95 protein-coding genes (2 of these 95 cut by a window edge) are annotated in these 115,343 nt (G+C 45.4%); 70 read left to right on the forward strand and 25 right to left on the reverse strand.

Annotated elements, in window-relative coordinates:
- Positions 1-154, forward strand: the 3' portion of a protein-coding gene (gene pgmB / locus MKX35_RS04640) for a beta-phosphoglucomutase (protein WP_081382672.1). 2,852 nt of this gene lie to the left of the window's left edge; the window shows 154 of its 3,006 coding nt (coding positions 2,853-3,006); the start codon falls outside the window, past its left edge; the stop codon is at positions 152-154.
- 61 nt (positions 155-215) lie between these two features.
- Here the strand turns inward: pgmB and MKX35_RS04645 are convergent, their stop codons facing one another.
- The 3 genes from MKX35_RS04645 to MKX35_RS04655 are packed head-to-tail and all read right to left on the reverse strand — an operon-like array spanning position 216 to position 3,513.
- Entirely contained in the window at positions 216-1,607 is a 1,392-nt protein-coding gene (locus MKX35_RS04645; RefSeq protein WP_076297980.1) for an aldehyde dehydrogenase, read from the reverse strand.
- 32 nt (positions 1,608-1,639) lie between these two features.
- Positions 1,640-2,614: an aldo/keto reductase gene (locus MKX35_RS04650; protein ID WP_076297979.1), complete on the reverse strand. Its 975-nt coding sequence runs from the start codon at positions 2,612-2,614 to the stop codon at positions 1,640-1,642.
- 2 nt (positions 2,615-2,616) lie between these two features.
- A complete protein-coding gene (locus MKX35_RS04655; protein WP_076297978.1) occupies positions 2,617-3,513 on the reverse strand; it encodes a LysR family transcriptional regulator in 897 nt (298 codons plus the stop codon).
- Between the two features lie 96 nt (positions 3,514-3,609).
- On the opposite strand from MKX35_RS04655, the gene MKX35_RS04660 reads away from it, so the two are divergent.
- Positions 3,610-4,497 carry a DMT family transporter gene (locus tag MKX35_RS04660; protein ID WP_076297977.1) on the forward strand — a complete coding sequence of 296 codons (888 nt, stop codon included), beginning with the start codon at positions 3,610-3,612 and terminating at the stop codon, positions 4,495-4,497.
- A 114-nt stretch (positions 4,498-4,611) separates the two neighbouring features.
- Here MKX35_RS04660 and MKX35_RS04665 read toward each other — a convergent pair whose 3' ends face one another.
- Positions 4,612-5,709, reverse strand: a complete 1,098-nt coding sequence (locus MKX35_RS04665) for an FUSC family protein (RefSeq protein ID WP_076297976.1) — start codon at positions 5,707-5,709, stop codon at positions 4,612-4,614.
- A gap of 307 nt (positions 5,710-6,016) precedes the next feature.
- On the opposite strand from MKX35_RS04665, the gene MKX35_RS04670 reads away from it, so the two are divergent.
- The 7 genes from MKX35_RS04670 (at position 6,017) to MKX35_RS04700 (ending at position 13,272) form a co-directional block, all read left to right on the forward strand.
- Complete coding sequence (locus tag MKX35_RS04670; RefSeq protein ID WP_042194671.1) at positions 6,017-7,126, forward strand: ABC transporter ATP-binding protein; 1,110 nt, start codon at positions 6,017-6,019, stop codon at positions 7,124-7,126.
- The gene (locus tag MKX35_RS04675) at positions 7,116-7,928 is read left to right on the forward strand and encodes an ABC transporter permease (RefSeq protein WP_042192705.1); all 813 of its coding nucleotides are present in this window, start codon (positions 7,116-7,118) and stop codon (positions 7,926-7,928) included. The genes MKX35_RS04670 and MKX35_RS04675 overlap by 11 nt, the downstream gene beginning before the upstream one ends.
- Positions 7,918-8,751: an ABC transporter permease gene (locus MKX35_RS04680; protein ID WP_042131492.1), complete on the forward strand. Its 834-nt coding sequence runs from the start codon at positions 7,918-7,920 to the stop codon at positions 8,749-8,751. Before MKX35_RS04675 ends, MKX35_RS04680 begins: the two co-directional genes overlap by 11 nt.
- Positions 8,748-9,821 (forward strand): ABC transporter substrate-binding protein, encoded by a 1,074-nt coding sequence (locus MKX35_RS04685; protein WP_076284904.1) that lies wholly within the window; start codon positions 8,748-8,750, stop codon positions 9,819-9,821. Before MKX35_RS04680 ends, MKX35_RS04685 begins: the two co-directional genes overlap by 4 nt.
- A gap of 209 nt (positions 9,822-10,030) precedes the next feature.
- Positions 10,031-10,705: a response regulator transcription factor gene (locus MKX35_RS04690; RefSeq protein WP_076297975.1), complete on the forward strand. Its 675-nt coding sequence runs from the start codon at positions 10,031-10,033 to the stop codon at positions 10,703-10,705.
- A complete protein-coding gene (locus tag MKX35_RS04695) occupies positions 10,702-12,069 on the forward strand; it encodes a sensor histidine kinase (protein WP_076297974.1) in 1,368 nt (455 codons plus the stop codon). The genes MKX35_RS04690 and MKX35_RS04695 overlap by 4 nt, the downstream gene beginning before the upstream one ends.
- A gap of 222 nt (positions 12,070-12,291) precedes the next feature.
- Positions 12,292-13,272 carry an alpha/beta hydrolase gene (locus MKX35_RS04700; RefSeq protein ID WP_076297973.1) on the forward strand — a complete coding sequence of 327 codons (981 nt, stop codon included), beginning with the start codon at positions 12,292-12,294 and terminating at the stop codon, positions 13,270-13,272.
- Between the two features lie 69 nt (positions 13,273-13,341).
- On the opposite strand, the gene MKX35_RS04705 is transcribed toward MKX35_RS04700, so the two are convergent.
- The 3 genes from MKX35_RS04705 to MKX35_RS04715 form a co-directional block, all read right to left on the reverse strand.
- Positions 13,342-14,163 carry a class I SAM-dependent methyltransferase gene (locus tag MKX35_RS04705; protein WP_076297972.1) on the reverse strand — a complete coding sequence of 274 codons (822 nt, stop codon included), beginning with the start codon at positions 14,161-14,163 and terminating at the stop codon, positions 13,342-13,344.
- A gap of 293 nt (positions 14,164-14,456) precedes the next feature.
- Positions 14,457-15,308, reverse strand: a complete 852-nt coding sequence (locus tag MKX35_RS04710) for a 1,4-dihydroxy-6-naphthoate synthase (protein ID WP_076297971.1) — start codon at positions 15,306-15,308, stop codon at positions 14,457-14,459.
- The gene (locus MKX35_RS04715; protein WP_076297970.1) at positions 15,308-15,970 is read right to left on the reverse strand and encodes a futalosine hydrolase; all 663 of its coding nucleotides are present in this window, start codon (positions 15,968-15,970) and stop codon (positions 15,308-15,310) included. The genes MKX35_RS04710 and MKX35_RS04715 overlap by 1 nt, the downstream gene beginning before the upstream one ends.
- A gap of 290 nt (positions 15,971-16,260) precedes the next feature.
- On the opposite strand from MKX35_RS04715, the gene MKX35_RS04720 reads away from it, so the two are divergent.
- From MKX35_RS04720 to mprF, 7 genes are all read left to right on the forward strand, one after another.
- Positions 16,261-16,731: a MarR family winged helix-turn-helix transcriptional regulator gene (locus tag MKX35_RS04720; protein WP_081382669.1), complete on the forward strand. Its 471-nt coding sequence runs from the start codon at positions 16,261-16,263 to the stop codon at positions 16,729-16,731.
- Between the two features lie 141 nt (positions 16,732-16,872).
- Positions 16,873-17,274, forward strand: a complete 402-nt coding sequence (locus tag MKX35_RS04725) for a DoxX family protein (RefSeq protein ID WP_076297968.1) — start codon at positions 16,873-16,875, stop codon at positions 17,272-17,274.
- Positions 17,275-17,291: 17 nt separating this feature from the next.
- Positions 17,292-18,242, forward strand: coding sequence for a ring-cleaving dioxygenase (locus MKX35_RS04730; RefSeq protein ID WP_076297967.1), 951 nt, complete (start codon positions 17,292-17,294; stop codon positions 18,240-18,242).
- Positions 18,239-18,859 carry an alpha/beta hydrolase gene (locus tag MKX35_RS04735; protein ID WP_076297966.1) on the forward strand — a complete coding sequence of 207 codons (621 nt, stop codon included), beginning with the start codon at positions 18,239-18,241 and terminating at the stop codon, positions 18,857-18,859. The genes MKX35_RS04730 and MKX35_RS04735 overlap by 4 nt, the downstream gene beginning before the upstream one ends.
- A gap of 154 nt (positions 18,860-19,013) precedes the next feature.
- Complete coding sequence (locus tag MKX35_RS04740; protein WP_076297965.1) at positions 19,014-20,246, forward strand: multidrug effflux MFS transporter; 1,233 nt, start codon at positions 19,014-19,016, stop codon at positions 20,244-20,246.
- A 111-nt stretch (positions 20,247-20,357) separates the two neighbouring features.
- Complete coding sequence (locus tag MKX35_RS04745; RefSeq protein ID WP_076297964.1) at positions 20,358-20,708, forward strand: FlxA-like family protein; 351 nt, start codon at positions 20,358-20,360, stop codon at positions 20,706-20,708.
- A gap of 282 nt (positions 20,709-20,990) precedes the next feature.
- The gene (mprF, locus tag MKX35_RS04750; protein ID WP_076284894.1) at positions 20,991-23,642 is read left to right on the forward strand and encodes a bifunctional lysylphosphatidylglycerol flippase/synthetase MprF; all 2,652 of its coding nucleotides are present in this window, start codon (positions 20,991-20,993) and stop codon (positions 23,640-23,642) included.
- A gap of 556 nt (positions 23,643-24,198) precedes the next feature.
- Here mprF and MKX35_RS04755 read toward each other — a convergent pair.
- Both MKX35_RS04755 and MKX35_RS04760 read right to left on the reverse strand, forming a co-directional pair.
- Entirely contained in the window at positions 24,199-25,671 is a 1,473-nt protein-coding gene (locus MKX35_RS04755) for an alpha-amylase (protein WP_076298125.1), read from the reverse strand.
- Between the two features lie 138 nt (positions 25,672-25,809).
- Complete coding sequence (locus MKX35_RS04760; RefSeq protein WP_076297963.1) at positions 25,810-27,402, reverse strand: histidine kinase N-terminal 7TM domain-containing diguanylate cyclase; 1,593 nt, start codon at positions 27,400-27,402, stop codon at positions 25,810-25,812.
- Between the two features lie 283 nt (positions 27,403-27,685).
- Between MKX35_RS04760 and MKX35_RS04765 the strand changes: the two genes are divergently transcribed.
- The 6 genes from MKX35_RS04765 to MKX35_RS04790 all read left to right on the forward strand — a co-directional run bounded on the left by MKX35_RS04765 (position 27,686) and on the right by MKX35_RS04790 (position 34,408).
- A complete protein-coding gene (locus MKX35_RS04765) occupies positions 27,686-28,468 on the forward strand; it encodes an ABC transporter ATP-binding protein (RefSeq protein ID WP_076284892.1) in 783 nt (260 codons plus the stop codon).
- A gap of 2 nt (positions 28,469-28,470) precedes the next feature.
- Positions 28,471-29,283 carry an ABC transporter permease gene (locus tag MKX35_RS04770; RefSeq protein ID WP_076284891.1) on the forward strand — a complete coding sequence of 271 codons (813 nt, stop codon included), beginning with the start codon at positions 28,471-28,473 and terminating at the stop codon, positions 29,281-29,283.
- On the forward strand, positions 29,283-30,200 hold the full coding sequence (locus tag MKX35_RS04775) for an ABC transporter permease (RefSeq protein WP_081382668.1): 918 nt from the start codon (positions 29,283-29,285) through the stop codon (positions 30,198-30,200). The genes MKX35_RS04770 and MKX35_RS04775 overlap by 1 nt, the downstream gene beginning before the upstream one ends.
- Positions 30,201-30,340: 140 nt before the next feature.
- Complete coding sequence (locus MKX35_RS04780) at positions 30,341-31,441, forward strand: ABC transporter substrate-binding protein (protein WP_076297962.1); 1,101 nt, start codon at positions 30,341-30,343, stop codon at positions 31,439-31,441.
- Between the two features lie 104 nt (positions 31,442-31,545).
- Positions 31,546-33,009 (forward strand): CoA-acylating methylmalonate-semialdehyde dehydrogenase, encoded by a 1,464-nt coding sequence (locus tag MKX35_RS04785; RefSeq protein ID WP_076297961.1) that lies wholly within the window; start codon positions 31,546-31,548, stop codon positions 33,007-33,009.
- Positions 33,010-33,040: 31 nt separating this feature from the next.
- Entirely contained in the window at positions 33,041-34,408 is a 1,368-nt protein-coding gene (locus MKX35_RS04790; protein ID WP_076297960.1) for an aspartate aminotransferase family protein, read from the forward strand.
- Here the strand turns inward: MKX35_RS04790 and MKX35_RS04795 are convergent.
- Positions 34,374-36,062 (reverse strand): PucR family transcriptional regulator, encoded by a 1,689-nt coding sequence (locus MKX35_RS04795; protein ID WP_076297959.1) that lies wholly within the window; start codon positions 36,060-36,062, stop codon positions 34,374-34,376. The two genes, MKX35_RS04790 and MKX35_RS04795, sit on opposite strands and share 35 nt — an antisense overlap.
- 318 nt (positions 36,063-36,380) lie before the next feature.
- Between MKX35_RS04795 and MKX35_RS04800 the strand changes: the two genes are divergently transcribed.
- From MKX35_RS04800 to MKX35_RS04815, 4 genes are read left to right on the forward strand one after another with little or no spacing between them, the layout of a single operon-like run.
- Positions 36,381-37,772 carry an NAD(P)-dependent oxidoreductase gene (locus MKX35_RS04800; RefSeq protein ID WP_076297958.1) on the forward strand — a complete coding sequence of 464 codons (1,392 nt, stop codon included), beginning with the start codon at positions 36,381-36,383 and terminating at the stop codon, positions 37,770-37,772.
- A 44-nt stretch (positions 37,773-37,816) separates the two neighbouring features.
- Positions 37,817-39,106 (forward strand): NAD-dependent dihydropyrimidine dehydrogenase subunit PreA, encoded by a 1,290-nt coding sequence (gene preA, locus MKX35_RS04805; protein WP_076297957.1) that lies wholly within the window; start codon positions 37,817-37,819, stop codon positions 39,104-39,106.
- 2 nt (positions 39,107-39,108) lie between these two features.
- On the forward strand, positions 39,109-40,536 hold the full coding sequence (hydA, locus tag MKX35_RS04810; RefSeq protein ID WP_076297956.1) for a dihydropyrimidinase: 1,428 nt from the start codon (positions 39,109-39,111) through the stop codon (positions 40,534-40,536).
- Entirely contained in the window at positions 40,536-40,790 is a 255-nt protein-coding gene (locus tag MKX35_RS04815; RefSeq protein ID WP_076297955.1) for a hypothetical protein, read from the forward strand. Before hydA ends, MKX35_RS04815 begins: the two co-directional genes overlap by 1 nt.
- A gap of 334 nt (positions 40,791-41,124) precedes the next feature.
- On the opposite strand, the gene MKX35_RS04820 is transcribed toward MKX35_RS04815, so the two are convergent.
- Entirely contained in the window at positions 41,125-41,628 is a 504-nt protein-coding gene (locus tag MKX35_RS04820) for a GNAT family N-acetyltransferase (RefSeq protein WP_076297954.1), read from the reverse strand.
- Positions 41,629-41,810: 182 nt separating this feature from the next.
- Between MKX35_RS04820 and MKX35_RS04825 the strand changes: the two genes are divergently transcribed.
- Both MKX35_RS04825 and MKX35_RS04830 read left to right on the forward strand, forming a co-directional pair.
- Complete coding sequence (locus MKX35_RS04825) at positions 41,811-42,428, forward strand: TVP38/TMEM64 family protein (RefSeq protein ID WP_042192646.1); 618 nt, start codon at positions 41,811-41,813, stop codon at positions 42,426-42,428.
- Between the two features lie 44 nt (positions 42,429-42,472).
- The gene (locus MKX35_RS04830; protein ID WP_076284881.1) at positions 42,473-43,387 is read left to right on the forward strand and encodes an aldo/keto reductase; all 915 of its coding nucleotides are present in this window, start codon (positions 42,473-42,475) and stop codon (positions 43,385-43,387) included.
- Positions 43,388-43,395: 8 nt separating this feature from the next.
- On the opposite strand, the gene MKX35_RS04835 is transcribed toward MKX35_RS04830, so the two are convergent.
- Entirely contained in the window at positions 43,396-44,907 is a 1,512-nt protein-coding gene (locus tag MKX35_RS04835) for an aminotransferase class V-fold PLP-dependent enzyme (protein ID WP_076284880.1), read from the reverse strand.
- A 367-nt stretch (positions 44,908-45,274) separates the two neighbouring features.
- Between MKX35_RS04835 and MKX35_RS04840 the strand changes: the two genes are divergently transcribed.
- Positions 45,275-47,524, forward strand: coding sequence for a copper amine oxidase N-terminal domain-containing protein (locus MKX35_RS04840; protein WP_076297953.1), 2,250 nt, complete (start codon positions 45,275-45,277; stop codon positions 47,522-47,524).
- Between the two features lie 77 nt (positions 47,525-47,601).
- Here the strand turns inward: MKX35_RS04840 and MKX35_RS04845 are convergent, their stop codons facing one another.
- On the reverse strand, positions 47,602-48,324 hold the full coding sequence (locus MKX35_RS04845; protein ID WP_081382667.1) for a helix-turn-helix transcriptional regulator: 723 nt from the start codon (positions 48,322-48,324) through the stop codon (positions 47,602-47,604).
- 188 nt (positions 48,325-48,512) lie between these two features.
- On the opposite strand from MKX35_RS04845, the gene MKX35_RS04850 reads away from it, so the two are divergent.
- From MKX35_RS04850 to MKX35_RS04865, 4 genes are all read left to right on the forward strand, one after another.
- Positions 48,513-49,808 (forward strand): ABC transporter substrate-binding protein, encoded by a 1,296-nt coding sequence (locus MKX35_RS04850; RefSeq protein WP_076297952.1) that lies wholly within the window; start codon positions 48,513-48,515, stop codon positions 49,806-49,808.
- Positions 49,809-49,891: 83 nt separating this feature from the next.
- The gene (locus MKX35_RS04855; RefSeq protein WP_231573358.1) at positions 49,892-50,770 is read left to right on the forward strand and encodes a carbohydrate ABC transporter permease; all 879 of its coding nucleotides are present in this window, start codon (positions 49,892-49,894) and stop codon (positions 50,768-50,770) included.
- Entirely contained in the window at positions 50,770-51,618 is an 849-nt protein-coding gene (locus MKX35_RS04860) for a carbohydrate ABC transporter permease (protein WP_076284877.1), read from the forward strand. The genes MKX35_RS04855 and MKX35_RS04860 overlap by 1 nt, the downstream gene beginning before the upstream one ends.
- Positions 51,619-51,640: 22 nt before the next feature.
- Positions 51,641-53,917 carry a glycoside hydrolase family 65 protein gene (locus tag MKX35_RS04865; protein ID WP_076297951.1) on the forward strand — a complete coding sequence of 759 codons (2,277 nt, stop codon included), beginning with the start codon at positions 51,641-51,643 and terminating at the stop codon, positions 53,915-53,917.
- A gap of 86 nt (positions 53,918-54,003) precedes the next feature.
- On the opposite strand, the gene MKX35_RS04870 is transcribed toward MKX35_RS04865, so the two are convergent.
- The 3 genes from MKX35_RS04870 to MKX35_RS04880 all read right to left on the reverse strand — a co-directional run bounded on the left by MKX35_RS04870 (position 54,004) and on the right by MKX35_RS04880 (position 55,717).
- Positions 54,004-54,480 (reverse strand): DsrE/DsrF/DrsH-like family protein, encoded by a 477-nt coding sequence (locus MKX35_RS04870; RefSeq protein WP_042192628.1) that lies wholly within the window; start codon positions 54,478-54,480, stop codon positions 54,004-54,006.
- 241 nt (positions 54,481-54,721) lie between these two features.
- Positions 54,722-55,039, reverse strand: coding sequence for a hypothetical protein (locus MKX35_RS04875; protein WP_076297950.1), 318 nt, complete (start codon positions 55,037-55,039; stop codon positions 54,722-54,724).
- 54 nt (positions 55,040-55,093) lie between these two features.
- Entirely contained in the window at positions 55,094-55,717 is a 624-nt protein-coding gene (locus tag MKX35_RS04880; RefSeq protein ID WP_042192624.1) for an acetate uptake transporter, read from the reverse strand.
- A gap of 335 nt (positions 55,718-56,052) precedes the next feature.
- Between MKX35_RS04880 and MKX35_RS04885 the strand changes: the two genes are divergently transcribed.
- The 4 genes from MKX35_RS04885 to MKX35_RS04900 all read left to right on the forward strand — a co-directional run bounded on the left by MKX35_RS04885 (position 56,053) and on the right by MKX35_RS04900 (position 60,031).
- Positions 56,053-56,970, forward strand: coding sequence for a prenyltransferase (locus MKX35_RS04885; RefSeq protein ID WP_231573357.1), 918 nt, complete (start codon positions 56,053-56,055; stop codon positions 56,968-56,970).
- 136 nt (positions 56,971-57,106) lie between these two features.
- Positions 57,107-57,883, forward strand: a complete 777-nt coding sequence (locus MKX35_RS04890) for a DUF6081 family protein (RefSeq protein ID WP_076287080.1) — start codon at positions 57,107-57,109, stop codon at positions 57,881-57,883.
- A 38-nt stretch (positions 57,884-57,921) separates the two neighbouring features.
- Positions 57,922-58,875, forward strand: coding sequence for a 1,4-dihydroxy-2-naphthoate polyprenyltransferase (gene menA, locus MKX35_RS04895; RefSeq protein WP_076297949.1), 954 nt, complete (start codon positions 57,922-57,924; stop codon positions 58,873-58,875).
- 160 nt (positions 58,876-59,035) lie between these two features.
- A complete protein-coding gene (locus tag MKX35_RS04900) occupies positions 59,036-60,031 on the forward strand; it encodes a Gfo/Idh/MocA family protein (RefSeq protein WP_076297948.1) in 996 nt (331 codons plus the stop codon).
- 89 nt (positions 60,032-60,120) lie between these two features.
- Here MKX35_RS04900 and MKX35_RS04905 read toward each other — a convergent pair whose 3' ends face one another.
- The gene (locus MKX35_RS04905) at positions 60,121-61,479 is read right to left on the reverse strand and encodes a dicarboxylate/amino acid:cation symporter (RefSeq protein WP_076298123.1); all 1,359 of its coding nucleotides are present in this window, start codon (positions 61,477-61,479) and stop codon (positions 60,121-60,123) included.
- Between the two features lie 410 nt (positions 61,480-61,889).
- Here MKX35_RS04905 and MKX35_RS04910 point away from each other — a divergent pair, with 410 nt between their 5' ends.
- Together MKX35_RS04910 and MKX35_RS04915 are read left to right on the forward strand one after the other, a co-directional pair.
- Complete coding sequence (locus MKX35_RS04910; RefSeq protein WP_076297947.1) at positions 61,890-62,678, forward strand: hypothetical protein; 789 nt, start codon at positions 61,890-61,892, stop codon at positions 62,676-62,678.
- A 73-nt stretch (positions 62,679-62,751) separates the two neighbouring features.
- Positions 62,752-66,480, forward strand: a complete 3,729-nt coding sequence (locus tag MKX35_RS04915; protein WP_076285602.1) for an S-layer homology domain-containing protein — start codon at positions 62,752-62,754, stop codon at positions 66,478-66,480.
- Positions 66,481-66,540: 60 nt separating this feature from the next.
- Here the strand turns inward: MKX35_RS04915 and MKX35_RS04920 are convergent, their stop codons facing one another.
- The gene (locus tag MKX35_RS04920) at positions 66,541-67,554 is read right to left on the reverse strand and encodes a zinc-dependent alcohol dehydrogenase family protein (protein ID WP_076285603.1); all 1,014 of its coding nucleotides are present in this window, start codon (positions 67,552-67,554) and stop codon (positions 66,541-66,543) included.
- A 114-nt stretch (positions 67,555-67,668) separates the two neighbouring features.
- Here MKX35_RS04920 and MKX35_RS04925 point away from each other — a divergent pair, with 114 nt between their 5' ends.
- The 4 genes from MKX35_RS04925 to MKX35_RS04940 all read left to right on the forward strand — a co-directional run bounded on the left by MKX35_RS04925 (position 67,669) and on the right by MKX35_RS04940 (position 72,958).
- Positions 67,669-68,061 carry a winged helix-turn-helix transcriptional regulator gene (locus MKX35_RS04925; RefSeq protein WP_076297946.1) on the forward strand — a complete coding sequence of 131 codons (393 nt, stop codon included), beginning with the start codon at positions 67,669-67,671 and terminating at the stop codon, positions 68,059-68,061.
- Positions 68,062-68,262: 201 nt separating this feature from the next.
- A complete protein-coding gene (locus MKX35_RS04930) occupies positions 68,263-69,063 on the forward strand; it encodes an ABC transporter ATP-binding protein (protein ID WP_076297945.1) in 801 nt (266 codons plus the stop codon).
- The gene (locus MKX35_RS04935; RefSeq protein WP_076297944.1) at positions 69,056-70,714 is read left to right on the forward strand and encodes a hypothetical protein; all 1,659 of its coding nucleotides are present in this window, start codon (positions 69,056-69,058) and stop codon (positions 70,712-70,714) included. Before MKX35_RS04930 ends, MKX35_RS04935 begins: the two co-directional genes overlap by 8 nt.
- Before the next feature lie 228 nt (positions 70,715-70,942).
- Entirely contained in the window at positions 70,943-72,958 is a 2,016-nt protein-coding gene (locus MKX35_RS04940) for a bifunctional diguanylate cyclase/phosphodiesterase (RefSeq protein WP_081382666.1), read from the forward strand.
- Between the two features lie 95 nt (positions 72,959-73,053).
- On the opposite strand, the gene MKX35_RS04945 is transcribed toward MKX35_RS04940, so the two are convergent.
- On the reverse strand, positions 73,054-74,748 hold the full coding sequence (locus MKX35_RS04945) for a methyl-accepting chemotaxis protein (RefSeq protein WP_076285607.1): 1,695 nt from the start codon (positions 74,746-74,748) through the stop codon (positions 73,054-73,056).
- A 248-nt stretch (positions 74,749-74,996) separates the two neighbouring features.
- Between MKX35_RS04945 and MKX35_RS04950 the strand changes: the two genes are divergently transcribed.
- The gene (locus MKX35_RS04950; protein WP_081382665.1) at positions 74,997-75,428 is read left to right on the forward strand and encodes a MarR family winged helix-turn-helix transcriptional regulator; all 432 of its coding nucleotides are present in this window, start codon (positions 74,997-74,999) and stop codon (positions 75,426-75,428) included.
- Between the two features lie 88 nt (positions 75,429-75,516).
- On the opposite strand, the gene MKX35_RS04955 is transcribed toward MKX35_RS04950, so the two are convergent.
- Entirely contained in the window at positions 75,517-77,376 is a 1,860-nt protein-coding gene (locus MKX35_RS04955; RefSeq protein WP_076285608.1) for an LTA synthase family protein, read from the reverse strand.
- A gap of 283 nt (positions 77,377-77,659) precedes the next feature.
- Between MKX35_RS04955 and MKX35_RS04960 the strand changes: the two genes are divergently transcribed.
- Together MKX35_RS04960 and MKX35_RS04965 are read left to right on the forward strand one after the other, a co-directional pair.
- Entirely contained in the window at positions 77,660-79,966 is a 2,307-nt protein-coding gene (locus MKX35_RS04960) for a helicase C-terminal domain-containing protein (protein ID WP_076297943.1), read from the forward strand.
- Positions 79,967-80,019: 53 nt separating this feature from the next.
- On the forward strand, positions 80,020-80,988 hold the full coding sequence (locus MKX35_RS04965; RefSeq protein ID WP_076297942.1) for a Gfo/Idh/MocA family protein: 969 nt from the start codon (positions 80,020-80,022) through the stop codon (positions 80,986-80,988).
- A gap of 76 nt (positions 80,989-81,064) precedes the next feature.
- Here MKX35_RS04965 and MKX35_RS04970 read toward each other — a convergent pair whose 3' ends face one another.
- Together MKX35_RS04970 and MKX35_RS04975 are read right to left on the reverse strand one after the other, a co-directional pair.
- Entirely contained in the window at positions 81,065-81,748 is a 684-nt protein-coding gene (locus MKX35_RS04970) for a CidB/LrgB family autolysis modulator (RefSeq protein ID WP_042192587.1), read from the reverse strand.
- Positions 81,742-82,116, reverse strand: coding sequence for a CidA/LrgA family protein (locus tag MKX35_RS04975; RefSeq protein ID WP_042192585.1), 375 nt, complete (start codon positions 82,114-82,116; stop codon positions 81,742-81,744). Before MKX35_RS04975 ends, MKX35_RS04970 begins: the two co-directional genes overlap by 7 nt.
- A 112-nt stretch (positions 82,117-82,228) precedes the next feature.
- Here MKX35_RS04975 and cidR point away from each other — a divergent pair, with 112 nt between their 5' ends.
- The 8 genes from cidR to MKX35_RS05015 all read left to right on the forward strand — a co-directional run bounded on the left by cidR (position 82,229) and on the right by MKX35_RS05015 (position 91,983).
- Entirely contained in the window at positions 82,229-83,161 is a 933-nt protein-coding gene (gene cidR / locus MKX35_RS04980; protein ID WP_076297941.1) for a cidABC operon transcriptional activator CidR, read from the forward strand.
- A gap of 112 nt (positions 83,162-83,273) precedes the next feature.
- Entirely contained in the window at positions 83,274-83,513 is a 240-nt protein-coding gene (locus MKX35_RS04985; protein WP_042192581.1) for an aspartyl-phosphate phosphatase Spo0E family protein, read from the forward strand.
- Between the two features lie 195 nt (positions 83,514-83,708).
- Positions 83,709-85,106: a DNA-binding protein gene (locus tag MKX35_RS04990; RefSeq protein WP_076297940.1), complete on the forward strand. Its 1,398-nt coding sequence runs from the start codon at positions 83,709-83,711 to the stop codon at positions 85,104-85,106.
- Entirely contained in the window at positions 85,060-85,185 is a 126-nt protein-coding gene (locus tag MKX35_RS04995) for a hypothetical protein (RefSeq protein WP_256716182.1), read from the forward strand. Before MKX35_RS04990 ends, MKX35_RS04995 begins: the two co-directional genes overlap by 47 nt.
- Before the next feature lie 197 nt (positions 85,186-85,382).
- Positions 85,383-85,904, forward strand: a complete 522-nt coding sequence (locus MKX35_RS05000) for a MarR family transcriptional regulator (protein ID WP_081382663.1) — start codon at positions 85,383-85,385, stop codon at positions 85,902-85,904.
- Entirely contained in the window at positions 85,897-87,657 is a 1,761-nt protein-coding gene (locus tag MKX35_RS05005) for an ABC transporter ATP-binding protein (protein WP_076297939.1), read from the forward strand. The genes MKX35_RS05000 and MKX35_RS05005 overlap by 8 nt, the downstream gene beginning before the upstream one ends.
- Positions 87,654-89,543 (forward strand): ABC transporter ATP-binding protein, encoded by a 1,890-nt coding sequence (locus MKX35_RS05010; RefSeq protein ID WP_076297938.1) that lies wholly within the window; start codon positions 87,654-87,656, stop codon positions 89,541-89,543. The genes MKX35_RS05005 and MKX35_RS05010 overlap by 4 nt, the downstream gene beginning before the upstream one ends.
- Before the next feature lie 211 nt (positions 89,544-89,754).
- The gene (locus tag MKX35_RS05015; protein ID WP_076297937.1) at positions 89,755-91,983 is read left to right on the forward strand and encodes an MMPL family transporter; all 2,229 of its coding nucleotides are present in this window, start codon (positions 89,755-89,757) and stop codon (positions 91,981-91,983) included.
- 169 nt (positions 91,984-92,152) lie between these two features.
- Here the strand turns inward: MKX35_RS05015 and MKX35_RS05020 are convergent, their stop codons facing one another.
- The 3 genes from MKX35_RS05020 to MKX35_RS05030 form a co-directional block, all read right to left on the reverse strand.
- Complete coding sequence (locus tag MKX35_RS05020; protein WP_042192566.1) at positions 92,153-92,470, reverse strand: antibiotic biosynthesis monooxygenase; 318 nt, start codon at positions 92,468-92,470, stop codon at positions 92,153-92,155.
- A gap of 640 nt (positions 92,471-93,110) precedes the next feature.
- Entirely contained in the window at positions 93,111-93,830 is a 720-nt protein-coding gene (locus MKX35_RS05025; RefSeq protein WP_042131427.1) for a 3-ketoacyl-ACP reductase, read from the reverse strand.
- Between the two features lie 175 nt (positions 93,831-94,005).
- Entirely contained in the window at positions 94,006-95,553 is a 1,548-nt protein-coding gene (locus MKX35_RS05030; RefSeq protein ID WP_076297936.1) for an FAD-dependent oxidoreductase, read from the reverse strand.
- 157 nt (positions 95,554-95,710) lie between these two features.
- Here MKX35_RS05030 and MKX35_RS05035 point away from each other — a divergent pair, with 157 nt between their 5' ends.
- From MKX35_RS05035 to MKX35_RS05110, 16 genes are all read left to right on the forward strand, one after another.
- Positions 95,711-97,069 carry a spore germination protein gene (locus MKX35_RS05035; RefSeq protein WP_076297935.1) on the forward strand — a complete coding sequence of 453 codons (1,359 nt, stop codon included), beginning with the start codon at positions 95,711-95,713 and terminating at the stop codon, positions 97,067-97,069.
- A complete protein-coding gene (locus MKX35_RS05040; RefSeq protein WP_076297934.1) occupies positions 97,069-98,169 on the forward strand; it encodes a GerAB/ArcD/ProY family transporter in 1,101 nt (366 codons plus the stop codon). Before MKX35_RS05035 ends, MKX35_RS05040 begins: the two co-directional genes overlap by 1 nt.
- A complete protein-coding gene (locus MKX35_RS05045; RefSeq protein WP_076285622.1) occupies positions 98,166-99,263 on the forward strand; it encodes a Ger(x)C family spore germination protein in 1,098 nt (365 codons plus the stop codon). Before MKX35_RS05040 ends, MKX35_RS05045 begins: the two co-directional genes overlap by 4 nt.
- A 91-nt stretch (positions 99,264-99,354) precedes the next feature.
- Complete coding sequence (locus tag MKX35_RS05050) at positions 99,355-99,750, forward strand: Fur family transcriptional regulator (protein ID WP_042131422.1); 396 nt, start codon at positions 99,355-99,357, stop codon at positions 99,748-99,750.
- Between the two features lie 227 nt (positions 99,751-99,977).
- Positions 99,978-101,972 (forward strand): methyl-accepting chemotaxis protein, encoded by a 1,995-nt coding sequence (locus MKX35_RS05055; protein ID WP_076285623.1) that lies wholly within the window; start codon positions 99,978-99,980, stop codon positions 101,970-101,972.
- Positions 101,973-102,093: 121 nt separating this feature from the next.
- Positions 102,094-102,906 (forward strand): uroporphyrinogen-III synthase, encoded by an 813-nt coding sequence (locus MKX35_RS05060; RefSeq protein WP_076297933.1) that lies wholly within the window; start codon positions 102,094-102,096, stop codon positions 102,904-102,906.
- A 206-nt stretch (positions 102,907-103,112) separates the two neighbouring features.
- Complete coding sequence (locus tag MKX35_RS05065; protein WP_042192549.1) at positions 103,113-103,751, forward strand: ThuA domain-containing protein; 639 nt, start codon at positions 103,113-103,115, stop codon at positions 103,749-103,751.
- A gap of 95 nt (positions 103,752-103,846) precedes the next feature.
- A complete protein-coding gene (locus tag MKX35_RS05070) occupies positions 103,847-104,194 on the forward strand; it encodes a phasin family protein (RefSeq protein ID WP_042131416.1) in 348 nt (115 codons plus the stop codon).
- Positions 104,195-105,862, forward strand: a complete 1,668-nt coding sequence (locus tag MKX35_RS05075) for an ABC1 kinase family protein (protein WP_076285626.1) — start codon at positions 104,195-104,197, stop codon at positions 105,860-105,862.
- Positions 105,863-106,256: 394 nt separating this feature from the next.
- Positions 106,257-108,062, forward strand: coding sequence for a DEAD/DEAH box helicase (locus MKX35_RS05080; RefSeq protein ID WP_076297932.1), 1,806 nt, complete (start codon positions 106,257-106,259; stop codon positions 108,060-108,062).
- Between the two features lie 201 nt (positions 108,063-108,263).
- Positions 108,264-109,127: a M15 family metallopeptidase gene (locus MKX35_RS05085; RefSeq protein ID WP_076285628.1), complete on the forward strand. Its 864-nt coding sequence runs from the start codon at positions 108,264-108,266 to the stop codon at positions 109,125-109,127.
- 245 nt (positions 109,128-109,372) lie between these two features.
- Positions 109,373-109,849: a glutathione peroxidase gene (locus MKX35_RS05090; protein ID WP_076297931.1), complete on the forward strand. Its 477-nt coding sequence runs from the start codon at positions 109,373-109,375 to the stop codon at positions 109,847-109,849.
- A gap of 250 nt (positions 109,850-110,099) precedes the next feature.
- Positions 110,100-111,734 carry a formate--tetrahydrofolate ligase gene (locus MKX35_RS05095; RefSeq protein WP_076297930.1) on the forward strand — a complete coding sequence of 545 codons (1,635 nt, stop codon included), beginning with the start codon at positions 110,100-110,102 and terminating at the stop codon, positions 111,732-111,734.
- Between the two features lie 336 nt (positions 111,735-112,070).
- Positions 112,071-113,435 (forward strand): FAD-dependent oxidoreductase, encoded by a 1,365-nt coding sequence (locus MKX35_RS05100; RefSeq protein ID WP_076297929.1) that lies wholly within the window; start codon positions 112,071-112,073, stop codon positions 113,433-113,435.
- Between the two features lie 275 nt (positions 113,436-113,710).
- Entirely contained in the window at positions 113,711-114,538 is an 828-nt protein-coding gene (locus tag MKX35_RS05105; RefSeq protein WP_042192534.1) for a formate/nitrite transporter family protein, read from the forward strand.
- 433 nt (positions 114,539-114,971) lie between these two features.
- On the forward strand, positions 114,972-115,343 hold the 5' portion of the coding sequence (locus MKX35_RS05110) for an MFS transporter (RefSeq protein WP_076297928.1). The gene runs 849 nt beyond the window's last position; only the first 372 of its 1,221 coding nucleotides appear in the window; it begins with the start codon at positions 114,972-114,974; its stop codon lies off the right edge, out of view.

Here is a 115,343-nt window from a genome sequence, read left to right on the forward strand (position 1 = left end):
TATCGAAGATACAGCGGAGGGGATAGCTGCCAGCAAAGCCGCTGGTATGAGGTCCGTTGGAGCCGGAAGTCCATCCTTGAAAGAGAGTGCTGAGCTCTGGTTTCCTTCTACCGCGGAGTTACATGTAGAGGAATTGGTACAGCTGTTCAAATAATGAAAAGTGGTTCCTCTGAAAAGTAGCAAGCCTCCCAGTCATGGGAGGCTTGCTGCTTTGTCTACTTCAATACTTTTCGTACTAGCTTGATCTTATTCCCATAGGGTGGGTACACAATCCCAAGGTCGATTCGTGTGCCTCTCTTAACGATGCTTTTGCGGTGGGAAAAGACTTCAAAGCTGTGCTTCCCGTGATAACCGCCGATTCCAGAGTTGCCTACCCCACCAAACGGCAAGCTAGCGTTCGCCACATGCGAGATCGTATCATTGATGCAGCCTCCTCCGAAAGAGACTCGGGAAAGCACCTCTTGTTCAACATTTTTATCCTCTGTGAATAGATAAAGTGCAAGTGGTTTTGGGTGCTCGTTAATACTCCGGATAGCTTCATCCAATTGATGATATTCCAATATGGGTAGGATCGGACCGAAGATCTCATCTTCCATAGAAGCGTCAGTCCAAGCCGCAGGATAGATTAGTGTAGGTTCAATATAACGTTCTTCTGAAATGACGGTTCCGCCCATAACCACCTTTTCCCGATCCCGTTCAATGAGACTGGCGAGTCTTTGCAGCTGGCGCTCATTTACGATCCGGCCATAATCTGTATTCGGCTGCGCATTTTGACCGTAGAATTCAGTAATCTGATGTTTGATTTTGGTGATCAATTCATTAGCAATGTCCTTATGAACGAGCAAATAATCGGGGGCGATACAGGTTTGACCGGCATTTAATAATTTTCCCCATACGATTCGCTTCGCTGCAACATCAAGATTGGCTGATGTGTCGACAATGACCGGACTTTTCCCGCCAAGCTCCAAGGTTACAGGCACTAGATTCTTCGCAGCGGCTTCCATCACGATTTTGCCGACCGGAACACTGCCCGTGAAGAAAATATAATCAAACTTGGCATGGATCAGCAGATTGGTGGTCTCTTTCTCCCCCTGAACTACGCGAATATACTGGGGTTCGAAGGTCTCCTGAATGAGCTGCTCTATAACAGCCGTAATGGCTGGTGTGCTCTCCGATGGCTTGAGGACAGCGCAGTTTCCAGCGGCAATGGCGCCTATAAGCGGTTCGATCAGCAACTGAAATGGATAATTAAAAGGACCTATAATGAGCGCGGTACCGTAAGGTTCACTTAAGATATAACTCTTCGCAGGAAATAAGTGCAGTGGTGATCTAACCTTTACGGGCTTCGCCCAACGTCTGAGATGTTTCATCATGTAACCTAGGCTGTCCAAGGTGAAGCCGATTTCTGTGGCATAAGCCTCGAACTCACTTTTTCCTAAATCCTGTTGTAAGGCAGTGATAATACGACTCTCGTATCGTTTAATACTGTCTTTAAGTTTCTGAAGCTGACTAAGCCGAAAGGCAACCTCTTTAGTTGCGCCACGATTAAAAAAGTCCTTATGCTCTTCAAGCATCACTTGAATACTAGCCGTTGTATGTGTTGTCATAATACTCCCCTCCTTCATTATAGTAGTTCAGACTATGGGAGCCGATAAAAAGCGAAAGGCTCGCCAAAGCGGAAGGAATCACTTGCCTCATCCAGCTTGCTCACTGATTCTTCGTTAAGCTGAATGGAGGTGCTATGCAAATTCTGTTCCAGCTGCTCCACGCGTGTAGCCCCCACAATAACTGTCGAGACGGCAGGACGATTCATGAGCCAAGCTAAGGAAAGTGCAGTAGAAGAGGTTCCCAGTTCTTCAGCGATCTGTCCCACTTTGTTCCCCAGTTCGATCCGTTCATGATTCAGGAATCTTTTGAAATTAGGATCGGTATCTGCTCTGGACCCTGAAGGTGCGGAACCGTTTGAATTATATTTGCCTGTGAGAATTCCGCCCGCCAGTGGAAAATAAGGAATAATCCCTACACCTTGATCAAGACAAAGGGAGAGAAGCTCATTCTCCGGGGTCCGATCTGCTAAGGAATAGCTACACTGAATTGAAATATATTTGGCGAAGCTCCGTGCCTCACTAATTCCAATCGCCTTCATTAATTGCCATGCTGTATAGTTGGAAGCCCCGATATAGCGTACTTTGCCCGAAGATACCATATCGTCCAGGGTCCGTAACGTCTCTTCGAGTGGCGTATTGGGATCGAAGGTGTGAATCTGGTATAGATCGATATAGTCCGTTTTTAGGCGGCGAAGACTATCTTCTAATTCCTGCATCAAATGGCGCCTCGAGGAGCCGCTTCCGTTAGGTCCGTCTTGCTTAACTAAGCCTGCTTTAGTGGCGAGAACAGCCTTATGTCTTCTACTTTCCAAGGCCAGACCGATGATTCGTTCAGATTCGGAGCCGGCGTAAATATTAGCGGTATCGATAAAGTTAATGCCATGATCCAGCGCAGTATGTACGATCTGTATGGAGGTCTCTTGATCCGCCCTTTTACCAAAAGCGTTTGTCCCCAGTCCCAATGCGGATACTTGTAGTCCGCTATTTCCAAGTCTTTTAAAGTTCATCTTCAGCACTCCTCATCATCCATTTTTTTAGGCTTAGTAAAAAGATCCAGAGCTGTCTCTATGAACATCTTTACAGCTATGGAAGTATCGGTAAGCGAGCTGACTGCGATATGTATATCTCTGTAGGCGTCGGGCTGCAGTTCACGGGTTACTACATTTGGAGGTAAAGATAACAAAGATAGCTCAGACATCACACCCACAGCCAGCCCCTCTTGAACCATATTAAGAGCTGTTGCATAGTTATTAACCACATATTTTACATTCAGATAGCTGCTGCTCCTGCGGAATAAATCTACCACCGGTGGTTCATAACCTGCTTTACAGATCAGCATAGGCTCACCCGCTAATTCTCTCACACCTATGACAGAACGCTCGTGCAAAGGATGGTCATCTCTGATTACAGCGTACAGCTTTTCTCTATATAGTGGGATGGTTTCGAACGCCTCGCAAGGAGCGAGCAATAAGCCAACATCAATTTCTTTGGATTCCAGCCATTCTCTGACTTCGGCGATAGAGCCCTCCTGCAGGCTAATCGTAATATTCGGATATCTTTCAGTGATAGAGCTAATAATCTTCGGTAAAAAATAGGCAGAAGCCACTGGAAAAGCCCCAATTCGAATGCTTCCCTTCTCAAGCCCCCTCTCGGCGGAAATCTCCTGATTGACCTTATCAAAGCCCATTAGAATTTCACGAAAAATAACAAGGATACGCTTGCCGAGGTCAGTAAGCATTAGACCGTTCCGTCGATCTCGAAGTAATAGCTTTACATCCAGTTCGGCTTCTAAAGAGGAAATTGCTCGACTGACAGCAGGTTGGGTCATATTCAGTTCTACACCAGCTTTGGTAAAACTACCGCTTTCCGCGATTTTGACGAACAAACGAATTTGATTATTGTTCATAACAAATATGATATGCCCCTTATGAGTATTATTCATTTCATTTATATTCTTAATTATTGTATCATTTGTGATGAATCTACACCAAGGAGTGAATACATGAATCAGCAGAAGAAAAGCATCATCCTTCTTATATTTTTGGTGATTGTATGGGGCATAAATTGGCCTATATCGAAAATCGCCTTAGACTACGCTCCACCCTTATTATTTGCAGGTATCCGAACCGTCATCGGCGGATTCATTCTGATTCTAATTGCACTTCCTAAGATGAAGGAGCTTCGCTTCAAGCAGCTATGGCCGATCTATCTGACCTCGGCTATATTAAGTATCGTGTTTTATTATGGATTTCAGACAATTGGCTTGCAGTATGTACCCGCAGGATTATTCTCGTCCATTGTATTTCTGCAGCCGGTATTGCTGGGCATTTTTTCATGGCTGTGGTTAGGAGAGAGTATGTACGGGCTCAAAATGGCAGGTCTGTTGCTAGGGTTCATCGGAGTTGGCTCCCTCAGTATTGGAGGACTTAACGGAAGCATCTCTATATGGGGAATTGTGCTTGCTTTAGCCAGTGCTTTGAGCTGGGCATTAGGAACGGTATATATGAAACGAAATGCTGTGCGCGTGGATATGCTATGGATGACCGCTATGCAAATAACGATCGGTGGTATCATTTTGCTGCTTTCGGGATCTGCTACAGAGAAGTGGTCGGATATCACCTGGAGTGGAACGTTTATAGCCGATACAATATTTATTGCAGTCTTTGTGATCGCTTTAGGCTGGCTGATCTATTTCAAGCTGATTAACGAGGGAGAGGCAGGGAAGGTCGGATCATTCACTTTTTTGATTCCACTGATCTCGATAGGTACTAGCGTAGTCTTTTTAAATGAGCAGATTACTTTGAATCTTGTGATTGGTCTATTGCTTATTGTTAGCAGCATTGTTCTGGTGAATGTGAGGATAGGACGTGCCGCGAAGCAGTCGGTTTAGTTAATTTATGTGGTGATTGTAGTAATCAGGGGCGTATGAGGGCATATTGATGAATAGGCAAGCATAAACGCCTTCGGCATCCTTATATTTGAACAAAAGGGACACTCCCGAAGCTTAAAGCTTCTGGGAGAGTCCCTTTTTAATAAAACGTAAAGCGCGTGCGACTTCAGCCGTTGAGGGCCGAGTGGCTACAACATAAGTAGCAGATTTAGCACGCTCTACTTCCTCCAACACCCGGTTTAAGTGACTGAAGACCGCACCAAGATCACGAATGCTTGATAGCGAACAATTCCCTTGTAGTTCAGAGAAACTGGCCAATTGCAGGTCACGAGCACGCTCTATACAATCGGCAAGAGAACGTTGGCATTCGGCGTCTGATAAGGTTCTGGTTCCATAAAGAGCAATGCAATCTGCGGTTGATTCCAGCACATCCTTCATCCAGTCCGAAGAGGCGTGATGCGCTGGCAGAAGACGAATATCGTCGGCGATTTCTTTGACGTAGGAATGAATGCTTTTTAGATGTGAGGTAGCCTGTATGAGTCCCTTCAGTTCACCCCGGCACTGATAATGTGTGAGGGTATAGAACATTTCTTTCTGTTCCCGGCTGCTATTCGACAGGAGTTTACCTGCTTCCTCCAGCAAATTATCTTTCGGAGAATCACGTCTTACGCCTACGAGATCTTTTAATGCATCCGCAAGTAGAAGACTTCCTTCGAATGCCAATGCTTTTACCTTGACGAACCTGTTCGGCGGCACGATAATCATATTGATGACCAGGGCGATCAGCACACCAATAAATGTTTCCCCTATTCTCCAAAGCACGTAGTCATTCTGGTAAAAAGTAAGAGCTAGAACGGAAGTAACACCCACCTGTGAGACAGCTTGAATGTTCATCTTACAGGCCGTAGCGATGCCAATCCCGATGAGTAGAATGAGCAGGATAGAAAGCCCACCTACATCAAAAAACTGGCCAACAATTAAGCTAACGATCCCGCCAAGAATAATGCCGATCAGGCGGTAGATTCCTTTTTCTAGCGATGCTTTAACACTGGCTTGAGTGATGAGGATAGCCGCAAGGGGTGCAAAGTATAAATATTGGCTACCATATATGCTGTGTACGGCGACCCATGAAAGTGAAGCGGCCAGCGTAATTCGTATCATGTAAAGTGAGAAACCATATTTTTCAAGGCGGTCTTGTAACCCCTCGTTCATTATCATTCATCTTCTTTCGGAAAAAAATGAAAAAACTGTCTGGTCTTTCAGTTCGTTTTCATTATAACACCTTAAAAAAGGCTTGGAGGACTGGATATTTTACAAAGTTGTTAAGTTTACGCATTCCTTATCCATGTAAGCTATCGCATATAATGGTACAATCTAATATGCTATATCTATTGGAGTGTCGAATGAGAGGAGGAATTGTCGCTTATTAGCGCTGAGCATGCCCATTCGATTGTTCTCCGCGAGATGCGGGTAAAATAGTATTGTGATACTTTAGGCAGGGAGGTTGTTAGCTATAGCTATTCAGGAAGGCACCATTATTTCATTTGAAGAGGTTACCAAGCAATATGACGACGAAGATCCGGTGTTAAAAGGAGTCAGCTTTGAGATAGAGCGCGGCAAATTCTATACACTACTTGGTCCATCAGGCTGTGGTAAAACGACTATTCTACGATTGATCGCTGGCTTCGCAGAGCCAACAAGCGGTTCTATCTATTTAAACGGTAAAGTGATCAACCACATTCCAGCCAATGAGCGGCAGGTCAATACGGTATTTCAGGATTACGCATTGTTTCCACACCTGAACGTATTCGAGAATGTGGCTTTCGGACTGCGCATTAAGAAGCTTAAGAAAGACGTCATCACGAAGAAGGTGCAGGAAGCGCTAAGTTTCGTTAACCTTGTGGGCTACGAGCAGCGTGCCATTAACGAAATGTCTGGTGGTCAACGTCAGCGCGTGGCTATTGCTCGTGCGATTGTGAATGAGCCGCAGGTTCTTTTGCTGGACGAGCCGCTATCTGCGCTCGATCTGAAGCTGCGAACAGAGATGCAGTACATACTGCGTGAAATGCAGCAACGACTTGGCATTACTTTTATTTTTGTTACACATGACCAGGAAGAGGCACTCGCGATGTCCGACTGGATTTTTGTCATGAACAAAGGAAAAATAGAACAAAGCGGAACACCTAATGATATCTATGATGAGCCAATTAACCGTTTCGTGGCTGATTTTATTGGCGAGTCCAACATTGTTCCGGGTGTTATGATTGAAGACTATCTGGTGGAGTTTAACGGGCGCCGCTTTGAATGTTTTGATGCTGGTCTTAAACCAAACGAATCTGTGGAGATTGTTATACGCCCCGAGGATTTGGAAATTTCAACACTGGAACAGGGTAAGCTACGTGTGCGAGTGGATTCCCAGTTGTTCCGGGGTGTCCACTATGAAATCAGTTGTTATGATGAATCCGGACATGAATGGCTTGTGCATTCTACACGTAAGGCTACGGTAGGTAGTGAAATTGGCCTTTATTTTGATCCGGAAGCGATTCATGTTATGCGTTTTGGTGAAACGGAGGAAGAGTTCGACAAACGTCTGGAAGCTTACGGCGAGGTGGAGAGTCATGAAGAATAAGGGCAGATCGTATTATCTCATCCCTTATTACCTGTGGATCGCCTTGTTTGTAATCGCACCAGTGCTGCTTGTCATCTATTATTCTCTATTTGATCTGGATGGGCATCTTACGCTAGATAACTACGTGAACTTCTTTACACCTGTGTACTTAAAAATGACGCTGACCTCATTCTGGTATGCGTTTTTGATTACAGCATTCTCTTTGCTGGTCGCCTATCCGGCGGCATATCTGTTGACGAGAACGAAGCATAAGCAGCTATGGTTATTGCTGATTATTTTACCGACATGGATTAATTTGCTGCTAAAAACTTACGCTTTTATCGGCATATTTGGTACGTTCGGACCAATCAACAATTTCTTTGATCTGCTTGGAATCGGAGAACAGCAAATTTTGTTTACGGGCTTCAGCTTTGTATTTGTATCTGTGTATATCTTTATCCCATTCATGATCTTGCCGATCTACAGCGCTTTGGAGGATCTTAATTTATCCTTGCTGGATGCGGCACGTGATCTGGGTGCTTCAGGCTGGACGACGTTCCGGCGCGTTATTTTTCCATTGACCATTTCGGGTGTACGTTCCGGTTGTATGGCGGTATTCATACCAGCGCTGTCCCTGTTTATGATTACTCGTCTGATTGCAGGCAACAGGGTCATTACACTCGGTACTGCGATTGAGCAGCATTTTCTGGTCACACAGGACTGGGGCATGGGCTCCACGGTCGCAGTGTTTCTGATTGCTATTATGGCGCTGTTTATGATTATTACCGGCGGATCGCGGAAAGGGGTGCGGAATGAGAAATAAAAACGGGTTCTCCAATCTGTACCTAGTGCTAGTGTTCGCTGTTCTGTATGCGCCAATCTTCTATCTGATGTACTATTCGTTCAACAGCGGGGGGACGATGCACAAGTTCGAGGGCTTTACGCTGGATTACTACCGTGAGGTCCTTCAGGATACACGTCTGATTATCATCATGATCAACACGCTTGTAATCGCGCTTCTGTCCTCGGCTATCGCCACGCTTATCGCTATTATTGGTGCATTGGCCATTAAGAGTGTACAGAACCGCCGTGCTAAAAACACCTTGTTATCTCTGAACAACGTGTTGATCGTTAGTCCGGATGTCATTATCGGTGCATCGTTCCTGATCCTGTTCACCATTGCAGGCATCAAGCTTGGCTTCGTGTCCGTCCTGCTTTCGCATGTCGCGTTCAGTGTGCCGATTGCCGTGTTGATGATTCTGCCGCATTTACAGGATATGAGTCCTTCACTGACGGATGCCGCACGTGACCTCGGCGCAAGCCGCAAGGATGTTCTGACTAAGGTTATTCTGCCGATTATCAAACCGGGGATCTTTAGTGGATTCTTCATGGCACTTACGTATTCACTGGATGACTTTGCAGTTACGTTCTTCGTAACGGGTAATGGTTATTCGACGCTATCGGTTGAGATTTATTCCAGAGCTCGGCAAGGGGTGTCGTTATCCATTAATGCGCTATCGACACTGATCTTCCTGTTCACGATACTGCTCGTTGTCGGTTATTACTTCCTGACCCTTAAGAAGAACCGTCAGAATACCTCGGAAGCTGTGGCGGAGCCAGTGGCGGAAGCGGGGGTGCCTAGATGAAACAGCTGGTAAATGCTTTTTTGGCGATCATGATCACGGCATTTGCTCTAATGTACTTGGGCTCCTGGATGAACTCGAGAGAGGGCTATTCCGGTGGGAATACACTGACTATCTATAACTGGGGCGACTATGTCGATCCTGATCTGTTGAAGGAATTTGAAAAAGAGACCGGATTAACGGTCATTTACCAAACTTTTGACTCTAATGAAGCTATGCTAACTAAAGTGGAGCAGGGTGGAACTACTTTTGATGTCGTAATTCCTTCGGATTACGCCATTGCTAAGATGAAAGAAGAAAATTTGCTCATACCGCTGGATCATAGCAAGGTTCCGAATCTAAAGAATATTGATCCGCGGTTTATGGACCTTTCCTTCGATCCTGGCAACAAGTATTCCGTGCCTTACTTCTGGGGAACCGTCGGAATTATCTTCAATCCGGAGATGACCAAAGGGATGGATTTCACCAGCTGGGATTCCCTCTGGGACAGCAGGCTGAAGAACAACATTTTCTTGGTGGATGGAGCACGCGAAGTAATGGGTATGGCTTTGAACAGCCTGCACTATTCGGTTAATGACCGGGATGAGGCTCACCTGCAAGAAGCGCTGACCAAGCTGAATAGGCTGTCTCCTAACGTTAAGGCGATTGTCGGAGATGAGATCAAGATGCTGCTTGCCAATGAAGAGGCTGCTGTTGGGATTGTGTGGTCCGGTGATGCTTCTGAGATCATGGATGAGAATGATAAATTGGATTATGTAGTGCCTGAGGAAGGCTCGAACAAGTGGTTTGATAACATGGTCATTCCACGAACTGCGGATAATGTGGATGGAGCTCATAAGTTCATTAACTTCATGCTTCGCCCAGATGTAGCGGCTAAGAATGCAGAATACGTAGGTTATTCCACACCTAACATCCCTGCGCTGGAGCTACTTCCGAAGGAAACTTCCGAGGATACCCGTTTCTACCCGCCTGCTGAGATTACGGATCGGCTTGAGGTGTATGATAATCTTGGCAAACGGATGCTTGCTCATTACAATGAGCTCTTCCTGAAGTTTAAGATGAATAAAAAGTAAGTCGTTTGGAGGTAAAGTCAAACGACTTCAAGAGCGTCTACATGCGGATTACCGTGTTAGACGCTCTTTTTTGAAAGATAAGAAAGTATAAGTTTTGCGCTTTCGTGAAACGATCATCACCCTTTAAATGATGCCGAAGGCGTTCCTTCTTGGCTGGAAGTATATTGTAGTATAATGGCTAGGATGGATAACAGGAAAAGAGGGTACGAATGCCTACTATACTAGTTGCTGACGACGACGCGAACATTCGCGAACTCGTCTGTTTATTTCTACGTAACGACGGATTTGATACAGCCGAAGCTGCAGACGGCAAAGAAGCGTTAGCCGTTTACGCCTCAAAGCAGGTTGATCTTGTTGTACTCGATATCATGATGCCGATTATGGATGGGTGGACGTTATGTAAAGAGCTCCGAAAAGCCAATCCGGATCTTCCCTTACTTATGCTAACTGCGAGAGGTGAAACCTGGGAGAAGGTGAAGGGCTTCGAACTGGGGACAGACGATTATTTGACGAAGCCATTCGATCCGCTGGAGTTGACGGTTCGTGTTAGATCCTTATTGAAGCGATACAAGATTGGTTCCACTCAGACGATCCAGTTCGGCAACGTCGTCCTTGATCGGCAAACCTATAAGGTGATGAGAGGAACAGAGTCATTCACGTTGCCACTCAAGGAGTTCGAATTGCTGTATAAGCTCGCTGGAACACCCGGACAAGTCTATACGCGCGAGCAGCTAATCGATCAGATCTGGGGGATTGATTACGCTGGAGATGATCGAACGATAGACGTACATATTAAACGTCTACGCGAACGGTTTGCGACTACACCCGATTTTCGAATCGAGACGGTGCGGGGGCTTGGCTATCGGCTTGAGGTTTACGAATGATCAAATCGTTATATACACGTGTTGTTCTGACCTTTCTAGTCTCCGTGATCGGAGGCACACTGATTTCTCTATTTGTGACAACCTGGGTATTTCAAGATAAATTAAACGAAAACCTGCGAATTCCCTTACTTCGCTTTGGTCAGGACATCGCCCGGATATACGAAACCTTACCATCACGTGAAGCGGATGTTCTTATAAGTGGAATGAAGCAGCTTGATTCCTACCATATTCGAATTTACGATGAGAACGGTCAGTACCAGTCTTACGGAGTGCTTAATGGAGAGAGCCCTGTTACCGTGACTAGGGAGCAACTGAAGAAAGTATTGGCTGGTGAAGCTGTTCAAGTTAAACCGAGTATAGGTTCTTCCAACCTCTTAGGACTACCTTTGAAAACTGAAATGGGAACGAAGGCGATGTTTGTGGAGCCGATTGTGCCTCCTACTTTGTCTTCTACGAGGAATCTGCTATTTAATTTTTTGGCGTATTCGTTAATAACGGGAAGCGTATTGATACTGGTCGCTTCTATGTTCTTAGTGAGACCGATCAAAAGGCTTACAAAGGCAACTAGGCGTATAGCAACTGGGGATTTTAATGTCGAATTGAATATTAAGCAGATGGGTGAGTTAGGTACCTTGGCTAATAGCTTCGAGGAAATGATGCACGATCTGCAGCACCTTGAGCAAATGCGTAGGGAGTTCGTAACGAATGTGTCGCATGAGGTTCAGTCTCCGCTTACCTCGATATCTGGTTATGCTATTGCGCTCAAGAAAGTAGCCCTCACAGAGGATGAACGGAATCGTTATCTCGACATTATTATTGCTGAAGCGGAGCGGATGTCCAAGATGAGCGATAGTTTGTTAAAGCTGAGCTTGCTTGAATCGCAATCCCAACAACTGCGGCTTATCACGTTCAGTCTTGACGAACAGATCAGACGTGTAATCGTGGCGATACAGCCCCAATGGTCGGCACGCAACATTAGTTTTGAACTTGATTTGAAATCAGTAATCGTATGGGCAGACCATGATCTGTTAAGTCAGGTGTGGACGAATCTCCTTGGAAATAGCATCAAGTTCTCCAAGGATGACAGTGTGATTAACGTCAGCATCAAACAAGATTTGGACAATGTAATCGTCCGAATATCCGACACTGGCATTGGTATTTCTCCCGAGGACCAAGAACGTATATTTGAACGCTTCTTTAAAGCTGATCGTTCTCACAGTCGCAAGTATGGCGGTAGCGGGATGGGACTAGCCATTGTTAAACAGATCGTATCGCTTCATAAAGGGGATATCCGAGTGGAAAGCGAACCTGGCCAAGGAACGACCTTCATCGTCACCTTACCAATTATAGTGCCGACAGAATAATTATCGTTCAAGGATATTTTGCGAGGGGTTGAACGCGCGCCTCATTGTTCATACTACGGTAGCACAGGTAAGATTTCTTGCTTGGCTGCCGTAGTATTTTTTTTTGCCTATTCATATTTAGTTCATATTGTGGTCATGAGGAGTACATCATCGTTGGTTAAGATCTCATTAGCGAAACGTTAAGGCGACATAATAAATAGATTAGGACAGGAGAAGATGAGGGTGACACAAACAGAGGTAATAAAAACGGGGAATGAAAAGAAAAAGCATAAAGTACGTAACTTGTTGCTTAAAATATTAGGAGCAATAGTGATTTTGATCGTGCTTTTTCTAGCTGTTGTTTATACAGTTAATGTGATTAGCAACAAATCTGATCAGAAAAAAATACATCAATATGGTCAGTTAGTTCCTGTTGACGGAAAAAGTATGAATGTTTTGATCCAAGGACAAGGGAAGCAGACTATTGTACTTATCCCGGGCTTTGGAACTGGAGCGCCAGCACTTGATTTTAAGCCGTTGATTGATGAGTTATCACCATTTTACAAAGTGGTCGCGGTTGAGCCGTTTGGGTATGGATTAAGTGATGAGACCGATAAGGAACGAACTACAGCGAATATCATAAGTGAGGTTCATGAAGCCGTACAGAATCTAAACATTGACCAATATATTCTAATGGGTCACTCCATTGGAGGTATTTACGGATTGGAATATGCGAAGAAATATCCAAACGAAGTGAGTGCATTTGTAGGGGTTGATAGTAGTGTTCCTGAGCAAGGCGGTATGGATGTTAAATTCCCGATAAAAAAATTAAAGCTGCTCAAAGACTCAGGTATCATTAGATTGGGATTGCAATTAAGCGGTGACCCTTATGATGGACTGCCATTTGATGATGAGACCAAAAAACAAATGAAATTGATATCGCTCAAAAATATGAATAATTCCACTACCTTAAATGAAATGGAACATATATATCCTAACTTTGTCGCAGCCAGAGGGTTGAAATTCGACAAGAACCTTCCCATTATATTCTTTATACAAGCGAATAATACAACCGTGAAAGATTGGATTCCTCTGCATGAAGGGCAAGTTAAGGAATCTATGCATGGAAAAGTGATGACATTCGAAGGCGGACATTATTTACACCATTCCAGATCTAAGGAAATCGTTGAGAACCTAAATTTGTTCATGGAAGAAGTCAAATAAAATAAGAAAACGCTCCGACTTTCCTCCTATAAGGAAAATCGGGGCGTTCTTTGCGCTTAAGGGCGGAAATTATTTGATGCCAATTCTCATTCGGTAGCTGATCAGTACCTCTAAGGTGCGTCCTTGAAAATGGTCTTCAACTGCAGTGCTGAAATCTGCAATGTCCTGATTGAGTAGGGTAGCGTCTTGCTTCAGAACGGTTCTTATACCCCCTTGGCTTAGAGCGAGTCCAACATAGCGCTGTGCATCGCAGGACTCAAGATTATGAAATACGATCTCTCTTGCAAAAGAGAAAGCTCCACTAGCCTGAATCCGTGACAAATGCCCTTCTTTGTCCCATTTATGTGCTCTCTCAGCATCAGGTAAGAGTGAGGCGAGCAGTTCCTCGGATTTGGAGATCAGTTGGTTGTAACGTTCTTCTACCTTCTGTTGAAGGGGGAGAGGCCAGTCGCAATCGTAGGCAGCGAAGACACCACCTGTTCTCAAGACCCGGGAGATTTCTCGAAGTGTGCTTTCAGGATCCATCCAGTGGAATGACTGTGAGCAGGTCACTATGTCTACGCTGTCCACTGCAAGTGGAAGCTGGTTAGAATAACCTTGTACAAAAGTGATGGATTGAGGATCTTCTATCCGGCTTAATTTATCGATTGCTTTTCCCAGCATATCTGGATTCGGTTCAATACCAATTACGTTGTCCGCGACATCCTTCCACAGAAAAGTAGACAAGCCCGTGCCGCAGCCTATATCTGCGACGACTGAAGGTGTGCTGCCTAAGTAGTCGGTCAGCAGCTTGATGATCATGCCAGGAGCTTCAGGACGGTAACGGTCATAGTCCTCTTGAAAGCCGAGAAATCGATCGATGTTTTGTTTGCTATTGTTTTCAGGTATCATGTGATCCTCCTTCATAGAACCTATTTATAGGTCTATTGTATAGCCATCGCTTCGCCATGCCAAATAATGGATCGAAGCAATCGCGGGGAATGTTACTCAGAACAAGCATAAATGCCTTCGGCGTCCTTATAAGGACGGCAAGTGTTTAAGCGAGAAATATAAGACATAAAGTATGGTGTGAAACTTATACTTTCTTATATTTCAAACAAAAATCCCCGGAGAACACCTTATGGTGTACCGGGGATTGTGGGTTATGTCTAGTTTTAAAGTGCGCTAAGAACGTCTAGCAAATGCTACCGAAGTAATGCAGGATCGATGGCAGGTACAAGTCCTTCTGCTGCAGCACGATTTAGTAAGGAGGTGATTGCAGCGTAGCCGTCATCGCCTAGATTCATCGAGAAGTCGTTCACATAGAGATCAATGTGTGATTTAGCCACTTCTGGAGCCAGCTCTTGAGCGTGGCTAAGCACATAATCTCTAGAATCGGTAGGATGAACCCACGCATATTGTAGAGAGCTGCGAATCCAGCCAGTGATGGCATCGGCATCCAGATCGCGGCGAGCAATGATCGCGCCGAGTGGAATCGGCAGTCCGGTATCGCTTTCCCACCAGCTGCCCAGGTCAGTCAGCATATTAAGACCATAAGATGCGTAAGTAAAACGGGCTTCGTGAATTACCAGTCCAGCGTCGATATGTCCATCGCGTACGGCAGGCATGATCTCATCGAAAGGCATGACGACGATTTCGCCAATCCCTCCCGTTATATGCTGTGCTGCCCATAATCTGAAGAGCAGATAAGCGGTAGAACGTTCGCTAGGTACGGCAATTCGGCGTCCAGCTAGCTTCTCGGGACGTTTAATCGCGGTTGGGCCACTTGCTGTAAGAAGCAACGGCCCGCAGCCACGACCCAGTGCGCCGCCGCATGGCAGCAATTTGTAGCGCTCAAGAACCCAAGGTAGAGCGGCATAGGAGATTTTAAGGACTTCAGGTCCCTCTCCATTAGCAGCAAGCGTGTTGGTAATATCAATGTCGGCATAAGTTACATTAAGCTGTGGTGCATTCGGGACAAGCCCGTGTGCCCAGGCATGGAATACAAAGGTATCGTTAGGGCAAGGGGAAAAAGCGATATTAAGCTCAGTTGTCATTACAGCACCTCCAATAGTATAGCGGCTGCCGCCGTTAATGCTTCCATTGCATCGCCGATCTTCCAGGCGGCCCGGTCGCGGGGACCGACCGGGTTCGAGATGGCGCGGAGCTCCAGTACCGGGAGCCCTAGCGCCTCAGCGGCCACGGCAACTCCGTGGCCTTCCATCGCTTCCGCGACGGCACCGGGATGCCGCGCGATGAGGGCGGCGGCCGTCTCCGCGGTGCCGGTCGCCGTCGAGACCGTAAGCACGGTCCCCGTGCTTACGGTCAGTCCGGCTGCTGCCAGCGCGGCCGAAACTGCCTGTACCGTGCCGTGGTCAGCCGGCACGGACACGCTGCCGAAGCCAAGCTCGGCAGCGCTGCGAAAGCCCTCCGGCGTCTCGGCCCCGAGGTCGGCGGCAATCATCTCGCTGGCAACGACCAGCGAGCCTAAAGGTGCCACCCCCGGGAATCCGCCGCCGATCCCGGCGCTGATTACGCAGCCGTAAGATCCGGCTGCGAGTGCCGCGGCGGTTCCCGCCGCCGCTGCTGCCGTACCTGCGCCGGCAGCAATCACATGGAACCTGTCGCTGCCTTGTAGGCCGCGCAGGACCGCCTCTCGCTCTGCGGCTACAGCTGTTACGATCAGCACGCGCCGCGCACCAGCTTGTTCCTCCACCATCAGGTTGCCTCCTTTGAGAGAAGTGAAATCGCTTACTAAATAGTCATTCGTAAAGACAAGAATACGCCGTTTTAAGGGTCAGGTCAAACTTAGAGTGATTTTCATCACGCTCTTAAAAAGTCGTAGAAAGAACATTAACAGCTCGTTAAGCACCTTATGTTATCTTTTTGGAGTGGCAAGGTTGACAAAGGTAGTGTGAGGAAGTATAGTTATCTTAACTTAAAGATATTTAATGTAAAGACATTTACTTTATATTGAACAACATCGCTGTCAAACTGGAGGTGGGAATGATGAGTAATACCGAAGAGAATGTTCGTAATACAGAGAATACTACGGAGATGGATCAGGCGTCTTCTTTAAAGTTATTTGTTGTATTATCTAAGGCTTACAGAAGCTTGATGGATCAAGCTGTGAAGGATATGAAGAGTTATGGGCTGGCATCTGCCGAGTTCATGGTGCTTGAGGTGCTGTATCACCGGACCCGTATTCCACTACAACAGATCGGGGAGAAGATTCTCGTTACGAGTGGAAGCATCACCTATAATATCGACAAGCTGGAGAAGAAAGGTCTGCTGAAACGTGTGCCGTGTAGTGAGGACAGACGCGTGACCTATGCGGAGATTACGGATGCAGGGCGTGAGCTGTTCGATAAGATTTTCCCGCGTCATGTGGATTCGATTCATGATTTGATGCGTGGACTGGATCAGGATGAGAAGGGTCAGGCGATTGAATTACTGAAGAAGCTAGGCAAAGGTGTATAGGAGCGCTGAAACATCGTTATGAAGGGCGCTTCTATAAGGTGGGAAGCAGTTCGCTGCTTCTTGCCTCTGGAAGACAAAAATTTTTATCATATATCTTAATGTTAAGATAATTAAATCAAAGGAAATTGGAGTGGGTTAGAAATGATAAGTCTAGGAATATTATTGATGAGATTAGTGATCGGGATTGCGTTCATAGGACATGGTGCACAAAAGCTATTTGGATGGTTTGGTGGGTATGGCCCGAAGGGCACTGGTGGCTGGATGGAGTCCATCGGTATTAAACCGGGCGTTACGATGGCGGTATTGGCAGGACTATTGGAGCTGATAGGTGGATTCATGTTCGCGGCAGGACTGCTGACGCCTGTTGCAGCGGTGTTGATTGTAGCCACAATGTTGGGGGCTATCGTTAAGGTGCATGCGCCGAATGGCTTCTGGTCTACTTCGAACGGTATCGAGTTTCCGCTTACGGTATTGGTGGTTGCGGCAGGTATAGCACTTACGGGGCCGGGTTCGATTTCTCTGGATGCATTGATTTTTAATTAAGAAGGAGGTTTATTATTATGACACTTCAAACTGCAGGAATTCATCATATTACCGCTTTTGTTGGAGATGCTCAGCGCAACGTTGACTTCTACGCCGGTATTCTAGGACTACGGCTTGTGAAGAAGACGATTAATTTTGACGCTCCGGAAGTTTATCATTTATATTTTGGGAATGAAGTAGGTGCTCCGGGAACGATTATTACCTTTTTCCCTTCACCTATTGGTCGTAAAGGCAGAATCGGCAGTGGGCAAGTTGGCGTAACGACTTACGCAGTACCAGTGGGCTCTCTGTCATTCTGGGAACAGCGTCTTGCTGCATATCAAATTCCGGTTACTCTTAAGCATAGAATCTCGGAATCTTATCTATCCTTTGCTGATTATGACGGATTGCGCATTGAACTGGTGGAACGTGAGGAAGGACCTCTTAGTAAATGGTCTTTCGGAGGGGTTCCAACCGAGCATGCTATCAAAGGGTTCGGTGGTGCTGTGCTCTACAGCAACAATCCGCTGCAAACTGCAGAAACGCTTGTCCATACGATGGGAATGAAGCATATCGCTGATGGAGACGGATATAGTCGTTATAGAACTACTGGCGATTTGGGTAATATTATTGATCTGAAGACAACACCGGTTCCGCAAGGAGCAGGAGGTACAGGCACCGTTCACCATATCGCATGGCGTGCACAAGATGACGCTGAGCAGCTGGAATGGGGGCGTCATGTACAGAGTCATGGACATCATCCAACACCGGTTCAAGACCGCCAATACTTTAATGCGATCTATTTCCGCGAAAGAGGTGGAATCCTCTTCGAGATTGCTACGGATCCTCCGGGCTTTGCCCGTGATGAAGCAGTGGATGCCCTGGGTGAGAAGCTGATGCTGCCATCTTGGTATGAACCGCATCGTGCGGCTATCGAAGAAAATTTAAGTCCTTTTCAAATAAGAGAAATTGAGGTGAAGCAGGGATGATTCATGTATTCCATAAAGGTAAAGATGTAACGAAACCCACGCTTGTATTATTTCACGGGACTGGAGGCAATGAGCAGGACTTGCTGCCGCTTGCCGGGTTGTTATCTCCTGATTCATCGGTGCTAGGCATCAGAGGGAATGTGCTGGAGAATGGTATGCCGCGGTTCTTCCGACGGTTAGCCGAAGGGGTATTCGATGAAGCAGATCTAATCTTCCGTACTCACGAGATCAAGCAGTTTCTGGATGAAGCCGCAGCGCAATATGGTTTCAATGCCAACAATCTGGTAGCCGTGGGTTACTCTAACGGTGCGAACATTGCAGGTAGCCTGCTGTTCCATTATAAGGATGTTTTCCGCGCTGCAATTCTACTGCATCCGATGGTACCGCTTCGGAATATTACGCTTCCTTCACTGGAAGGAGTATCTATCTTCATCGGAGCAGGCACAAATGATCCGCTTATCGCTTCTTCGGAGACTGAGGATTTGGAGATTATTTTTCAGAAGGCAGGCGCAGAGGTTACAACACACTGGGGCAACCAAGGTCATCGCCTGAGTGTTGCTGAGGCTGAAGCCGCTAGAGATTGGTTGCAAATGCGCAGCACATCTACAAATGCATAAAACAATCAGAATAACCGCCGAATGGCGGTTATTTTTGTTACACAAGCGCTCGTAGCCCTTCATAAAAGGATTGATCAATTTACTTCCTTTACGTTAGTATGAAGAATACAAAAAAAGGCCCAAGGGTTGCTTTAGAAAGGTTGAAGTAAGGATCATGATTGGAATTCAAAATGGTAATAAGCTTGCCGCAGATGGACCCTCACGGAAGCAGAGATTACAGTTGGCTGTGATTCTCGGCTCCATTACAACGATCGGCCCGTTGTCGATTGATATGTATTTGCCGGCACTGCCTACGCTTGTCTCGGATTTCGGTACGACCGCTGCTTTAGTGCAGCTTAGTCTGACCTTCTTTTTGCTGGGGCTTGCTTCAGGTCAGTTGGTCGCTGGACCGCTGAGTGATGTATATGGTCGCCGTCGTCCGCTGCTTATAGGTATGTTCATCTACGCCGTTTCCTCAGTGCTATGTGCCTTTAGTCCTTCGATTGGACTACTGATCGTTTTGCGGTTTATTCAAGGCCTTGCTGGCTCAGTGGGGGTGGTTGTCTCTAGAGCGGCTGTTCGTGATTTATATAGTGGCTCTGAACTCACGAAGTTCTTCTCACTATTGATGATTGTGAATGGTCTCGGACCGATATTAGCACCAGTTATTGGGGGCCAGCTGTTAAGAGTGACTACATGGCAAGGGATATTCCTCGTATTATTTGCTGCCGGAATTATTTTTTGTTTAACTATTTTATTGCGCTTGCCGGAGACGCTGCCGAAGGAGCGCCGCTCTAAGAGTGGACTGAAGGGTACATTGCTTACCTTCCGGGTATTGCTGGGCAACCGTAAGTTTATGGGTTATGCCTTGTCTCAAGGTTTCGTTACGGCATCTATGTTCGCGTATATCTCAGGTTCTTCTTTTGTATTGCAAAATATTTTTGCGGTTACCCCGCAAGTATATAGTCTGATCTTTGCAGTGAATGGGATCGGGATTATTATTACTGGCCAAATAGCCGGTAGACTTGCTGGAAAGGTAAGTGAGACTAAGCTGCTACTTAGTGGACTATTGCTCTGTACGATGGGGGGCATCTTGCTACTGCTAACGGTTCTAGTAGGAGGAGGACTGATCCCTATTCTGATCTGTCTATTTGCGGTTGTCTCCAGTGTAGGGATTGTCGGAGCGACCAGCTTCTCACTGGCGATGCAAGATCAAGGCGAAACTGCAGGCAGTGCCTCGGCGTTAATCGGATTAATACCCCTGTTGCTAGGTAGCTGTGTAGCGCCACTTGTGGGTCTTGGGGGAGTTGAATCCGCACTTCCGATGGCGATTGTGATGGCATGTACAGGAATTCTCTCGATTCTATCTTATCTGCTGCTTGTTAGACGAGGAAAAGCAAGCTCCTAGCAGTCTCTCGTTGTAACCTAGCATGGAGTACTTTCAGCAAACTTTCAGCGGGTCTTAACGTTCCTTACTTGCAAAAGGATTATATTGGAGGTAAGGAAGGGAGGGATGACCATGAGTATATCCGCAGTCTCAGGTTCCACATCGTATACTACCTCGACATCTAGCGCTACAGATACCAGTACGCTTGAGAAACAAAAAGCGAAGCTGGAAGCTGAACTAGACAAGATTAATGCCAGCTCAGACGATGACAAGACCAAGGAAACGAAAACGAAGCAAATTGAGCAACAGATTAAGACCATCGAGGCACAAATCTCGCAGAATTCTCAGAGCAGTGCTTCCACCGCAGGCAGTGGTGTAGAGGCGCCTGCCAAACCTGCGAACAATGCGCTTGCTGCAGCAAGCCCGCAAGAGATCGCTACCGCAACAACGGATAGTAAAGGCAGATTTGATATTCGAGTATAAACGCTAGTTAAACCCGTGCTACATAACAGAGAGGACATCCTTTGCCGTGAGGGATGTCCTTTTTGTTGTGCAATTTTATGTGTAAACTACAGTCTCAATGTTCTTTAGCTAAATAGAATTTCACTAACATTTTTTAACTATTGCAGGGATTAGGGCTGTGCTGGCAGTCTAATGTAGTAGGTGTTGATTATCATGGGTTTTTTATTCCAATAATTGTTATAATGAAATGGTTGTAAAAATTGTCTAGCACAACGTGTGTCGGCGGTAAGGGTAGGTGGCCTAATGCAATCAAAACAACAAACATTAGAAAGATTCAAAATTGTAAGGCTGTTCTTAACCATCTATCGGATTCGGGCGGTGAGAGCCCTCTTTCCAGTAGCTATCATAGCGCTGGTGTATTGGGAGGGGCAACATGAGCTGAAGCAGGTTCATTTAGGACTTATTATGCGTGAGCTAAGAAGAGTGCCTACATCTGCCGTTTTGCAAATGATCGGATTTGCACTTCTCGCAGTAGCTGTAATGAGTGCTTATGATTATTTGATACGAGCACATTTTCGTTTAAAAGTAGGGCTGTGGGACACCTTCCGTTATGCTTGGATAGCTAATACATTTAATAATTTAATTGGTTTTGCAGGTCTGGCTGGAGTGGGTTTAAGGACGTTGATGTACAAAAAAAGCGGAGTGTCAACTTCCGTCCTAACGCCGGCAATCGTATTTTTATCACCACTCATGATTACCGGGTTATCTTTACTTTCTTGGGCAAATATTTTTGGTTTACTCCCGGCAACGGCGTTGCTGGAAGAGCATCATTGGTTAGTATTTGCGGTATGGGGGATGGCGCTTTATTTGCCGTTTTTTGTGTTTGTACAGCGCTCTGCTCTTTATGCAAAGTGGATTAACCGGGGACAAGGTAGAACACCCTGGCTTACAGTAGTTGCCTCTGTAGGTGCCTCCTTTCTGGAATGGAGTTTTGCTGGCGTAACGTTTTGGACAATCAGTAGTCATCTCTTGCACGAGGTGCATTTTCCAGTTATATTCGGCATCTTTACGATTGCTGCTATCGCAGGCATCTTGAGTATGGCGCCTGGTGGTATCGGTGCTTTTGACCTTATTGCATTGCTGGGTCTTACGCAGCTTGGATTTAAAAGTGATCAGGCCATGGCAGTGCTTGTTATTTTTAGATTGTTCTATTATCTCATTCCATGGCTGATCGGATTGGTGCTGGCGGCACTGGAATTTGGTCTGCAGGGAAAAAAGGGTCAAGATCGTTCAGCTCCAGGGTTCGAACCCGCTCTTAACATTTGGCAGAGGATTTGGGGTTGGCCGGGTCAGTATACCTTTCTGAGCGATCTTGGTGTGTGGGCTCTAGGCAAGCTTGTACTAGCTAGCGGGCTTATTCTCTTACTATCAACAGCTACGCCCGGATTGTTGTACAGACTGAAGATTACAGAGGAAATATTGTCATTCTCGATCATGCAGCTCTCACATCATTTATCTGTACTTATTGGCTTTATGCTCATTTTGTTGTCGAGAGGCATTACATTACGGGTTCGTAGCGCGTACATCTGGACCAGCATTTTATTATTTTCCGGGTCTGTGTTTGCGGTGGCTAAAGGCTTTGATTATGAAGAGGCGCTGTTTCTGCTCCTCGTTGCACTCATTCTGTGGATCTCCAGATCTCGGTTCTACCGGATCAGTGCTCCCGTAAGCAGACAGAGTACGATTTGGTGGCTTGCGCTTACTTCAGTAATTGCCCTAAGCTATTATCTATTGGGCAGCCATGTCCATCGTGGATTTCTGAAGCATCTCCCGCCCGGTGTAGAGCCAGAGTGGCTACAGCGGCATAGTCATGTTGCTTTTACAGCCGTAGGGGGACTAGCTTTCTCTTGGATCATTCTTACTTTGCTGATCACCCTTAGACCCCATCGTAAACCGGAGGAGTTATTCGGAAATTTTGATATGGCAAGGCTGAAAAACTTCCTAGGTGAAGTTCAAGGCAATGCCCTAACTCATATGCTGTTTTTGGGTGATAAAAGCTTCTTCTGGGCGCAAGAAGGCAAGGTGTTGCTCGCTTTCGCTAGGGTTAGGGATAAGCTTGTAGTCCTTGGTGATCCATTGGGAGAGAGAAGTCTCATGAATGAGGCAATCAGTGAATTTAGACAAGCTGCAGATAAGTACGGTCTGGTCGTAGTTTTTTATCAGGCCACACCTGATTTCTTATCGATCTATCATGAGCAGGGATATCGCTTTTTTAAGCTGGGGGAAGAGGCATTAGTAACGCTCGATACCTTTACGCTCAGTGGCAAAAAGAACAGTGATTTGCGAAGCGTATGCAACCGTTTCGAACGGGAAGGCTATGCCTTCGAAGTTGTAGAAGCACCGCACGCTGAAGATTTGCTACGAGAGCTGCGATCCGTTTCGAACGAATGGTTGAATGGGCGCACCGAAAAAGGGTATTCGCTGGGTTGGTTTAACGAGGCCTATCTACAGCTGGCTCCAATCGTGCTCCTGAGGAATGCCCAAGGGACGATACTGGCATTTGCTTCGATTGCACACGGGTATGATCAGGGTATGACCTTATCGATTGATTTGATGCGCCATCGAAAGAATGTGCCGAACGGAACGATGGATTATTTATTTGTTCGTTTGCTAGAATGGGCGAAATCTAAGGGATATCATCGATTCAATCTAGGTAATGCCCCGCTGTCCAGTGTGGGTGAGAATGCTGGGGCCTTGAAAGAGGAGAAGCTGGCCCATCTCGTATTTAAAAGAGGGGGGCATTGGTACGGCTTTGTCGGACTTCGCCGCTATAAAGAAAAATTCAGCCCGGAGTGGGAACCGCGTTACTTGGCTTATCCGGCTTCTATAGCATTGCCGATCTTAACACTCGATCTGGTGAGGTTAGTATCCCGCCATCCTAGGGCGGAGGAGTAGAGTGAGACGTGCGTGAAGTCTCTATGTACATTGACCTAACCAAAGAAGAGGGTGCCGTCTCAAAGTAGTTTTAGCTACTTGGGTACGACCCTTTTTTTGCGTTGAAGGTTAATTGAAGTTTGAAATGATGGTTTGAGTGAAACATCAATACAACAATTAGGGAATTTCTCCCTGAAATTCTAAGATTACTGGTCATTAGATTTATAATTAGGGAAAATATCCCTAAAATTCATCTGATTTGGTGGGAAATCAAGGCATTACCCTAATTTTTAGGGAGGAATTCCCTAATTTCGTTGATTATAAGCGAATATCGAATATTTTTAGGGAGCTTTTCCCTAATTAGTGTTAAACCCACTCTGCCCACCGCAAAAACGCCCACCGCACATTCCCGCATGCATATCCTCATCATCGTCTGCCATCATTACCCAATCTGAAAAGGTTTAATGGTTAAGTGAGATCTTTACTTGGACTATTCCATAAAATAGATGAAGCTGTCCCGTAAGCAGCATTCACTACTTTCGAGGGCAGCCTCATCTATATTTAAATAGCACCACTCTTATTTTTCGCCAGCTTCTGTATCAGGCAGAGCCCAGACAGATACGCTGCCACCGTTGACCGGGAAGGTCGCCCAGCCATCTTTTTCAATCGTTATAGTCGCCTTGTGATTATGAGTGAAATCTACCCATGCTTCACCCGCGCGTTGTTCCCCTACGAACATTCTTTTCTGACCGTTCTCACCATTACTAATCACAACCGCACAGCCGGAGCGTTCGATGTCTTTCACGCCGAGTCGTGTCCAGCCAATCGTGTTAGGATGATCGAAATAATCCTTCTGCTCACCATAGGCTTTGTGATAGCGGGTATATAGCAGCGGGTCAATCGCCTCTTTTTTGCCTGCGACAGGTGTAGGTCCCTCGATCCCATAATAATCTCCATAAAAGACCACAGGATATCCATCGCGTCGCAGTAGGATAAGTGCATAAGCACTTTGCTTAAACCAATCATCTACCCAAGATTCCAGAGCTTCATGGGGTTGAGAATCATGATTGTCAACGAACGTTACAGCATTGGTAGGATGGGTCTGCACCAGTGTGTCGTCGAGGATTTTGGTTAAATCAAAGTTTCTACCCCCCAAGGAAGCTGAATGCAGCTTGTAGTGAAGGGAGACATCGAAGAGGTCGATCTTATAATCGACGGTATTTAGAAATTGTCGGCAGGATTCTAAATCCGAATTCCAGAACTCGCCCACGATATAGAAATCCTTCTCACATTTATTAAACATTTCTACCGCGAATTGTTTCACAAACTCATGGTTGATATGCTTGATGGCATCTAAGCGAAAGCCGCTGCAGTGGAGCGTGTCCACCAGCCATTTTCCCCATTGGATCATTTCTTTTTTGACTTCTGGATGACTGTAATCAATATTTGCGAACATTAGATAATCGTAGTTGCCGAACTCGTCATCAACATTCTGGTTCCATGTTTTATTCTCGCCTGCGATACGGAATACACCTGTTCGCCCCGACTTGGCGTCGAAGTCAGTGCCGTTAAAATGATTGTGATTCCATTTAAAGGAAGAGTGTTCATCACCGCGGCCGGGGAAGGTGAATTTAGTCCAGCCCTCAATCTCGAAAGGCTTGGAGATTTCTTTCATCCGGTCATTAGGGTCGACCTCGATCACCTGGAAGACTTCCTTTTCATCCGCTCCTGCTTTGTGATTCATGACCAAATCAACGTACACGGCAATGCCGTTTTTTTGACATTCCGAAATGGCTTCAATCAGTGCTTGTTTGGTGCCATATTTGGTGCGTACCGTACCTTTTTGGTCATATTCGCCCAGATCGTATAGATCATACACGCCATAGCCTGTATCGTCGGCGGAGACGGCCTTTGTCACAGGAGGTACCCAAACAGAATCAATGCCTACGGCTTTTAGTGCGGAAGCTGTTTCTTTTAGGCGATCCCAGTGTTTCCCATCCGCAGCGACATGCCATTCAAAAAATTGCATCATTGTATGGTTCCTCATTATTTCTTGCGCCTCCATATCCATAAAGCGAATTTTTTCTACACTCTGATTAGATTTTCAGATAACTCTTATTAAACGTAAAAACAGACTATGAAAAATAAGGCAGGCTGATGAATGCGCTGGGAGGGACAAAGATGCGATTTATATAGGCTTGAAAAGTGTAATTTCTGATCTCTGGGAGAGGTGGACAGCATTGCGTCCGTTTCGTTTGGAACTGTACAGAGCATGGTCAGCCTCTGACAGTAGCTCTTCTAGAGTGGCTTTAGGACTTAGGGCTTCTACTACTCCGAAGCTGGCAGTCACGTTAATGGACCCGATGAGCGTATACAAGACACTTTGTTCAATATCTGCGCGGATAGTTTCGCAGAGTTGTGCGGCTTGCTTCAGCGACGTATCTGGCAAACAGATCACAAATTCCTCACCGCCATAACGTCCGAAGATGTCACCCTCCCGGATATGTCTGTTGCATACCTCGACAATGTGCTGAAGGGCTTGATCTCCATATTGATGTCCGAATCGATCATTAATGCTTTTGAAGAAGTCTACATCCAGCAAAATAATCGATAGTGAACTCCGATTGCTCGCGGCCTGAACAAGAAGCCCTCGACTCAGTTCCAAAAAGTAGGTACGGTTATAAATCCCCGTCAGACTATCCATCGTAGCCAATTGACGCAGCTTATCTTGAAGCAGTATTCGTTCAGTTACGTCAATCAGCATGATCATTTGTCCTGCTAAGTATCCCCCTTGTTTCTGTACGGGAGAGGACCGAATTTGGTAGTAACAAATCTCGTCTCCTTTGATCCAAGCAACTTCCCGTTCTTCACGTAGCAGTGGCTCTGTATCCATAACATAGGACAAGGCATCTTTGCCGGCATTAAGAAACAGTTGAGCCAGCGGTTTACCAATCGCCGAGGAATTAAGTCCTTCTATCATATCCGCGGCTGCGCGATTGTAATCGACGAGCATGTCCGAACGATCGGTGACAAGCACCCCATCTCGCATGCTTTCAAACAGATTCTCACGGGCGATAGGCGCAGCTGTTAGCATACCTCTTGATAGGATAGCCCAGATATATAGGGTGGAAGTGATACTCATAATGATGGGAACGGGATCCATCCCGTAGGGAGTCAGGCCCATTAAATATAAAAAAGAGCCTAACGTTGGAAGGCTTAGTCCAATTAGAATGGTAACGATTTGTCTCCGGTATACCCGTTTCATCCGGTTCCACTGCCATAACATAAGGCAGATAGCTGCCAGTAGACAACCAAAAGTAAAGCTGCCGTGAACGATATACCAAGGTCCCATCACTACATCAACGAGTGGGGAGGGCGTATTGTCTCGCAAATAAATGGATTTATAGAAGAGGTGGTGGTAATCATTGGTCCACACCATCAGTGTTGTGATGAACGGTATTATATATAGCGCTGCTCGCATGCCCTTTTTAATTAGACTCTCCAGCCCTACGAAATGCATCACCATAATAAGGCTGGCGGGCGCTATAAAAGGCATCCCCAGGTACTCTACTTTAATCCAAAAACTCATTTCCTCCAGTGTTTTGCCCGACAGTTCTAGTGCGAAGCCGAAGGTATAAATCGCGGAAGTGAAGGAGCTTATAACAAAGGCTCTAATTCCTAAGAAATCCGTTTTTTTATAATAGGCGAAAAGGGCTAGTAAAACGCTCAGGACACCAGATATAGCCACAATAACAATATAATTCGAAATTACAGATCCCATGGGTCTATTGTCTCCTACTGAGGAAAGATATGGATAAATATTACCACAAATCTACAAATATTTAAAAATCACTTCATTTGAAACTTGAATAAATGTCCCCCTAGACAAAATGACGTGATTTAGCGGGAGCTATTTTACTAATTGTCTAATGAGAGTCCAGTGAGCAGCGTGTAACATGTTAGTTAATACTACACAACAGAAGATTTTAACTCGACACACTCTCTAGTGAGTCAGATTAATTAACATTAATTGCATAGCTTATTTTGATAAGGGGGGGCTGAGGATGTCATTACTCGCGACAAATATTCCTGAAATTCAGCTGGAAAATGTTGAAATGCGCTATAGGGCAGAAGCTGCGGAAGTGCTTGCACTGCATCAGGTGAGTCTTGATATTGCAAAGGGGGAGTTCGTCTCACTGCTCGGACCTTCAGGATGTGGCAAAACAACGCTTTTGAGACTGATGGCCGATCTCATCGCGCCAACGGGCGGGAACATTGTAGTCGCTGGAAAAAGTGCTAAAGAGGCAAGGCTGGCGCAGAAATATGGCATTGTTTTTCAAAGTCCTGTGCTGTATGACTGGCGGAAGGTGAAGCATAACATCACATTGCCACTGGAACTGATGGGAGTTAAAAAGTCGATCCGTGAAGAGAGGGCGCTGGAGCTTCTTGATCTAGTGGGCTTGCAGAGCTTCGCGGATAAATACCCTTGGCAGCTTAGTGGGGGGATGCAGCAAAGAGTAGCGATTGCCAGAGCGCTATCGATGGAGCCGGAAATTCTACTGATGGATGAACCGTTCTCTGCACTGGATGAGTTTACACGTGAGCGTCTGAACGAAGAACTGTTATCTGTCTGGAGCAAGGTGCAGAACACGATTGTCTTCGTAACACATAGTATTCCTGAGTCGATATTCCTCTCTGACCGGGTGTTTGTTCTTTCCCCGCATCCAGGTCGCTTATCCGCTGTGGTTGAAATTCCTCTGCCACGTCCACGAACGGCGGAAATGAGAAACAGCCCAGAGTTTTTCGAACTGATCGCAAGTATTCGCGACAGCTTTGAAGGGGTGTAGGGATGAAAGGGGGCAGTATCTTTGTACGGGGTCGCCTGCTGCCGTTGTTTGTCTGGATATTTGGTTTGCTGCTAGTTTGGGAAGGAGCCTCCTGGATGCTGCTCCATGTAGTGGAGACACCGTTAGCTCAGTCCAAGTTGCCCTACGTTCATGAGGTGCTATCCACGCTGTGGAAGTATAGTGGCACGCTTCTGAAGGAGGGGGCTGCCACCTTTGGCAATGCTGGTGTTGGCTTCCTGATTGGTGCGGTGGCTGGTGCTTCACTGGCGGTGCTAATGAGCTTGTCGAAGACGATAGAGCAGTTAACTTTTCCTTACGCTATCGCCTCGCAGATGATTCCGATCCTGGGGCTGGCGCCGATCATTTATGGGATTGTGAGAGATGAGCAGACTTCACGGATTATTATTTCGGGTTATATTACATTCTTCCCAGTGGCTCTCAATATGCTGCGCGGCTTGCGAAGTGTGGATCCTTCCGCGCTGGAATTAATGCATTCTTATGCGGCAAAACCTTGGGCGGTCTATTGGAAACTCAGATTTCCAGCGGCCCTGCCGGGTTTGTTCGGAGGGCTTAAGATTGCTGCTCCGCTCGCAGTGACTGGTGCTATCCTGGTAGAGCTCATGGGTGCGCAGCACGGGATTGGCGTAATCATGCTGCGTAATCTCTACTACGGCAGCTCTCATACCTACATGTTCTGGTCTACGGTGATTGTCGGCGCTTTGTTGGGGATTGTAAGTTACTGGTTGATCAGTCTGATAGAACGTTTGGTGGCGCCGTGGCAGCCTGAATTTCGACCGAAAGGAGGTAGCCGCTAATGGAAACCAACTCCGTTCGGGAGACTTCATTTATAGGCTCTACTAGTAAAGAGGTGGCCCAGCCGGTATTAACGGCTACGCAGAATAATGTTGCAACAGGCTCGAAGCCCGCGGTAATTGCCAAGCGTAAGGGTGGCTCGCATGGCCTGAAGAGGATATTTAGCGCAGGCGTGCTGCTGCCTGTATTGGCGGGGGTGTTGTTTCTTGGGCTATGGGAGTTCGAATTCTTTCATAAGATCTTTGATCTGAAGAAATATCAGCTGCCGTTGCCCACAGCAATTGCCACGACCATGAGGGATAATTTCAGCATGTTGTTATCCTATACCGGATACACCCTTACTGAGGCTGTGCTGGGAATGTTGGTTGGTTCTGCTATCGGCTTCCTGATCGCTTTAGCCGCGACAGCTTGGCCGCGCTGGGGAAGTGGAAGTTTAACTTTGGTTGCTGCTCTAAATGCTGTGCCCATCGTCGCCCTCGCGCCCATTATGAATCTGTGGTTCGGGGATGGGATAGGCTCGCGGATTGCCATAGTAACGGCAACTACAATGGCTGCGATGGCGATCAACGCCTATAAAGGCATGGCGGCGATCGATCCATTGGCGCTGGATCTGATGCATTCCTATGCGGCAGGTAAACCGGCAGTGTTTCGTTATCTGCGGATTCGCAATAGCTTACCCTATGTATTTACAGCACTGAAGATCAACGCAACGGCCAGTATGATTGGGGCGATTGTCGGCGAATTCTTCTTTTCCTCAAAAGGGCTTGGGTACCTGCTCTCCAATTCCATTAAAGTTGCCAAAATGCCACTGGGCTGGTCCTGTATTGTGCTGGCTGCAATTGCCGGCGTGCTCTTCTACCTAGTGGTTGAGCGGCTTGAGAAAGTGTTCATCAAGTGGCATCCTTCGCAACGTAAATGAGCTCTATAACATCATTACATCCGGTCCTAGTGGGAAGGGAAAAGAGAAACCGCCCACGGCTGTATGCATACAACGCACCACGATGATTGTCCATACTGTGCTTGTTACAAACTTAAATTACGATAGGGGGAGTTCGATTGATGAACGGGAAAAAACGCAAATTTCGTGGTGGTTTGTTGGCAATCGTGATGATGTTGAGTGTTTCTTTAATGGCGGGTTGCGGTGGCAACAATAATAACTCGGCAGCCGAAGCTACGACTGTCCCTGAAGCTTCTACAGCTCCTGAGGCAAGTGCTACGGCTGAACCAGCGGCTGATCCAGTTACAGTGAAGCTACAGCTGAAATGGGTGCCGCAGGCACAATTCGCTGGATATTTTGTGGCGCAGGATAAAGGATATTACAAGGAAGAAGGACTAAATGTAGAGATTCTGCCGGGAGGTCCGGATATTGTTCCAGAGCAGCAAGTGGCTGGGGGCTCCGCAGATATCGGTGTTGGCTGGGTAGCAAGCTTGCTTCCAAGTCTTGAGCAGGGAATGCCACTCGTGCAAATTGCTCAAATCTATCAAAAGAGCGGATTGGTCCTGGTCTCCAAAAAAACTGCTGGCATTAACTCAGCCGCTGATCTCAAGGGTAAAAAAGTCGGCAACTGGATGGGTGGCAACGAATTTGAACTATTAGCGTTATTCGATAAATATAAGTTCGATCCGAATAAGGACCTAAGCTTTACGAAGCAAGGGTTCACGATGGATCAGTTCTTGGGCGATCAGATCGATGCGGCCTCAGCGATGACTTACAACGAGTACCAAGTAGTGCTGGAGTCAGGCGTTAAGGCTGAGGATCTGAATGTCATCGACATGAATACAGAAGGCGTTGCAATGCTTGAGGATAACTTGTTCGCCAATAAGGAATGGCTTGCGGAGAACAAAGAGACTGCGGCAAAGTTTGTACGTGCCTCCCTGAAGGGCTGGAAAGATGCAATTGCTGATCCTGCGGCTGCGGTGGATAGTGTAATGAAGCAAGCAGAAGACGGCAGTACTACTAAGGAGCATCAATTGACGATGATGACCGAGGTTGCCAAGTTGATTCTGCCTGAGGGCTTTGATAGTGCGAAGATGGGGTATACCGATGCAGCGGCGTTCCAGCAAACGGCTGATATTTCGCAAAAGTTCGGTGTTATTAAAGAGCCTGCTAAGGTAGATGAGGCTTATACGAACGAAATCGTAGAAATGGCAGCAAAATAACAAGCCGAACTTATAGTTATAATAGATGGCCGCCCGTTCTGGCGGTCATCTATTGTAATCAGCAGTCCATCTGTGCATCTGAAATAGAGAAAGAGGTGCGAATTATGTCTCTCCTAGTAACGCAGGCTGAAAGAGTTAAGAATTATGTGAATGGAGCTTGGGTAGAATCGTCGTCCGGGCGAGATGAAGAGGTTTATAATCCGGCGACGGGTGAAGTGATTGCTTATGTGCCCATTTCTAGTAAGGAAGAGCTGGGTGCGGCGGTAGAAGCGGCTGCGGCGGCATTTCAAGCGTGGAAAAGGATCGCTGTGCCGCGTCGTGCCCGCTACTTTTTTCAATATCAACAGCTGCTGGTAAAGCATTGGCATGAGCTGGCCGAGCTGATTACGCTGGAGAATGGCAAAAGTCTGGAAGAGGCGCAAGGTGAGGTGCAGCGTGGAATTGAGTGTGTGGAATTTGCCGCAGGCATCCCCACTTTGATGATGGGCAGTCAGCTTCCGGACATTGCTACCGGAATTGAATCCGGGATGTACCGCTATCCGCTGGGGGTCATCGGTGGGATTGCTCCGTTCAATTTTCCGATGATGGTCCCTTGCTGGATGTTTCCGCTCGCCATTGCTTGCGGGAATACCTTTGTGCTGAAGCCTTCTGAGCGTACGCCTCTGCTGGTCAATCGTTTAGCTGAATTATTTGCCGAAGCGGGCTTTCCTCCAGGCGTACTGAATGTGATACATGGGGCGCACGAGGTTGTGATTGGGATGCTGGAGCATAATGAAGTGAAGGCGATTTCGTTCGTGGGTTCGCAGCCGGTTGCGGAATACGTATATAAGACAGGGACGGCGCAGGGGAAACGGGTGCAGGCGCTAGCTGGAGCTAAAAATCATTCAATTGTGTTACCTGATGCGGAGCTGGATAATGCGGTGAAGAATATAATTGCCGCTGCGTTTGGCTCAGCGGGTGAGCGGTGTATGGCTTGCTCGGTTGTAGTGGTTCATGAGGATATTGCTGACGAGCTAGTGAGTCGTCTGGCTGCGGCTGCGGATGAGCTTAAGATTGGTAATGGTGCCGATGACGGGGTGTTTTTGGGTCCAGTAATTCGCCAGTCGAATAAGGATCGGACTCTTTATTACATTGAGACTGGTGAAGCTGAACAAGCCAAGCTAGTGAGAGATGGGCGGAAAGATGCTGCTGCGGGCGGTGTGGGTTATTTTATCGGGCCGACGATATTTGATCATGTACAGCCGGGAATGACCCTCTGGAAGGATGAGATTTTTGCACCGGTGTTGTCTGTGATCCGTGTGAAGAGTTTAAGTGAAGCTATTGCGGTGACGAATCAGTCTCCATTCGCGAATGGGGCGTGCATTTACACAGATAGCGCTAAAGCGATCCGCGAGTTCCGGGAAGAGATTGATGCAGGGATGTTGGGTGTGAATCTGGGTGTGCCTGCGCCCATGGCCTTTTTTCCCTTCTCGGGTTATAAGAAATCATTCTATGGAGACCTGCATGCCAATGGCCGTGATGGGGTGGAATTCTATACGCGTAAAAAGATGATCACTGCCCGTTATTAGAGAAAATGAGCTGCTGAGAGGAGAAGATGTTATGCAGAGTCTGGGGAATGATAGTGAGCTTGCGGTGAGCAAGGATCGGAAATATTTATGGCACAACATTACACCTTATAGTGAAAAAAATCCGCCTATGATTGCCGCCTCGGCAAGTGGGTCGTGGATCACGGATATACAAGGCAATCGATTTTTGGATGGGATGTCTGGCCTGTGGTGTGTAAATGTGGGATACGGGCGCAAGGAGCTGGCGGAAGCTGCTTACAATCAATTGCTAACGCTGCCTTATTTTCCGCTGACTCAGAGTCATCTCCCGGCTATTGCGCTGGCAGAGAAGTTGAATGAGTGGCTTGGAGACGAGTACGTGATCTTTTTTTCCAATAGTGGGTCAGAGGCTAACGAGGCTGCTTTCAAAATGGCCCGCCAGTACCAGCAGCAAATCGGCCAGCATTATCGCCATAAATTCATTGCCCGTTATCGTGGGTACCACGGTAGTTCGCTTGGGGCATTATCTGCAACGGGCCAGGCCCAACGCAAATATAAATATGAACCGCTGGCGGGTGGTTTTCTGCATGTAGCTCCCCCGGACAGCTATCGCCGCCCGGTCGGGATGACTGTGGAAGAATTCAACCTCCAGTGTGCACAGTCCATAGAGGATATGATCATCTGGGAAGGCGTGGAGACGGTAGCTGCGGTGATTATGGAGCCTGTAATTACGGGTGGTGGCGTCATTGTACCGCATCAGGTTTATTTGGATCGGGTGCAGGAAATCTGCCGCAAACACGGTGTGTTGCTTATTATGGATGAAGTGATTTGTGGATTTGGACGCTCTGGACGTAAGTTTGGACATCACAACTTTAATGTGAAGCCTGACATCGTGACAATGGCTAAGGGGTTGACCAGTGCTTATCTTCCCTTATCTGCCACTGCTGTTCGTAAGGATATCTATGAAGCGTTCAAGGATAATAGTGATGATTATGGTCATTTTCGCCATGTGAATACTTTTGGTGGCAATCCGGCTTCGTGTGCACTAGCGTTACGCAATCTGGAAATTATCGAGCAGGAGAAGCTGGTGGAGCGTGCAGAGCTTTTGGGCAAAAGACTGAACACTGCATTCACCGAGTTACTTGATCACAAACTTGTAGGTGATGTCCGCAGCTTTGGTTTGGTGACAGGCATCGAGTTGGTTGAAGATAAGGTTAGCAAAAAGCCAGTTGATCTGAGTATTGTGAAAGGCATTATTGCTGAATGCAAATCCAAAGGACTTATTATCGGCAAGAATGGCGATACGGTAGCTGGGTTCAACAATGTGCTTACCTTCGCCCCGCCGCTATCCTCCACGGATGAAGATGTAGAGTTTATTATCGATACGTTTAAATCTGTACTGAGCGGGGGCTGGGTAAAGTAATTTTGTCCGGATATAGAAATTGGTAGGCGCGCAGGGCAACCTGAATGGAGATCCGGTTCTCTGGCTGCATGAAGTCTTCACCCAGTAGCTCTGTTATTTTGTCCAGGCGATAATAAAGGGACTGTCTGACAATGAATAAGTTTCGAGCGGCAATTTGTTTGGAACCATCATGATCCAGATAAACACGAAGGGTAAGCAGCAGCTCGCTGCCTTTGGTTTGGTCGTGGTCAATTAGCGGGCCGAGATAACTGCGAATGAAGTTCTGCAACGTTTTCCCATCATTTAGGCTCAACAGCAACTGGAATACACCCAGCTCTTCATAGAAGAGTAGTGACTTCTGGTAACAGGAGTATAACGACAATGCCTGTAGGGCTTCCTGATAACCGGAATAGGCTCGTTTTAGGCGCTTATGCGATTTGCTGACTCCGATGACCAGCTGCAAATCTTTGAGCTTCTCATCGGAGCGGATATGCTGAAGGGACTCAAGTGCTTGTTGAAGCCGCATTTTGCCAGGCATTTTTGATTGAATGTCGAGTGCGATGACGGTGAGGCGATTGTTCTTGAGTGTGATCAGCGGACGTAGGGAATATTTTTCGAAAATGGAACGCAGGATGAGCGAAAGGTGGAAGGTAATTGATTCCCATTCGTGCTCTGAGCTGTTCCATTTTACGTCTCTAGGGTTCTTGATTTCAATAAGGCATACACGGTAAGGGAGTTCGTTGACCATGTTGAAATTGGAATCGATCAAGGCTTTTAAGCGATTGTCATCCTCTATACGACCATTGATCAGCTCATCGACCCATAGATTTTCTGAAAAAAGCTTACGCTCCTCCATATACCGGGTACGCAGTAGCTCTTGAGCAATGGACAGAGAGGCGGAATCTAGCAACAGGCAATCAAATTCTTGTGGCTTGTGATTGCAGACCATCAGGATATAAGCCCAAGTCTGATCCAGCGCGCCCACAGGCTTAATAGCAATCGTCTTTTGTCCGTATTCTCGGGTGTAAGGAGCGGTGTCTGGTTGAATACCTTCCATCTCATCACCGAAGACGGTGAAGAAATTCAGCAGGGCAGTTTGCTCTTCGGGCGGAAGTGCCGGGAAGAATAAGGGTTTGCCTTGCAGCTGCATATAGACGATTTGTGTGCGGGTGCTTTTACATAATAATTGCAGTACCTTCACTGTTCCTTGTGAGGTTAAGGTCAGACGGTGGAATTCACGAGAGATGCTTTCGAGTTCTTGCAGCATCCGGTGATGCCGATTGATGATGATGGAATGGAGGTCTAGGGTGATATCGACGAAGCGAACCGTGCGGGTGAAGATGATTAGCGGAAAGTCATGCCTGTTGGCTAAGTCGATCATCTCTTGCGGGATGGTGCTGAAATACGTACCTAACTCAATACATAGGCAAGCTGCATTTTTGTCGATTAGGTTCTGCATAAACTCCAAGGAGGATGGGAGATCGACACTTGCACCAATCCCCGTAGTCAAAATCATTTCTTCGCCATGAATCAGAGTCTCGAAGTTGGCGCTTTCCAGCACATGCACCCAGCGAATGGCGCGGCTTAGGCCGCTTTTCCCGCCGATCACCTCGGCTTCTGCGAATAGTGGTCTTTTTAAAGCGTCACGAATGGTTAATACAAGCTCCCAGTCCATAGTTACTCCCCCTCGATCTTCTGTGCTCTGGCCTTCGGCTAATGCCCTGTTATTCTCAGTCTATTCTCATACGTAAAAAATACGGTTTCGAAATTAGACAAAGTGTCTAATGTAACGAAAATTCGAAATGACTATAGTTTGATTAGCGGATGTCAGTATATATAACCTAATCAGGAAGAACGTTGAGAGATAATTTCTTTTAATGCTTATATTACTACAATAATTCAAAGATGTAAGCAAAATATTCAGAAAAAAATTGAATTAATGTTATATTATATAACATAAAATTGAGAAAGTACCCATAAGGAGGGATTAGTGATGGAGCATTCTTCTCCGTTAACAGCATTTACACCAGATATGTTCATGCGTAACTTTGCCGAGGCTGAGCCGCCTCTGACTCATAAGGGTGCCATGGATGAGGCTAATCGCTGTCTATATTGCTACGATGCCCCTTGCATAAAAGCTTGTCCGACCAGCATTAATATCCCCTCCTTTATCAAACGGATCGCTACTGACAATTTGAAAGGCTCGGCACAGACGATTATGGATTCCAATCCTGTGGGTGCCAGCTGTGCTCGCGTGTGTCCTACAGATGAACTGTGCGAAGGAGCTTGTGTGTTAAATGATGCTTCGGCGCCGATCCAAATCGGACTACTGCAGCGTTATGCGACAGATTGGGCGATGAACAGCGGAGTTCAATTATTTAAGGCTGGCATTCCTAATGGGAAAAAGGTAGCCGTAATCGGCGGTGGTCCTGCGGGCTTGTCGGCGGCTAGGGAGCTCGCCCGTGAAGGTTTTGCTGTTGTGATCTATGAGGCGAAGGAATTGGCTGGTGGACTAGATACGCATGGGATTGTGTCGTTTCGGCTTCCGCAGTCTATATCTCTTTGGGAAGTAGAGCAGGTAGAAAAGCTGGGTGTGGAAATACGTACAGGTGTAAAAGTCGGAGTAAATGTCTCTGTAGACGAGTTGAAGTCCGACTATGATGCCATCGTTTTGGCAGCGGGTATGGGCTATGTGCCTCCGATAGGGATTGAAGGTGAAAAATTGGCTGGCGTATATGATGCCATTGCACTCGTAGAATCCACTAAGACTGGCATTCCTCTGCTAGAGCTGATGGGTCAGCGGGTCGCTGTCATTGGTGCAGGGAATACGGCTATTGATGCAGCGACTTGCTCAGTGCGACTGGGAGCCACCAATGTGAAAATGGTCTACCGCCGGACCCGCGAAGAGATGACGGCTTATGATTTTGAATATGAATTTGCGAAGCAGGAAGGTGTGGAGTTCAACTGGCTTACCTTACCGAAACGTATCGTGGGTGATGAGCTTGGAAATGTAACCGCACTGGAATGTGTGCAGATGAAGCTGACGGAGGAGCTGGGCAAAGATGGGCGTCCAATACCTATGCCGATCGAGGGTTCTGAGTTCTTGATTCCTGTAGATGCGGTTGTAATAGCTATTGGTCAAAAGCGTCGTCTAGATCTGATAGATTCCTTAGGTCTTATGCATGACCGTGGGGTTGTTAAGGTGGATGAGATCACCTGCCAAACCTCCGATCCGCAGATTTATGCCGCTGGGGACATCATTTTTGGTTCAGGTAAGGGTGATGCCATGGTTGTATCAGCGGCACAGCAGGGAAAAGATGCAGCCCATGCGATTGTTAAACAATTCTTAGGCCAGCAGGAGGTCGTTGTTAGATCAGCGGGCTGAGCGTAGAAATCAAATTGGATTTTACATGACAGGGAGGGAACATCATGGCAGATTTAAGTATTAATCTCGCAGGAATTCAATCGCCGAATCCGTTCTGGCTGGCCTCCGCGCCGCCTACGAATACAGGTTATCAAGTGCAGCGGGCCTTTGAAGCAGGTTGGGGCGGGGCGGTGTGGAAGACGCTCGGCGATCCGATCATTAATACCTCATCGCGTTTTGCGGCAGTAAATTTCAATGGGCAGCGGGTTGCGGGCTTTAACAATATTGAACTGATCACCGACCGTCCGCTTGAAGTTAATCTGAAGGAAATCTATGAAACGAAAAAAAGATTCCCGAATCATGCGATTATAGCCTCCCTGATGGTAGAACCAACGCAGCATAAATGGCATGAGATTGTTAAGCGGGTAGAGGATGTGGGTGTAGACGGTCTGGAGCTTAACTTTGGCTGTCCGCACGGGATGGCTGAGCGTGGAATGGGTGCTGCTTCCGGGCAGCAGCCTGATCTGGTGCAGGCACAGACCACCTGGGTAAAAGAAGTTGCGACGACCCCGGTGATTGTGAAGCTGACGCCCAACATTACGGATATCACCGTCGTTGCCCGCCATGCGGTTAAGGGTGGAGCGGACGCGATTAGTATGATCAACACGATCAACAGTCTTGCTGGTGTAGATATTCATAGCTGGAACACAATTCCGAATGTTGGGGGTCAGGGTGCGCATGGCGGTTACTGCGGGCCGGCTGTGAAACCAATTGCGCTTAGTATGGTGGCCGAGTGTGCCCGTGACCGGGGAGTAGGCATTCCTATCTCCGGTATTGGAGGGATTTCGACTTGGCAGGATGTTGTTGAATTCATGTTGATGGGTGCTACGGGCATTCAAGTATGTACAGCGGTCATGCATCATGGCTTCCGGATTGTGGAGGAAATGATCGATGGCCTGAACAACTATTTGGATGACAAAGGTTTGGCTTCCGTAACAGAGTTAATCGGCAAATCGGTATCCAGATACTCCAACTGGGGTGATCTGGATCTCAACTATAAGGTCGTTGCCCGTATTAATGAGAACAACTGCATCAACTGTAATAAATGCCATATTGCCTGCGAAGATGCTTCACATCAATGTATTGATATGTTAACTAATGCAGATGGGAAAGCTATTCTACAGGTCCGCGAGGAAGATTGTGTAGGTTGTAATCTTTGTTCTATTGTCTGTCCAGCAGACGGCGCGATCGATATGGTTGCAGTGGATACCGGGGCAGCCCCACTAACCTGGAACCAGCGGCAGAAAGTGATCGGCAGTTTGAATGGCTCCTATTCGGAAGTGGAGGTGGTGTAAGGATGAAAAAGATTATTAAAAATGGCATCATCGTTACCGCAGCAGATACTTATACAGGCGATGTGGCAATTGAAAACGGAGTTATTACGGAGATTGGCCTTCATTTGGATGTCCATGGTGCGGAAATTATAGATGCCTCGGGGTGTTATGTTTTTCCTGGAGGCATTGATCCTCATACGCATTTGGATATGCCTTTTGGCGGTACGGTTACAGCGGATGATTTCGAGACGGGAACCATTGCAGCTGCATATGGCGGAACGACCACAGTCATTGATTTTTGCTTAACCACCAAAGGGCAACCGCTACAGCAAGCCGTAGATACATGGCATCATAAGTCACAGGATAAAGCGGTGATTGATTACAGCTTCCACCTTATGGTCTCGGAATTAAACGATAAAGTACTGGGTGAGCTTCCGGAGATAATTGAGAAAGAAGGCATTACCTCGCTCAAAGTATTTATGGCTTATAAGAATACTTTTCAGGCGGATGACGGCACACTTTTTAAGACCCTCCAAGCCGCGAAAAAAGAAGGTGCACTCGTTATGGTGCATGCGGAGAATGGAGATGTCATTGAATATCTTGTAGAGCAGGCTTTGGCCGCAGGCAATACCGACCCGATCTTTCATGCGCTGACCCGCCCGCCGGAGCTGGAGGGTGAAGCTACGGGACGCGCAGCTTATCTAACCGAACTGACAGATTCTCAGCTGTATGTTGTACACGTGACCTGTGCGGAAGCCGCTTGGAAGATTGCTGAAGCGCGTAAAAAGGGACTGCGCGTCTACGGCGAGACTTGTCCACAGTATTTAGTGCTGGATCAGACGGCGCTGGAAAAGCCTAATTTCGAAGGTGCCAAATACGTGTGGTCTCCGCCCCTGCGTGAGCAGTGGAATCAGGACGTTTTGTGGGATGCGCTATGGAGCGGCAGCTTGCAGACGATTGGCTCTGACCAGTGCTCGTTTGATTTCAAAGGACAAAAGGATCTGGGGCTAGGGGATTTCTCCAAAATTCCGAACGGTGGGCCGACCATCGAGGATCGGTTTACGATTCTCTATTCAGAAGGTGTGCAGAAAGGCCGGATCTCATTGAACAAATTCGTAGACATTATTGCTACCTCTAGCGCCAAGCTGTTTGGCTTGTATCCGCAAAAAGGCACGGTCGCGGTAGGCAGTGACGCTGACCTGGTTATTTTTGATCCGGCTGTAGAAAGAATACTCTCCGCAGAAACACATCATATGAACGTCGATTATAATGCGTTTGAGGGCTTTGAAGTAAAGGGAGAGCCTGTTTCCGTCCTCAGTCGAGGCGAGTTTGTGATTCGAGACAAGCAATTTGTTGGTAAACCCGGGTCGGGAAAATATTTAAAGCGCAAGCGTTTTGCAGCGAAGGCTCCTCTTCCTTCCAAGGCGGAAATCAGCGGAGGTGTAGTCTAATGTCTGCTTTTACGGAATATGCCAAAGAACAGCAGGAGATCGACGGGCTGCTTTTTAAAGGATATACGATTGCCAGCATCCAAGAGGATTTGGACGGTGCCCGAATAAAGTTTGTCAGAGGGGAACCGGCTAAGGGCTCGATGGAGTTATTATTGCTGACAGCAGATGCCCGTAAGTACGTGACAACCCTTGTGGTTGCGGGGCTGAGGGCGGAAGGTGGTGAGCGGGCCGGTTGTTGCAATGGAGAGGTTTGAAGTGAGGGGATTTGAAGCTGAGTAGTGAGCCTGCGCAGGATAGGGGGCCTACTGCTCGGCTTTTTATTGTGCGCATGAAAGGGGCGTGGAGATAACTTCCCTGAAAATAGCCGATTATCATCGCGGAATACACTTTTTAGGGAAATCCTCCCTAAAAAGTAGCTGATTATGGTCCCGAATAGACGTTTTAGGGAAATCCTCCCTAAAAATCCCTGAAATACGCCGATTTTGCTCAAATTCGCTAAATATTAGGGAGGTTTTCCCTGATTTGCAGTTATAGGCACCTGAAAGACCAAAAATCAGGGAGGATTTCCCTAATCTATTGCTGTCGCTGCTACTCACGCTCCATATACTCATGCCGTAATATGGACATGATATGCAGAGATTCAAAGTGTTCTCCTACTTTTATACAGTCACGTAGAGTACCTTCCAGTGTAAAGCCACAGCTTTCATAGACATGGCGTGCTCTGTGGTTATGGTCTCTAACATCTAACCATAGGCGATGTGATTCAGTGTGGCGAAAGATCCAGTCGGTCACGAGACAAAGCGACAGCTTACCATACCCAAACCCCTTGGAATGGATGACGATTCTTTTAATACAAACGGTAAGATGAGTGTCTTGAAGTCCTGTAATGATGATATAACCGACTCTTTTTCCTGTACTGTCCCAAATTGTAAGATGTAGAATATCTGGGTCTTGGAGGGCTGCAGCGTGTTCCGCTTTAGTCCATTGACCAATATAGATGCGGTTTAGTTCACTTTGTTCGATGGCTAGAACGAACGCTAAATCCTGCACGGTGGTACGTTGTAAATCCAAGGCTTTCGAATGGATGATCATAACCATGCGCCCCTGTCTCATATGTATTTTCTATCTATGGTAACTGACGGTCTGCTCGCTGTCATTCATGTAGTTCTAGCTTGTTCTCTTTATATTGGAACAGCTGTAGGAATGCTCGCAACTTCGTGTATAATTGAGACCAGGTGTTAAGAATTCCAATCGGATGAGGAGATCAGCTGGTTATGTACTTTCTTGATATTATGTCTTGGCTGACAGAGGATAATCTGCGGCATCTGCTTGAACAATATCGTTCGTTTGGGCCCTTTCCGGGCATTGCGTTAACGTTTTTGAAATCATTTATACCACCACTACCAACTATTGCGATCGTCGGATTAAACGGGGCTGTATATGGTTTATGGTTAGGTTTTTTGTATTCTTGGATCGGCTTGGTTGCGGGCTGTGTGACAACATTTTGGATTATTCGCAAAGTAGCTTCGCATCGGTATCTGCGAAAATGGGCAGAACGGCCAAAGGTAGCCAAAAGTATGACATGGGTGCGGCAAAGCGGATTCAGTTATGTTTTTCTGCTTAGTATATTCCCGGTAGGCCCCTTCGTTGTAATTAATATGGCTGCTGGTCTTGCTGGTATGAGGTTTCGTTCATACCTCCTTGCGCTCACTGTGGGCAAAGCGATCATGGTATTCGCAGTTTCATATATTGGAAATGATCTGGAACGATTTATCCGCCAGCCGTGGGAGATCATCTATGTCTTGGTGTTTATTGGATTGTCACTATGGGGAGTTAAAGCCATCGAGGCGCGGTTCGCTAGAACGGTGGAAGATGGAAACAAGGCCGCTTAGTACTGTGAATGGACTATTTTAATAAAACAAAGGAGGAAATGATGATGAAATATCGTAAACTTGGCAGTACAGGGATGAATGTATCGGTGATTGGATTGGGTACTTGGCAGTTCGGTGGAGAGTGGGGCAAGGATTTCACTCAAGCAGAAGTCGATGCCATGTTAGATAAGGCTGGAGAGCTCGGTATTAACCTGATTGATACGGCAGAATGTTATGGAGATCACTTGTCAGAGAAGTTCATCGGGGGTTATCTGGCTCGCCGGAAACGTGAGGACTGGATTGTAGCTACGAAATTCGGTCATCATTTTCAGGGACATTTGCAGCGGGAACAGTTATGGCGTGCTGAGGATGTGCTGAAGCAGCTGGATGATTCCCTGCGTGCACTTCAGACCGAGTACATCGACCTCTATCAATTCCATTCCGGAACGGATGAGCAATTCGATAATGACAAGTTGTGGAGCATGCTCGACAGACAGAAGCAGGCAGGGAAAATCCGTCATTTAGGCGTCTCGATAAGTGCATCAGTCTCGGGTGTACATCAGACCTCTGCAGCAGCGGATGTGCAAGCAGAGGCCATACAAGTAGTATATAATCGGCTGGATCGTCAACCTGAGGAAGAGATTCTTCCACTCTGCATCGAGCATAAATTAGGTGTGTTGGCGCGTGTTCCGTTAGCGAGTGGTTATTTAAGCGGCAAGTACAAGCCGGATGCGGTATTTGGTCAGGGTGATGTGCGTGCTAACCATAAAGAGGATGTAAGGCAAAAACAGCTGCGCGCTGTAGCTGAAATTGCTGCCAATGAAGTCCCTTCTGGACTCGATATGGCGCAGTGGGCTTTGGCGTGGTGCCTTCAGCATCCCGCAGTAACCAGTGTAATTCCAGGTTGTAAGAATGTAGAACAGGTTATCTCCAACGCTAGTGCTGCCGATCTGGACATGGTGAAGGACATTACACAATAAACTGGAAACTACACCGAAAAAAGTGCTTTGACCTTCGCCTCAGCGGGATCCTCATTGTAGATATGGGTCCAACTGTTCGTAGAAGCATCATAAAAATAGTCCTGTTTCCATTGTTGGAAATGGATCACGATATTTCGTACAGCGGATACAATTCTCTCTACCTCCTGATTCGTCATAATGGGGTGTAGAGAGATGCGGATCCAACCCGGTCTAAGCGACTGGTCTCCTACAGTAATTGCCTCAGCGATCTGAGCAGATTGCGCCCACCCTAATTCAAGTAAGTAATGCCCATAAGGACCTGCACAAGAGCAACCACCCCGGGCTTGTATACCAAAGCGATCATTTAGTAGTTGAACTGCAAGATTATAATGAATATCACGTAGTGTAAAAGAGACAATGCCATGACGTTCTGTATGATGTCCAGCTAGCAGCGAGCATTCGGGTATGCTACGGAGCCCGTTCATTAATTGCTGGCATAGCTCGTGCTCTCTAATCACCATATATTGACCGTTTCCATTCATCTGTTCCTTCAGCTTCACGCAAAGTGCTGTCCGAAAAGCTTGCAGAAACCCCGGTGTTCCCCCGTCTTCCCGCATCTCTATTTCGTTGGTGTAGCGGCGTCCTCCCCAAGGATTGACCCAAGCCACTGTACCTCCACCCGGTTCGTCAGGAATACGTCCATTACTTAGAGCCTCATCAAAAATTAGAACGCCATTCGTGCCCGGTCCACCCAGAAATTTATGCGGAGAAAAAAAGATTGCATCCAGCTTCTCCAGCGGTGAGACAGGATGCATATCGATAGGCTCATAGGGTGCACTGGCGGCAAAATCTACAAAACATAGGCCTCCGTGGCGGTGCATAATCGCGGCAAGCTTCTGGTAGGGAGTCTGAATTCCGGTCACATTGGAGCAAGCCGTAAATGAACCGATTTTCCAGCGACGATGCTGATACAATTTCAACTGGGCTTCAAGCTGCTGAAGATCTATATTTCCGTTTTCTCCGGGAGGAACAGTCACAACATCACCAATCCCCTCCTGCCAGGGAAGGATATTGGAATGATGCTCCATATGGCTGGTGAAGATCACAGGACGTTCCTCCATCGAATGGGAGCTATAGTCCTGAATCCACTCAGGGAGTCTTAAGCCCATGATACGCTGCAGCTTGTTTACAGCTCCCGTTGTTCCATTTCCGCAGAAGAGCAGGATGTCCTGAGGGCCAGCATTTACATGCTTTTTAATAATTTGTCGCGCTTCATTATAAGCCAGTGTCATGGTTAAACCGGTCGTGTTGGAGTCTGTATGTGGATTACTAACATATGGACCGAAGGCTTCCTGCAGCTTTCGTTCAATCGGTTCATATAAGCGTCCGCTTGCGGTCCAATCGGCATACAGCAGTGGCTGTCTACCATAGGGTGTGGTGATCTGATGCCGAATTCCAATGGTGTGCTCACGAAAAATCTCGAAATGGTTTTGTAGTGAAGCGGGCGTCTCTGCAGAAGAGGCGTGGATGATGTTTAGCACGGATTTCCCTCCAGCCCGTACGCCGATAGTGGTAAGGTCATAGTTTATTTTCGGCGTGCCAGTAGTTTCTATGGCATCAGTATATGCTTGCTTGGAGAATTGGGTTAAAGCCTAGGTGGAGTTTATATGAATAACAAATAAAGGAGATAGAGGTGAATGGTGTAATTAATATACAACATTGTTTTTTATTTACTTATAATGAAACTTTTTGAGATCTACTGCGTCAAATAATACGATTTGAAATAATGAATGTACCATGAAGTAAAAGCATTGTCTCGGTAGGGGTGAAAGTGTTTTTACAAGGAATATAAGAGGAAGGTAAAGATAGGGCCACTTATATTTACAAATGGAGCAGAGGAGTCAAATCATGCATTTAAAAAAACTAACATTAGTTGTACTATTGGCCGTATCTCAGACTGCTGCGGCAGTGCCCGTTTTTGCTGAAGCTGGAAATGTTACCTCCAGTAACACCAGTGGAGTAAGAGTGGCTACTACATCTGTTGCGGAAGTAATTCCAGAAGCTACTGATCCATTGCCATCATTGAAACGTCCGGTAGCAGAAGGGGCAACAGCAACAGCAACACCAACGCCAACGCCAACGCCAACAGCGACAGTAACGCCAATTACAGGGGGAACAACCGATTCTACTTTAACAACGTTACCATCCCCCACACCGAGTCCAAGTCTTACACTTATACCTGCGACCACCACACCACCGATTACAACAGATATAGTTAATGCAGGGGCTAGCAATCAGCTTGTACTTATGATGAATAGTAACAAAATGTATCAGAATGGCATTGAATATTTGGCTAATCAGCCAATGGCAGTGAAGAATGGCGTTTCCTACGTTTCGATTAGAGCTATGGTTGAACGTGTAGGTGTGAAATACATTTACGATTATAAGACGAAAGAGACTATTGTTACTAAGGGCAGCGACGTTATGCGGTTCAAGACAGACAGTAAGATTTATTCCGTAAATGGTAAGAATGTGACAATGAAAGGTCCAGCTTATCAATTCAAAGGAACCTTTATGATTCCATTGACGTCCATTACTGGGGCGCTGGGCATTCCGTATACCGTGGATAATGTGCAAAAACGAGTCATTCTTTCGCTAAATTTGAAGCCTAAAGCTTCTTTTACAGTACCGGCTATAATTTATGCTGGTGATCCAGTGAATTTCCTGACTTCTAGCTCTTCACCGATTGGTTCAGCCATAGTTGAAGAGAAGTGGGAAGGGAAGCAGGATATCTATGATACACCTGGGCAATATGTAGTATCCTACTCTGTTAGGGATGCTAATGGACAATGGAGTGATCCTTACTCCACGACGATCATGATTCTAAAACCGAATACACCGCCGGTTGCAAATTTTACGACCGATAAGAATTCCTACAAAATGGGTGAGATGATCACTTATACGGATATGAGCACCGACCCAGACGGAGATACACTTAAAACAACGACCTGGACGAATAAAGCGGAAGCTTTCTTCACGCCTGGTCCTGCAACAGTTTCTATTCAAGTAGAAGATTCACATGGCGCAATCAGCACTTTTGAAAAAGTCATTAATATTACGGGTGAAGTCTTGTACAGTAAGGAAGATTTCTATAGATTGTTCGCTTCTCCGGGTAGTGTATTTGATATTGACGGATCCAATGTTCCAAACTGGCAGAAGGTAGCTTATACGCTCACTTCTGAGCCTTATAATCTTATTCGCGCTAACAGTCCAGAAACCGTAAATATGGAAGGGATTACTTATCGTGAATCATCGTTCGGTGGAACCCGCTTTTTGATTCACCACAAGAATAATATGAATACTAAAATGAAGGTATATGTGATAGCTAAGAACAACAATCTATCCCCTACGACGATCACAACAGAATATTTAGGCGTTGGAGGCCCACATCCCTTTCCGGAAGCTACGGGTAAACTCTCAGTGCAACGTTACTGGGAATCCATGCAAACGAAAAAAGATTACAAGACAACGGTCCTGCAACCTGGTGAAAGCGTCTCTATCCTGTCTGATCTGAATAATATTGCAATAAAACCGAGCGAAATCGTTTCACTCCAAGCGGACTTATATAGTGATTATCCTATTGAATACAATGTTATGATGAATGATGCGAATAAAGATCCGTTAACCACACTTCCTATGCTTCCAATACTGGATCGTGATGGCGTGCATAACCGAGGGACTTATGCTGATTCTACACGTATCATGACTGTTACGGATGAAGTAGGGAGAACACCTGCGAGACTTCTCATCGGTGATAATTCAAGTGATTTGAATTTGATGGGCACCGACCCTATGTCAGGAACTGGTGCATCCAATGCAGGCAACTTCGGAGTACTATACAAAATCAAATTTGAACATGTTGCTCCCAATTCATTAATTACCTTTAACCCGCGTGGTGGTAATTATATGGGACCTGTTATGGTGAATGGTCAAATTGTTCAAATGCCAAGTACCGGCAGTATTACAAATGCAAACTTGAATAGTGTGGTTTATCGTACAGGTGATGAAGGGGGCTCTGTTGAGATATTGTTCACTGCAGCGTCTGGTAGTAATTTGCCGGTTAACTTCCTGATTACACCGCAACCACCGAAGAGATAGTTATGCAAAGTAATCATTAGGGGGACCAAAAGGCGAGATTCCATTCAGCTATGAATGAGAATTCGCCTTTTTGCTTGTCATTTCATGTGATCTTTTCGATACTCCCTTGCGGTCATGCCTAGATGCGTCTTGCAGTAGGTAGAGAAGTAGGCAGAGGAAGCGAAGCCGAAGATATCACTAATATCCTGAAGCGCCATATTTGTATGGATCAGGAAGTTCTTGATCGCATCAATTCTTTCTTTATGGATGAAGTTGAGGACAGTGCTCCCTGTTTCTTGTTTGAATAGCGTTGCGAGGTAATTCGGATGCAACTGCACGATTTCCGCAACCCGCTCTAGCGTAGGCTTCTCTTCAATGTGCTTTTTAATATAGGCGATCGTCTTATTAATGATGGGTCCATACGAATACGAACGATGGGTTGAGATGACACTAATAAAGCTATTTAGCATGAGGTATTCAATCTCAACGGTCTTCACGATCGAGTCGCTCTCATCAATTAAGTTGATGTAATGGTCACTGAGAATGAACGCGGACTCGGAATCGACTCCCGCCTCAATGATCGCACGCGTAAAAATGGTGCAGCTAGCGACTAGAGAATATTTCAACGACTGCAAAGGCTTCGGTGACAGGTTGGCTCGTTCCAGCAGGTTGATTTCATTCAATATTTTAACGGCACCTTCACGATCAATGCGTTGGATTGCATAGACGAGCTTCTTTTCGTGCTCATAGGAAGGATGCATATAGTTCTGATAGCGATTCTTCGCCATATTGCGTTCGAGGACGGCAGTAATGTCTAGCATGGATAATCTCCTTTAGGCTACCTGTTTAAGGGAGGATTTTACAATATAATCCGTATTTATAAATCGAAACTAATGTTAAGAATTTATAATTAAGTGTTATATTATCGTGTAATATCAGTTTTGTAAAGGCTTTCAATTTTAGAAATATCAATAAAAATTATGAAATCTTCAGAAGAGGGGTATTGCAGATGAAGAAAAAAGTAGGGGCAGCATTATTATCTGTAGCTATGTTATCCACGTTAGTCGCTTGTGGAGCAAAAAGCGATGATGGGGCAAACAAGGCAAATAGCGCAGACACAACGTCTAAAGGAACTGGTAAAAAAGCGGTTATTACAATCATTCAGAATAAAGTAGAAATCCAAAGTGCACTAGAGGATGCAGTGAAAGAATTCAATAAAACTCAAGATAAATATGAAGTACAAGCATTAGGAGCAGCAGGTGACAACCTGATGACGGTGCTCCAGACACAATTCAGCTCCGCACCTGAAAAAGCACCAACCATTTTCACAACAGCATCTGGCTCAGAGTTTCAAAAATATCTTCCATATATGGCACCCTTGGATGATATGAAAGCGGCTAGCAAAATTGTTGAAGGACAAGATACAGCAGCGCGTAATGATGGTAAATTATATGGCTTGCCAGTTGCGCTTGAAGGCTTCGGACTTATCTACAATAAGGATATGTTCAAGGAAGCAGGCGTGAATGCGGATGATATTAAGACATGGGATGATCTTGTAGCAGCAAGCACGAAGCTAGAGCAAGTGAAAGGCGTGAAGAAGGCCATAGCGTATGCACAAGAGTCTTACTTCCGTTTCATGCATCCATTTAACTGGCCATTTGCATTAATGAAAGATACATCGGGTACGATTGCTAAGATTAATGCTGGCGAATTGAAGCTTCAAGATATTCCTGAATTGAAAGAGTACGTTGCTGATCTGGACAAGATCAAAGACCATACGAACTTGAGTAAAGATACGTATGATGAACAAGTTGCAGGCTTCGCGGCAGGACAATATGCGATGATTCACCAAGGAAACTGGGCACAAGGTCTCTTGAACGATTATGATGTGAAATTTGAATACGGTTTCTTGCCAGTACCGTTCGAAGGTAATCAAGGTATTGCGGTAGGTAACAGTAACTTCTTCCGCGTGAACAAGCATGCATCGGAAGATCAACAAGCGGGTGCGAAGGCGTTCTTGGATTGGTTGCTAACAGATCCAGCGGGTCAGCACTATGTAACGGATGAGTTTAACTTTATCCCTGTGTACTCCGGTTTTGATACTAGCAAAATGGATCCGTTATCCCAAGAAGTGAACCGTTATGCAAGTGAAGGCAAGACAGTGAAATGGGTATTCGATCAATTCCCAGCGGGAGCAGATCAAGAGTTTGCGAACCAAATGGAAAAATACTATGCAGGAAAATTAACGGGCGAGGGCTTGTTAGAAGCACTTCAGAATGTTTGGATGACTGCGGTTAAAAAATAATCGTATGGCTATGGAGGCTGCTTCTCGAATATTCGTTAAGCGGCCTCTTCCTGTTTTGTAGAAATGGATAAGAGGTGAAACCATTGAAGAAAAGTGTAAAGAGAAATTTAATAGCCGCAGCTTTTATTGTTCCATCATTATTCATCTTTATAAATGTAGTCATCATTCCATTCGTTATGGGGATTGTGTACTCTTTTACAGATTGGGATGGGTTTAAATTTGCAGGTTCTAACTTTGTAGGCTTCGATAATTATGTACGGGTGTTTCAAGATTCAGATTTTCTTACATCCTTCGGCCTGACATTTAAATATGCCGTATGCATGATTATTCTCGTTAACGTTATCGGACTTTCACTCGCGATGCTGGTGACTTCCAAAATTAAGTCGCGTAATCTTTTACGCTCAATATACTTCCTGCCGAACTTGATCGGTGGTCTGATCCTAGGTTTCATCTGGAAGTTCGTATTCACGAAATTCTTCGTACAGGTTGGAGAAGTAATGGGAAATAGCTCGATCTTCTTCAATTGGTTGGATGATCCGACGGCTTCCTTCTGGGCGCTGGTCTTCGTAGGAACATGGCAAATGGCCGGCTACGTCATGATCATCTACATCGCAGCTATTCAAGGTGTTTCGGATGAGGTGCTGGAGGCAGCTGATATGGATGGCGCAGGCGGATGGATGCGATTCCGCAAAATTATGTTCCCACTCATTATGCCAGCCTTCACGATCAGCTTGTTCTTGACGCTGTCGAACGCATTCAAACAATATGATACCAATATCTCACTAACGAACGGTGGTCCTTACGGTACAACCGAGCTTGTTGCAATGAATATCTTTAAAACCGCGTTTAGTATGAATCAATATGCGCTCGCGCAATCCAAGGCGATTATTTTCTTCCTCGTCATCTTAGTTGTGACGGTTACGCAGGTCGTTATCTCGAAGAAAAGGGAGGTTGAACAATAATGAAACGTCGCAATAAATCAACTTCAATATTGCTTGAAGTTATAGCTTGGGTTAGTGGACTTCTTATGCTGTTGCCTATGTATATTATGTTTGTGAATTCGTTCAAAGGACGTGCCGAGATATTCACCGATACGTTCGGCCTGCCGAAATCCTTTTCCTTCGAGTATTATGCTGCGGCAATGGACAAAATGAACTTTTTGTCAGCATTTAAAAACTCGCTCTTAGTGAGTGTCATTAGTATTGGGCTTATTATTATCTTCTCAGCGATGACATCTTGGATGCTTGTTCGCATGAAGAATAAATTGTCCAATGGCATTCTCCTCTTATTCGTAGGTACGATGCTCATCCCGTTTCAATCGGTGATGATTCCGTTAATGCAATATTTAAACAAATGGGATATCCCATCACTTAATTTCTCTATGATTAATACACATTATGGCCTAATTTTCATGTACATCGGATTTGGGCTAAGTATGTCGGTCTTCCTCTATCACGGTTTTATTAAAGGGGTACCGATTGCTCTTGAAGAAGCGGCAATGATCGAAGGCTGTAATACGTGGCAGACATTCTGGAAGGTTGTATTCCCAATGCTTACGCCAATTACGATGACTGTAGGAATCTTGAATCTATTGTGGATTTGGAATGACTATTTACTTCCATCCTTGACCTTAACAAGCCCAGCGCTTCGTACCATTCCATTGTCAACCTTCTTCTTCTTCGGAGAATTTACAATTCAGTGGAACCTTGCAATGGCAGGACTTGTCGTATCGATTATTCCGGTTATTATCTTTTATCTGTTCGCACAGAAATACATTATTAAAGGCGTTATGGCAGGTGCAGTGAAATAGAATTGGATGAGGGGGCCTTCATATGAAGTCGGGCTGGATTATTGAGAATCATAGGGATATGCAAGACCTCGGCGTTAGTGAGAGTATTTTTAATGTGGCTAATGGTTATGTAGGTGTTCGAGGTAATTTTGAAGAAGGTTATGAAGGTGACGAGCCAACGGTTCGTGGAACATATATAAATGCATTTTATGATATTACACCGATGCTATATGGGGAGAGCGCGTATGGCTTTCCCGATACACAACAGAAACTTGTGAATGTGATGGATGTACAGGATGTGACCATTCATATCGGGGAGGAGAAGTTCAGTCTTTTCACAGGAACGGTCGTATCTGGGCGGCGTTATCTCGATATGCGCGAAGGGAAGTACGTACGGCTCGTGCACTGGATTTCACCACAAGGTAAAGAGGTCGAAATTTCATTCACACGCATGGCGTCATTGACAACACTCGAATTGTTCACGATAGATATTGAGGTAACTCGTATCAATTGTCAGGATGAAGTGACGATTACCTCTGGCGTGAATGGCGATGTGAGTAACTATACGAATGCGAAGGACCCTCGTGTTGCATCGGGTCATGCCAAGCTATTGGATATGAAGAATATCGAGGTGTTCGACGAGACCTCCTTACAAATCGTGCTTGAGACAAATACATCGAAGCTACAAGTGGCGGCAACAACAGTTCATCAGACAACGCCTGCGGTGAACAGTGAACTGATCAAGGGTGAGAAAAGTGTAATGGTGCGGTATGCGTTCCCAGCCGGTAAGGATATTGTTCAATTCACAAAATTCAACGTATTTACAGATACACGTCGACACGAAGATCCAGCTGCTCACGGACGTGAGTTGATGGCTTTGGTATTAACGCAAGGGATTCAAGCGGCTTACATGGCACAAGAAGTATATTTACAACATTTTTGGGAAATTGCAAATATCGAGATCCAAGGTGATGAGGTACTTGAGCAAGGTCTTCGATATAACGTTTATCAGTTGCTGCAATCTGTGGGCAAAGATAAATACAGTAACATCGCAGCCAAAGGCTTAAGCGGTGAGGGCTACGAGGGACATTATTTCTGGGATACCGAAATCTATATCCTGCCGTTCTTCATCCTCTGTCAGCCAGAGCTGGCGAAGCAGTTGCTTCGTTACCGTTATACGATTCTAGGCGAAGCGAAGAAGCGTGCGCTAGAGCTAGGCCACAAGAAGGGGGCCGCTTACGCATGGCGTACCATTACAGGGGAAGAGTGCTCGGGGTACTTCCCAGCTGGTACGGCACAGTATCATATTAATGGTGATATTGCTTATACGTATATTCAATATTATCTCGCGACAGGCGATAAAGATTTCATTGCGGAATTCGGTGCGGAAGTCGTATTTGAAACTGCAAGAACTTGGATGGAGCTAGGTCATTATCATGAAGGTCTATTCAAGATTGATGATGTAACAGGTCCGGATGAGTATACGGCCATCGTAAACAATAACTATTACACGAATGTACTTGCAAAATATAATCTAGAGTGGGCTGCATCGTGGTATAAGCAGCTGGCAGAAACTCATCCTGCGGCATGGGAAGCTTTGTGTAGTCGCATTGGCTTAACAACAGATGAGATTACAGCATTTGAAGAAGCGGCTGCGAAGATGTATCTGCCTTTCGATGAGAAGTTGAACATTCATGCACAAGATGATTCTTTCTTAGCGAAGAAGGTGTGGGATTTCGAGAACACACCGGAAGAAAAACACCCACTGTTGCTTCACTATCACCCGCTACACATCTATCGTCATCAGGTGTTGAAGCAGGCTGATACGGTGCTGGCGCATTTCTTGCTCGAGGATGGCATTTCAACCGATGTCTTGCGGAACTCCTACGATTATTACGAGAAGCTGACAACTCATGATTCGTCCTTATCCTGCGCGATCTATAGCATCATGGCTTCGAAGTTAGGTTACTCGGACAAGGCGTACGATTATTTCATTGAAACTGCACGAATGGATTTGGATAACACTCATGGCAACACGAAAGACGGATTGCATATGGCGAACATGGGTGGTACATGGATGTCGATCGTCAATGGCTTCTCGGGTGTAAGGATCAAGGATGATCATTTGGCTTTGAACCCGACATTGCCGAAGCAATGGAAGGGATACACCTTCACGATGCGTTACCGTCAAGCGACGATTACCGTGGAAGTGAATCATTTGAAGACGCAATTAATCGTGGATGCACAAGAGCTGATTCATATCAAAGTAATGGAGAAGCACTTCAAGATTCCAATGGGCAAGACAATCATCACGGTATAATTTATATCCTTACAATTGAAATCCGAAGCGGCATGGGAAATTCCCCATGTCGCTTTATGTTTTCTTATATTAATTAATTTCAACCGCTAAATGAACAGCTGAACATCACTCTCCAAAGCATCTCTTAAATACGCCGCAGCATCGATAATCTCGACCTCTGGCAGCAGTTCTTCTGTTTTAAAGCCCATGATTTCGACGGAGAGCTTACAGGCATAGAACTTGATGTTTTTTTTACGAGCCCCTTTTAGAAAATGAATCAGCTTCGGCGCGCCTTGCTCCTCCATCATCTCCTCTAGCATCATCCGGCCCAGCCCGCTGAAATTCAAATGGGAGAGTGGCAGCTGCCCAGGGCCCTTTGGCGTAATGACATCCATCAGCTTCTCATAAATACTTTTATCCTCTAGCGTCATCTTCTCCGGATCACGCACCAGAAACAAACCCCAGAAAGAGAAAAACATCGTAACCTCTACATCAATATCTCTCGCGGCATTCGCTAGGATCAATCCCGCCATGGCTTTGTCGTATTCTCCGCTGAACATCAGAAGATTTATTTTTTTACTCACCTGGATAGTCCTCCCGTTACTTATATTGAATTATAAGAAAGTATAAGTTTCACGATATACGTTATCCTTATAATTCTCGCATAAACGTTTAGCGTCCTTAAGAGGACGCCGAAGACGTGTTAGCTTGGAATGTCATTAGTATGGTTATGGAGGGGAGAAGTATGCGAAGGGACCTTCCGAATTCACAAAAAAAGCCCCCTTACGGGAGCTTCATCACCTTTATTTTGTTACCTAGCTTCTACTAATGTACTTCAGAATCTTTGGATTCTGGATCTAAGGTGCTGCGGATGTCATGGTAACGGGCGGAAAGCCAAATGCTTCCGGTAAATAATACGATGAGTCCAAGAACGATAGAAAATCGCCAGTCGCCTGCTTTGAAGTTCAGCTGAAGTACCGTTAGTACAAGCGAAACCTGGGTCCAGACCAGTGTTCTTTTGCGAAAAGCCGCAATATCTCCAGACATCTTTGGGATATTCCGAATGATCAAATAGGCAATAACTGCGAGAATAAGCGCAAATATAGCGGTAACGGCTAATTCAGAAGAGGATAGGACATGCATGGTCTCAGGCATCCTTTCGGCTTGCAAAAGTTAGGATTCAAAAAAGGTGAGTTACTATTTCTTGAAAATACCTAGCGGAGCTCCGATCGGTAAGAAAGTGCGTCCGAAATGAGCGTTTAGCACAGAAGCGCCACATCCGTATAAGGATACGATACCAATTCCAAGTTCGGCACAAGCAGCAAGCTTATGGAAGAATTCTGGAGCGATACCAAAGGAATCGAAGGTTAGTCCAATAAAAAGGAAATCTATCAATACAAAAATGATAAGCAAAACTCTATTAGCCTCAACTGCGCCAATGGTCATAAAGATTGTAAAGATCAAGTAACCCAGAAATACAAATCCGAGCTGCTTAGGATCTACAGCCTCTGCAAGTGTTGGGCCGAATACGCCGAGCTTGATCAGCCAGCTGCTAGCCATGCCGAACCAAAAGAAAGCGTAGGCGCCAAAGGCAGTCATACCAAAGGTGTTGTTGTGCTTAGCATCTTGAATTGCGGCAAATAGTTGAGCAAATGCTCCCAGGAAGATAGCCCAAGGAATGACGTAGCTAAGTCCTGTTGTAAACTCAAGCTTCTGTGAAGAAGCAACCAATGTGACAATAGCCAGTCCGAATAGCCCGATGGCGCTAGGGTCTGCGGTGACGATTTTGACAGATTGGGTGTTAGGGGATTGCGCTGACATGACAGTAAAAGCCTCCATTATTATATATAGTTTTACGCTCTTAAAAACAGCACTCAAGGAGCGCTGTTCATAGGCTTGCCTATCATATCATATTGGTATGTGCTTGCCTATAAAACAGCGCTCATTTTTTGTTGTAAAAGGGTGGCCTTATGTCCAATAAGAGGTTATTTACATTTTTAGCTTCAATGAAGAAACCTTTTAGCCAAACAAACCGAGGTATTATGTCAAGATTAGACATTATATGCAGTGATAATCTTCACAATCTGTTGAAAATTGATGTATAATAGTCAGTGATAATTATTATCAAGTCATAATGAAAAGGCGGTAAGCTTGAAGTGAGCAAATGGACATTATTTACGAAGGCGACCCGGTTTTGGAGTTTTTCAGTTATGCTTATCCCGATTGTTTTAGGTACAGTTGGGGCATATGTATGGGAAAGGTCATTCCATCCGGTCTTATTTATTCTAACCTTAATAGGAGCGATTTCGGCGCATCTGTTTTCCAATATGGTGAATGATCTGTGGGATTATCGCAACGGAACAGATACAGAGGCGAAGAATTCCGCTGGTGAAATCAGCACAAACTCCGGGCTACTGACAGGTGGAATCCTCTCGGAGTCTTTTTATGCAAAGATGACCTGGAGTATGTTGGCGATTGCCCTTATCTGTGGTGGAATCCTAAGTATATATAGCGGTTGGAATATCCTCTGGTTTGTACTTGTAGGTGCTTTAATCGCTTATTTCTATGTAGCCCCACCCCTGCGGTATGGCTATCGCGGTAAGGGATATAGTGAGATGGCTATCTTTATAGCTTTTGGGATCATGCCTGTGTTAGGTTCCTTTTTCGTACAAACCGGTCATTTTAGCATGAAGCCTGTCATCCTTTCATTGCCGGTTGGATTCTTGACTACATTGCTATTGTTTAATCATCATTTCTTACATTGGAAAGCGGACGAGCAGGCTGGAAAACTTACGCTTGTTGTAGTGTGGGGTGAACAGAAGGCACTTGTCTTCTCGCGTGTGCTTCTCTTCACCGGTTATGCTTCTGTAGTGATCTGTGTGCTGATGGGCGTACTTCCAGTTTATGCACTATTGGCTTTGGTTACGGCCTTCTGGCCAATTCGTATTTATCGTGGACTGAAGCCACATAATGCTTCACCAGCCTATATCCCGCTCATGGGTGCTTCACAAAAAGCCTCCGTTCGTTGCGGAGTAGTGATGGCAGCAACCTTACTAATTCAAGGATTATTCTGAAAATATAAGGATAATATATAGGTTTCACGCTATACATTATCCTTATATTTCTCGCATAAACGCTTACCGTCCATTAGGGACGCTGAAGGCGTTTTTGCTTGTACTAATAATTACCATACAGAAGGAGTGAGCTTTCATGGAAAAGAAGGACAAGGAACTGTTGAAGGAAGAACAAAATGTTAAAGGCAATCAAATGGTGCTTGGAGATTTCCACTCCATTTTAGAAGAAGGAAAGGTCTGGAAGACAGGTGGATTTACACTGCCTGATGGATCCTTTTGGGCTTATCGTGAACCGGAAGCAGTAGTTATCGTTCGTAATGATACGCTGTATGTGCGTGCGAAATTATCTCGTGAGAACCATCAAGTACAAATTCTAGACAATGCTAAGCATATGTATTACTCCGCGGAGCCAGTGGTAATTCCTGAGGCTGGAGAGATTAGCTTTGAGCTGCAAATTCGTAGCCGTACACAAGGAACAGCACCTGGAGATTTGTATGATGGTTATGTATCGCTGAACTTGCTTGATTTTACGACAGGTGCGGCGCTAGACTTTTTTGCGGGAAATGATAAATATGCTAGTGTATATGGTATTTTGCCGTTCCCGGGGGTACAAGTACCAGAGAGCAAAGGAACGAAATATTTCTGCATCTTTAAAGAAGATACGGATTTCAAACCACGTGAATTTAATACCTACCGCATAACGTACCACCGTGGCAACGATGAGGCTGTATTCTATTTGAATGGCAAAGAAGTGCGTCGTGAGAAAAATATTCCGATTAAATTCAATAACTTTACAGTGGCGCTCGGAATTATGACTGAGAAGGATCTGAGTCCTGAAGGCAGTGTGTCTGTGCATGGACAAACAGTTATTGCAGAATGGTCCCCAGTGAAGATTACAGCGACTGAACAGTAATACCTTGCAGGCTCAATTGATAAATAAGGGTGTATGGTGTGAATATTAAAAGCTTTCTAAGATTTGTGGAGCTGCCGACAAAAGTAGCCAGTATGATCCCCTTTCTGATGGGAACGCTGTATGCCCTGTATCGGTTTGAGGATTTTTATGTGTTGCGTTTTGGTCTGATGTTCGTTTCCCTGCTTAGTTTTGATATGGCAACGACGGCGATTAACAACTATTACGATTTCAAAAAAGCTTCCAAAACTCACGGCTATGGCTATGAGACGCATAATGCGATTGTGCATTTTAAGCTAAAAGAGAGCACCGTCGTGGCGACGATTGTTATTTTGCTGGCTTTGGCTGCAGGGGGCGGGATTGCGCTTGTTACGCAGACGGGTTTACTGGTCTTTTTGCTGGGTGGGCTGTCGTTCTTGATAGGGATCCTTTATTCGTTCGGGCCGATCCCGATTTCGCGGATGCCGTTAGGTGAGTTGTTCTCGGGTTTGTTTATGGGCTTTGTCATTATTTTTATTTCTGCCTATATTCATACGGACGAGCATGTGGTATCGCTGTTGCTTCAGAACGGTTGGGTCAGCTTGAATATCAATATTATGGAAGTGCTGTACCTGTTCTGGTTCTCTGTTCCTGCCATTTTGGGGATTGCAGGGATTATGCTCGCTAATAATATTTGTGATATTGATGAAGATGTGGAGAACCGCAGGTACACGCTTCCGGTCTACATTGGCCGACGTAATGCGCTTGTGCTGTTTAAATCTCTATACTATGTCTCTTATCTGGATCTTGTAGTGCTGCTGATCTTGGGGATTAACCCTATTCTTGTCTTGGCGATTCTACTTACACTGATCCCATTGCACCGAAATATCGATTTGTTCAAACAGAAGCAGGAGAAGGCGAGTACCTTTATTCTTGCCGTCAAAAATTTCGTGTTGATGAATGCGGCCCGTATTGCTGTGCTTGGTGCGGCTGTGCTGTTAAACATGATAATGTAATTTTTCCACTGGATTAAAAAGCAGTATCTATCGGAGTCGAATCTCCTTTGGGTGCTGCTTTTTGCGCTCTGACTGTACTTTTCTATTAGTGATGAGTTTCATTCTATGATAAGGTGTCTTAAAGTATAGTAACTAATCCAAGGGAAGAGGTGTAGCCATTATGGTACAAAAACTTCGGTGGGGAATCATAGGCTGTGCGCAGATTGCGACTGGTTCAGTGATGCCAGCTATCATGAATTCAGATTCGGGAGTGATTACAGCGGTAGCGAGTCGTGGCTTGGAAAAAAGCAGCGCTGTAGCCGCAGAGTTCGGAATAGAGAAAGCATATGGCAGTTATGAAGAGTTACTTGCGGATAAAGAAATCGATGCGGTGTATGTTCCGCTCCCTAATCATCTTCATCGAGAATGGGTGATCCGTGCGGCAGAAGCAGGTAAGCATGTGTTATGTGAGAAACCGATCGCACTGAACAGTGCAGAGGCTGCAGAGATGGTGAAAGCATGCAACGATGCAGGCGTTCACTTAGCAGAAGCGTACATGTATCGGCATCATCCACGGATTGCTGAACTCCAGGACATTATCGCTAGCGGTGAAATCGGAGAATTACGCTCGATTCGAGGTACATTTACTTACAATGATGCTACAGACACTTCAAATATTCGTTTTAAATCGGCTTGGGGTGGCGGCTCGCTTTATGATGTTGGCTGCTATCCGTTAAGTGCGGCACGACTGTTGTTTGGGACGGAGCCGGAAGCTGTGACCGTGCATGCGAAGTTCTCCCCTGAGCATGATAATGTAGATATGATGGCTTCAGGGCTGGTGGAGTTTCCAAATGGTTTAAGCTTGATCTTTGATTGCGGAATGTGGGCATATAACCGCCAGCTCTTAGAGATTCTTGGGACCGAGGGACGAATTGAGGTGCCTATGCCTTTCAACGCTAGAGACGAGGATGCAGAATTCTTTGTGTACACTGGTGATGAAGTGAGACGGGTCGATGCCACAGGGGCTAATCCATACATTCGGCAGGTGAATGATTTTGCAGCCGCTGTGTTCACAGGTAAGAGACTCATTGCACCGGAGGATCCGGTGCTAAGTATGCGGCTGGTTGAAACCTGCCTTGCTTCAGCTAAACAACGGCAAAGAATTAGCATGCTGTAATAGCTGAATCTAATATGAATCTACAAAAAAACCTCCGGCTTGCTGCTATAAGCAGCTGCCGGAGGTTTTTTTGTTTGCATGTTCGGATTTTAAACTGTGCTCAAGAGAATATCATCTTCGTCATCATTGCTATTAAAGGCTTCGCGGTCAAATTCACCTTCTGAATTCGCGACCAACAACGCGGTTACAGCTGTTCCTGTTGCATTTACAGCGGTACGACCCATATCGATGAGCGCTTCTACACCTGCAACGATAGCGATTCCTTCAAGCGGCAGACCAAGAGCGGTTAAGACTACCGTAGTGGAGATCACGGCTGGTCCAGGTACGCCAGCTACACCAATAGAAGAGATAATACTTACTAAGACCAGCGTAATGTAGTCAGTCCAGTTCAGATCAATACCGAATACTTGGGCGGTAAACACAGCCACAATCGCCGGCCAAATGCCACCGCACGCATTAAAGTTGACCGATGCTCCTAACGGCGCAATAAAGCTCGCGATCCGCGGGGAGACATGAAGGCGCTTCGTAATCACTTCAAGATTGACAGGAAGTGTTGCGTAGCTGCTTCTAGTCGTGAAGGCAACGGTAATGGTTGGATAGATTTTGCGGAAGAAACGGATTGGATTCACCTTCGCTACTAATAGAACCAACCCGCCAAAGATAAGAACAAAATGTATAATCATTGCGACATATGAGGTAATGATTACGCTGCCCAGCTCCTGCAACGTTTCCCAGCCATAATGTGCGGTAATTCCTGCAATCAGTGCGAAGACACCGTAAGGCGTCAAGCGAATAATGAATTTCACGACCTGATGCAGTATCAGTGTCAGGGATTCAATAAGATCACGTACAGGTTTCACGGCTTCAGGTTTCTTGGAGCCAATTTTGATTATAGCTACTGCTAGGAAGATAGCGAAAATGAGCAGAGGCACAACCTTACCGGTAGCTGCTTCATTCACAGGGTTAGATGGCACAAGATCCAGAATAACCTGTGAGAAGGTCGGGATTTCCCGGGCGGCGAAATCTGCAGGCACATCCTGTTGTATCCCTTGACCAGGATTGAACAGAAGCGCAACCGATAGGCCGATAATAGAAGCGATACCCGTCGTTCCGAGGAACCAGGCGAAGGTTTTGATCCCTATTTTGCGCAGATACTCCAGATTAGTTAAGGAAGAAATACTGTTTAATACGAGTATGAATACTAAAGGGATGACGAGCATGCGAATCAAGCTGACATAAATGCTGCCGAACGTACTGATAGCTTTGGTCTCTAAATCGAAGTATTGAAAGAATATTCCGGCAATAAGTCCGATGCCAAGTCCGATGAGTACCCGAGTACCAAATCCAATGCGTTTACGTGCCAGTAGAAACAAAATTGCAAAAACAAATATGGAAGCTACAAATCCATACCAGTTCGTTTCGATGGCGGATAACAAGTTGTTATCTATGTTCACTACCAATACCCCCTTAAACCTAGTTTTTTAATGTGATTAATCCTAATGAGATCAATCTATATACAATTTATAGTAAAGTCAATGTAATAATATGTTAAAAATAATCAATCCCGATAAAAACCATGTGAAAAATAAAAATTGATTGACAAGGCGCATCGTCATGAATAATATGGAACTTAATTACAAGCCAATTGGAATCGACTGGACAGCCGGAGATTCAACGAAAGACGCGTGTTTTGCGTCTCGTTGAGTCTCTTTTTTTATTTTAGAGAAGGGAGAGGTAATGAGGTAAAGTGCAAAAATGTAGTGAAGTGGTATGGATCTACTGGACAGCCAGAGATTCAACAGGTACGTAATACGTGCCGTGTTGGGTCTTATTTTATTTGAAAAGGATGGTACACATTATGAAAAAACTTACGATATCTTTGGTTGCTGCAACTGTCGTCTTTTCCGCACTGACGTATGCCGCAGTATCCGCTAATAAAAAGACAGCAGAGGCAGCATCCATTGAAGCAAGCAGTAATACAGCAGTATCCATTTCAGCAGCAGCGGCACCTGTAGCTACTTCTGCAGCCGTAGTCGTTGTTCAGGCAGAAGCTACTTCGGCTCCTGTTACAGAAACGGTTCAGCCGGAATCTTCAGCTCCAGCAGTGGAGACTGTCTCCGCAAAAGCGACTGCTGCCCCAGACGCAACCGTTGATTCTGCGGAGAAGACTGTTTCCTCAGCAGCTCCAGCGGTGGGTGAAACTCAGCCTAAGGCGACCGCAGCTCCAGCCGCGGAGACCGCTAAGGTAGCTACAACTACAACCACGGTAGCTGCGACTGTCAAAACGCAAACTCAAACTCAAACAGCTACACCGGTTCCAACGGCTGCGCCTACGACAGCTCCCAAAGCAATCGTAACTGCCAAAGCAGCTCAACCGACATCTGCTCCTGTCGTATCTGCTCAGCCTAAGGCCACTGCGGCTCCTGTAGTAACGGCAACGGAAGCACCTTCGAAATCGAAATCCATTACTTTCTCCACAACTGAGGTGGTTAAAGCGACAGCCGCTCCGGTAGTTGAGTCTGCCCAACCGAAGACATCGTCTTCTGCACCTGCATCATCCACGGTCAGCGCACCAGCAGCTGCTCCAGCGGAAACGGTTCAGGCACCCGCACCGGCACCAGCCGCTGAGGAAGAGGTTTGTCCTTGATGAGCGGCAGGCTCATTCAGGATTCCTTTCAGCCCATACATCACATAAACCTATTTAAGGCGAGGTGCACATAATGATACGACCATTAACCTTTAAAAAAATTCTAACGCTGCTGCTGGCAGCCTCCCTGCTAATTCTGCCTACTCAGGCAGGAAGAGTTTATGCTAATCCGGATAACGCAGAGGCGCTAACTTCTTTTGGCTCAAGTAGTGGTGTAAGCCACTTTGATTATTTCAGTCATGTCTATGACCGTCTGAATGATCCTAACCATGTATTTAAAACGGCAACCTATGAGGATATCGTTCATCTTTTTGAGAGTGAAGGCACTTACGCTGTTCTGATTGGCGGCGCTTGGAGCGAGAATACACAGGCCGATATCGGCTTTATCAATGAAGTAGCTAAAGAATATGGTATTTCTACGATTTATAACTTTGATACTAAGCTGGACGGTGACACGCTCCAGATTGCAGACAGCAATAATAAATTTGCTTACAAATACGTTGACCTGGTAAACAAATATTTAAAGAATTTGAATCTGTCCTCGAAGGATGTTCCAGAACGCAATGTCAGCTACACCGATAAAAACGGGGATATCGTAACTGCTAATAAGATCGAATCTCCATTCCTGTTGGTCTACAACAAGGATCACAAGGATGCACAAGGAAATATCGCTCCTGTTGTATCCTATCTGGATAAAAGCTACTCGTGGAATGAGTTCCTGACGAACGGAACACTTGATGCTGCGAAGGTTAATGCGTATAAAGCATCGGTAAGAGAGGTACTTAGTGCCGCTTCTGGGTATAACACGATCGATGAATCTGCTTATATCAAGGCTGCATTTAACAAGAACTACGAGGGCGAAAATGAGGGCAAACCTACGATCTTCAACGAATCGGACGGTACGCTCGTGTATGAACATGTGACCTACCATCAGCTGAAGCAAATTTTGGCGAGTGATGGCAACTATGCGATTTTGTTAGGTGGATCATGGTGCCCCAACACGCAAGCGGTTATCAAATATATTAATGAGTATGCCAAAAAGCATAATATCGATAAGGTCTACTTCTTCGACACGAAGCTCGACTCTGGGGTGACGGTTGCTGAACCAAGCAACAACAGCGGCACCAAGGGCAATGCCAATCCTCACAATAATAATGAGCTTCAGATTAGAACAACCAATCACCCATATGCGAAGTTGTATGTTGATTTGGTCCGTACTTATCTGACTAATATCAAGACCGAGAACAATACAGCAGCCAAACCATCTGTGATTAGTTATGTGAATGAGCTTGGAGACACTGTGATTGGAGATAGACTTCAGGTTCCATATCTGTTCACGTACAACAAGGATAACAAAGATGCAGACGGCACTAATGCACCTATTCTAGGGCATATTGAGCTTATGTACAGCTGGACGAACATCCAACCGGATTACGTGCAGGCGAATTACCCAGTCGGAGCCAGATACACTAACACTACAACAGCTCTGGATAAGCTATTCTCTAAACTGGAAGCTGTGCCCGCTGGACTTACAGGTGTTGCACCAACCGCAGCATACAGTAAGGATGGGCAAATCTTGGGCACAAGTTCGGCCTTGGAATATAAGCTGGCTGGAGATACGGCATATACGCCAGTATCAGGATCAGCAATTACAGGGCTTGCGCCTGGTGTTTATAAAGTAAGATATGCGGCTACATCAGGATATCAAGGTCCAACGAACGCAGCGGGACCAACGATCATTCCTTATAATGCTGGAGAAGACGTAAGTGTGGAGGTGCCTGCTTATATCCATCAACAAGCAGCTCCAACAGGTCTATTAGGGGTAGCTCCTACTTCTGAAGCTAACGATGATGGGCAAATTACGGGCTCAGCTGAAGGGCAGGAGTATAAGGGTGTTGGAGAAGCTGATTATAAGCCTGTAACAGGCGTAGCCATCACAGGTCTTACTCCGGGCTTTTATAATGTAAGATTTGCGGCAAAAGAAGGATACAGCGTAGGTAAAGATGCTACTGTTGAAGTTCCGGCCTATGGCGAGCAAGCAGCTCCTGTAGGGCTAGTGGGGGTGGCACCGACTACTGCAGCCAATAATGATGGCAAAATCACAGGGACTACGAAAGCGTTGGAGTATAAGCTATCAACAGTTACCGATTATGTCTACGCAACAGATGTAGAGATCGTTGGACTGGTACCGGGGACGTATCAGGTAAGATACGCAGCCAAAGAAGGGTTTAATGCAGGCAGAGCAGCAGAAGTGATTGTTCCAGTATTCACTGCAGAGCAAGCAGCGCCATCTGGTTTACAGGGGGTAGCTCCTACCTCTACAGCGAACAATGATGGAAAAATCACAGGAACCACAACAGCCTTAGAATATAAGCTGTCCAGTGTGACTAATTATGTGTATGCACCAGATAAAGAGATTACAGGTCTAATACCAGGTACGTATCAAGTTCGATACGCAGCGAAAGAGGGGTATAAGGCGAGTCCAGTAACTAATATTATTGTCCCTGCTTATGTATCTATTTCAGACCCAGGAACAAGCGGGCCTGGCGGCAGCAATCCTGCGCCGAGCACGACCACACCAACACCAACAGCAAGCCCTCAACTGGTTGCTACAACAACAACCGGTAACACTGTGAATTTATCATCAACAGCAGCAACCAAAACGGATAAAACCACAGGAGTAACCACAGCAACAATCACGAAGGAAGCGGCTACCGAGCTTGTGAATCTTGCTAAAAAGGCAGAAGCGGATGGGAAGAAAGCCGTACTTGAAATTAAAGTAGTAGCTACTTCTGAAACCCAAACAGCCGAGCTTACGCTACCGAGAAGCATAATTAACGAGTTGGTCTCTGGTACAAAGGCCGAGATTACCATTCATTATGAGAATGTAGGTACGATTACGCTTGATGCCAAATCTTTGGCAAGTATCAGCTCAGCCTCGGATGCAGGGGATATTGTCATAACCATTGCTAAGGTTTCGTTAACGGCAGAAGGTAAGGCCGTTCTCGGGGACAGACCGGTTTATGATTTGTCGGTAAAAGCAGGTCAGAGTACCATTTCCACCTTTGGTGGGGGCATTATCCATATCAGTGTGCCGTATACACTGCAAGCAGGAGAACAGAAAGATGCGGTCATCGTATACCATATCAATACCAACGGAAGCTTGGAGAATGTACGCGGGAATTATATCGCTGCCAAGGGAACCGTAGATTTTGTTACCACACATTTCTCCCAATATATTATTGGATATAACAAGGTGAGCTTTGCGGATGTTTCAGAGACTTCGTGGTATAGCAGTGCAGTAGGTTATCTTGCGGCACGCAGTATCACATCAGGTACGGATGCAGAGCATTACAGTCCGAATGCTGCAATTACTAGAGGGCAATTCATAGTCTTGCTCTTAAATGCTTATGGCATCACACCCGACGCTACCGCAACTGATAATTTTGCGGATGCGGGCAATACGTATTACACGAACTATCTCGCGACTGCTAAGCGCCTTGGGGTAGCCACAGGTTCTGGAGATAATCAATTCCAGCCAGAGGTTCAGATCACTAGACAGGAGCTATTTACACTCTTGTATCGCTCACTTGTAGCGCTAGGTGAACTGCCATCCGAGAAGAAGGCTGTAGCTCTTTCTGATTTTGGTGATGCAGGGGAAATTGCTGGCTATGCACAGGAAGCCCTTCAGGCGCTGGTGGAAAGAGGTGTAGTAACCGGAGCGAATAGCAAGCTGAGTCCTAAAGAAGTTACTACAAGAGCGCAAGCGGCACAGGTCATTTATAATCTATTATCGAAATGATTGGCGGTAGCTGAATATAACAGTAGAACCCCCCTGCTCTTTTACAGGGGGGTTCTACTGTTAAAACTTAATGCAGATTTTTCCGAAGTGTGTACCCTTAGCCAAGTATTGCAATGCTTCAACAGATTGTTCAAATGGAAATACAGCGTCAATGATAGGGCGAAGTCCATTTTGTTCAACCGCACGGTTCATCGTCTCAAACATGTCACGGCTTCCGACATTGATGGCTTGAAGGCGTGCTTTTCTCAGAATTGCAGGGATGATTTCAAAGCCCTCAACTTGGAAGCCCGACAGACCGCCTACCAGACTGATCCTTCCACCCACCCGCAGCGCCACGATTGACTTATTTAATGTGGATGATCCACCGAGATCAACAATATGGTCTGCCCCGCGTCCCCCTGTCAGCTCAAGAACAGCCTTATCCCATTCAGGGGTCTTTAAATAATTGATACCGAAATCCGCTCCCAATCCCTTTGCACGCTTAAGCTTCTCATCGCTGCTTGATGTGATGATCACCTGTGCACCGTGAAGCTTGGCAAATTGAAGCGCGAATAGTGAAACTCCACCCGTTCCTTGTATCACTACAGTCTCTCCAGCCTTCACCTTTCCTTCTTCAACAATAGCATGCCAGGCTGTAACACCAGCACAAGGAAGTGTTGCCGCTTCTTCATCAGTTAATAGATCTGGAACACGAACCAATCCCTCCTCGGGAAGCACAACATATTCTGCAAGCAACCCATCAAGCGGACTTCCAAGTGAGCTCACCCAATTTTCTTGTGTAGGTTCTCCCGAAATCCAGCTTTGAGTAAAAATACCGCTTACCCGATCACCAATCTTGAATCTGGACGTATGCTCACCTAAAGCAACAACTTCACCAACACCGTCCGATACCGGAATTAAAGGAGAGTTCAAAATTGGGTTATAAAAACCATCAATGACACCTAAATCTCTAGCGTTAAGGGAAACTGCCCGCATTTTTATACGAACTTCACCAGAACCAGGATTAGGAATTGGACGTTCGGCTACCTTCAGTTGATCGATCCCAAATTGACTTTGAATTTCGTATACTTTCATGTGCAATCTCTCCTTCTTGAAGTGCATAGACATACAATAATCCATAAATTACACTTAAGTAAGGAGGCACTTTATAGTGTCCAGGGAACCAAAAAGTGCACGGGAGGACTTTATATGAACAATCCATTTTCGACGAATACCGTAGAGCCTGATATCTCGCTATCGATTTGTGGGTACAGTAAGGTCCTTGACATTATCTCTAATAAATGGACAGCTTTGGTCATCTATGCCATGGAAGATGGAATCATTCGTTACAGTGATATCAGAAGACGAATCGAAGGCATCTCTAAAAAAATGCTAACTCAAACTTTGCGGCAACTGGAACGAGATGGGTTGGTAAAGCGTGAGATTACACCTTCCGTTCCACCCATCGTAGAGTATTCTCTAACACCCCTAGGGGTATCTTTACTTGAGCCTATGAGAGCGTTAAATCGGTGGACGAGTCAAAATTATGTATGGGTTGAAAAGGCCAGAGCTTCATATGATCAAGTGGATCAAACAGAATAATTTGTGTGGGATAGATCTCTACACTCTAAGGGGGAACCAATGGTTCTCCCTTTTGTGCTGAAAAGGGCACTAGCATTCATAGATATAAGATTAGTGAGTTAAATTATGGAGTGGGATTCAGTTGAATGATACAATTATTGTAATTTTATGAAATAGTAATTTTTAACATCGTCAATTAGTCGCTAGAGAGGGGATTAGGATATGGGCCTTGCTGATGATCCAGTCATTGCGATTTCTGGTTTATGGATGAACTACACGGACCGAATGGTGCTAAAGGGCATTGACCTTAAGGTATACAGAGGACAAATTATTGGCTATATCGGCCCTAACGGGGCAGGAAAGAGTACAACTGTTAAGATTATGCTCGGTCTGGTAGAAGGCTATAACGGCAAAGTAGAGATTTTCGGTAGGGATATTGCTGATGGAGATGTTTCTTACAAAAAAAGAATAGGTTATGTGCCGGAGGTAGCCGAATTATATGATAGCCTCACCGCTAGGGAGTATCTAATTTTTGTAGGTGAGTTGTATGGCATGAAGCGTAGTGATGTGGATTACAAGGCTGGAAAATTAATGGCCTTGCTAGGTCTTGAGAAAGCTTATGATTCGCGGATCGCAACCTTCTCCAAAGGGATGAAACAAAAGGTACTGCTGATCTCCAGCATGCTTCATGATCCCGATATTCTGTTCCTAGATGAACCGTTGAGCGGTCTGGATGCCAATAGCGTAATGGTGGTAAAGGAGATTTTTGCATCTTTGGCGGCAAGGGGCAAGACCATTTTCTATTCTTCACACATCATGGATGTAGTTGAGAAGATCAGTAGCCGGATCGTTTTGATCGATGGTGGAGATATCGTGGCGGATGGGAGCTTTGCTGAGCTAAGAGAGAAGGGCCGCGAAGGGTCGCTTGAGGATATTTTTAATCAATTAACTGGATTTGATAAATACCGTGATATTGCTGGGGAATTTGTTGCGGTCATGCAAGAGGTATCTTCTCATGACTGATTTCTATGTGCTGAAGCTTCTGGATAAGCTGCGAGGTGGGTTTAGCCGAATCGGAGTTGATTATGATGTGATGCGGAGTATTCTGCAGGTCAAACTGACGATGGACGGAAGAAGAACACCGACAGTGCTCGCTGGAATGCAGAAGAAGGAGGAGAAGAAAGAGGGCTCGCCGCTGCGGGTGCAATGGATTTATTTACTTTTTGGCGTCATGTTAATTCCTCTTATGATGTTAACGGGGAACTATATGCTGCAGATGAGTCTAGTGTTTGGTGTAGTGATGTTTATGATTACGACCACACTGATCTCTGATTTCTCTTCCGTGATGCTTGATCTTCGGGACAAAAACATACTGGCTTCAAAGCCAGTGAACCGCCGTACCTTGAACATGGCGAAGAGCATCCACATTCTCATTTATTTATTTTCAGTGACGCTGACCTTGACCGGACCTTCGCTGATTTTATGCCTGTTCAAACAGGGAGTACTATTTTTTCTAATATATGCTGTTGAGATCATTCTGATGGACTGCTTTATTCTCGTCATTACGGCGCTGCTTTATTTACTGATCATGAAGTTTTTCGACGGGGAGAAGCTCAAGGATATTATTAATTATGTACAGATCATTTTGACTATAGGGATTACAGTAGGGTATCAGCTCGTTGTTAGACTGTTCGATATTGCTGAATTGAGCCTCTCTTTTAAGCCGGCGTGGTGGCAGTATTTGATTTCTCCGATTTGGTTTGCGGCTCCATTTGAGATGTTGATTGGCGGGGCGAGAGATACACACTTCGTGGTGCTTTCAGTGCTAGCTTTAGTAATTCCGGTTCTGCTGATTGTGGCTTATATTAAGCTGATGCCTTTATTCGAAAAGAGCTTACAGAAGCTTTCAGAGCAAGGGAACGTTGGCAAAAGTAACGCCCGAATGGTGGACTGGTTGTCGAAAGTAACTTGTAAGAACCCGGTAGAGGGCATGTTTTTTCGTTTTAGCTGGTCAATGATGAAGAATGAGCGTGACTTCAAGTTAAAGGTATATCCGGCAATCGGTTATTCCATTGTCTTCCCGTTCATTTTTATATTTGGGATATTTTGGGATGGAAATGCATCGTCTATCAAGGATTCGAACACATACCTGATGATTTATTTCGGTGCGACGTTACTTCAGACGGTTGTTCTAATGCTAAGGTACTCTGCGGGTTATAAAGGCTCTTGGATTTATAAGCTGATTCCTCTGCCAAACACCGCACCCATCTATCGTGGAATGCTTAAGGCAGCGATAGTTCGCCTGCTATTACCTTTATTCGCTATAGAAGCGATAATGTATCTTTGGTTGTTTGGGCTGCGGATTGTGCCAGACTTGGTAGTCGTGCTGTTTGCAATGCTGATCTATGCGGTCATTTGCTTCCGTTCTTATCCTCCGGTACTACCTTTCTCAGAACGTTATGAGGCAGCTAAACAGAAGGATTACACCGCAAACTCCTTTGGGTTGCTATTTTTGCTGATGGGGATGGCAGGTATTCATTACGTCTTCACTTTGTTTATGGGTGGAGTTTATATCTACCTGTTGGTTCTGGTAGTTTTGAATCTATGGATATGGCGAATTACCTTTCCAAAAAATGTATCATCAACAGGTCATGGTTCAAGTTTTCCGGGTTGAGTGATTGTGTCAAATATGGACATTTTTCGCGTAATAAAAAAGGGTATAAATTCCAGTATTTACTTAGACAATCTTCTGAATACAGAGTAGAATACATCTAAAGTTTCTTTTTATGGATAACCTATAATCTTTACGCACTCTTCCATATCTGATATTCGTGTACTGATTTTTTACTTGAGAAATACGCTGAGCGATTACGGGATTCAAAACCGGTGAAGAGGTTAACTAATGGATAAAATGGGAATCCACTTTAATGTTTGGATTGTTTTACTATCATTTGTGCTAGCGGCGACAGTTACTTATTCTGCACTAAATCTGATTTCGCAAGTTTCGCGTTCTACTGGCAAAATCCGACGTCTGTGGTTGATCTCGGGAGCTTGTGTGTTAGGCTGCGGTATATGGGCAATACATTATGTTGGGATAATGGCGAATCGCTTTCCGGCGGAGGTCAATTATTATCCAGGCAGATCTATAATATCACTATTAGTTGGTGTGTTATTCTGCTATTTGGCATTCCGGATCACATCTGTTCCTCAGTTAAAGATATGGAATTTAGTAGTAGGTGGTATTCTCTTGGGAAGCGGCTTTTCGGCTATGCATTATATCGGAATGTCTTCTATGAAGATTGCGACGAGGATTCATTATGATATATGGATTCAAGCCGTTGCTGTAATTCTGGTTTTGGTTTCGTCTTATATCGGATTATTGATGTTTCAAAAGTTTAAAGAATGCGCAGGGTTTCAGCGATGGAAGCTATACTCGGCGTTGTTTATCGGATTTTCAGTTACCGGATTGCATTACACAAGTGTAAAGGCTTGTCATTTTGAATATAACAACTTACCTGGAAGCAAACCTTTTTTTGTAGAGACTGATGTTATACTGTTAATGGCATTTTCGCTGGCAGCGCTACTTATGCTCGCAGTTTCTGCTGGCGCCGTATTTCTGGATCGCCATGTGCTTGAACGAATGGCTTATCAAGATCCGCTAACAGAGCTGCCGAATCGACATGGACTAGAACGCTATTTTAAAGATGAATTTTTTGAAAGTAGATCTGGTGCTGTTTTTATTGTAGATCTAGATCGCTTTAAGTCGATTAATGATACGCTTGGACATGATATAGGTGATATGCTACTACAGGAGGTCGCTGTTAGATTAATTCGTTCTGTAGGGGATAAAGGAAAAATATTCCGTTTAGGCGGTGACGAATTCCTGATTGCTCTTCCAGATTGCACGCTGGAGGGTGCGCAGGAAGAAGCAGGGCATATTATGCATGAACTTAAGGAATTCTATCGTATTCAGGGCAATGAGCTATATGTTACTGCAAGTGTTGGAATCAGTATGACTCCTATGCATGGGACTGATCGCTCAGCGCTAATGAAGGCTGCGGATACGGCTCTTTATACCTCTAAGGATTCAGGTAAGAATAAATGCAGTGTGTTCGACCAGGAAGTAAATCGCCATCAGTTACGGCGGATGTCGCTAGAGAAGGATCTTCGAAAAGCTTTGGCTCGTTCTGAGTTTATGGTTGTGTATCAGCCGAAATGGGATTCATATATGAATGTTACGGTGGGTCTTGAAGCGCTGCTGCGCTGGAGACACCCAGAGCATGGGATCATTTCGCCAGCGGAATTCATTCCTATTGCAGAGGAGACCGGACTGATCGTTCCGATTACCTATTGGATGCTACATGATGTGTGTAGCCAGAACAGGTTCTGGCATAAGGAAGAGATAGCTAACGTACCGGTCTCAATTAATATGTCCGCACGGATGTTTGAGGATGGGAGTCTATACGATGTTGTAGCGGAAGCACTCACATGTGCAGAATTAGAGCCACGCTTTCTCGAACTGGAGATTACAGAGTCCATTGCGATGCATAACATGAAAGAGACGGTTGCACAGCTGTCTAGACTTCGATTGCTTGGGGTAAGAGTATCGTTGGATGACTTTGGGACAGGCTTCTCCTCCCTTGGTAATTTGGATGAAATCCCAGTGAACACACTCAAGATTGACCAAGTATTTATTCGTAACAGCAAGATGCACTCCAAGAAAGCTATTATCAGCAATATTATTGCGATTGCGACTCATCTTAATATGGAAGTCGTGGCGGAAGGTGTGGAGACACCAGAGCAAATTGAATTGCTGAAATCACTGGGTTGTAGAGTCATGCAGGGTTATTATTACGGTCGGCCGATGCCTGTACATGAGCTGGGTGAGTGGTTTATAGCGAATACGGCAGCGTCGTGATCTCAATACATAGAAGAGGGGCTAGCGACCAAGCAGAATTTCTCTGCTTGGTCGCTAGCCCCTTTAAGTTTAAGAACTTACATGAATAAGAAGAATTATACTTTGAAACGTTCAATTAGAATCTGTAGCTTCTCAGCTAGCGAGGACAGGAAACCTGCGGCTGACTCCACTTCTTCCATGGCTGCAAGCTGCTCTTGTGAGGAGGCGGATAATGTTTCCGCACCGCTTGCTGTCTGATTAGCGACGTCTACAATATTCTGTAGAGTAGTAACGAGACCATCGGAGATGGAGGCTAGCTCGCGGACTGTTCCGGAAATTTGCTGACTTTGTGAAGCCATCCCAGAGACAGACATCTCAATCTCGGAGAAGGATTGACCTGCTGTTACGATTAATTCCCGGCCTTGATCCATCTCTTCTGTAGAGCGCTTCATGGTTTCTCCTGCTTGGTCCATCTGACTTACGATGATGCTTACGAGTTGTCCGATTTGAGCAGCAGATTGGGCGGATCGCTCGGCAAGCTTGCGTACGGATTGTGCAACTACCGCAAAGCCTCTTCCCTCTTCTCCGGCTCTTGCAGCTTCAATGGCTGCATTCAGCGACAGCAGATTGGTTTCTTCTGCGATGCTCGCAATCGTGCCCACAATATTCTCAATTTCCTTGGAGTAGCCGCCCAAGGTCTCAATAATGACAGCTAAATCAGTGATGCTGTCACTGACGATGCTCATCTGTTGTGTAGTAGAGTCCATTGCTTCTCGACCTGTACGAGCCTTTTCGGCGTTACTGGTAGCATTATTCATTGCGTTATCAGCATTTCCTGCAATCTCTGTAATGAAGTGTGACAAGTCTTGTACAGACTTATATCCACCCTCCAAATTTTGCAATTGTGTATTAGCTCCATCGGCAAGTTCAATCGAAACGTTGACACTGTACTCACCAGCACGGTTAGTTTCCTGTGCACTGGCAGAGAGCTCTTCGGATGAAGACGCCACCTGCATGGAGGTTTCATTAACTTCGGTAATGAGCATGCGCAAGCTCTGCGTCATGCCGTTGAAATTTCGAGCTAGTGTACCAATCTCATCCTTGCTGTTGAATGAAATAGGATCATGAGTAAGATCACCCTGTGCAACAAGATTTACGCCTCTGGATAGCTTCGTTAGTGGACTTACCATTCGGCGGATTAAGAGATATGCTGCCACAATAGCAATAACTAGAATGGAAGTCCCGATAATAAAAGGCTGAACAATGATGTCTCGGGTCCGTTCTTGAATTAATGGGCCATCGAAGTTAATAGCCATTAGAGCGACTATAGGCTTGGACGGATCATGATCCTGATAGATGGGGCCGTAACCCGTCTTAAGTGAGGTACCTTCGTATGTATAAACCTTGGAGTAGGCGGAATGCTTAGATGTAGTGATCAATTGCTTCTCTTCATCTGAGAAATAAAAAGTGTCGCCTGCTTTATAACCTCTTGCTTTGAAGCTTGAATCTGCGGCGAGGATCTTTCCGTCTAGCGATAAAATGAACGCCTCTTTAAAAATAGCCTTATGTGCCACAATCCAACCGATCCGGTCTTCGACAGCCTCCAATTTGCTTTGATCTCCTGCAATTAGCGCGGTAATATCTGATGGGTCAATCAGCCCGGTTGTAATATTGGCGCATCCTACCAATTCGATACCTGCTGCTTCATCTACTTGCTTATACGCAGTACGGTATCCGAAGAACCCGATGGATGATCCAACAAGAAGTAACACGATGAACATCATCCAAGTTAATTTAGTTGCCAATTTCATTCTTTGCACCAACCTTGACAAAATATGTTTTCGGAGACAATCGCTCTCACTGCTACGATTATAGCGTATCGTTAAGCCTATGACCTTACATAGAATATAGTATTTTTGTGTCGGATATTGTAAATTGATGGAAAAATTATGGAAATAAACGTGATTATGAAATCTTTAGTAGACAAAAGCATTGAATCCTGACCAGTTCTAGTGGTACGCTTGTGTTATTAAAAAACGGATTGGGAGTTGAAACAAGGATGCCGCATCAATTAGATCCGTTAATAGAGCGTCTTGGATTATCCATGTGGAGAGTACAGCGTAAGATCATGTCTCAAAGGACTTTGCATAAAGAACTCGGACTTACCGTACCTCAGATGGGTCTGTTAAATATAGTAGCGAAAGAGAAAAAGTCGCGGGTGGTACAACTGGCGGAGTCTATGGAGGTCAAATCAAGTGCGATTACCGTGATGCTCGATCGCCTGGAAGCGCTGGGTTTTATTAAGCGTGAGACGGATGGATCGGACCGGAGAGCGGTTGTGGTGACCATCACCGAGCAAGGTCAGCAAATACTTGAAGAAGGACATTTCCGTTCAAAACAGCTGCTTGCTGAGCATTTATCTATACTGAAGCCGGAAGAGCTGCAAAAGTTTGCGGAGTACTACCGTATGATCGAGGATCAGGAACGGTAAATCTCTAGCTTTAGCTTATAGATACAGAAAGAAGGCCACCTTCTCCGGAGAGAAGGTGGCCTTCTTTGAAATATAATAATGATAAGTTCTAAGGTTCAATTGGTTTGTCTGGCAGCTGCGTAATATAGCTATGGGAAAGCTGTAGAAGTCTCAATGCTCGGTTGTATTCATCCTCAGTAGCAGCCGGTGCTTTTCCATTATAAATAGGGTATTGGGTATTATCTTCAAAGCTGTTACCCGGAATAAGCAGTCCTGAGCTGGAAATGAAAGATCCAGAAGGTAAATAATATCTTTCTGGCAGCAAATTATAAGTCTGACTGAGTAGATCTTGACCGAAAACTAGGTTATTCTCTAATGAAATTCCAAGAAGACCAGCAGCAGTTGGCATAATATCCACTTCGCCACCGACTTGCTCTAAGGTCTGTGATGCTGTGCTGTCTCCTGCATGAATGAGCAGAGGAATGTTTAACATATCCGCATAGGAATATTCATGACCATAAATTTCAGTCATTAATTGCTTATCATCATGATCGAGAGAATAAATAGGCAGTCCCATATGGTCTCCATAAATCATGATCACGCTGTTATCCCATACGCCATTCGCTTTAAGCTCTTCTACGAAATGTCCGAAGGCATCATCCGCATAGTTCTGGGAACGGATATAGTCACCCACAAAAGTACCTTCGTAACGCTCTGGTAGCTTCATGCGGTATTTTTCCTCAGGAATTGTGAATGGATGATGCGCTGACATCGAAATGATCTGAGCGTAGAAGGGTTGACCCTCGTTGCTCATTTCTTTCAGTTTGTCAGCAGTTTTACTATAGAGCGTATCATCAGAAGCACCGAAGAAGAAAACATCATCTTCACCAAAGAATGAGCGATCATAATAATGATCGAAGCCCAGTGAGTCATACAGCTCACCACGGTTCCAGAACTCTACGACATTGGTGTGGAAGGTTGCGGTCTGATACCCATTGTCTTTAAGCAAGCGTGGCAGACTTGGGAGCACCTTATCCACATAGGACATCGTTGCCGCACCACGTGGAGGGATGTAGGCGGATGTGTTCACTACGAATTCTGCATCCGACGTATTCCCTTGACCTACCATTTGATAGAAATTAGGGAAGTAAAGACTATCCTTCATTACCTTGTTCAGGTTCGGTGTAATCTCTTGCCCGTCTAGCTCAAGACCCAGCAAGAAGTTCTGGAAGGATTCCAATTGAATGATAATAAGATTTTTGCCTTTAGCCGTGCCATGAAGTGGAGAACTAACCGCAGTATTAATCCCCTTCACTTTGTTGATGGCATCTTGTGTAATGTCACTTGATTGCACAAGCTCTGGTTCTTCTTTTGCAAAGATCGTATAGGCTTCATAGTTAAGAATACCCATCTCCTGAGCTTTCTTAATTTCGTTCATACTAGCCTTATTAGGCAAAATGTTAAACAAGCATAAACCAAGTGAGACTGCGAATAGAACACTATATTTTATTTTTCCGTTACGACGGTTGATATTCTCTTTTTTATAGACACGGCCTTTCTTATTAAAGAAGAAATAGCCTCCTAGGACAATTATATCTGTAAAGATTAACAGGTAGTAAGGATCCATAAGTGAGAATACGCTGTTGCTGACAGCTGTGACTTGATTCACCTGTTCTGCGGCATGGTAAGTTACAATGACACCATAATATTTAAAATACATAATGGCTGCGAAAAAGATGGCTGTTACTAATAAATTGACTGTCATGTAATATCCAAGCTTTCGTTTGGAGGCGAACCGCTCAATAATACAGAAGAGCGCCCAGGCAAAAGGGATTTCTGTCAGTAATGATTTCCAAGGCAGCACATCATCGAAAATGACGCCCCAAGCCAGAAATGCTTTTAGGATAAAAAGTATTGTGAAAAACACAAAAGGTTTAATGATCCAACGTTTAATATTAAAGGATGACACAGCTTCCCCCTCTTTCTACATGATAAAACGCCATTTCTCAAACAGGACGAAACAGCACCAAGACAAAATGACTCCATAGTAATAAAATTTATTATGCAGGGCTAGCAGAAGAAAGTCAAAAACCGAAAGCGTAAGTATAAGCTTTGTGGAGTGCGTAAAGTTAAACACGCATAGGTGAAAGATGATGTTTATGCTATCCCATGGGGTTATACAGTGATTAAAGGACCGAAATAGACATTAGGAACAAAAAGGATATATGGATAATTAAGGGAGGTGGGAAAAGTTGGATCATACTGTAACCCTATCCGTTAGAACTCTCGTCGAGTATGTTTTTCGCAGCGGTAGTATTGAGCCTGGATTTCATGGTACTTCCTCTATGGTTGAAGGAACACGAATTCATCAGAAAATCCAAAAGCAATATAAGGAAGGTGACCGCAAGGAGGTCTATCTGAAAACAGAGATCCCTTATGGTAGCTTACTCTATATAGTAGATGGGCGCTGTGATGGACTGCTTGTTTCGGAGGATGGGAGCCTAACGGTCGAAGAAATCAAATCAACCTCCGGACTGCTGGATATGCTGGAAGAGGGACATGAGGTTCATTGGGCTCAGGCGCTGATGTACGCATATATGGTATCGCTGGAGCAGGAGCTTTCTTCTATTCAAGTAAAGCTTACCTATGTCCACCGGGCTACTGATGAGCAAAAAAGCTTGTACCGAACGTTGTCTTTAGATGAACTGATCTCATTTGCTAATGATACCGTAGCCAGATATGCTCCGTACGCTGAGATGATGGTTCGTCATGATGCTAAGAAAGAGCAGAGCCTTCGAGAGTTACAATTCCCGTTTCCTTCTTATCGAAAGGGACAACGGCATTTTGCCGGAGCGGTGTACAAATCCATCGTAGAAAAGGTCAGTCTGCTCGCTCAGGCGCCCACAGGCATCGGAAAAACAATGTCGACGCTGTTCCCGGTCCTTAAAGCAATGGGCGAAGGACAAGCTAAAGGATTGTTCTATTTAACGGCTAAGACGGTTACCCGTTTTGCCGCGCAGGAAGCAATCTCGTTACTGCTGACGCAGGGACTTCAGCTGCATGTCATCACACTTACTGCTAAAGAGAAGACCTGTTTTCATGATGAAGGGATTTGCGGTAAGGATTCCTGTCCCTATGCGGAAGGCTATTATGATCGGATTAATGATGCGGTAATGGATCTGTTAGAGCATGAGACACTGATGAGCAGAGACACCCTAGCACTGTATGCTCACAAACATAAAGTGTGCCCGTTTGAGTTCTCGCTGGATGCAGCCTATGCCTGTGATGCGGTGATCTGCGATTACAATTATATATATGATCCTCGGATCAGCCTGAAACGGCTAACAGAGGAGAGAAAGAGAGAAACGGTGCTTCTGGTAGATGAAGCACATAATCTGGTAGACCGGGGACGAGAGATGTTCTCTGCCTCTTTGCTGAAGGCCCCCTTTCTAGAAATCCAGCGTCAGTACAAGGAAGTAAACCGTAATTTGAGTACTGCAGCTAAATCGGTGAATGCTTTTTTCATCTCCCTTCGCAAAATTTGTAATGAAGAGGGGCAAGGGCAGTGGGCTTCGTTCCCGGAGGAGCTGCCAGCCTTGCTTGAGATATTTTCTTTGGAGGCGGAACAGGAACTTATTCACCCGAGCGCCAGCATTGTTCCTCAGAATGGAGAAGGAGAGAATGTTCTTCTGGATACCTATTTTGCAGTTCAAGGGATGCTTCGCACCTTTAAGACCTATGATGAACGCTACATAACCTATGCTGAGGTTCGGCGCGGCGATGTGTACTTGAAGTTATTTAATTTGGATCCATCGCATTTACTCCGACAAATGTCTAAGAGCTTTCGAAGCCAGATTCTGTTCTCTGCTACGCTTTCTCCATTATCGTACTATCGGGATATGATTGGTGCGGTGGAGGAAGATTACAGTTTAACGGTCTCATCTCCTTTTCAGAAGGAGCAATGGGAAGTGACCGTGCTGCCTGTCTCCACACGTTATCATGACCGGGAAGCTTCCCTCATCCCGTTAACTCAGGCATTGAATCAAATGGTTTCAAAGAAGGGCAATTATCTGGTGTTTTTTCCTTCATATCTCTATTTACAAAACGTATATCAGGCCTTTACGGAGAATTACCCCGAAGTACGGACTTTGATACAGGATACAGGCATGAGTGAGCAGGCTAGAGAAAGTTTTTTAGCAGCATTTAGTCCAGATAATGACGAGACGTTGTTAGGATTTGCTGTACTCGGAGGGATCTTTTCGGAAGGTGTAGATCTGCCAGGAGACCGTCTCAACGGGGTAATGGTTGTTGGAGTTGGCCTACCACAGCTTGGTCTTGAGCGTAATCTACTGCGTCAGTATTTTAATGCCAGAGGTAAAAATGGCTTTGATTATGCTTATGTCTACCCAGGAATGTGCAAGGTATTGCAAGCTGGAGGCAGACTGATTCGAAGTGAGACAGATACAGGTATTATTGTGCTTGCGGATGATCGCTTTTTGCAGAGTCCTTACATGCATTTGCTTCCCGAAGAATGGAGAGATTATCTTATCCGCTCATAAGAGGGTATAATCTATGAAAAGGTATTCATAATCAATCGGCAGGAGGAAAAAGAATGACATTAAAAGTGGGTATTGTGGGTACGGGTTGGTTCTCTAAGGTACATGCTAATTTACTAGCAGAGATGGATAATGTCCGTTTGCAGGCGGTCTGCGGAAGCAGTAAGGCTAAAGGCGAAGATATGGCACGTCCTTACGATGCTGCTGGATATGGTGATATTACGGAGATGCTGGATACGGAGAAGCTCGATGCTGTTTATATTTGTGTGCCTCCACAATCTCATGGTGCGATCGAACGATCATTAATCAAGAGGGATATTCCCTTTTTTATAGAAAAACCGCTTAGTATGACTACTGAAATTCCCGCAAGCCTACTTCAGGATATCAAAGAAAATAATTTGTTAACCTCGGTAGGATATCATTTCCGCTATCAGGAGAACATTAAACGTCTGAAAGAAACTTTGCGTGGTGACAAAGTCGGTATGATTATGGGGCAATGGATGGGCGGCATGCCAGGCGTAGCTTGGTGGCGTGATCAGAAGCAATCCGGAGGACAATTCACAGAGCAGACTACACATATCGTTGATTTGGTGCGCTATCTAGCCGGAGAAGTAAAGGAAGTTTACGGCATGTTCGGAAACCGGATTATGCATGAGCAGCATGAAGGTGTGAGCGTGGCAGATGTAGGCACCGTATCCCTGAAGCTTGAAAATGGAATTGTTGCTAATATTTCAAATACATGCGTTTTACCTGATGAGGTGGGAAGTGTAGGTCTTAGCTTTTATAATGATCGGGGACTTTTGGACTGGAACCCGGATCGTCTCTTGGAAGTGCGAAGTGGCGATAGCACCGAATTTGCGAATACAGGAAACCCATATTTAGTAGAAAGTGAAGCCTTCATACATGCTGTACGGACGGGGGATCGCTCGCGCATTTTATGCGATTATGAGGATGGGTACAAAACCCTTAAAGTCACCTGTGCGGCCTACAATTCAGCGCAAAGCGGATTGCCTGTTAAGTTCTAAGGCTCAATTCATAGAAAAAGGACATGCTACTTTAGATGTACTAAAGAGACATGCCCTTGGCCCAAGCTGGGTTAGCCTAGTGGAGGAATATCGCGAGCAAAGCTGGCGCCACACCTATAGATAACAGCGCGGACAGAATCATCGCAATACTGGAGATGGTTCCGGTCAGTGAACTAAGCTCGAAGGCTTTGGATGTTCCTGTACCATGTGCAGCGGTTCCCAGCGATACACCGCGCGCAATTTCATTCTCAATGCGGAAGATGCGAAGTACAGTAGGGCCCATCATTGTACCAAGTATCCCGGTAATAATGACGAAGACTGCCGTAATACTCGGTACACCGCCGATACTTTGCGAGATGCTCATAGCGATCGGTGTAGTTACCGAACGCGGGACCAGACTAGCTGCCAGATCGCCGCTAACATGCAGCCATTTGGCGAGAAGTATGGAAGAGATCACCGCAACTATCGTCCCTGATAGCACGCCTGCCGCAATTTCGGCGGCGTGCTTTTTGAGTACCTTGAAGTTCTTATGCAAAGGGATGGCAAAGGCCATGGTTGCTGGTTGCAGCAAATCCGTCAGCCATTTTCCTCCCGCATTGTATGAGTCATAAGTAATACCTGTTATAAGCAGAAAGATGATCATAATCACTGGTGTGATGATTAATGGAGAGGTGTAGACTTTACCAGTAGAAGCATAGATACGTTTCGCGAGTAAATACACCGCGACCGTGAGGCCAAAGAACAGCAGAGCGTTTAACATGATTCTTTCCGCTCCTTCGCTTTATAAATTCTACTGGTAAGTAATCCGGAACTAGCCATCACAACAAATGTGCCTAAGACGACAACGGCAAGAATGCGTAATCCATCCGTTTCCAGAATATTAGCGTATTTCATTACACCTATAGCAGATGGAATGAAGAACAGTAGGAGCTCGGCGAGTAGCCAAGAAGCACCAACCTCTACCCAATTCAGACGAATGACACCGAACTCAAGCAGGAGAAACAATATAATCATTCCGAGTATGCTTCCGGGAATAGGGATATGCAATAATGGGGTCACAGCATTGATAAGTAAAGAGAATAACATAAGTCCCGCTACCTGCAGCAAGCCTATAACAATCTTTTTCATAAGGCTTCGCTCCTTTCATGATAATGAAAGTTTACATCAATTGTTTTCATAGGTAAAATGAATAGATCGAATAAATGACATTCCTTTTGTCTATGGATTAGGGGGCACATAAATGGATATCCGACAATTAGAATATTTCGTTCAAGCGGCACGAATGAAAAGCTTTACCAGAGCTGCTGAATCATTATATATAACACAGCCCACGATCAGTAAAATGATTCGGAATATGGAGGTCGAACTGGAGGCAGACTTGTTCTACCGTGAAGGGAAGAGTGTAAGGCTTACAGACGCAGGGGAAATTTTGTTCACCAAAGCGCAAAATATCGTGGAGTCTTTCGCTAGCTTGTCTTCCGAACTGGATAACTTACGAAATCTGGAGCAGGGTCACATTCGCATCGGCCTGCCTCCAATGGTAGGAGCGAGCTTTTTTCCTTCGGTGATTGGTCAATTTCATAAACGTTATCCGCAGGTTACGATTCGTCTCCATGAGGATGGGGCCAAAAAAGTGGAGGAAGATGTAGAAACGGGACTGCTGGACATTGGAATGGTCGTATTGCCTGTAGATACAGCCAAACTTCATTGTTTTACCTTTGTTGAAGAGAAGTTGAATCTTATTTTGCCTATGGGGCATCGGCTGGCCGAGGCAGAGTTAGTTCCACTAAGTGAACTGGCTGAAGAGGAGTTCGTGTTATTCCGGGAGGATTTCACGCTGCACGATCGGATTATTACGGAATGTGTAAAAGCTGGATTTCAGCCGAAGGTTATATATGAGAGTTCACAATGGGACTTAATCAGCAAGATGGTAGCCGCAGGAATGGGAATCGCATTATTGCCGGAAACCATTTGCCGTGACATGGATCGCTCACGATTGGTAGTCATTCCTTTGACAGAACCGGTAATTCCTTGGCAGATCGCTATGGCTTGGCGTAGAGACCGTTATTTATCATTCGCAGCACGTGAATGGATTTCTTTTGCAAAGAGACTATTGAGAGAACAGTATCCAAATGAGCTTCCCTATGAGCCTATAGAACATCCGAATAAATAGCTATTTTATTTTTTGTGGATGTTCTGCAAATTTTTCTTTTTTTTTGAAAATATGTTTTTTGGTATCATGGATTATGATAGGAAGAGATGTTGATAGAGAGAAGGAGAGAGTTGTGACACTATATCAAGGTTCTTCCGAGAAAGCTTATAGAAGAGACTACAGAGAAGATGAGCTGTTTGTGACTATAGAGAGCCTTAGATGCGAATTGCTGGAAGTCGCGGAGCAACGGAGTCTTAGTGACCATGCTGTCCTAGAGCTAAGCGAGCGATTGGACGGTTATATTTTGCTGGCACAACATAAGATGATGGAGAACTTGCGCAGTCGCAAGGCAAGTGCAACAGCTTACTGCTGAAGCTCAAAAGCCGCTATTACAATAAATTAAACTCGATACATCCATAGAATTACACTATTACAAAGATCCAACCGATAAAGAGGAGAGAAATACGCTCCTCTTTTTGTCGTACAATCTATTGGTTGTACAATCCATAACTTTCACCTATAATGTCAATTAATAGAATCTTTTCAAGTCAAACTTTGGGGGTGCCGAGTGGAGGGAAAGTTAACAACTATACGCTCAGAAATTGAGAAAAATCTGTCCCGCTCCGGCCATAATCTCGCCTCATTTTCAAAAATATGTGGCCTGAATCGTGGAAGTCTCAGTGCAATTTTGCACGGGAATCCGCCGAAGCCTATGTCTCTGGGACAAATAGATGCAATTATTAAAGCCTTTGGATTTCCTGACGGTTGGTTGTATCCTTTATATATTGATGAATGCTTTAATGAGGAGAAGGTCTCACGCCGCAGGGTAGAGCCTTTTTTAATACGTTGCGCCGAATTGGGCAAACAAAATTGCATTGATGAAACTATAGGTAGGATATTGGAGTGTACAAAACCGCTGGATATCATTTATTCAGTTGCTGATAAGTTATTCAATAAAGGGAAAATTCAGGAGTCTTTGTTTTTTTATAAAATTGTAGTAGAGAATGAGTCTGATAGTTACAGTGAACGTCTTGCGATCAGTCATTATCGTATTTTTAAATTTTTGCAAACATTTGATATGGAAGAGAAACTACGTGCAGTGATTAGTTTTAGTCCATTCAGGGGCCGTCTTCCAGAGAATTTGCAATTGGATGGTTTATTAATGCTGACGCAGTTATGTTTCGCTCTTCGAAGATGGGAAGAAATGGAAGTATATGCTGATGAGTTGAGAGCTTTAGCCAATGCTGTTTACCGCCAAGAACTACGTCGTAGTGAAGACAGACGAAGAGAAGCGCTTTGTACAGAGCGTCCGCTGGTTGTCTATTATGGACATGGTTATTTACTCAAAGCGATTTCGTTGTCAAAGCAGGGTCGATATGAAGAGGCTAAGAAATATACTGCTGGTTACGCAGACCTCAGCTGGTTCGAAATGTTGGATGAAGTAGGTCACCAAGCCGTAGAACAGTTCCGATTATTTGCAACCGGAAATAGCTTTACACTGGAGATGCTGGAAGGCAATGTTGAAGTTATACCAGCTTATGTAGCCTTTTTAGCTGATCATCCCGGAGAGATACTACCAGGACTCATTATTATTATGGAATCGGCTAATCGTTTCGGATTTTCTGTAGACAACGTGCTTACACGCTTCTCACGGGAAATGCTGCGATTTGAGCAGTTTGAAGATCCCATTAATATCGATCGATTATATCGGTTGTACTATCAAGTAGCTATATATCAAATAAGAAATAAACAATATATTGTAGGTGTGGAATATATTATTCAGTCTTTAGAGTTATCTATTAAGACGAATAATGGAATAGACTTCATAAAATGTGTAACTTTATTTGAGACCAACAGGGACTATGCAACTCAGATTCAGCAGGACAAATACAGAAATTTAATAAGGGAGGTGAGAAAAGATGAAAAAATCACTATTGATGATGGCAGGCATTTTAGTATTGTTTAGCTTCATCATTATTGGTCAACCGACATTGGGAGGCGGCAATGGAGGAATGACGACCTATGAACACGGAGCGGGATTCTAATATTAAAGGTATGTTGGACATTTTAATATATAGTTACATATCCGATTTTTTTAACTCCTTACCTTCGTGGTGGGAGTTTTTTATTTCGTAATAATTGATACCGTATTCAAAATTTGACAAAGCGTTGCGCCGAAAATATAATTAGGTAGCCTAAATAATACAGTGTTTAATAATTAGCTGACCTAACTAAATTAGAGGTGAAAGAAATTGGGATAAACGGAGGAAATACAGAAAATACTGAAAATTCAGTCGCACACGAGCTTTTTGCGGCGATGAAACGGCTGCATAAAGGCCAATGGCAAAAGGGTGTTGAAGGCCATAAGCCGAGTGAGATGACTTTAATGATATGCATTGAAAAATGGAATCATTCTGATGATGAGGGTCTAAAGATATCTGAAATCAGCCGACTACTCGGATTCACACCTCCAACTATTACGCAGTTGATTAATAGTCTTGAGGCGAAACAGATGGTGGAAAGACACGCAGATCCTTCGGACCGAAGAGTCGTACGCGTGAAATTGACGGAGAGTGGAAAAAAACTCACACGAAGAGCAGAGCAATACAGAGACGCAATGCTGGATGAGCTCGTACGTTACTTAGGTGAAAAAGAGACTAAGCAGCTCACAGAACTGTTGCTGAAAGTACATGCATTCGTTGAGGATAATCCACCACCTAATTGGGATAGGCTACAAATGAACGGAGATGAGAAGCTTGATTAAATTATTTAAACAACTGAAGCCATTTCGAGTAGCTATTGGTGCTGTATTAATTCTTGTGTTCTTGCAGTCCATGGGCGACTTATACCTCCCTACGCTGATGTCCGACATTGTCGACAAAGGTATTGTTCAGGGAGACCGTACTTATATTTGGAAAATAGGTAGCTTCATGCTTTTAGTAGCAGGGGGCGGGGCCTTATGTTCAGTCATTGCCAGCTATTTATCAGCAAAAGTGGCAGCAGGATTCGGTAAACTTACCCGTGCTCGTGTATTTAATCATGTAGAGAATTTTACACTGCATGAATTCGATAAGCTTGGTACTGCCTCTTTAATTACCCGTACAACGAATGATATTACGCAGGTACAGACTGTACTTACTATGATGCTGCGTATGATGATCGGTGCACCGATGATGATGATTGGTGGTATCATCATGGCGGTATCTGAAGATGCGAAATTATCGTTGATCTTTGTAGTAGTTATTCCGGTACTCGTTGGCGCAATTTTCTTTATCGGGATGAAGGGATTACCACTGTTTAAAGCGATACAGATCAAGCTGGATAAATTAAATCTGGTTCTACGTGAACATTTGACGGGTATCCGTGTTATCCGTTCATTTAACCGGATTGATCATGAGAATAAACGCTTCTCCGAGGCTAACCGTGATCTGACAGACACAGCGATCAAAGTAAATAAAATCATGGCCGGTTTGATGCCGCTTATGATGATTGTTATGAACTTTTCCATGATCGCAATTCTTTACTTTGGTGGGATTCGAATCGGCGATGGCGATTTACAAGTCGGCTCACTAATGGCATTTATTCAATATGCGATGCAAATCATGTTCTCCCTGATTATGGTGTCGATGATGTTCGTGCTGATTCCTCGTGCTTCAGCTTCAGCCTTGCGTATCAATGAAGTGCTCGATATGCGGCCGGAGTTCACAGATCCATCAGAGAGTGATTTACAAACAACGGCTCAAGCAACTAAAAAAGACGGCCGTGATCATATGCGTGGTTTTGTTGAATTCGATAATGTCTCCTTTTCTTATCCTGGCGCGGAACAACCTGCACTTTCGAAAATTAGCTTCAGTGCTCGCCCAGGTGAAGTTACTGCGATTATCGGGGGTACTGGTTCAGGTAAATCTACGCTGCTTAGCTTGATTCCAAGGTTCTATGATGTTAACGAAGGTGCTGTACGTGTTAACGGAGTAGATGTGCGTGAGATGACTCAGGAAGAGCTACGGAGCAAAATTGGTTACATCCCTCAAAAAGCGGTATTGTTCTCAGGTACGATTAACGAAAACATTCGCTACGGTAAAGAGGATGCTACCGATGAAGAAATCATTCATGCAGCCAAGGTAGCTCAGGCCTACGATTTCGTGTCAGCAATGAAAGATGGATTTGATTCGGAAATTGCTCAAGGCGGTAGTAATGTCTCTGGTGGTCAGAAACAGCGGCTGTCCATTGCACGTGCGCTTGTGAGAAAACCTCAAGTTTATCTGTTCGACGACAGCTTCTCTGCACTTGATTTCAAAACAGATGCTAAGCTTCGTGCGGCACTCAAAGATGAAACCACGGAATCCACTGTTCTAATCGTAGCTCAACGGGTTAGTACCGTTATGGATGCCGACCGGATTATTGTTATTGATGAGGGTGAAATCGCCGGAATGGGCACTCACCGTGAACTGCTCGCGAGCAGTGATGTGTACCGCGAGATCGTATCCTCGCAGCTGTCAGAGGAGGAAATAGCATGAGTGAACAAAACAATAGAGCTGCAGCTCCGCGCACCCATAAAGGTCCTGGACCTGGTGGCGGCCCTGGCATGCGGATGCCTGCAGAAAAGGCTAAAGACTTCAAGGGTACACTTCGTCGTCTGATTAAGTATTTAAGACCTCGTATGGTTCAATTGATTATCGTTCTTGTAATGGCAATTGCCAGTACTGTATTCAGTATCTTCAGTCCTAAGGTTATGGGTAAAGCAACAACTAAACTATTCGAAGGTGCTTACGGTAAATTAATGGGTGTTGAGGGAGCTTCCATTGATTTTGGATACATTAATGATATCCTGATCATACTTGCGGGTCTGTATTTGCTTAGTGCTCTATTTAGCTATATTCAGCAGTACGTAATGGCTGGCGTAGCTCAGAAGGTCGTCTACGACATGCGTGAGCAGATCAACAGCAAGCTGGAACGTTTGCCTTTGAAATATTTTGATTCCCGTACCCACGGGGAAATTCTAAGCCGTGCTACGAATGATGTGGATAACATCAGTACTACACTGCAGCAGAGCTTAACTCAATTAATTACTTCTATTGTCACCATTATCGGTGTCATCGTAATGATGCTTACCATCAGCCCATGGCTGACTTTGATTACGATTGTTACATTGCCACTCAGCTTCGTTGTGATTATGGCTATCTCCAAGCGCTCGCAGACTTATTTTGTCGGACAGCAGAAGTCACTCGGTCAGTTGAATGGTCATGTAGAAGAAATGTATACAGGTCACCGGATTATTAAAGCATTTGGTCGTGAACCGCAGTCCCTTAAGGATTTCGATGAAATTAACGATAAGCTTTATGACTCTGGCTGGCGTGCCCAATTCATGTCGGGTATGATTATGCCGCTCATGATGTTTATCGGTAACTTGGGTTATGTAATGATTTGTGTAGTCGGCGGTATCTTTGTTACTAAAAAAATGATCGATGTCGGGGATATTCAAGCTTTTATTCAGTACTCCCGTCAGTTCACCCAGCCGATTGCACAAACGGCTAATATTGCGAATATTATTCAATCCACTATTGCTTCCGCAGAACGTGTATTTGAACTTCTGGATGAAGAAGAGGAAGTTAAGGAAGTTAATACTACACTTGCGAAGCTTGATGAAGGTACTCCGGAAGGTTCCGTTGAGTTCCGCCATGTGAAATTCGGATATAAAGAAGATGCGATTCTGATTGAGGACATGAATATTGAGGTTAGTCCAGGTCAGACTATAGCCATTGTCGGTCCTACTGGTGCTGGTAAAACCACTCTGATTAACCTGTTGATGCGCTTCTACGAGCTTAATGATGGGGAAATTATCATTGATGGCGTCAATATTACCAACATGAGACGGAGTGACCTGCGCAGCAAATTTGGTATGGTGCTTCAGGATACTTGGCTGTTCAATGGTACAATCCGCGATAACATTGCTTATGGACGTGAAGGTGCCTCAGAAGCTGATGTGGTACGTGCTGCCAAGGCTGCTCATGCCGATCACTTTATCCGCACACTTCCGCTTGGTTATGATACGGTGTTAAATGAAGAGGCTTCTAATATCTCTCAAGGACAGAAGCAGCTGATTACGATTGCGCGTGCGATTCTGGCTGATCCATCGATCCTCATTCTTGATGAAGCAACGAGCAGTGTCGATACACGGACAGAATTGTTGATTCAAAAAGCAATGAAAGCATTGATGCAAAACAGAACCAGCTTCGTAATTGCTCACCGTCTTTCGACGATTCGAGATGCCGACCTTATCCTTGTTATGAATCAAGGTAGTGTAATCGAGAAGGGAAATCACGAGGAACTGCTTGCACAAGGCGGATTCTATGCTGATCTTTACAACAGTCAGTTCTCCGAAGGAGATTTGGACGCAGGCTAAGTTGAAGTGAAAGAAAAAGTATAGCAAACCATAAACCCCTCTTTTCACATGTTGCTGATTTTATATGTGAAGAGAGGGGTATTTTATATGTGATGAGGTGTTTTGATTTTTCAGAAAAATAAAAAAAGTTTGATTAAAAATTAAAGCATATATATGATAGAATTAAAAATGACCCGCGGCTCATTTTTAAGGCGGGAAGGTAAAGGAGAGGATGAAGGGAATGTCAGGCTACGGTAAATGGGTGGCAGGAAAAAAGACGAAATGGATTACTCTTCTCGTATGGATAGTGCTAGTAGGTGCACTTACCCTATTATGGCCTGCAGTGAATTCTCAAGTTGCTAATAATGCGCCCAATCTCCCAGATGATGCACAATCAATACAGGCGACAGCAATTGCAGAACAAGAGTTTCCAAGTGGAAGCGGAGTACCTGCATTGCTCGTATGGCATAGAGAAGGTGGGCTTTCGCAAGACGATTTAGTACATATCACTGCTGTATACAACAAGTTGGAGCAGCAACCGTTACCCCATCAGAACTTTGTTCCCCCACTAGGGAAGCTGCCGCCGCAGGCACTGCAAGCCTCATTATCTGAGGATCTTAGTACACTGGTAACCCCGGTGCTTTTTGATAAAACGGCAGATAGTGATCAGCTCGGCGAAGCTGTGACAGAAATGAAGAAGATCATAAACACGGAGACGGGTGGAGACCCCTCCGCGGCTAAGGTAGATGACAAAGAGCTGAGTTTACGTGTTACGGGTCCGGTGGGTATCTCTATTGATGCTACTGGCCTGTTCCAGAACGCAGACGTTTCCTTGCTAATTGCTACGGTTATGCTTGTGCTGGTGTTCTTATTGGTGATTTATCGTTCGCCTATCTTGGCGTTTATTCCGCTTATTGCTGTTGGATTCGCTTATGGTGTAACTAGTCCGATTCTTGGAAAAATGGCGCAAGAAGGCTGGATCACCGTGGATTCGCAGGCAGTATCCATCATGACGGTTCTGTTGTTCGGTGCGGGTACGGACTATTGTTTGTTCCTGATCTCACGGTTCCGGCAGTTGTTGAAGGTAGAAGAGAGTAAGAGTCGTGCGCTTCTTCGCTCCATAACCGAATCTTCAGGCGCCATCGCTATGAGTGGCTTCACCGTCGTGCTCGCGCTGTTTGCGTTATTGCTGGCTAAGTATGGAGCTTATCATCGTTTTGCAATACCGTTCAGCGTGTCGATTTTCATTATGGGGATTGCTAGCTTAACGCTTGTACCAGCACTGTTGGCGATCTTCGGACGGACTTCGTTCTACCCATTCATTCCGCGTACCCCCCAAATGGAGGTTGAACGGGCCAAGGCTAAAGGCAAACCAACTCCAGAGCCAAAAGTCTCCCGTAAAAAAGGAATTGGCGGATTTGTAGTTTCCCGGCCTTGGGCTATCGTAGGCGTGACTGTTATCGGACTGGGAATTCTGGCTTCATTCTCTAGTGGAATCAAATTTACGTATGATATCCTTTCCTCCTTTCCTAAAAATATGGAGTCCCGCGAAGGGTTCGACCTCATCGGTAAGCAGTTTTCGCCGGGGGAATTAGCTCCCGCTAAGCTAATTATTGATACTAAGGGGCAAGCGAGTGGAGAGGATCTTAAAGTCATTCTCGGAGGGCTCACGTATGTGGACACGGTTTCCGATCCGCAGCAGGGCGCTGTGAACAAGGATATTCTGGGTTATGATATCGAATTTAAGAACAATCCTTATTCACTTGAAGCGATGGGGCATATTCCAGCCCTTCTAGCAACAGCAGAGCAAGCGCTGATTGATGTAGGGGTAGAGAATCCTTCAGATCATGTGTGGGTAAGTGGTCAGACGGCGACGCAGTATGATACCAAAAAAATCGGAGATCGTGACACCGATCTGATTATCCCTGTTGTTATCGGGTTGATCACTTTGCTGTTGTTGATATATCTGCGTTCGATAGTGGCGACTATTTATCTGGTCGGAACGGTTATTCTCTCCTTCTTCTCTGCACTTGGCTTAGGCTGGATTATCATTCATTATGTGATGGGCGCAGATGCCATTCAGGGAGCGATCCCGCTCTATTCCTTTGTATTCCTGGTGGCACTTGGAGAAGATTACAACATCTTTATGATCTCGAATATTTGGAAAAAGCGTAAGACCATGCCGCTTAAGCAGGCCATCGCGGAAGGCGTGAATGAGACCAGCTCAGTAATTACCTCTGCGGGCCTCATTCTGGCAGGTACTTTTGCTGTATTAGCTAGCTTACCGATTCAGGTGCTTGTGCAATTTGGTATCATCACCGCTCTAGGTATTCTACTTGATACCTTCGTAGTACGTCCGTTCCTTGTGCCCGCTATTACGACACTTTTTGGTCGATGGGCATTCTGGCCGGGGAAACATCAAGAGGTGGAGGAAGCTCTGCCTCGTGGTAGTGAGCAATAAGCGACACACTGTAAAAATAAACAGGGATGTCTCAAAGCCATATTGGCTTAGGGCATCCCTGTTGTTATTGTCGTGGCAGTCGTACTTCTGTTAATTGTACGATCGGTCTATATCACATAGACGCAAGTTATGCGAATAGCTTGCGGGACTAGTTGTCCAATCTCTACACTTAATTGCTGGTGCCGGGTGTTCGGCTGATCATCAGCTTATATTTGTCGATCGAAGCACCAAGAATGGCTTCATTTCCACCAGCACCGCGGTGTGATTGACGGAAGGATTCACTGGATGTCCAGCCTTTAAATGCCTCCTCATTCTCCCACATGGTACAGATTTTTAATTCCTCAACACCTTCTTTGGCACTTCCTTGCCAAACCTCCATGCGGACGAATCCTGGCATATCCTGTACACCATTATTTCCTCCGAAACGTTGAGCAATGGCTTCACCATGACCTTCTTTAACTTTAATGGTATTTGTTACTACTAGCATATTAGGTAAACCTCCGTTCAGTAGTGTGATATCCATACATAAACATTAGGCTGAATATATAATTGCACTTTATACACTTAAAAGTTCTGGTTCGTTAGAAACGAAGACGATAAGTGTATTCTCTGCAACTAAATTAGATGAATCTGGCGTATGGTCGAGAATTGCCTGCTTTTAGTTGCAAAGAGTGCAATTAAAGTGTGGCGGATCCTCTAATTACGCTGAATAGATGTACAAAGTGCAACTATCGTCTATTCGAACGCCAAGTAGTATTCAGAGCCGAAGCGCCCAGCGTAACTACAATACTCAACTACAACAATCAACACCCAACACAACGTAACTATAAGTATCTATAATTAAATAAATACTTAATCTCTATTTACCTACTCTGGCGTTAAAGTAACCTACTCTAGCTTAAAGTGGAGTTTGATTGCAGAATACGCAACAGAATAGCCGAAAATAGTCTACATAAGGTATTCTGTTGCACTTTGTACAATTAAATCAGGGTTAAATGGCACGAAAGTACGGTTTTCCTCCAGTTTGATTGCACAAAATGCAATCGAACCAAGTTTCTCTCACGACCAGAGACATTCTATTGCACAAAGCGCAATCAGAGCTTGAATTAGAACCAACCAGCTCGCTTTTATTGCGGATTAGTGGTCCAGAGTCCAGCTGTTTTTAGGAAGACACGATCCGGCAGCTTCAAGGCTGTTAAAGCCAATTCAGCTACATCCTCAGGCTGCATCATGCGGTCTTCGTCACCGATTTTAAGTCCAGCGTTGGAAGCTAATCCGGTGTTAACAGTGCTTGGAGTCAAGGCTACGACGCGGATGTTGTGCTTACGCACCTCTTGTGCGAGAGCTTCGGTCATGCCCATCAGTGCGAACTTGGATGCGCAGTAAGCCGAGCCTGTCGCGAAACCGCGTTCTCCAGCGGTAGAAGAGATATTGATGATATTTCCACCATTTTTCTCAATCATAGCTGGCAGTGCAGCGCGAGTTACATAATACGTACCGTAAAGATTGACTTGGATATGACTTTCCCAATCGGCAGGGTCCATTTCTACTAAAGTGCCGAATTTTGCAATTCCGGCATTGTTGATTAATGCGTCAAATGTTCCTAGCTCGTTTTGCAGGTAAGCAACCGCACGTTCAGCTTCTTCGCGTACAGCGATATCCGCAACGGCAATGCTGACTTTAACGTCGTATACTTCCGTTAAGGCTGATTTTAACGCTTCGAGATCGCCTGAAGTTCTGGAGATCAGGCCCAAATTAGCACCTTCCTTAGCTAGTGCCATGGCTAAGGCTTTGCCGATCCCTTTGCCTGCACCAGTAATCACAACACTCTTTCCTCTCAAATCCATCTCTAACGTCACGCTCCTTTAAACATTTTTGAAGCTAATGCTTCGTTCATGTCCTATTATACCTGAATGCTATAGGGCATTCACAATCGCCGAAGGAAAACGATTTGAAAACTTCCATGTATAGACGATGTTATTTTCCATGAATCCATCATTTTGTTTCCACGAATGAAATGATTTATTCGTAAAGCTTCGTCAGCGGCACGGATGCGGGTCCCTCTAAGACTTCTCCATCATAGGAGAAACGGGAGCCGTGGCAAGGGCAATCCCAAGAACGGTCGCCATCGTTCCATTCGCATTCACAGCCCATATGTGTACAGGTTCTGTCTACTAGATGAAGCGTCCCTTCCGGATCCTTATAAGCTCCCACACGTTTACCGTCATGGAAGACAACAGCCCCTTCGTCTGCCTTCAAATCACTTGTCTTTTTATGGACGATTTCTACTTTGCCCGCTACAAGCTCTTTTGCCACATTGGCATTTTGAACGAAGAAGCTTTTTAGGCTGGCGCCAGCTTTGAAGCGGGATGGATCGTATAGCTCTGTGTATGGATTATCCTTACGCTGAATCTGATCGGAGATAATTTGAGCGGACAAGGTACCGCTTGTCATGCCCCATTTTCCGAATCCGGTAGCGATATAAATCTCTTCGCTGTCCGAAATCTTGCCGATGTAGGGGACCTTGTCCAGCGTAATTAAATCCTGTGCTGACCACCGGTAAGGGATCGATTTGATGCCCAGCAAGTGGCCTGCGAACAGCTCCAGATTCTCATAATGACCTATCGTGCAAATGCCTTGGCCCGTCTTATGATTCTCACCCCCGACGATAACCAGATTCTGGCCTTCCCACTCCACTGCACGCAGAGAACGGGTTGGTTCGCTGGCGCTTAAATACATTCCACCCTCAAAATCCGTTTCAGGCTGGATCGCCAGACAGTAGGAACGTTCAGCATGCAGTCGCGAGAAATATAACGCACCTCCGTCGTAGAAGGGGAAATGAGAAGCTGACACAGCGTAACGGCAGGTGATACGGAAGTCATTCTTTTCCGTAAAAAGCGTAAGCGTATCGTTCTTCTCCACCTTGTCCGCCATCATTGTATGCTCATAGATCACGCCACCTTTTTCCACGATAACCCTCAACAAGGCCTTCAGATATTGCAGGGGGTGAAAGCGAGCTTGTCCTGGTAATTTAATCGCACCGCTCGCCATCAGAGGGATAGGGACGTTATCCAGCCATTCACCGGGCAGGCCTAATTGTTCATAGGCTTGATACTCTTCTTCCAACTGTTTAAGCGTTTTATGATCTTCAGCATCTGCGTATAAATAGGCCGCTTCACGTTTCATGCCACAAGACACTTCCAGTTCCTCAGCCGTATTTAAGATCCAATTCATAGCCTGATTGTTCGATTGATAATAGAGCCGCGCATTCTCCGCCCCAAAATGTTTCAGCAAATGATGATAGATTAATCCGTGCTGAGTGGAGATCTTGGCGCTTGTAAAACCCGTAGTACCGCTGAGGATTTCCCCTGCCTCCAAGAGTGCGACTTTGTATCCGGCTTTGCTTAAGAGATAGGCTGTTGTAATCCCTGTAATACCGCCGCCCACTACAGCGACATCTGTAGAGATATCTTCAGTGAGCTTTGGAAAAGCCGGTAAATCCGTAGTGTCTCTCCATAATGATTCTGGGAATTGCGGGAGACCTTGCGTTATTTTACGGTGTGGATCCATCTTATTATCCCTCCATCTATACAATGCTCATTTCATTTATTACCACAGTCCCGTTAAAAGAAACTCCGTATTCATATGTGCAGTGCATGAATTCAGAGAAATAGTGCCAAAATAAGGTGGCATCCGGGAAGCGCAGGATAAATAGGAGGGATGATCCATGTCAGTTCAACAGGATAAGCACAATGTTTCTCTGGAATGGATCAAGGATCAGTTAAACGGATTCGCCGATTTAATCGATCGAACACTCGTTGCACCTTTTGGGCAGATCAACTTACTTTATATTAAAAGCGTTACAGATTCGCAGACGCTCAGTCGCCATGTGATTACGCCGTTCTATGAGATGGGGGATACTAACGCTTACCTTGATTACATTACGACGTATCCGGGCACGGAAGAGGAGAATACGAAGGAAATAGCGATCGATCTTTTGCTTAGTGGCTACGTTCTTCTTAGCATAAATGATGTGATTTGTTTTTTTGACGCGATGAGTACAGAGAGCAGCGGTGTTAGTGAAACGTCTGCAGAAAGCATTTCACAGGGACCTTCAGATGCATTAACGGAGGATATTGCGGTTAATCTGAACATGATTCGCCGTCGCTATCAATCCACTAATCTCAAAATGGAAACCATGATCATCGGCGATGTCTCCAAAACAAAAGTGGCCATCCTATACGACATCAGTCGTGTTGATCATAATGTATTAGCGGAATTAAGGGAGAAGATGAATACCCTAAAGGTTGATATTTTACAGGCTACGGGAGAACTTGAGAAGTTTATAAGCAGTGATAAATTGAGAATACTCCCTAAGTCTATTATTACTGAAAGACCTGATAGAGTTGTGTTTAATTTGTCTGAAGGAAAAGTAGCGATACTCCTGGATACAACGGGATATGCGATAGTGTTGCCCTCCATATTTAATGATTTTTTTACATCCATGGATGATAAGATCCAATTTCCTATTGTGGGCCGTTTCTTAAAGCTACTCCGAATTATCGGTGTGTGCATGACGTTATGGCTGCCTGCGATCTATGTAACACTTACCTCGTATAACCCAGAGATTATTCGTGTGCAGGTTGCACTACTCATTTCGGGTAGTCGCGCGACCGTGCCTTATCCATCTTTTGTGGAAGTGCTCTTAATGCTTATGATGATGGAATTTCTGACCGAGGCGAGTTTACGGCTGCCCAAAGCGATTGGTCCTACGGCCACGACGGTCGGAGGTCTAATCTTAGGTCAGGCAGCTACGGCGGCAGGGCTTGTAGGTAATATTATGATTATATTGGTCTCTGCCGTTGCGATATCCAATTTTCTGATTCCTCTGAATATGATGAGCTTGTCGATTCGCGTGCTGAAGTACATTTTTCTTATAGCTGCCGCTGTTCTAGGAATGGTTGGTGTAGTGGTCTGTGTTGTGGGATTCGCGATGTATTTATGCAATCAGCGTAGCTTTGGACAACCTTATTTCAGATTGTTTTTTCTTGATAACCTTGGTAAGAAGAAGGGCGGGGAACATTGATGGCCAAAAGCCGTTATTTCTACTGTCTTTTTCTGATGAACAGCTTGATCAACATCATTAATTTTGTTCCTAGGGAACTAATAGACAGACGCTTTGACGGTGCTTTGTTCTCCATACTAATTGCAACGATCCTTGGCACTTTGTTTGTCTATATATTTACTGTATTGATTGCTAAATTTCCTGGAAAGGGGTTTCCGGAAATATTTAACCCTCTTCTTCCTAAGCTGCTAGTCAAACCCTTACTTGTCTTTTTTGCGGGTTTATGGTGTGTGGCTGGGGGGGTTACCTTGCTTTCCTTTGTAGATATTACACTGCGGTATGTCAGTCCGAATTCAAGCCCATATACTGTCGTGATCGGCTTTCTGATATTGGTCTGCATCTGCTGTCGCTTTGATTCACTATCACTTTTGTATGGTCTTGAAATCATTCTTTTCGTTACATTACCGTTAATTGTCTATGGCATCGTAAAGGCGCTGACCAATCCGGACTTCAATTGGGATTCTGTTCTGCAGATTACTACATACATCTGGCATAAGCCGGATTTGATGAGTCTTTCGGCAGCTACCTTTTCTTTTAGTGGTTATATTAATCTAGCCATCTTTAATCGGGTATTTCATGGGTTAAAGCTAAAGCATGTCTGGATTTTAGGGGTGGAAGGACTTCTCGTACTTCTCATAACCTTTTTGGTCCCTATCGGTTATTTCGGTACTGTTGCGATTGAGAGACATGTATATACGTGGTTCTCGACGGCAGACAGTATCCGGATAGAATCCTTTATTATTGAACGGATGTTGTTTATTTTTTATTTTGCCTATATGACTTTATCTCTGGTGAGTGTAATTGTTCATTGGCATGTAGGGTTAGGATTATTCAAAGGTGCTATTTCATCTACGAAAAAAAAATCCCAGAAGGCAGAGCAGTGGAAAGAGTGGCTCATCCTGTGCTTGTTTAGCGGAGTGGTCCTCTCCTTAATATGGATGGATCAATATCAGCTCAACGTGTTGGGCATTTGGTTTCTACAGATCCGCTGGTTTGGTGAGATGTTCTTAATCGCTCTGCTGTTTTATTGTTATCGCAAAGTAAGGAGGCAGAGGTTGTGAGAAAAGCACTTAGTGCAATAGGAATTGTGTTACTGCTACTCCTTGCCGGCTGTGACTTCAAAGAAATTGATTTAAGGATATTCGTACTGGCGATCGGTGTTGACCCTGGTGAAGAAGAAGGGACTTTCAAGATCAGCTTGAAACTGGCCATCCCACAGGGGGAAGTTACTAAGATTGATGAGAAGATGCAGATATTAACCGAAGAGTCCCCTAGTATTTCGGAAGCGCTCCGCAGAATGAAGTCAAAAGTGGAGAAGGAGCTTGATTATTCCCATTGTAAATCGATTATTTTGGGAGAAGGGATCGCACGCAAAGATATTCAGCATGTTATGGATTGGGCCGTGCGGCGCAGAGATGTCCAGCTTATTGTAAATTTTGCAGTCGGGCGTCCGGAGGCACTTCAAGTGCTGCAGGTACGACCCGAATCGGAGCGAATTCCATCGAATTCTCTTATTCTGGCGATGAGTGGTCAGGGAACGGAGTCTCCTTTTATTGCTAGTGTGTATTCCTTTCAGTTGATGAGAAATATTTATGAGAAGGGTATTGATCCGATTTTGCCGATTATCGAGGCCAAAGGGAAGAGTGAGTTCTTAATTGATAAAATTGCTCTACTGGATAGCGAGAAAATCAAGATGGTGCTTACACCGAACGAAACCCGGCTATACAATCTGCTGTCGCGCTCCAACTTACGGACCAATTTGCCAGCCTATATCGAGGGGGTCATGTATCAGTATTACACAGAGAGATCATCCTCGGACTACAAGATATTAAATACGGAGAGCGGAAAAGCAACTATTCGATACCATATTAAGATTAAAGGGATCCTCGAAGAGAGTAGCAGCCAGGATTTGGTGACACATAGCTTGTTGAAAAAAATTCAGACGGCCGGCGAGAAAGAATTGGAAGATGATATCTTAGCATTACTGAAAAAAATTCATACGAGCGGTTTGGATCCTTTTGGGTGGGGGCTGCACTATGGAGCTAGACATTTTAATAATGATACCGAAATGGAAGTGTGGAAGGAGCTCTATGCTGGGCTCGATTTTCAGGTCAAAGCTGATGTTAACATCAAATATTCAGGATTGATTAAGTAACTGAGAAAGTAATGAGTGGATAAAAGTGGGATTGACGTTCTTACATTCACGATTTATACTTGATCTAAAAATAAGTTAGAGGATGATAGCAATGAAAAGTCTAAATTTGACTTCCCAACGTCAAGCCGTTTACGATATCGTCCTTAATTCACATGACCATCCCACTGCTGCGGAAGTAATGAACCGGCTAGTAGAACAAGGTCATAGCTTAGCATACGGTACTGTATATAACTCTCTTCGTTATCTTTCAGATAAACAAATGATTCGTGAGCTTAAGCTTGGTGAGGCTGCCAGCAGATATGATGCCCGCATGGATGATCACCAGCATATCATTTGCGAGGTTTGCGGTGCGGTTGATGAGGTAATGAACCAAGTTCCACGAGACTGGATGAACACAGTGGCCAAGGATACAGGTTATACCATTGGTCATGCTCATGTGGTATTCGGAGGCGTCTGCCCGAACTGCAAGAACAAGAACGTGAACTAGGATGAAAGAACCGGAGCCTTTTGCTACGGTAATAATAAGAAATAGGCTTATTTGAGTAGATCGCTCTCTTTGAGGCGGTCTTTTTGTTGCGTTTATATGACAATTTTTAAGAATGATGAGAAAAATGAAGAAAGATAGGAGGAAAATCGGTTCCAAAGGAGGATATATAATTATATAGTAAGTCTGGTAAATAAGTCCTTCTTTAAGACTCGAAGAGAGAGAGTGTGATGACATCTATGAACAAAAAAGCGGGTATGAGTATCCGAACCAAATTAATTCTTACATACCTATTAGTTCTACTGTTGCCCAGTATCATTATCGGTTGGCGAACCTATCAATCTGCTAGCCATGAAGTGGAAGATCAACTGGTGAACAATGCTACCGAAAGTGTTGAGGCAGTAGATGCAATCATCAACTCGAATATTCAATCAAAAATAGATACTATTTCTTATTTTGCTGCTGAGTTCACCGCTGAGGGGACCAACAGTGAGGCAAATGGAGAGACGGTAGCTTCTATGAAGGACAGATTAAAGGAATATGCTGTGCTACATCCTGATGTGCTAGATATTTATGTTAGTACAAGCAGAGGGCAATCGATCCATGCTTCGGAAGCCAAGCTGCCCGAAGGCTATGATCCCAGGCAGGAAAGTGCCTATATTAATTCTCTGAAGCACGGGAAAGGTGTTGTGATTTCTCCGGCCTTTCAAACTGTGAATCAGGAAACGGCGATCGCGATATCAACGGTCCTGAAGAGCGGTGACGGGGTGATAACCCTGAATCTCAATCTATCTGCATTAGGAGAATTGACCGCGACCAAGGTGGGGAAGGAAGGATATATTATTATACTGGATAACAGCAAGAAATATCTTGTTCATCCAACAGAGGCTATTGGACTGGAGTCATCCGATGACTTTATAAAGACAATGTTCGAGGAAGATCAAGGTACTTTTGATTATGTCTACAAGGGTACGCACAAAAAGATGACGTTTATGGTAAATGAGCTTACGGGCTGGAGAATCGGAGGCACGATAAGCATAGATGAAGTGACTTCAGTAACGAGTGGAATCCGCAATACAGCGCTGCTTGTAATTGTAGCTTCCGTTCTGCTTGCACTAATCGTAATCTATTTTAATATTCAATCTATCTTGAAGCCTCTGATCCGTTTGCGGAAAGCAACTGCCGTGATAGCCAAAGGGGATCTGTCCGAAGACATGGGGGCTTTCCGCAAAGATGAAATTGGCATGCTAGCCGAGAACTTTCAATTAATGGTGCTCAGCCTGCGCCAGATGATCATAGGTGTGCAGGAGATGACGAGTAATGTCTCCTCTTCAGCCGAAGAGCTGACTGCCAGTGCGGAGCAGAATGCCCAAACGATCGAACAAATGACGATAGCGATTCAGGAGGTAGCGGCAGGGACGGAACGGCAGGTGATCGGTGTACGCAAAGGAATGGAAAGTACAGCGGCGACGACAAGCGAAGTGGATCATATTTCCGTATATATGGAGCAGGTGTCTGCGATGATGGACAAGACTTCACTCTCTGCTTCGGAAGGAAATGATTCCGTCATCAGCGTGGTGGATAAGATCAATGGTATCGATAGAACGGTGGGAGAGCTTGGCAGTGTAATCGACAAGCTGAACGAAAGAACCGGTCAAATTGAGGGCATTGTCGGCGTAATCACAGGGATTGCCCGTCAGACCAATCTGTTAGCTCTCAATGCTTCTATTGAGGCGGCCAGAGCTGGAGAGCATGGCCGTGGATTTGCCGTTGTCGCTGCTGAAGTGCGTAAGCTGGCAGAGGAATCAGAGAGATCAGCGCATTTGATTGCAGAGCAGATTACCGCCATTAATAGTGAGATGACGCTGGTGACTCATACGATGGAAGACACAAAGCAGCGCGTAACCGAAGGGATAGAGGCCGTGGATACTTCCGGACGTTCCTTCTCCCGTATCCGTAGAGCGGTCAAGAGTGCCGCAGAGAAGATTGAGGCAATGGGTGGGGCTGTACAGACCTTATTGGTGGAATCAGATCACATGGAGAAGGCTATAGGAGAGATTCGCGGCATCTCTGAAGAAGCGGCTGTGAATACAGAGACCATCGCGACGGCAGCGCAAGAGCAGCTCGCTTCTGTTGAAGAGATGGCGTCTTCGTCTACCGACCTTAGCCGTCTTGCGGAGGAACTGCAAAAGCTTGTGAGTAGCTTTAAAATACACTCTTCCTAGTAATAATATATATTTCATATAGGAAAACGATGCTTTTATCTTCCCTTTTGCAGCCCTTTGCAAGTATACTGATAAACAATAATGTTGGGTTAGGCAACGGAGAGAGGAGAGATAATAGTACATGGCAGAGCAACTGAAAGGGTTCACGGTCGCCTTGGCGGGCCCGCGCAAATCGGAAGAGATGGCCAAGTTGGTGCAAAATATGGGGGGGACGGCGTTATCTCGACCTGCTCAAGGTACTGTCTTTCTTGATGATGAGGCATTGGAGGAAGGATTGAATTCATGGATCAGCCATCCGCCTTATTTGGTGATCCTTACCACAGGCATGGGACTGGATGCTCTCTTCCAAACGGCTGAACGCCTTAATATCGCTGAGCGTTACTTAGAGGTCCTTTCTGGTTCTATTATTGCTGCACGGGGTTATAAGACAGTGAATGCTTTGAAAAAAAGAGGACTTACGCCGGAGGTTCGTGACGACGACGGAAGTACGATCGGATTGATTCGTGGGCTTCAATCTCTGGATTTGCAGGGCAAGGAGGTCGTACTGCAGCTGCACGGCGACCCAGCTCCTCGTATGCTCGCATGGCTGCAGGAGGCTGGGGCGAATACCCGCCAAGTGCTGCCGTATCGTCATACTCTACCAGAACCGGGTGAGCTTGAAAGATTGCTTACAGAAATCATAGAAGGTAAGATTGATGCCGTGGCTTTTACAAGTGCGCCACAATTTCGTTTCCTCTCTCAATTTGCTCGGGAACAGGGCAAGCTGGAGGAGATGCTGAGGTCTTTCGAGGATAAAGTGCTTGCTGTTTCTGTAGGGCGTATTACCTCTGAGGCTCTAAAAGAAGAGGGCCTACAACGTATCATCATGCCTGAGCATGAACGGATGGGAAGCATGATTGTAGAGTTGGGCAAATATGTGGCGGCGAATCGCTAGACCACAGTGTGCGGAAGCTTTACAAGATTTACGTTACTATTCAGAAGCATTCCCGCCGGATTCAATGGGTGGGGATGCTTTTTTACCCGGAAGAGGATGCCTTAAGAGTAGTAAACCTGCCATCTGCATGGACATTCGCAGCAGTTTTCCTTAGAATATAGGCAACATGTGATGAATAATAACAATGAATAAGGAGGAGGATCCCCATGGACAAAAGAAAATGTCTGTTACTTGGTGATTATACCCATCCCCGTTTCCATCCACTTCAAGGAGTGGACCAACAAATTAGCGAGATCTTAAATGATTTATTAACCGTTCAGTGTTCAGAAAATAAAAAAATGATGCGCATTGAGCATTTAGGAAGTTATGACTTATGCATTGCCTACAACGAATTATGGAATGAAACTGTATCTCCTCAGCAAACCGCTGGCCTACTCAGCTATGTGAGCGGTGGTGGAGGACTGATTGTTCTTCATACAGGTGCTTCATTGACGAAGCGTAACGAACTAGCTCAGCTGATCGGTGGACGCTTTAATGGTCACACCGCTTACGAGCCAATGAATTTTAAGGTGCTAGAGCATGACATTACTGAGGGCGTTGAAGACTTCCAGCTGGATGAGGAGCCTTATCATTTCGAATTTGATCCGTTCACAGATCGGACTATTCTTCTTCAGTATGAATCGGAGGGTCAATGGCTTCCAGCTGCATGGTGCCACAGCTATGGTTTAGGACGAGTAGTGTTCCTTATGCCTGGGCATCATGAGCCATCCTTCCGCCATCCAGCACTACGTAAACTGATCTTGCAGGCAGCTACTTGGGCTGCACGTATTCCGGTAAGTAACTAAGGGATAGAGCGTTTTTTTGAAATACGCACACAGTGAGGTATACTTTAATCATCAACTCCGTTTGTAACGAAACGGAATCTTTGGGAGGAAGTACTATGAGTGATTTGTTTAAAAAAGCGATCTCTTTAGGAGTGGGCCTCACCATTGTTAGTAAGGAAAAAGTAGAAAAGGTTGTTGAGGAACTAGTGAAGCGTGGGGAGCTTGCTCCTTCGGAGTCTAAGGCCCTAGTTGACCGTCTGATTGAACGCGGTGAGGAAGAGCGAGGTATGCTCAAGTCTGTTGTACAAGAACAAGTACAACGCGTGTTGAAGGAAATGAAGGTTCCTGTACAAAGTGATATTGACGAGCTGGAAGGCCGAATTGCTGTGTTGGAGCGTCGATTGGCCGAGCTGGAGGGCATTTCCCATCTAGAAGGAACATCGGCGGAAACGCGTACGGACTAAATGGCAGTACGTATCAGACATGCCGGACGATACCGGTCCATTGCCATGGCGCTTATGCACCATGGTTTTGGCTATATGGTGGAGGAGCTGGGGCTCTATCATTTATTATCCCTTCCACGCCGTCTTGTAACGCAAGAAGCTCATACAAGCCTTACGCTCGGGGAGCGGATTCGGCTCGTATTGGAGGATTTGGGCCCAACCTTTATAAAGCTTGGACAACTCGCCAGTACACGTTCGGATCTGCTGCCTGATTCTATTATTCAAGAATTGGTAAAACTACAGGATAATGTGCCCCCGTTCCCTGTGGAGCGCGTGCGCACGATTGTGGAGCATGAACTCGATCAACGGATGGATGAAATCTTTAATTCCTTTGAGGATACTCCTCTTGCGGCTGCGTCGATCGGTCAAGTGCATAGAGCTGTTCTTCACAGTGGGCAGGTCGTGGCTGTTAAAGTTCAGCGCCCTGGCATACTGCGAACGATGAGTAGGGATTTGGAAATTCTCAAAGATCTGAGCGCCCTTGCTGAGAAGCAGCTAGGCTGGGCGAGGCAATATCAGTTGTCCCGTATGGTAGAGGAATTCTCGAAATCTCTGCTTGGCGAGCTGGATTACGGCCAAGAAGGACGCAATGCAGAGAAAATTGCTCAACAGATGGATTATGACGGAGTATACATCCCGGATATTTATTGGGACTATACGTCAGCACGAGTGCTGACGATGGAATATGTGGTAGGGATTACGCTAAGTCGTCGCGATGAACTACTGAGTAGCGGCGTTAAGCTTAAGGTTATTGCTCAGCAGCTCGTGGAAATGATGCTAAGACAAATTTTCATTCATGGCTTTTTTCATGCAGATCCGCATCCAGGGAATGTTATGAGAATGGCTGATGGGAAGCTGGCTTTGATTGATTTTGGCATGATGGGGCGGCTGAACGAAGAGATGAAAGAGCAGCTGTCTGCGCTTGTCATCGCACTAATGCGCAAGAATACGGATGCGATGGTCCGGGCAATTTTGCGTCTCGGAGTCATCCCTGAGGATGCTGATCGAGCGGCATTGCATAATGATATGGATCGACTTCGCGAAGAGTATTATGATGTTCCGTTTAGTAAGATGAGCATAGGTAAAGCGCTAAATGATCTGTTTGGCATTGCTCGCAAGCATCGATTAGTCCTTCCCCCGGATCTAACGATGCTTGGTAAGACGATGCTGACGCTTGAGGGTGTCATCAGCAACTTGGATCCAACGATTAGCATTTTAGAGATGGCAGAGCCTTTTGGACGGGAACTTGTGAAGCAGCGATTTAGTGGTCCCCGATTGCAGCGCAAGTTCCTTGGCGGCGTAGCCGATTTAACGGAGAGTCTTCTAGAGCTGCCTGGGCAGGCAAGGCAGTTATCCGCGCTAATTAGTAAGGGAAAGCTAAAGGTAGAGATTGTGGCACCTGAGCTGGAGCATTTGGAGCGAAAGCTGGACCGGGTTGGGAACCGCTTAGCGTTTAGTATTGTGATGCTTGCGTTCAGCATTATCATGGTTGGACTCATTATTGGAACTGCGATGCGCGGTCAGCCTTCAGTGTTATGGAATTTCCCTACAGTGGAGATTGGCGGCGTAGTAGCGCTTCTGATGTTCTTATGGTTGATCTTTGCGATTTTTAAATCGGGAAGGTTCTAACCTACAACTACAGGATAGAATAATTATTATTCTGCAGTTTCACACAAATGCCGTTCTATCAAGTACAATATAAAAGATAACTTTCTAAGCTTAACTTTACTTCTATTGTATAAAGTGGAATGGAACGCAAATGGAGTGCCGTCTAAACGTCCGGTGGATCGCTGCTGCCCAGAAACCGAACTTTGACCGCACTCTTTTAACGGGTCAAGGGATACATGGGACGGAAGAATGCCGGTGACGGGGTTCTTCCGCTTTTGTTTGAATATAGCTGAATCGGAAGCATACGCCCCCAAAAGGACAGTCGGGTAGGGGCTGCCTGAATAGGGCTTTGGAAGACGGAAGTTAAGTAAGAGATGTAATCAAATTTAACTGAGAAAATAGTGAGGTGGAGAATTTGCCGGGATTTAAAGAATTAGGTGTTTCAGAATTACTGTGTACATTGCTTCAAGGTCAAGGCATTGTTAAGCCTACACCAGTGCAACAGGAAGCAATACCGCCATTGGTGCAGGGTCTGGATGTAATTGCAAGAGCGAAGACAGGTACAGGGAAGACATTAGCTTTCTTGCTGCCAATTATGGACAAGATCCACACGGAGCGAGCTTATCCGCAGGCGCTAATTATGGCCCCAACACGTGAGTTGGCTTTGCAGATTACAGAAGAGGCACGTAAGCTGGCGCGTCATACGGATATTAAAATCTTGGCTGTTTATGGTGGTCAGGATGTTGAAAAGCAGCTGCGTAAGCTCGAAGGTGGCAGACATCTTATTATCGGTACACCGGGCAGACTGCTAGATCATATGCGCCGGGAGACGCTCGATCTTAGTGGCGTTAAGATGCTCGTTCTGGACGAAGCGGATCAAATGCTGCATATGGGATTCTTGGAGGATGTAGAGACCATTATTACGGCTGTTCCTTATCGCCGTCAAACGATGTTGTTCTCTGCGACGATGCCAGATCCGATTAAACGTCTCGCAGCTAATTACATGAAAGAGCCTCTGGATATCATTATTAAGAGTGGTTCTCCGATTCCGCTGGATAATATCAAACAGCAAGTCGTGGAAGTCTCGGATCGTAATAAAGAAGAGGCACTCAAAACATTGATTGAACGGGATCGTCCTTACTTGGCTATTATTTTCTGCCGGACCAAACGTCGGGTGTCCAAGCTGAACGAAGCACTCCAAGCAGCAGGTTATGATTGTGATGAGCTGCACGGTGATTTGTCTCAAGGTAAACGCGAAGGTGTAATGAAGAGATTCCGTGATGCGAAGCTGCAGCTTCTTGTAGCCACAGATGTAGCGGCTCGGGGGCTGGATGTCGAAGGTATCACTCATATCTTTAACTACGATATGCCACTTGATGTGGATAGCTATATTCACCGGATCGGCCGGACAGGCCGTGCCGGAGGCAAAGGGCTAGCAATTACGTTCACTTCTCCACGTGAGCAAGATGGACTAGACTTGATCGAGCACGGCATTTCGCAGCGCCTGGATCGCCGTCGTTACGACAAGGATGAATTCGGCGTTGGCGAATTCGTTGCAGTACAAGGCGGCGGACGCCACGGCGGTCGTCAAAGCGGCGGCGCTGAGGCAGCGCGCACGGGCCGCGGACCGAAGACCGGCGGCTCTGGCCGCGGCGGTGCTCCGCGCGGCGAAGGTGGAGCGCGGCAAGGTGGCCGCGGCCGCGGTAAGGAAGCAGGCGGCTGGGGCGCGCCTGCAGAAGGTCGCCGCGGCGGTCGTTCTGATGCGGCGGCTGGCAAGCGTGGCGGCAGCGGCTTTGACGCTGCTGCACCTAAGGGCGGCGGCAAGGCTGCCGGTGTAGTACGAGTAGGCGGCGGCTATGGCGCCTTCGCCTCCAGAGGCGATGCGCCAGCTAGCGGCAACGCAGCAGCGCCTAGCAGTGCCGGTTCGCGCGGTGCGAACCGGAAGGGCGGCCCAAGCACTGGCTACAGCGAGAATGTAGCCAGAGGTGCAGACGGCGGCGCTTACGTTGGCGGCACACCACGAGGCGGCTTAGGCAGCGGCTACGGTACGGGTCCGTCTAGAGGCGGCGGCAAAGGTGGTAAAGGTAGCAAAGGCGGCTATAGCGGTGCCAAGGGTGGCGCTGGTAAAGGCGGCCGCAACAGCGGAAATACGGGTTCCTCACGGGGTGGACGCGGCAGCTCCGGCGGCTTTAAAAGCGGCGGCAGAGGCACATCCAGATAATGTGAGTGGAATTTCATAACTAAAACTTGTTACCATAGGGAAGTTAGCGGACAAGCTAACTCCCTATGGTAACTTTATTTTGTAGGCACAATTATCCGAGCGATATTTGTCTAAAAAAGGATCTTAGTGTAACATTTTTGAAGGAAAGCTTGTCTAATAGATAAATAGAGTGTTTCGACTTCGAGGAGGAAGATCTTGCAGATGTCTAAAAAATTTAAAATAATAATCTTGTTAATTGTCGTTATTGCTGTTGGGTGGGGGATTGGGAAGTATACGACGCCTTCTCCTTCTGCTTCAGATAGTAGCGGTTCCAATATAAATGTGCAGGATGATCTTCAAGCTGAGCCTGGTGAAGATGGAAATAGCACCGAAGAGGGCATAACAGACCCAGTGGTAGCTAACCCATCTAATACAACGGATCCCTCTGATCCGTCCGAACCAGATAGTAACGGCAAGGGAAATAGCACTGATGATTCTTTTAAAGAGCCTGACAGCATAGCTGTGATGGTGAATAAGGAGTATGGACTGCCGGAGAACTATAAGCCAACGGATCTAGTCTACCCGGAAGTGCGTTTTACATTTAAAGAGAAAATCGAGAAGCGTATGATGCGTAAGGAAGCTGCCGAAGCATTAGAGAAACTGTTCGCAGGCGCAGAGGAAGACGGGATTTACTTGGCTGGCGTTTCGGCCTACCGTTCTAAGGAAACCCAAACAAGGCTGTTCAATCGTTATGTTGAGAAAGACGGAGAAGAACTGGCTCGTACTTACAGTGCCGTGCCTGGCTATAGCGAGCATCAGACAGGGCTTGCTATCGATGTCTCAGGAAGTGACGGAAAATGTGCTGCGGAGAGCTGTTTTGGTGGAACGAAGGAAGCGGAGTGGCTAGCGCAGCATGCAACCGAATATGGTTATATCATCCGCTTTCCAGAAGGAAAGCAGGACATTACAGGATATAAGTATGAGCCTTGGCATATCCGTTATGTGGGCAAGGATATAGCTACTTATATTGCGGATAAAGGGATTACGCTGGAAGAATATTATGATGTCGTACCAGTATCCAAATAACAGAGTGATAGAGAGCAGTCCTAAGAAATACATAGGACTGCTTTTTTTAAATATAAGAAATTATAAGTTTCACACTATACTTTATCCTCATATTTCTCGCATAAACGCTTACCGTCCTTTAGGGACGCCGAAGGCGTTTTTACTTGTTCTTAGTGTTTACAGAAAGTGTCGATAAGTTGCATTCTGTTACAATTCGGGTAAGATACGTAGTGTAGTCTAAGTACATGGAAGGAAGGGGAATTAGGATGTCGATCTACAATTTTTCCGGCGTTACGCCTTCGGGTAAAGAAGTGTCATTTACAGAGTATGAAGGTAAGGTAGTGCTGATTGCCAATACGGCTAGTAAATGCGGACTTACACCGCAGTATGGGGATCTCCAGAAGCTATACGAGCAGTATAGGGATCAGGGACTTGTAGTATTAGGATTCCCCTGCAACCAATTTGCGGGTCAGGAGCCGGGTACAAGTGAAGAGGCAGAAGAATTCTGTCAGATTAATTATGGCGTTACCTTTCCTGTGTTTGCCAAAGTGGATGTGAATGGACCGGATGCCAGCCCTCTTTTCAATTATTTAAAAGAGCAGCAGCCGGGTACTGGCGACAGCAGTGATATCAGCTGGAATTTCACGAAGTTTCTAATTGATCGTGGCGGTAATGTAGTAGCTCGTGTGGAGCCAAAGGAATCGCCAGAAATGATGACAAAACAGATTGAGTCCTTACTGTAGATCATTTAGGGACTGATGAATTGTTATTTTACAAGTATCCTTTCGACCTCGGTCTTTGGCCGAGCCTCGACGGGATTTTCTTTTTTTACATAGGAATATAGAATAGGCGCCTTAAATTTTGTTGTGATAAATTATACTTGACGCTTTACAGAGACCATGTATTCTTTGAAGAGAATGTAATGCCCATGCAAAATATGCATAAAGCGTGGAATACAGCAGGATAATAACGGCAGGAGGGTTCAATACAAGCATGAAGTTAATTACAGAGGTAGCAGCACAAGCGGGAATTGGCGAAGAGCATCTGGAACTATACGGCAAATATAAAAGTAAACTTTCACCGTCCTTATGGGAAGACATGAAGAACAAACCAGATGGCAAGCTGGTATTGGTCACTGCGGTGAATCCAACCCCTGCTGGCGAAGGGAAGACCTTAACAACCATTGGGCTGGCACAGGCATTGAACGCAGCAGGAGTAAAGACCGTGGCTGCCTTGCGCGAACCATCCCTCGGACCATGCTTAGGCATGAAAGGCGGTGCCACGGGCGGCGGCAAGTCACAGATCATTCCGGCAGATGAGATTAATTTGCACTTTACGGGTGATATTCATGCGGTGACTTCTGCACATAATTTATTGTCTGCGATGATTGACAATCATATCTTCCAAGGTAATGAGCTGGGTCTTGATCCGCAGCGTATCGTTTGGAAACGCGTGATGGATATGAATGATCGCAGTCTGCGGAATATAGTGACAGGGCTCGGAGATGGAAATGGAGCCGTGCGGGAAAGTGGATTTCAGATTACAACAGCTTCTGAGATTATGGCTGTATTATGCCTATGCGATAATCTGAGTGATCTCAAAAAGCGTCTGAACCGTATTTTGATTGGGTATGACCAAGAGGGACAGCCTGTAACGGCCGAGCAAATAGGGGCAGTTGAAGCGATGACAGCGCTGCTGAAGGAAGCAGTTAAGCCTAATCTGGTGCAGACCTTGGAGGGCACTCCTGTTATTGTACACGGTGGTCCATTTGCGAATATTGCCCATGGCTGCAGTAGTGTTATCGGTACTCGTTATGCACTCAAGCTGGGAGATGTTGTGGTTACGGAAGCAGGCTTCGGAGCGGACCTTGGTGCAGAGAAATTCATGGATATCAAATGCCGGCAAGCGGGTCTAACCCCTTCAGCGGCAGTGCTTGTCGTGACGGTGAAATCCTTGAAATATAACGGTGGTGTACCTAAGAATGAGCTCCAAACGGAGAACCGGACGGCACTGCACTCTGGATTGTCTAATTTGGAGCGTCATGTAGAGAATCTCGGCAAATTTGGGGTACCTGTTCTTGTTGCCATTAATCATTTTGAAGGCGATAGCCCAGAGGAGATTAATGACGTTGTGGAGGCATGTCGCCGATTGAACGTTCCTGCGGCAATATCCAAGGTATGGGCAGAAGGTAGTGCGGGCGGACAAGAGTTGGCTTCGGAATTAAAGAAACTTCTGGATCATAGCGACACTGAACGTTTTGCTCCTTTGTATGAGAATGAACTCGACATCTCTTCCAAAATCACCAAGATTGTTCGCGAAATTTACCGTGGTGCGGAGGTTAACTTTTCCCCTGCGGCCAAACGCAGCCTAGCGGTGATTGAGCGTCTTGGGTTAAATGATCTTCAAGTATGTATGGCGAAGACCCCTTATTCCTTCTCAGATCAGCCTAGATTGCTTGGCGCTCCAGAAGGTTTCACGGTAGGTATCCGTGATATTACCCTTTCGCTCGGTGCAGGGTTTGCTGTAGTGATTACGGGCAATATCGTTACGATGCCAGGTCTACCGGCTAAGCCAGCTGCTGAGGCACTATGGATGGATGAGGATGGCGTGATTCACGGTTTGGTGTAGACTCAGTTTATGATCAGGCTTTTCCCTGTTGGTTTAGGGGGAAGCCTTTTTTGCGCGTATTAAGAAAGTATATCCTGAGGGGGCAGAACATAATGTCCTACGCCCATGGCAAAGCTAACGAGGTCGCAATCTGCAGCAGTGACGGAAAATGCTTAAAATTGTGAACAATCTGAGAATATAGGCGAAAAGACTTGTAATGTGATAAATATCACAATATAATCAGTTTATAAAGTGAAATAAATCACAACTAACTTATCGGTGATCAGATATCTAATTTGGTCAGTCAAGCAATTCGAATATATAACCAGGTTGTCCATTTGAAGGAGGAAGAAAATAATGAAAGTAGCTGTCATTGGATGTACACATGCCGGAACTGCCGCAATTGTAAATACTGCCAAGCTTCACCCGGAAGCCGAGATTACGGTTTATGAGCGTAATGATAATATTTCTTTCTTATCTTGTGGAATTGCTTTATACGTAGGTGGAGTGGTCAAGGACCCACACGGGCTGTTCTATTCTTCCCCTGAGAAGCTTGCTGAGCTTGGTGTAAAAACCAACATGCGTCATGAAGTGACCGTTGTGGATACGAAGTCCAAAACATTGCGTGTTCGCAATTTGGTAACCGGACAGGAGTTTGACGATACCTACGATAAGCTGATTATGACTACGGGATCATGGCCGATTGTACCAAAGCTCGAAGGGATTGAGCTGGAAGGCGTCTTGCTTTGCAAGAACTATGATCATTCCAATACCATTATAGAAAAAGCTAAACAAGCGAATAAAATCACAGTCGTAGGCGCTGGATATATCGGCGTTGAGTTGGTGGAAGCCTTCCAAATGAACGGAAAGCAAGTTACGCTGATTGATGGTGAAGATCGTATTTTGAATAAATATTTGGACCCAGAGTTTACTGCGCCGATCGAACAATCCTTTAAGGATCATGGTATTAAATTAGCGCTGAATGAGAAGGTAAGTTCTTTTGCTGGTGAAGGTGGTAAAGTTACCAAGGTTATCACAAGCGAAGGGGAGCATGAGGCGGATCTTGTAATTCTCTGCATCGGCTTCCGTCCGAATACTGAGCTGTTAAAAGGTCAAGTGGATATGCTGCCAAATGGCGCAATTCTGGTTAATGATTATATGCAGACTAGTTGCCCAGATGTGTATGCCGCTGGTGACAGCTGCGCGATTCATTACAACCCTACAGGTAAGCACGCTTATATTCCACTGGCAACCAATGCCGTACGGATGGGCACTTTGGTCGCACGTAACTTAGTGAAAGAGACGATTCCTTATATGGGTACTCAAGGGACTTCGGGCATTAAGATTTATGAAGATAATATCGCTGCTACCGGTCTTACTGAAGAAGGGGCTAAGGCTGAAGGAATGGACGTAGAAACTACCATGATTATTGACAACTACCGTCCAGAATTTATGCCAACCTTCGAGCAGGTGCAATTAAAAGTGGTATTTGATCGCGCCACACGCCGCATTCTCGGAGCGCAAATCTTGTCCAAGACGGATTTGACGCAATCGATCAATACAGTATCTGTATGTATTCAAAATAAAATGACAATCGATCAGCTTGCCTTTATCGATTTCTTCTTCCAACCTCATTACAACAAGCCTTGGAACTTCCTGAATACAGTAGGCCTCGAATCGCTACCGGCATCAGTACCAAGCAAAGAGGCAGTAACCGTATAATTTAATTGCATGTGAACAATAAAGTTGGGTAAACCGGAGCCATATATGGCTCCGGTTTTTTGTGATTGATGCTGGTACTATTTACCTTTAAAATAATATGGAGCCTATTCTTACAATTGTAATTATGGATGCGCTTCGTTAAATTTGACATGTCAGTGAAAAGTTTCACTTAGTTTTTCATTAAGTGATAATTATCACGTTAATGTGTTTTATGACACGCTACAATGGTCGTAAAGGAACAAATTTTAAGTAAATAGATGAAGGGGATAGGAATCATGGCTTATAATAAACCGCAGCAGATTGCCGCAGTCACGGTCGAGAACGGCATAAAAAAGGCGCACAATCCTTTAAGCACCGTACTAATTCTGGGCTTTTTGGGAGGAGCGTTTATCGCGCTCGGATTTTTACTGGATATTCGCGTCATTGCTGGCGCACCACATGAATGGGGATCCATCGCTAACTTTATTGGGGCAGCTGTCTTCCCTGTTGGATTGATTCTAGTACTGCTTGCAGGGGGAGAACTGCTGACAGGCAATATGATGGCTGTGCCACTTGCTTTTATGGCGAAGAAGATATCCTTCTGGGAAGTGGTTAAGAATCTCGTATTGATTACCCTGAGCAATCTAGCGGGAGCTTTGTTTGTAGCTTACTTTTTCGGTCACGTGGTTGGTTTAACCTCTGACGGTGTGTATTTGGAAAAATTAGTGGAGATGGCAGGACATAAGCTTGAGGCAGACTTCTTGCCGGCATTTGTTTCCGGTATCGGTTGTAACTGGCTTGTAGCTTTGGCGGTATGGCTCTCCTATGGAGCAGATAACTTCAGTGGCAAAATCCTCGGTATCTGGTTCCCAACGATGGCTTTTGTAGCTATCGGCTTCCAGCACGTTGTAGCCAACATGTTCTTAATTCCGGCAGCTATTTTTGAAGGTTATTTTTCATGGGGAGAGTACTTCAACAATTTTGTTCCGGTATGGCTAGGAAACTTGACGGGCGGTGCGATCTTTGTTGCGGCAGCTTATTGGATGGCTTACCTGCGCAAAGAGCCTGCATCTATTCAGTCCGTGGACAGCATGTCCGGCAGCGGTGTAAAAAAACACGCCTAAACCTATCTTATAGAGCACTCCTTAGAATAGTTGAGGGGTGCTTTTTGCTGTATAGACAAATAAAATCCGCCGTGATGTATCCGAGCTCGGGGGAACGAATTCGGATGCACAGCGAATTTTAAAAGGGGGAGTGTTTCTAGGCTCTATTACCCCGACTTTGTAATAACGAAACACTTCATTATTGTTTAGTCTACTTTACGGACGACAGCGGCAACTATAAAATATAAATAGATAGCAGAAATAGGGAGGACTGCGGACGTGAAAGGTGCTACTTTTTTCTCAGCTACGGTAGAAGTTAGTCCTAAATAAGAGGTAAAGTATACTGAGACTTTATCACGATAGCACGTCAATGCGTCTGCTTGCCCTGAACCCTGTTTTGGGATAATACTGGATGGAATAATGACACATATATTACAGGGGATGTACACTACTTATGAAGTTTTTACAGAATTATCCTAAAGAAGTTAAGATATTTTTAATTGCTAGTCTTATTAATGCAACGGGTAGTGCACTGATGTGGCCATTGGTTACAATGTATGTTTTTGATGAGCTTGGACGCAGCATGTCGGATGCCGGATTAGTGATTCTTATTCAATCAGTTGGAGGAATTGTGGGTCAACTACTCGGGGGCTCACTCTATCATAAGGTAGGCGTTAACCGGCTGATTGTTGGAGCGCTGGGCATGAATGCACTTGCTCTGTTCACTTTGCCGGCAGCAAGTAACAACTGGACGTTATTTATGGTCGCGATGGGACTGGTAGGGCTCTTTAATTCACTGTCCTTACCTGCGATTCAGGCATTTATC

Source organism: Paenibacillus sp. FSL R5-0923, assembly GCF_038009145.1.
Taxonomy (GTDB): domain Bacteria; phylum Bacillota; class Bacilli; order Paenibacillales; family Paenibacillaceae; genus Paenibacillus_AQ.

What these genes read in the sequence shown, in the direction of transcription:
- MKX35_RS04645 (WP_076297980.1), bottom strand. Translation starts at nt 1,607, where the DNA reads ATGACAACACATACAACGGCTAGTATTCAAGTGATGCTTGAAGAGCAT.
- MKX35_RS04650 (WP_076297979.1), bottom strand. Translation starts at nt 2,614, where the DNA reads ATGAACTTTAAAAGACTTGGAAATAGCGGACTACAAGTATCCGCATTG.
- MKX35_RS04655 (WP_076297978.1), bottom strand. Translation starts at nt 3,513, where the DNA reads ATGAACAATAATCAAATTCGTTTGTTCGTCAAAATCGCGGAAAGCGGT.
- MKX35_RS04660 (WP_076297977.1), top strand. Translation starts at nt 3,610, where the DNA reads ATGAATCAGCAGAAGAAAAGCATCATCCTTCTTATATTTTTGGTGATT.
- MKX35_RS04665 (WP_076297976.1), bottom strand. Translation starts at nt 5,709, where the DNA reads ATGAACGAGGGGTTACAAGACCGCCTTGAAAAATATGGTTTCTCACTT.
- MKX35_RS04675 (WP_042192705.1), top strand. Translation starts at nt 7,116, where the DNA reads ATGAAGAATAAGGGCAGATCGTATTATCTCATCCCTTATTACCTGTGG.
- MKX35_RS04680 (WP_042131492.1), top strand. Translation starts at nt 7,918, where the DNA reads ATGAGAAATAAAAACGGGTTCTCCAATCTGTACCTAGTGCTAGTGTTC.
- MKX35_RS04685 (WP_076284904.1), top strand. Translation starts at nt 8,748, where the DNA reads ATGAAACAGCTGGTAAATGCTTTTTTGGCGATCATGATCACGGCATTT.
- MKX35_RS04690 (WP_076297975.1), top strand. Translation starts at nt 10,031, where the DNA reads ATGCCTACTATACTAGTTGCTGACGACGACGCGAACATTCGCGAACTC.
- MKX35_RS04695 (WP_076297974.1), top strand. Translation starts at nt 10,702, where the DNA reads ATGATCAAATCGTTATATACACGTGTTGTTCTGACCTTTCTAGTCTCC.
- MKX35_RS04705 (WP_076297972.1), bottom strand. Translation starts at nt 14,163, where the DNA reads ATGATACCTGAAAACAATAGCAAACAAAACATCGATCGATTTCTCGGC.
- MKX35_RS04710 (WP_076297971.1), bottom strand. Translation starts at nt 15,308, where the DNA reads ATGACAACTGAGCTTAATATCGCTTTTTCCCCTTGCCCTAACGATACC.
- MKX35_RS04715 (WP_076297970.1), bottom strand. Translation starts at nt 15,970, where the DNA reads ATGGTGGAGGAACAAGCTGGTGCGCGGCGCGTGCTGATCGTAACAGCT.
- MKX35_RS04720 (WP_081382669.1), top strand. Translation starts at nt 16,261, where the DNA reads ATGAGTAATACCGAAGAGAATGTTCGTAATACAGAGAATACTACGGAG.
- MKX35_RS04725 (WP_076297968.1), top strand. Translation starts at nt 16,873, where the DNA reads ATGATAAGTCTAGGAATATTATTGATGAGATTAGTGATCGGGATTGCG.
- MKX35_RS04730 (WP_076297967.1), top strand. Translation starts at nt 17,292, where the DNA reads ATGACACTTCAAACTGCAGGAATTCATCATATTACCGCTTTTGTTGGA.
- MKX35_RS04735 (WP_076297966.1), top strand. Translation starts at nt 18,239, where the DNA reads ATGATTCATGTATTCCATAAAGGTAAAGATGTAACGAAACCCACGCTT.
- MKX35_RS04740 (WP_076297965.1), top strand. Translation starts at nt 19,014, where the DNA reads ATGATTGGAATTCAAAATGGTAATAAGCTTGCCGCAGATGGACCCTCA.
- MKX35_RS04745 (WP_076297964.1), top strand. Translation starts at nt 20,358, where the DNA reads ATGAGTATATCCGCAGTCTCAGGTTCCACATCGTATACTACCTCGACA.
- mprF (WP_076284894.1), top strand. Translation starts at nt 20,991, where the DNA reads ATGCAATCAAAACAACAAACATTAGAAAGATTCAAAATTGTAAGGCTG.
- MKX35_RS04760 (WP_076297963.1), bottom strand. Translation starts at nt 27,402, where the DNA reads ATGGGATCTGTAATTTCGAATTATATTGTTATTGTGGCTATATCTGGT.
- MKX35_RS04765 (WP_076284892.1), top strand. Translation starts at nt 27,686, where the DNA reads ATGTCATTACTCGCGACAAATATTCCTGAAATTCAGCTGGAAAATGTT.
- MKX35_RS04770 (WP_076284891.1), top strand. Translation starts at nt 28,471, where the DNA reads ATGAAAGGGGGCAGTATCTTTGTACGGGGTCGCCTGCTGCCGTTGTTT.
- MKX35_RS04775 (WP_081382668.1), top strand. Translation starts at nt 29,283, where the DNA reads ATGGAAACCAACTCCGTTCGGGAGACTTCATTTATAGGCTCTACTAGT.
- MKX35_RS04780 (WP_076297962.1), top strand. Translation starts at nt 30,341, where the DNA reads ATGAACGGGAAAAAACGCAAATTTCGTGGTGGTTTGTTGGCAATCGTG.
- MKX35_RS04785 (WP_076297961.1), top strand. Translation starts at nt 31,546, where the DNA reads ATGTCTCTCCTAGTAACGCAGGCTGAAAGAGTTAAGAATTATGTGAAT.
- MKX35_RS04790 (WP_076297960.1), top strand. Translation starts at nt 33,041, where the DNA reads ATGCAGAGTCTGGGGAATGATAGTGAGCTTGCGGTGAGCAAGGATCGG.
- MKX35_RS04795 (WP_076297959.1), bottom strand. Translation starts at nt 36,062, where the DNA reads ATGGACTGGGAGCTTGTATTAACCATTCGTGACGCTTTAAAAAGACCA.
- MKX35_RS04800 (WP_076297958.1), top strand. Translation starts at nt 36,381, where the DNA reads ATGGAGCATTCTTCTCCGTTAACAGCATTTACACCAGATATGTTCATG.
- preA (WP_076297957.1), top strand. Translation starts at nt 37,817, where the DNA reads ATGGCAGATTTAAGTATTAATCTCGCAGGAATTCAATCGCCGAATCCG.
- hydA (WP_076297956.1), top strand. Translation starts at nt 39,109, where the DNA reads ATGAAAAAGATTATTAAAAATGGCATCATCGTTACCGCAGCAGATACT.
- MKX35_RS04815 (WP_076297955.1), top strand. Translation starts at nt 40,536, where the DNA reads ATGTCTGCTTTTACGGAATATGCCAAAGAACAGCAGGAGATCGACGGG.
- MKX35_RS04820 (WP_076297954.1), bottom strand. Translation starts at nt 41,628, where the DNA reads ATGATCATCCATTCGAAAGCCTTGGATTTACAACGTACCACCGTGCAG.
- MKX35_RS04825 (WP_042192646.1), top strand. Translation starts at nt 41,811, where the DNA reads ATGTACTTTCTTGATATTATGTCTTGGCTGACAGAGGATAATCTGCGG.
- MKX35_RS04830 (WP_076284881.1), top strand. Translation starts at nt 42,473, where the DNA reads ATGAAATATCGTAAACTTGGCAGTACAGGGATGAATGTATCGGTGATT.
- MKX35_RS04840 (WP_076297953.1), top strand. Translation starts at nt 45,275, where the DNA reads ATGCATTTAAAAAAACTAACATTAGTTGTACTATTGGCCGTATCTCAG.
- MKX35_RS04845 (WP_081382667.1), bottom strand. Translation starts at nt 48,324, where the DNA reads ATGCTAGACATTACTGCCGTCCTCGAACGCAATATGGCGAAGAATCGC.
- MKX35_RS04850 (WP_076297952.1), top strand. Translation starts at nt 48,513, where the DNA reads ATGAAGAAAAAAGTAGGGGCAGCATTATTATCTGTAGCTATGTTATCC.
- MKX35_RS04860 (WP_076284877.1), top strand. Translation starts at nt 50,770, where the DNA reads ATGAAACGTCGCAATAAATCAACTTCAATATTGCTTGAAGTTATAGCT.
- MKX35_RS04865 (WP_076297951.1), top strand. Translation starts at nt 51,641, where the DNA reads ATGAAGTCGGGCTGGATTATTGAGAATCATAGGGATATGCAAGACCTC.
- MKX35_RS04875 (WP_076297950.1), bottom strand. Translation starts at nt 55,039, where the DNA reads ATGCATGTCCTATCCTCTTCTGAATTAGCCGTTACCGCTATATTTGCG.
- MKX35_RS04880 (WP_042192624.1), bottom strand. Translation starts at nt 55,717, where the DNA reads ATGTCAGCGCAATCCCCTAACACCCAATCTGTCAAAATCGTCACCGCA.
- MKX35_RS04890 (WP_076287080.1), top strand. Translation starts at nt 57,107, where the DNA reads ATGGAAAAGAAGGACAAGGAACTGTTGAAGGAAGAACAAAATGTTAAA.
- MKX35_RS04900 (WP_076297948.1), top strand. Translation starts at nt 59,036, where the DNA reads ATGGTACAAAAACTTCGGTGGGGAATCATAGGCTGTGCGCAGATTGCG.
- MKX35_RS04910 (WP_076297947.1), top strand. Translation starts at nt 61,890, where the DNA reads ATGAAAAAACTTACGATATCTTTGGTTGCTGCAACTGTCGTCTTTTCC.
- MKX35_RS04915 (WP_076285602.1), top strand. Translation starts at nt 62,752, where the DNA reads ATGATACGACCATTAACCTTTAAAAAAATTCTAACGCTGCTGCTGGCA.
- MKX35_RS04920 (WP_076285603.1), bottom strand. Translation starts at nt 67,554, where the DNA reads ATGAAAGTATACGAAATTCAAAGTCAATTTGGGATCGATCAACTGAAG.
- MKX35_RS04925 (WP_076297946.1), top strand. Translation starts at nt 67,669, where the DNA reads ATGAACAATCCATTTTCGACGAATACCGTAGAGCCTGATATCTCGCTA.
- MKX35_RS04930 (WP_076297945.1), top strand. Translation starts at nt 68,263, where the DNA reads ATGGGCCTTGCTGATGATCCAGTCATTGCGATTTCTGGTTTATGGATG.
- MKX35_RS04935 (WP_076297944.1), top strand. Translation starts at nt 69,056, where the DNA reads ATGACTGATTTCTATGTGCTGAAGCTTCTGGATAAGCTGCGAGGTGGG.
- MKX35_RS04940 (WP_081382666.1), top strand. Translation starts at nt 70,943, where the DNA reads ATGGATAAAATGGGAATCCACTTTAATGTTTGGATTGTTTTACTATCA.
- MKX35_RS04945 (WP_076285607.1), bottom strand. Translation starts at nt 74,748, where the DNA reads ATGAAATTGGCAACTAAATTAACTTGGATGATGTTCATCGTGTTACTT.
- MKX35_RS04950 (WP_081382665.1), top strand. Translation starts at nt 74,997, where the DNA reads ATGCCGCATCAATTAGATCCGTTAATAGAGCGTCTTGGATTATCCATG.
- MKX35_RS04965 (WP_076297942.1), top strand. Translation starts at nt 80,020, where the DNA reads ATGACATTAAAAGTGGGTATTGTGGGTACGGGTTGGTTCTCTAAGGTA.
- MKX35_RS04970 (WP_042192587.1), bottom strand. Translation starts at nt 81,748, where the DNA reads ATGTTAAACGCTCTGCTGTTCTTTGGCCTCACGGTCGCGGTGTATTTA.
- MKX35_RS04975 (WP_042192585.1), bottom strand. Translation starts at nt 82,116, where the DNA reads ATGAAAAAGATTGTTATAGGCTTGCTGCAGGTAGCGGGACTTATGTTA.
- cidR (WP_076297941.1), top strand. Translation starts at nt 82,229, where the DNA reads ATGGATATCCGACAATTAGAATATTTCGTTCAAGCGGCACGAATGAAA.
- MKX35_RS04995 (WP_256716182.1), top strand. Translation starts at nt 85,060, where the DNA reads ATGAAAAAATCACTATTGATGATGGCAGGCATTTTAGTATTGTTTAGC.
- MKX35_RS05010 (WP_076297938.1), top strand. Translation starts at nt 87,654, where the DNA reads ATGAGTGAACAAAACAATAGAGCTGCAGCTCCGCGCACCCATAAAGGT.
- MKX35_RS05015 (WP_076297937.1), top strand. Translation starts at nt 89,755, where the DNA reads ATGAAGGGAATGTCAGGCTACGGTAAATGGGTGGCAGGAAAAAAGACG.
- MKX35_RS05020 (WP_042192566.1), bottom strand. Translation starts at nt 92,470, where the DNA reads ATGCTAGTAGTAACAAATACCATTAAAGTTAAAGAAGGTCATGGTGAA.
- MKX35_RS05025 (WP_042131427.1), bottom strand. Translation starts at nt 93,830, where the DNA reads ATGGATTTGAGAGGAAAGAGTGTTGTGATTACTGGTGCAGGCAAAGGG.
- MKX35_RS05030 (WP_076297936.1), bottom strand. Translation starts at nt 95,553, where the DNA reads ATGGATCCACACCGTAAAATAACGCAAGGTCTCCCGCAATTCCCAGAA.
- MKX35_RS05035 (WP_076297935.1), top strand. Translation starts at nt 95,711, where the DNA reads ATGTCAGTTCAACAGGATAAGCACAATGTTTCTCTGGAATGGATCAAG.
- MKX35_RS05040 (WP_076297934.1), top strand. Translation starts at nt 97,069, where the DNA reads ATGGCCAAAAGCCGTTATTTCTACTGTCTTTTTCTGATGAACAGCTTG.
- MKX35_RS05050 (WP_042131422.1), top strand. Translation starts at nt 99,355, where the DNA reads ATGAAAAGTCTAAATTTGACTTCCCAACGTCAAGCCGTTTACGATATC.
- MKX35_RS05055 (WP_076285623.1), top strand. Translation starts at nt 99,978, where the DNA reads ATGACATCTATGAACAAAAAAGCGGGTATGAGTATCCGAACCAAATTA.
- MKX35_RS05060 (WP_076297933.1), top strand. Translation starts at nt 102,094, where the DNA reads ATGGCAGAGCAACTGAAAGGGTTCACGGTCGCCTTGGCGGGCCCGCGC.
- MKX35_RS05065 (WP_042192549.1), top strand. Translation starts at nt 103,113, where the DNA reads ATGGACAAAAGAAAATGTCTGTTACTTGGTGATTATACCCATCCCCGT.
- MKX35_RS05070 (WP_042131416.1), top strand. Translation starts at nt 103,847, where the DNA reads ATGAGTGATTTGTTTAAAAAAGCGATCTCTTTAGGAGTGGGCCTCACC.
- MKX35_RS05075 (WP_076285626.1), top strand. Translation starts at nt 104,195, where the DNA reads ATGGCAGTACGTATCAGACATGCCGGACGATACCGGTCCATTGCCATG.
- MKX35_RS05085 (WP_076285628.1), top strand. Translation starts at nt 108,264, where the DNA reads ATGTCTAAAAAATTTAAAATAATAATCTTGTTAATTGTCGTTATTGCT.
- MKX35_RS05090 (WP_076297931.1), top strand. Translation starts at nt 109,373, where the DNA reads ATGTCGATCTACAATTTTTCCGGCGTTACGCCTTCGGGTAAAGAAGTG.
- MKX35_RS05095 (WP_076297930.1), top strand. Translation starts at nt 110,100, where the DNA reads ATGAAGTTAATTACAGAGGTAGCAGCACAAGCGGGAATTGGCGAAGAG.
- MKX35_RS05100 (WP_076297929.1), top strand. Translation starts at nt 112,071, where the DNA reads ATGAAAGTAGCTGTCATTGGATGTACACATGCCGGAACTGCCGCAATT.
- MKX35_RS05105 (WP_042192534.1), top strand. Translation starts at nt 113,711, where the DNA reads ATGGCTTATAATAAACCGCAGCAGATTGCCGCAGTCACGGTCGAGAAC.